At 66.3% G+C, this 115343-nt stretch carries 83 protein-coding genes and 1 tRNA gene (1 of these 84 running past the window's edge); 39 read left to right on the top strand and 45 right to left on the bottom strand.

Features of this window, described 5'->3' with window-relative positions; translation table 11 throughout:
* Window positions 1–442: 442 nt before the first annotated feature.
* The 24 genes from cysS to C1878_RS06090 all read right to left on the bottom strand — a co-directional run bounded on the left by cysS (window position 443) and on the right by C1878_RS06090 (window position 34193).
* Window positions 443–1954 (bottom strand): cysteine--tRNA ligase, encoded by a 1512-nt coding sequence (gene cysS, locus C1878_RS05975; protein WP_114600789.1) that lies wholly within the window; start codon window positions 1952–1954, stop codon window positions 443–445.
* 113 nt (window positions 1955–2067) lie between these two features.
* Window positions 2068–2571, bottom strand: coding sequence for a 2-C-methyl-D-erythritol 2,4-cyclodiphosphate synthase (ispF, locus tag C1878_RS05980; RefSeq protein WP_114600790.1), 504 nt, complete (start codon window positions 2569–2571; stop codon window positions 2068–2070).
* Entirely contained in the window at window positions 2568–3410 is an 843-nt protein-coding gene (gene ispD / locus C1878_RS05985; RefSeq protein WP_114600791.1) for a 2-C-methyl-D-erythritol 4-phosphate cytidylyltransferase, read from the bottom strand. Before ispD ends, ispF begins: the two co-directional genes overlap by 4 nt.
* Window positions 3411–3479: 69 nt before the next feature.
* A complete protein-coding gene (locus C1878_RS05990; RefSeq protein ID WP_114600792.1) occupies window positions 3480–4424 on the bottom strand; it encodes a serine O-acetyltransferase in 945 nt (314 codons plus the stop codon).
* A 192-nt stretch (window positions 4425–4616) separates the two neighbouring features.
* Window positions 4617–7181, bottom strand: coding sequence for an ATP-dependent Clp protease ATP-binding subunit (locus C1878_RS05995; RefSeq protein WP_114600793.1), 2565 nt, complete (start codon window positions 7179–7181; stop codon window positions 4617–4619).
* Between the two features lie 367 nt (window positions 7182–7548).
* A complete protein-coding gene (locus C1878_RS06000; protein ID WP_114600794.1) occupies window positions 7549–9702 on the bottom strand; it encodes a lectin like domain-containing protein in 2154 nt (717 codons plus the stop codon).
* A gap of 189 nt (window positions 9703–9891) precedes the next feature.
* The gene (gene lysS, locus C1878_RS06005) at window positions 9892–11874 is read right to left on the bottom strand and encodes a lysine--tRNA ligase (protein WP_114600795.1); all 1983 of its coding nucleotides are present in this window, start codon (window positions 11872–11874) and stop codon (window positions 9892–9894) included.
* Between the two features lie 256 nt (window positions 11875–12130).
* Window positions 12131–12601, bottom strand: coding sequence for a transcription elongation factor GreA (gene greA, locus C1878_RS06010; RefSeq protein WP_114600796.1), 471 nt, complete (start codon window positions 12599–12601; stop codon window positions 12131–12133).
* A 174-nt stretch (window positions 12602–12775) separates the two neighbouring features.
* A complete protein-coding gene (gene tatA, locus C1878_RS06015) occupies window positions 12776–13045 on the bottom strand; it encodes a twin-arginine translocase TatA/TatE family subunit (protein ID WP_114600797.1) in 270 nt (89 codons plus the stop codon).
* A gap of 128 nt (window positions 13046–13173) precedes the next feature.
* Window positions 13174–13250: transfer RNA gene (locus C1878_RS06020), tRNA-Pro, on the bottom strand.
* Window positions 13251–13372: 122 nt separating this feature from the next.
* The gene (locus C1878_RS06025) at window positions 13373–13810 is read right to left on the bottom strand and encodes a PaaI family thioesterase (protein ID WP_114600798.1); all 438 of its coding nucleotides are present in this window, start codon (window positions 13808–13810) and stop codon (window positions 13373–13375) included.
* A 238-nt stretch (window positions 13811–14048) separates the two neighbouring features.
* A complete protein-coding gene (locus tag C1878_RS06030) occupies window positions 14049–17120 on the bottom strand; it encodes a GGDEF and EAL domain-containing protein (protein ID WP_241963633.1) in 3072 nt (1023 codons plus the stop codon).
* Window positions 17121–17168: 48 nt separating this feature from the next.
* Window positions 17169–18647: an extracellular solute-binding protein gene (locus C1878_RS06035; protein ID WP_114600799.1), complete on the bottom strand. Its 1479-nt coding sequence runs from the start codon at window positions 18645–18647 to the stop codon at window positions 17169–17171.
* Window positions 18648–18794: 147 nt separating this feature from the next.
* Complete coding sequence (locus C1878_RS06040; protein ID WP_241963634.1) at window positions 18795–20090, bottom strand: lysylphosphatidylglycerol synthase transmembrane domain-containing protein; 1296 nt, start codon at window positions 20088–20090, stop codon at window positions 18795–18797.
* Between the two features lie 48 nt (window positions 20091–20138).
* Window positions 20139–21290: an ATP-grasp domain-containing protein gene (locus tag C1878_RS06045; RefSeq protein ID WP_114600800.1), complete on the bottom strand. Its 1152-nt coding sequence runs from the start codon at window positions 21288–21290 to the stop codon at window positions 20139–20141.
* A complete protein-coding gene (locus tag C1878_RS06050; RefSeq protein WP_114600801.1) occupies window positions 21287–23020 on the bottom strand; it encodes a lysylphosphatidylglycerol synthase transmembrane domain-containing protein in 1734 nt (577 codons plus the stop codon). Before C1878_RS06050 ends, C1878_RS06045 begins: the two co-directional genes overlap by 4 nt.
* A gap of 144 nt (window positions 23021–23164) precedes the next feature.
* Window positions 23165–23989 carry a J domain-containing protein gene (locus tag C1878_RS06055; RefSeq protein WP_114601002.1) on the bottom strand — a complete coding sequence of 275 codons (825 nt, stop codon included), beginning with the start codon at window positions 23987–23989 and terminating at the stop codon, window positions 23165–23167.
* Window positions 23990–24749: 760 nt separating this feature from the next.
* Window positions 24750–26324 (bottom strand): bifunctional phosphoribosylaminoimidazolecarboxamide formyltransferase/IMP cyclohydrolase, encoded by a 1575-nt coding sequence (purH, locus tag C1878_RS06060; RefSeq protein ID WP_114600802.1) that lies wholly within the window; start codon window positions 26322–26324, stop codon window positions 24750–24752.
* Window positions 26325–26406: 82 nt separating this feature from the next.
* A complete protein-coding gene (locus C1878_RS06065) occupies window positions 26407–27396 on the bottom strand; it encodes an XdhC family protein (RefSeq protein ID WP_114600803.1) in 990 nt (329 codons plus the stop codon).
* Window positions 27397–27476: 80 nt separating this feature from the next.
* A complete protein-coding gene (gene purN / locus C1878_RS06070) occupies window positions 27477–28091 on the bottom strand; it encodes a phosphoribosylglycinamide formyltransferase (protein WP_114600804.1) in 615 nt (204 codons plus the stop codon).
* A 78-nt stretch (window positions 28092–28169) separates the two neighbouring features.
* Window positions 28170–29315, bottom strand: a complete 1146-nt coding sequence (purM, locus tag C1878_RS06075) for a phosphoribosylformylglycinamidine cyclo-ligase (RefSeq protein WP_114600805.1) — start codon at window positions 29313–29315, stop codon at window positions 28170–28172.
* Window positions 29316–29342: 27 nt separating this feature from the next.
* Window positions 29343–30821, bottom strand: coding sequence for an amidophosphoribosyltransferase (purF, locus tag C1878_RS06080; RefSeq protein WP_114600806.1), 1479 nt, complete (start codon window positions 30819–30821; stop codon window positions 29343–29345).
* The gene (gene srtB, locus C1878_RS06085) at window positions 30818–32098 is read right to left on the bottom strand and encodes a class B sortase (RefSeq protein ID WP_114600807.1); all 1281 of its coding nucleotides are present in this window, start codon (window positions 32096–32098) and stop codon (window positions 30818–30820) included. Before srtB ends, purF begins: the two co-directional genes overlap by 4 nt.
* Before the next feature lie 340 nt (window positions 32099–32438).
* On the bottom strand, window positions 32439–34193 hold the full coding sequence (locus C1878_RS06090; protein WP_114600808.1) for a polyphosphate--AMP phosphotransferase: 1755 nt from the start codon (window positions 34191–34193) through the stop codon (window positions 32439–32441).
* A 731-nt stretch (window positions 34194–34924) separates the two neighbouring features.
* Here C1878_RS06090 and C1878_RS06095 point away from each other — a divergent pair.
* Window positions 34925–35851: an exopolyphosphatase gene (locus C1878_RS06095; protein WP_114600809.1), complete on the top strand. Its 927-nt coding sequence runs from the start codon at window positions 34925–34927 to the stop codon at window positions 35849–35851.
* Window positions 35852–35876: 25 nt separating this feature from the next.
* Window positions 35877–38399, top strand: coding sequence for a polyphosphate kinase 1 (gene ppk1 / locus C1878_RS06100; RefSeq protein WP_114600810.1), 2523 nt, complete (start codon window positions 35877–35879; stop codon window positions 38397–38399).
* 114 nt (window positions 38400–38513) lie between these two features.
* On the opposite strand, the gene C1878_RS06105 is transcribed toward ppk1, so the two are convergent.
* From C1878_RS06105 to C1878_RS06125, 5 genes are all read right to left on the bottom strand, one after another.
* On the bottom strand, window positions 38514–39692 hold the full coding sequence (locus C1878_RS06105; protein ID WP_114600811.1) for an aminotransferase: 1179 nt from the start codon (window positions 39690–39692) through the stop codon (window positions 38514–38516).
* A 14-nt stretch (window positions 39693–39706) separates the two neighbouring features.
* The gene (locus C1878_RS06110) at window positions 39707–41137 is read right to left on the bottom strand and encodes a basic amino acid/polyamine antiporter (RefSeq protein WP_114600812.1); all 1431 of its coding nucleotides are present in this window, start codon (window positions 41135–41137) and stop codon (window positions 39707–39709) included.
* A 194-nt stretch (window positions 41138–41331) separates the two neighbouring features.
* The gene (locus C1878_RS06115; RefSeq protein WP_114600813.1) at window positions 41332–42690 is read right to left on the bottom strand and encodes an ATP-binding protein; all 1359 of its coding nucleotides are present in this window, start codon (window positions 42688–42690) and stop codon (window positions 41332–41334) included.
* Window positions 42691–42836: 146 nt separating this feature from the next.
* Window positions 42837–43076, bottom strand: a complete 240-nt coding sequence (locus C1878_RS06120; protein WP_114600814.1) for a hypothetical protein — start codon at window positions 43074–43076, stop codon at window positions 42837–42839.
* A 285-nt stretch (window positions 43077–43361) separates the two neighbouring features.
* The gene (locus tag C1878_RS06125) at window positions 43362–44879 is read right to left on the bottom strand and encodes a response regulator transcription factor (protein WP_114600815.1); all 1518 of its coding nucleotides are present in this window, start codon (window positions 44877–44879) and stop codon (window positions 43362–43364) included.
* 210 nt (window positions 44880–45089) lie between these two features.
* Here C1878_RS06125 and C1878_RS06130 point away from each other — a divergent pair, with 210 nt between their 5' ends.
* The 6 genes from C1878_RS06130 (at window position 45090) to C1878_RS06155 (ending at window position 52981) form a co-directional block, all read left to right on the top strand.
* Entirely contained in the window at window positions 45090–47318 is a 2229-nt protein-coding gene (locus C1878_RS06130) for a molybdopterin-dependent oxidoreductase (protein WP_114600816.1), read from the top strand.
* 18 nt (window positions 47319–47336) lie between these two features.
* The gene (locus C1878_RS06135) at window positions 47337–47672 is read left to right on the top strand and encodes an oxidoreductase (RefSeq protein ID WP_114600817.1); all 336 of its coding nucleotides are present in this window, start codon (window positions 47337–47339) and stop codon (window positions 47670–47672) included.
* A gap of 59 nt (window positions 47673–47731) precedes the next feature.
* Entirely contained in the window at window positions 47732–47944 is a 213-nt protein-coding gene (locus C1878_RS06140; protein ID WP_114600818.1) for a hypothetical protein, read from the top strand.
* 84 nt (window positions 47945–48028) lie between these two features.
* Window positions 48029–50644, top strand: coding sequence for a molybdopterin-dependent oxidoreductase (locus tag C1878_RS06145; protein WP_114600819.1), 2616 nt, complete (start codon window positions 48029–48031; stop codon window positions 50642–50644).
* A gap of 3 nt (window positions 50645–50647) precedes the next feature.
* A complete protein-coding gene (locus tag C1878_RS06150; protein WP_114600820.1) occupies window positions 50648–51466 on the top strand; it encodes a 4Fe-4S dicluster domain-containing protein in 819 nt (272 codons plus the stop codon).
* Window positions 51467–51553: 87 nt separating this feature from the next.
* A complete protein-coding gene (locus C1878_RS06155) occupies window positions 51554–52981 on the top strand; it encodes a DASS family sodium-coupled anion symporter (protein WP_114600821.1) in 1428 nt (475 codons plus the stop codon).
* Between the two features lie 76 nt (window positions 52982–53057).
* Here the strand turns inward: C1878_RS06155 and C1878_RS06160 are convergent, their stop codons facing one another.
* The gene (locus C1878_RS06160) at window positions 53058–53291 is read right to left on the bottom strand and encodes a helix-turn-helix domain-containing protein (RefSeq protein WP_114600822.1); all 234 of its coding nucleotides are present in this window, start codon (window positions 53289–53291) and stop codon (window positions 53058–53060) included.
* 130 nt (window positions 53292–53421) lie between these two features.
* On the bottom strand, window positions 53422–54183 hold the full coding sequence (locus tag C1878_RS06165) for an IclR family transcriptional regulator (RefSeq protein WP_158539743.1): 762 nt from the start codon (window positions 54181–54183) through the stop codon (window positions 53422–53424).
* A 216-nt stretch (window positions 54184–54399) separates the two neighbouring features.
* Here C1878_RS06165 and C1878_RS06170 point away from each other — a divergent pair, with 216 nt between their 5' ends.
* Window positions 54400–56001: an FAD-dependent oxidoreductase gene (locus C1878_RS06170; RefSeq protein ID WP_114600824.1), complete on the top strand. Its 1602-nt coding sequence runs from the start codon at window positions 54400–54402 to the stop codon at window positions 55999–56001.
* Window positions 56002–56231: 230 nt separating this feature from the next.
* Here C1878_RS06170 and glmM read toward each other — a convergent pair whose 3' ends face one another.
* The 5 genes from glmM to C1878_RS06195 form a co-directional block, all read right to left on the bottom strand.
* Window positions 56232–57566 carry a phosphoglucosamine mutase gene (gene glmM, locus C1878_RS06175; RefSeq protein WP_114600825.1) on the bottom strand — a complete coding sequence of 445 codons (1335 nt, stop codon included), beginning with the start codon at window positions 57564–57566 and terminating at the stop codon, window positions 56232–56234.
* A 1-nt stretch (window position 57567) separates the two neighbouring features.
* Complete coding sequence (locus C1878_RS06180; protein ID WP_114600826.1) at window positions 57568–58059, bottom strand: phosphoribosyl-ATP pyrophosphatase; 492 nt, start codon at window positions 58057–58059, stop codon at window positions 57568–57570.
* A 493-nt stretch (window positions 58060–58552) separates the two neighbouring features.
* The gene (locus tag C1878_RS06185; protein ID WP_114600827.1) at window positions 58553–62977 is read right to left on the bottom strand and encodes a DNA-directed RNA polymerase subunit beta'; all 4425 of its coding nucleotides are present in this window, start codon (window positions 62975–62977) and stop codon (window positions 58553–58555) included.
* Window positions 62978–66517 (bottom strand): DNA-directed RNA polymerase subunit beta, encoded by a 3540-nt coding sequence (locus C1878_RS06190; RefSeq protein WP_114600828.1) that lies wholly within the window; start codon window positions 66515–66517, stop codon window positions 62978–62980.
* A 311-nt stretch (window positions 66518–66828) separates the two neighbouring features.
* Window positions 66829–67731 (bottom strand): DUF2156 domain-containing protein, encoded by a 903-nt coding sequence (locus C1878_RS06195; protein WP_114600829.1) that lies wholly within the window; start codon window positions 67729–67731, stop codon window positions 66829–66831.
* 248 nt (window positions 67732–67979) lie between these two features.
* On the opposite strand from C1878_RS06195, the gene C1878_RS06200 reads away from it, so the two are divergent.
* Complete coding sequence (locus C1878_RS06200; protein WP_114600830.1) at window positions 67980–69545, top strand: diguanylate cyclase domain-containing protein; 1566 nt, start codon at window positions 67980–67982, stop codon at window positions 69543–69545.
* An 87-nt stretch (window positions 69546–69632) separates the two neighbouring features.
* Here the strand turns inward: C1878_RS06200 and C1878_RS06205 are convergent, their stop codons facing one another.
* The 6 genes from C1878_RS06205 to C1878_RS06230 all read right to left on the bottom strand — a co-directional run bounded on the left by C1878_RS06205 (window position 69633) and on the right by C1878_RS06230 (window position 77144).
* Window positions 69633–70493 (bottom strand): DUF4097 family beta strand repeat-containing protein, encoded by an 861-nt coding sequence (locus C1878_RS06205; protein ID WP_114600831.1) that lies wholly within the window; start codon window positions 70491–70493, stop codon window positions 69633–69635.
* A 15-nt stretch (window positions 70494–70508) separates the two neighbouring features.
* Window positions 70509–71282, bottom strand: a complete 774-nt coding sequence (locus C1878_RS06210; RefSeq protein ID WP_114601003.1) for a helix-turn-helix domain-containing protein — start codon at window positions 71280–71282, stop codon at window positions 70509–70511.
* Window positions 71283–71859: 577 nt separating this feature from the next.
* A complete protein-coding gene (locus C1878_RS06215) occupies window positions 71860–72801 on the bottom strand; it encodes a helix-turn-helix transcriptional regulator (RefSeq protein ID WP_114600832.1) in 942 nt (313 codons plus the stop codon).
* A 126-nt stretch (window positions 72802–72927) separates the two neighbouring features.
* Window positions 72928–74355: a helix-turn-helix transcriptional regulator gene (locus tag C1878_RS06220; protein WP_114600833.1), complete on the bottom strand. Its 1428-nt coding sequence runs from the start codon at window positions 74353–74355 to the stop codon at window positions 72928–72930.
* A 224-nt stretch (window positions 74356–74579) separates the two neighbouring features.
* Window positions 74580–76358, bottom strand: a complete 1779-nt coding sequence (locus C1878_RS06225) for an FAD-dependent oxidoreductase (RefSeq protein ID WP_114600834.1) — start codon at window positions 76356–76358, stop codon at window positions 74580–74582.
* A gap of 234 nt (window positions 76359–76592) precedes the next feature.
* Window positions 76593–77144, bottom strand: coding sequence for an NYN domain-containing protein (locus tag C1878_RS06230; RefSeq protein WP_114600835.1), 552 nt, complete (start codon window positions 77142–77144; stop codon window positions 76593–76595).
* A gap of 228 nt (window positions 77145–77372) precedes the next feature.
* Between C1878_RS06230 and xerC the strand changes: the two genes are divergently transcribed.
* From xerC to C1878_RS06245, 3 genes are all read left to right on the top strand, one after another.
* Complete coding sequence (gene xerC, locus C1878_RS06235; RefSeq protein ID WP_114600836.1) at window positions 77373–78239, top strand: tyrosine recombinase XerC; 867 nt, start codon at window positions 77373–77375, stop codon at window positions 78237–78239.
* Between the two features lie 5 nt (window positions 78240–78244).
* On the top strand, window positions 78245–79561 hold the full coding sequence (locus C1878_RS06240; protein WP_114600837.1) for a site-specific integrase: 1317 nt from the start codon (window positions 78245–78247) through the stop codon (window positions 79559–79561).
* A gap of 234 nt (window positions 79562–79795) precedes the next feature.
* Window positions 79796–80539: a hypothetical protein gene (locus C1878_RS06245; protein ID WP_114600838.1), complete on the top strand. Its 744-nt coding sequence runs from the start codon at window positions 79796–79798 to the stop codon at window positions 80537–80539.
* A gap of 100 nt (window positions 80540–80639) precedes the next feature.
* On the opposite strand, the gene C1878_RS06250 is transcribed toward C1878_RS06245, so the two are convergent.
* Window positions 80640–80999, bottom strand: a complete 360-nt coding sequence (locus C1878_RS06250; RefSeq protein ID WP_015540150.1) for a helix-turn-helix transcriptional regulator — start codon at window positions 80997–80999, stop codon at window positions 80640–80642.
* A gap of 165 nt (window positions 81000–81164) precedes the next feature.
* Here C1878_RS06250 and C1878_RS06255 point away from each other — a divergent pair, with 165 nt between their 5' ends.
* The 14 genes from C1878_RS06255 (at window position 81165) to C1878_RS06320 (ending at window position 101965) form a co-directional block, all read left to right on the top strand.
* Entirely contained in the window at window positions 81165–81404 is a 240-nt protein-coding gene (locus tag C1878_RS06255; protein ID WP_114513439.1) for a hypothetical protein, read from the top strand.
* Window positions 81401–81631, top strand: a complete 231-nt coding sequence (locus C1878_RS06260; RefSeq protein WP_015540152.1) for a helix-turn-helix domain-containing protein — start codon at window positions 81401–81403, stop codon at window positions 81629–81631. Before C1878_RS06255 ends, C1878_RS06260 begins: the two co-directional genes overlap by 4 nt.
* A gap of 151 nt (window positions 81632–81782) precedes the next feature.
* Window positions 81783–82850, top strand: a complete 1068-nt coding sequence (locus C1878_RS06265) for a hypothetical protein (protein WP_114600839.1) — start codon at window positions 81783–81785, stop codon at window positions 82848–82850.
* Window positions 82847–83590 carry a hypothetical protein gene (locus tag C1878_RS06270; RefSeq protein WP_114526772.1) on the top strand — a complete coding sequence of 248 codons (744 nt, stop codon included), beginning with the start codon at window positions 82847–82849 and terminating at the stop codon, window positions 83588–83590. The genes C1878_RS06265 and C1878_RS06270 overlap by 4 nt, the downstream gene beginning before the upstream one ends.
* 4 nt (window positions 83591–83594) lie before the next feature.
* Window positions 83595–85628, top strand: coding sequence for a VirD4-like conjugal transfer protein, CD1115 family (locus C1878_RS06275; protein WP_158539744.1), 2034 nt, complete (start codon window positions 83595–83597; stop codon window positions 85626–85628).
* 114 nt (window positions 85629–85742) lie between these two features.
* The gene (locus tag C1878_RS06280; RefSeq protein WP_015540155.1) at window positions 85743–85958 is read left to right on the top strand and encodes a hypothetical protein; all 216 of its coding nucleotides are present in this window, start codon (window positions 85743–85745) and stop codon (window positions 85956–85958) included.
* A 21-nt stretch (window positions 85959–85979) separates the two neighbouring features.
* Window positions 85980–87197 (top strand): hypothetical protein, encoded by a 1218-nt coding sequence (locus tag C1878_RS06285; RefSeq protein ID WP_147271909.1) that lies wholly within the window; start codon window positions 85980–85982, stop codon window positions 87195–87197.
* Window positions 87197–87613 carry a PrgI family protein gene (locus C1878_RS06290; protein WP_015540156.1) on the top strand — a complete coding sequence of 139 codons (417 nt, stop codon included), beginning with the start codon at window positions 87197–87199 and terminating at the stop codon, window positions 87611–87613. The genes C1878_RS06285 and C1878_RS06290 overlap by 1 nt, the downstream gene beginning before the upstream one ends.
* 19 nt (window positions 87614–87632) lie before the next feature.
* Window positions 87633–90872 carry a VirB4-like conjugal transfer ATPase, CD1110 family gene (locus C1878_RS06295; RefSeq protein ID WP_114557731.1) on the top strand — a complete coding sequence of 1080 codons (3240 nt, stop codon included), beginning with the start codon at window positions 87633–87635 and terminating at the stop codon, window positions 90870–90872.
* 13 nt (window positions 90873–90885) lie between these two features.
* Window positions 90886–92673 (top strand): peptidoglycan amidohydrolase family protein, encoded by a 1788-nt coding sequence (locus C1878_RS06300; RefSeq protein WP_147272917.1) that lies wholly within the window; start codon window positions 90886–90888, stop codon window positions 92671–92673.
* 26 nt (window positions 92674–92699) lie between these two features.
* Entirely contained in the window at window positions 92700–93590 is an 891-nt protein-coding gene (locus C1878_RS06305) for a hypothetical protein (protein ID WP_114554670.1), read from the top strand.
* 11 nt (window positions 93591–93601) lie between these two features.
* Entirely contained in the window at window positions 93602–95827 is a 2226-nt protein-coding gene (locus C1878_RS06310; protein WP_114557730.1) for a DNA topoisomerase, read from the top strand.
* 3 nt (window positions 95828–95830) lie between these two features.
* Window positions 95831–96151 (top strand): helix-turn-helix domain-containing protein, encoded by a 321-nt coding sequence (locus C1878_RS16985; protein ID WP_015760270.1) that lies wholly within the window; start codon window positions 95831–95833, stop codon window positions 96149–96151.
* A gap of 147 nt (window positions 96152–96298) precedes the next feature.
* On the top strand, window positions 96299–101965 hold the full coding sequence (locus C1878_RS06320; RefSeq protein ID WP_114600842.1) for a SpaA isopeptide-forming pilin-related protein: 5667 nt from the start codon (window positions 96299–96301) through the stop codon (window positions 101963–101965).
* A 243-nt stretch (window positions 101966–102208) separates the two neighbouring features.
* Here the strand turns inward: C1878_RS06320 and C1878_RS06325 are convergent, their stop codons facing one another.
* Window positions 102209–103387, bottom strand: a complete 1179-nt coding sequence (locus tag C1878_RS06325; protein ID WP_114600843.1) for an IS110 family transposase — start codon at window positions 103385–103387, stop codon at window positions 102209–102211.
* Window positions 103388–103660: 273 nt separating this feature from the next.
* Here C1878_RS06325 and C1878_RS06330 point away from each other — a divergent pair, with 273 nt between their 5' ends.
* The 10 genes from C1878_RS06330 (at window position 103661) to C1878_RS06375 (ending at window position 113245) form a co-directional block, all read left to right on the top strand.
* Entirely contained in the window at window positions 103661–104395 is a 735-nt protein-coding gene (locus tag C1878_RS06330) for a class B sortase (RefSeq protein WP_114513428.1), read from the top strand.
* A 132-nt stretch (window positions 104396–104527) separates the two neighbouring features.
* Entirely contained in the window at window positions 104528–104857 is a 330-nt protein-coding gene (locus tag C1878_RS06335; RefSeq protein ID WP_015760267.1) for a type II toxin-antitoxin system Phd/YefM family antitoxin, read from the top strand.
* Between the two features lie 34 nt (window positions 104858–104891).
* On the top strand, window positions 104892–105164 hold the full coding sequence (locus C1878_RS06340) for a hypothetical protein (RefSeq protein ID WP_035585892.1): 273 nt from the start codon (window positions 104892–104894) through the stop codon (window positions 105162–105164).
* Between the two features lie 66 nt (window positions 105165–105230).
* Window positions 105231–106346, top strand: a complete 1116-nt coding sequence (locus tag C1878_RS06345) for a hypothetical protein (RefSeq protein WP_114513427.1) — start codon at window positions 105231–105233, stop codon at window positions 106344–106346.
* A 90-nt stretch (window positions 106347–106436) separates the two neighbouring features.
* Window positions 106437–107759: a hypothetical protein gene (locus tag C1878_RS06350; protein ID WP_227109926.1), complete on the top strand. Its 1323-nt coding sequence runs from the start codon at window positions 106437–106439 to the stop codon at window positions 107757–107759.
* Window positions 107760–107894: 135 nt separating this feature from the next.
* Window positions 107895–108962: a hypothetical protein gene (locus C1878_RS06355; protein ID WP_114600844.1), complete on the top strand. Its 1068-nt coding sequence runs from the start codon at window positions 107895–107897 to the stop codon at window positions 108960–108962.
* 35 nt (window positions 108963–108997) lie between these two features.
* The gene (locus C1878_RS06360; RefSeq protein WP_114619894.1) at window positions 108998–110101 is read left to right on the top strand and encodes a hypothetical protein; all 1104 of its coding nucleotides are present in this window, start codon (window positions 108998–109000) and stop codon (window positions 110099–110101) included.
* Between the two features lie 120 nt (window positions 110102–110221).
* On the top strand, window positions 110222–111139 hold the full coding sequence (locus C1878_RS06365; RefSeq protein WP_015540163.1) for a hypothetical protein: 918 nt from the start codon (window positions 110222–110224) through the stop codon (window positions 111137–111139).
* A 35-nt stretch (window positions 111140–111174) separates the two neighbouring features.
* The gene (locus tag C1878_RS06370) at window positions 111175–112050 is read left to right on the top strand and encodes a hypothetical protein (RefSeq protein WP_114552129.1); all 876 of its coding nucleotides are present in this window, start codon (window positions 111175–111177) and stop codon (window positions 112048–112050) included.
* 40 nt (window positions 112051–112090) lie between these two features.
* On the top strand, window positions 112091–113245 hold the full coding sequence (locus tag C1878_RS06375) for a hypothetical protein (RefSeq protein ID WP_114600846.1): 1155 nt from the start codon (window positions 112091–112093) through the stop codon (window positions 113243–113245).
* Between the two features lie 16 nt (window positions 113246–113261).
* Here C1878_RS06375 and C1878_RS06380 read toward each other — a convergent pair whose 3' ends face one another.
* Entirely contained in the window at window positions 113262–113627 is a 366-nt protein-coding gene (locus C1878_RS06380) for a hypothetical protein (protein WP_035585885.1), read from the bottom strand.
* A gap of 211 nt (window positions 113628–113838) precedes the next feature.
* Here C1878_RS06380 and C1878_RS06385 point away from each other — a divergent pair, with 211 nt between their 5' ends.
* A complete protein-coding gene (locus C1878_RS06385; protein WP_035585884.1) occupies window positions 113839–114663 on the top strand; it encodes an antirestriction protein ArdA in 825 nt (274 codons plus the stop codon).
* A 14-nt stretch (window positions 114664–114677) separates the two neighbouring features.
* Window positions 114678–115343, top strand: partial view of a hypothetical protein gene (locus C1878_RS06390; protein WP_114600847.1) — the 5' portion only. The gene runs 351 nt beyond the window's last position; only the first 666 of its 1017 coding nucleotides appear in the window; its start codon is at window positions 114678–114680; its stop codon lies off the right edge, out of view.

Consider the following 115343-nt stretch of genomic DNA (forward strand, 5'->3'; position numbering starts at 1 on the left):
CAATAGGCCCTATCCCAGGGCTGGCGGTAGCATGCCCTGCTTCTCTAGGAAAGCGTGAAAAGATGAGTTGACAAAACTATAGAAACACCCCCCCCCCCCGTGAAGCGATCTCAGCCGGTTTTGCCGGTCGAAAGCGGAGATCAGGAGACCCTCGACACGCTCGCCCGTCGACCCGATCCACTGAGCAGGCATTCCCTAACAAGCACGAAATTCTCGCTTGCGCGCGCCCGATGGGCTTCACAGGGGATTTTTGTGACTCCCCAGGTCGATTTCGCGCACGAAGCCCACCCATACCTGCGGTTGCGGCGTAGAACCCGCACGCGTTTCGCCTCCGAGGGCAAAAGGGCTGGAGCCCGCAACGGGTTCCAGCCCTCTCTCAACAGGGACTTTTGACGCAGCCCCTTCGAAAACCCGCACCCATCCCAAACGGGATTCGAGTCCGCTAACCCTCGTAGCTGACGCGGGCCCCCTGCGGGGTGTCCTCGATCACGAAGCCCAGGGCGCCGAGGCCGTCGCGCACGGCGTCGGCACGGGCCCAGTCCTTGGCGGCGCGGGCTTCGGTGCGGGCAGCCAGCAGGGCGTCCACAGCCTCGGACGCGCTCGCCCCGTCGTAGCCGGCCACCTCGGCGGCCAGCGCCACGACCTCGGGCGGGTACCCTTCGCCCTCGCCCTCCGCAGCCGCTTCGCCGGCGACCACGTCGACGCCGAACACGCCCAGCAAGTCCACCACCAAGTCGCGCGCGTCGCGCACGGGCGGCACGTCGGACAGGGAAAGCGTCTTGCCCGCCGTCTGGGCGTTCACGTCGGCGATGAAGTCGAACACCGCACCGAGCGCCTTGCACGTGTTGAAGTCGTCGTCCATGGCCAGGATGAACGCCATCTTGGCCTCGCGCGTGCGGTCCATGAACGCACGCAGATCGAGCGGCGAGGGGATGTCCTGGGCGTTCTCCAGCAGCCAGTCCAGGTTCTTCACGGCGTTCTTGATGCGTCCGAGCGCGGCGCCCGCCTCGGCCAGGCGGTCCTCGGAGAAATCGAGCGGGCTGCGGTAGTGCGTCTGCAGCATGAGGAAGCGCAGCACGGCCGGATCGGTGGTCTTCAGCACGTCGCGCAGCAGCTTGAAGTTGCCCAGCGACTTGCTCATCTTCTCGGAATTGATCTGCAGCATGCCCCCGTGCATCCAGTAGTTCGCGAACGTGCAGCCGCAGGCGGCCTCGCTCTGGGCGCGCTCGTTCTCATGGTGCGGGAACACCAGATCGCCGCCGCCGCCGTGGATGTCGAACGGCAGGCCCAGGTACTTGCGCGACATGGCCGAGCACTCGATGTGCCAGCCGGGACGTCCCTGGCCCCAGGGCGATTCCCACGCCGGCTCGCCGGGCTTGGCGGCCTTCCACAGCGCGAAGTCGAGCGGGTCGCGCTTGCGGTCCTCGATGCCCTTGCCGTCGGCGCGCAGCTCGCGATGCCCGCACTCCATCTCGTCGATGTTGCGGCCCGAGAGCTCGCCGTACGCGGGAAACGAGCGCACGCTGAAGTACACGTCGCCGTCCACCTCGTAGGCGTGCCCGCCGTCGACGAGCTCCTGGATGAGCTCGATCATGGAAGGTATTTCCTCCGTGGCCTTCGGGCGGATGTCGGGGTCGAGCACCCCGGCCGCATGCATGTCTTCGATGAACGCCTCGGTGTACTCGGCGGCCACCTCGGCCGCGCTGCGGCCCTCTTCGTTCGCCTTGCCGATGATCTTGTCGTCCACGTCGGTGACGTTCTGCACGAACGTCACGTCGAAGCCGCGCCACATGAGGTAGCGGCGGATGACGTCGAACGAGATGAACGTGCGCGCGTTGCCGATGTGGATGTAGTTGTACACGGTGGGGCCGCACACGTACATGCCCACCTTGCCGCGTTCCTTCGTCTCGAAGTCGACCTTGCTGCGCGTCTTGGTGTTGTAGAGCCTTATCATGGCGTCCTCGAATCCTGCTTAGCCCTTGCGCCGCGCTCGCGCGACGATGCGTTTCGACCGTAGATTGTAGCACATGAGCGCCGACCCTTCGGCCCTCTCGGGCCGGGTCGGTGCTACTTGCCTCGGCACAGCAGGCACACGGCCGTGGCGGAGATGCCCTCCTCGCGGCCCTCGAACCCCAGGTGCTCGGTGGTGGTGGCCTTCACGCCCACGTTGTCCGCGGAAACGCCCATGGCGGCGGCCAGGTTCGCGCGCATGGCGTCGCGGTGCGGCGAGAGCTTGGGGGCCTGTGCGGCGATGACGGAATCGACGTCGAGGATGCGGTAGCCCTCCTCGCGCACCTTGGCCGCCACGGCGGCCAGCAGCTTGAGCGAGTCGGCGCCTTCGTAGGCGGGGTCGGTGTCGGGGAAAAGCTTGCCGATGTCGCCGCCGCGGATGGCGCCGAGCAGCGCGTCGGACACGGCGTGCGCCAGCACGTCGGCGTCGGAATGGCCCAGCAGGCCGCGCGCATGGGGAATGTCCACCCCGCCCAGGATGAGCTTGCGCCCCTCGGCGAACGCGTGCACGTCATAGCCCTGCCCGATGCGCAGGCCGGCGGGATCGAACGAGCCGCTCACTGCTCGAGGTCCTTCAGGTAGATGGCACGCACGGCGGCGGCCAGCATGAGGTAGTCCTCGGGCACGGTGAGCTTGATGTTGTCGCGCTTGCCCTCGACCACGAGCACGCGACCGCCCAGCCGCTCGATGAGCGACGAGTCGTCCGTGCCCACGAAGCCGTCCGAGAGCGCCGAGGCGTGCGCGCGACGGTAGATGCCGGCACGGAACACCTGCGGCGTTTGGGCGTTCCAGAACACGCGGCGGTCGGGGGTGCCCACGATCACGCCGTTCTCCACCACCTTGAGCGTGTCCACGGCCGGATGGGCCACCACGGCGCCGTCGCAGTCGATGTTGCCCTTGAGCGTGGCGATGGCGTGGCCGATGAGCTCGGGCGAGATGAGCGGCCGGGCGCCGTCGTGCAGGATGACGTAGTCGTACTCGTCCGGCACGAACTCGAGCCCCGAGAACGCCGACTCCTGCCGGCTGGGGCCCGAAGGCGCAACCACGACGGGCGTGACGAATGGGAACGGATCGATGGCCTTCTTGAGGTACTCGTCGCAGCGTTCGTCGGGGCACACGATGACGATGAGGCCGATGTCGCCCACCGCGTCGAACGCCTCGGCCGACCACGTGAGGATGGGCTTGCCGGCTATCTCCACCAGCTGCTTGCCGCCCTCCTTGCCGAAGCGCTCCCCCGTGCCTCCCGCCAAGATGATGGCCGCCGTCCGGGGGTTCTTGTCGACCTCGCCCTTCAGTCCGTGCAAAGACTGCGCCAGCGTGTCGATGTCGAGGGCGTCCTCCGCGAGCTCCGGTGCCCGCAGCACCGCCGATGAGAACACCGGGTCTATTGTCTGTGTCATCAAGATCCCTCTTCCCGCCTTTTGTCGCTCTTCCATTGCCGCGCGCCCCTCGGAAGCCTCCGAAGGGCCCTAGTCCCGCTCGTCCGGCTGGCGGACGCTGATCTCCTGCGCCTTCAACGACACGCGGGAGTGGGGCGGCACCGACGAGGTGACGAACGCCGAACCCGCGATGACCGACCCGGCCCCGATCACCGTTTCCCCGCCCAGAACCGAGGCGTTGGAGTAGATGGTCACGTCGTCCTCGATGGTGGGATGGCGCTTCACCCCGGCAAGCCGCTGCCCGCCGCGCGTGGACAGGGCGCCCAGCGTGACGCCCTGGTACAGCTTCACGTGGTCGCCGATGACGGTGGTCTCGCCGATGACCACGCCCGTACCGTGATCGATGAAGAAGTACTCGCCGATCTGGGCGCCGGCGCCGATGTCGATGCCCGTGCCGCTGTGCGCCAGCTCGGTCATGATGCGCGGGATGATGGGCACGTTCTGCTCGTAGAGCACGTGCGCGATGCGGTACACGTAGATGGCGTACAGGCCGGGGTACGAGAAGATGACCTCCTCCTTCGACCCGGCCGCCGGATCGCCGTCGTACAGAGCCTGCACGTCGGTGAGCAGCACCCGCTGTATGCTGGGAAGCTCGTCGAAGAACACCGTGCACACTTCCGAGGCGCGCTCGCAGATGTGCTCGGGCGTGGTGCCGCCGCACAGGTGGCGCGCCGGATCGGCCTCCGCGGCTTCGCGATCGTCGGAGGTGTACGTCATGGCGAGGACGATCTGCTCGCGCAGCACCCGCTCGATCTGGATGAGCGTCTCGCCGATGAAGTACTCCGGGCTGGTGGACGGCGTCAGCATCTCCTCGCCGAAGTAACCCGGGAACAGCACCCGGCGCAAGTCTTTGATCACGCTCTTCACGGCCGAGCGGCTGGGAAACCGCCGTCCGGGCTTCGTGAAGAATATCTCGTCGGCCTCGTAGTTCTTCTCGATGCTTTTCACGATGCGATCGAGGTTGTCTCCGAACATGGAACCTCCTGGAATCGGTTGTCCGCTGCGCCTCCCGCAGCGCGCCCCGCCCTCGCGCGCCGGCACGGCTGCCCTTCGGTCGGCTTGCGACGTGCCCAGTATACGACAAATGTGAGCTCAGGGCATAAGAAACCCCTGCTCCTCGGGCTTCGGTTCCCAACCCAAGGAGCAGGGGCGATCAAAGAGGCGAAGCTAGTCGGACGCGCCGCCCGACATGGAGCCGCCGCTGCTCACGCCGGCATGGCCCAAGTCGTAGTTCGTCAGCAGCAGTTCGGCGTCCCGTGCTATGCTGTCGCGTTTCCGAGGCTCCGGGATAGCCCCCGAACCCTGGGTGAACACCAGCTCGCCGTCCACCGCGTCCACGTCGATGATGGAGCCGCTGGCCCACTTGCCCTCGAGGATCTCCTCGGACAGCGGGTCCTCCAGCAAACGCTGGATGGCGCGACGCAACGGGCGCGCGCCGAACGTGGCGTCGGTGCCCTCCTTCGCCACGAGCTTGCACGCAGCGTCGGTCAGGTTGATGGACATGTTCTGCGCGATCAGACGCTCGCGCAAATCGGCCACCATGAGCTTCACGATCTCGGCGATCTGCTCGTCGTTCAGGCTCTTGAACACGATGATCTCGTCGATGCGGTTCAGGAACTCGGGCCTGAACAGCTTCTTCATCTCGGACATGACGCGGCTCTTGATCTCCTTGTCGGAGAGGCCCGCGTGCTCCTCAGTGGAGAAGCCCAGCGTGGTGGGTTGCGCGATCTCGCGCGCTCCCACGTTCGACGTCATGATGATGACCGTGTTGCGGAAGTCGACCGTGCGGCCCTGCGCGTCCGTCAAGCGGCCCTCCTCCAGGATCTGGAGCAGGATGTTGAACACGTCGGGGTGCGCCTTCTCGATCTCGTCGAACAGCACGACCGAGTAGGGGCGCTGGCGCACGGCCTTCGTCAGCTGGCCGCCCTCGTCGAAGCCCACGTAGCCCGGGGGCGAGCCCACGAGGCGCGACACACTGTGCTTCTCCATGTACTCCGACATATCGAACGAAAGCAGCGCGTCCTCGGAGTTGAACAGGAACTCGGCCAGCGCCTTCGACAGCTCCGTCTTGCCCACGCCCGAGGGGCCCAGGAAGATGAACGAGCCGGCGGGGCGCTTCGGGTCCTTGAGCCCCGAACGCGAGCGGCGGATGGCCTTCGACAGCGCCGTGACGGCCTCTTCCTGGCCGATCACGCGCTCGTGCAGCACGCTTTCCATGCGCAGCAGCTTCTCGGTCTCGGCCTCGGTGAGGTTGCTCACGGGCACGCCCGTGGTCATGGACACCACGTCGGCGATGTCCTCCACCGTGACCTGCTGGATGGTCTTCTGGGCGTTCTCCTCCCAGTCCTTCTCGGCCTGCTGCCGCTTCTCCTTGAGCTTGGCCTCCTCGTCGCGCAGCTGGGCGGCGCGCTCGAAGTCCTGCGCCGCGATGGCGCTGTCCTTCTCGCCGCGGAGCTTGCGCAGCTCCTCGTCCAGCTCGCGCAACTCCTTCGGCAACGTCATGTTGCGGATGCGCATGCGGGCGCCGGCCTCGTCGAGCACGTCGATGGCCTTGTCGGGCAGGTAGCGGTCCTGGATGTAGCGATCGGCCAGCGTCACGGCCGCCTGCAGCGCCTCGTCGGTGAAGTGCACCTGGTGGTGCGCCTCGTAGCGGTCGCGCAGGCCCTCCATGATGCGCAGCGCCTGCTCCTCGTTCGGCTCGCCCACGGTGATGGGCTGGAAGCGACGCTCGAGCGCGGAGTCCTTCTCCAGGTGCTTGCGGTACTCGTCGATGGTGGTGGCGCCGATGACCTGGATCTCGCCGCGGGACAGCGGCGGCTTCAGGATGGCGGCGGCGTCGATGGAGCCCTCGGCCGAGCCCGCGCCGATGAGCGTGTGCATCTCGTCGATGAACAGGATGATGTCGCCCGCGTCCATGACCTCCTTGATGCACTTCTTCAAGCGCTCCTCGAACTCGCCGCGGTACTTCGAGCCCGCCACGAGCGCGGACACGTCGAGCGTGAACAGACGCTTGTCGCGCAGGATGTCCGGCACCTGGTTCGACACGATGAGCTGCGCCAGGCCTTCGGCCACGGCCGTCTTGCCCACGCCGGGCTCGCCGATGAGCAGCGGGTTGTTCTTCTGGCGGCGGGAGAGCACCTGCATGACGCGCTCGATCTCGCCCGCGCGGCCGATGACCGGGTCGAGCTTGCCGTCGCGCGCCTTCTTCGTGAGGTCGGTGCCGAACTCCTTCAGCACGCTGTCCGACGCGTTGCCCTGGGGGTCGAACGCGTTGCGGCCGGCGTACACGGGGCTCTGGCCCACCAGGTCGTTCAGCGCGCTGCGCACGTCGTCGCCGGACACGCCCAGGCGCGTGAGCACCTCGAGCGCCGTGCCGTCGCCCTCGCGCACGATGCCCAGCAGCAAATGCTCGGTGGATATGTAGGATTGGCCCATCTGCATGGCCTCGCGCAGGGAGTTCTCCAGCACGCGCTTGACGCGCGGGGTGAAGGACAGGTGCCCGGACACGTCGGTGTCCTCGTCGATGGCCACCACTTGGCGGATGGCCTGCACGACTCCGTCGTACTTCACGTTCAGGCGGTCGAGGGCCTGGGCCGCCAGGCCGTCCTTCTCTTGTATAAGGCCGAGCAGGATATGCTCGGTGCCCACGTAGGGCTGATGAAGCGAGCGGGCTTCGTCCTGTGCCAGGACGAGCACCTTGCGCGCCTTGTCGGTGAACTTCTCAAATGACATGCTAGCCTCTATTCTCGCAGAGTCTATCGTATGGTTCCGTGCCATTTTAGCACTCCTCTTATGAGAGTGCCAATACAGCATATAGCCGCGTACACGTCCGCTCCACAAGCGCAGGCGGTCATGACCAATCCATCCTATCACGACCCTCGCCGACACGCCCCCGTGCCCCCGGATGCCTCCAAAAGTGCTCACTTTTGACGAGTGTTTGAAACGTGCGCGAAAAAAACCGCCCGAGCGACGTTGCGCCCGGGCGGCGGAGAATGCGCCGTCGAGATAGTCTTTGTGCTGCCCGCCCAGAAATCGATCGCCGAGTAGAAGCCTGCGGGCTACCAAGCTGCGATTTTGCAGGTTGACAGCCCATGGCCGCTCAGCGTTGGCACCTGCCCGTTCTGCGCATCGCCGCAAAAGCCGCGAGGGCACCGAGCGCGGAAAACTCGATCAGGAAGATCGGAAGACCGGGCTGTGCCCTATCACCCGTTTTAGCGAGCGCGGACGCGTCCGAAGCGGATGCGTCGGAGTTGGCGGGCCCATCGGGGCCCTCGGGAGCAACGGGAACCGTTGGCTCTTCGGGCACCGTCGGCTCTTCGATGGTCACGGGGTCGGAGTACGCCTTGATGGAGAAGTTGTCGTATTCGACTTTGCCCTCGCTGCTGGCCTCGATCGATCGGACGACGTCGGACCAATCCTCCCATTCGTAATCGTCGTTCGCACCGCGGCGCGCGCCCGCATAGCTTTCGCCGGGATTGACGATGCCCACCGAATAGCTGGCAGCTCCCGCCACGGACGGAGAGAAGGCCGGCGAGGGATTGTTCAGGGAGTTCCCCATGCCTGCTTGCATATAGGAGCTGCCGCCCTCGCCTCCCGCTCGCTGCGTGACCACGACGGAATACGGCTGGCCCTCCTCCATGACGAAGTCGTCATCGTCCACGCCGAACTCCCTGAGCTCTATGCGGTGATACCCGCCGTATTCGAACGTCGCAGTTTCGGGAACGTCCAAAACGGGCGTGCCGTCGACGGGACTTTCAAACCCCTCGTTCAAGCGGTAGACCTGCACCTCAACCGTCGTGCCGGGAGTGCCGGTTGCAACGCCCACCGCGCGAAGCATCTGATCGGAAGATGCCGTGAACACGTTCGCCATGGCAACGTCGTCGACGCCTATCTCCGAAGCGAACATGTCGTTGTATCCGGAGGTGGTCATGAAGTCGTGCTGGTCGATGATGATGGATTCTATCTCCGCTTCGCTCGCCGTTATGTCGAAATCGAACGTTTCCACCATGCAGATGCTTTTGTCGCAGTAGGACAGATAGAAGTAACCGCTGCCGTCGATGCCCCAATCTCCCCAGTTGGGCGAGTCCTCCTCGGCCGACCCCCAACTGTTCTTCACAATCCATGCGCCGTCAACACTGGGGATGCGGTTGGAGGCGTCGGCTATTGCCCGCCCTTGTTCGTTTAGCTCCTTCGTCACGTCTCCGTCTACGAAGTACTGCGCGTCAAGCTCGCCCTCGTCGGTGGTAAGGCCGGGCTCGAACAAGTACCTGCTGTAAGCGTTGTCCCAGCCCACGATGCTGACCAAGTGGGTGATGCCGGTATTCTCGTCGCAGGTGTAGTGGGCCCAAGAGGCTGGATTGATGTAGGTGGAGGGGCCCGCCTGCCCCGGCACCGACATGTCGGCGTAGATGGCCGCCGTCGTCGCGCGCCCTGCCGTCAGCTCGCCTTTGATGGCTTCGACGCCTTCCGGGTTCGCGTTGGCGGAGTCGGGCAGAACGAAGGTGTTCTCGAGTTCGAAGGTGTACGCGTAGCGGTCTTCGTCGTCGAGCGACCAGTCGTCTTGGGGGCTGTAGCACCACTTGTCCGACCCCATGGGCTGCTTGATTTCCCCTTTGCCCTTGTAGGGCGCGTACTCTTCAAGAAGGGGGCCGGTTCCGCTGGCTAAAACCGACGTCGCCAAGGCGGCGGAGCCGCCCGCGTCCAAACGGTAGCTGCCGATGGCGTCGTCGATGCTCTCCCCCGTCGTGGTCGAAACCCAATGGCGCCCCTCGCCTCTTTGCGCGGGATAGAACTCGTCGTCGTCGGGCAGCGCGGTGACGGCGAACCAACCCACCTGAAGCTCCGACAAATCCAGATTCTCCGCAGTGTAGTAGCCGGACTCCGCTATGATGCTCGATTCCGCCGCGTTCGCCGTACCGAAGCTCCAGCAGGTGCTCCAAGGGTTTTGCAGCTTAACCGGCGTTACGAGGCTTTCGCCGAAGCCGTTGCTGTCTCCGTCCCGCAAATCGAACTTCTCCGGGAAAGCCCCTCCGTTTGCAAACGGCATGATGCCCGATGAGAACACGCTCTTATCGAACAGAGCCGACATGTTGCCGCTCGCCTGGTCCACGCGCTGCAAGGCCGCGCTGTCCTTTGCGGCGAACCGTTCGACCACGCGGTCGAACGCGGAGGCTTCGGCGGCGAGTGCGGGTGCGGGGCAGAGCCCCGCGCAAAGCGCAACCGAAACCGCAACGCCCAACAACCTGTTTCTCATGCTGATCTTCTCCTTCACAAATCGGCGAAAAAGCCGCAAAGGCCTTGTGCAACTCACCATCCATCGAAGGTTAAAACAGCATATGCAACAAATGGACAACAAAAATTATCGGTATAGGCGACCGACCGCGGGCCGCGCAGCAGCTTGCGGGGCGGCGGCCCCGTTCGAATTCGTTTGCCCCTCGACGCCCTAGTACAGTTTGGCGCCGGCGGGAATGCGGTCGTCCACCATCAGGAGGTTGAGGCGCTCCTCGGGCTCGCCGTTCTCGCCCTCCTCCTCGTGGATGGCCGAAAGCAGCATGCCGCACGAGTCGACGCCCATCATCTTGCGCGGCGGCAGGTTCGTGATGGCGATGAGCGTGTGGCCCACCAGGTCCTCCGGCTCGTAGTAGGCGTGGATGCCGGACAGGATGACGCGGTCGGCGCCCGTGCCGTCGTCGAGCGTGAACTGCAGAAGCTTCTTGCTCTTGGGAACGGCGACGCACTCCTTCACCTTCACGGCGCGGAAGTCCGACTTGCTGAAGGTGTCGAAGTCCACCTCGTCCTCGAACAGCGGCTCGACGACCACCTTCGAGAAGTCGATGGGTGCGGCCACCGAAGCGGGAGCCGCCTCGGCTGCGACCGGCGAAGCGGTGCGCGGGCGCCCGCCAGCCGGAGCCTCGTCCCTCATGTGGGGAAACAGCAGCACGTCGCGGATGGACGGGGCGTCGGTGAGCAGCATGACCAAGCGGTCGATGCCGATGCCGCAGCCGCCCGCCGGCGGCATGCCGTACTCCAGCGCGCGCACGTAATCGTCGTCGTAGCCCATGGCCTCGTCGTCGCCAAGGTCCTTCGCCTCAACCTGCGCGCGGAAGCGCTCGGCCTGGTCGACCGGGTCGTTCAGCTCGCCGAAGGCGTTGGCGTACTCGTGGCCGCAGATGAACAGCTCGAAGCGCTCGGTGAGGTTCGGGTCGCCCGCCTTCTTCTTGGCCAGCGGCGACACCTCGATCGGGTGCTCGGTGACGAACGTGGGCTGGATGAGCTTCTCCTCGGCCACGGCCTCGAAGATCTCGGCGATGAGCTTGCCCTTGCCCCATGCGTCCTCGGCATGGCCACCGTTGCGCTCGAGGATTTCGACGAGCTCGTCGCGCGTGCGCTGAAAGCTGACGTCCTCGCCGGCTCCTTCGCTGGCCAGCTCGATCATGGTGGCGCGGCGCCACGTGCCTCCCAGATCCACCTGTTCGCCCTGGTACTCCACCTGCGTCGTGCCGCAGGAGGCGAGCGCGGCCGCCTGGATGACGCCCTGCGTGAGCTCCATCATGCCCTCGAGGTCGCTGAACGCCTGGTAGAATTCCATCGTGGTGAACTCGGGGTTGTGGTACGGGTCCATGCCCTCGTTGCGGAACTGGCGCCCGATCTCGAACACCTTCTCGAAGCCGCCCACCAGCAGGCGCTTGAGGTGCAGCTCGGTGGCGATGCGCAGGTAGAAGTCCTTGTCCAGCGCGTTGTGGTGCGTGACGAAGGGACGCGCGTTCGCGCCGCCGAGGATGGGATGCAGGATGGGCGTCTCCACCTCGTAGTAGCCGTGATCCTCCATGTAGCGGCGGATGGCGGAGATCACCTTGAAGCGCTTCTCGAACGTGTCGCGCACCTCGCGGTTCATGACGAGGTCGACGTAGCGCTGACGGTAGCGCGTCTCCTTGTCGGCCAGGCCGTGGAACTTCTCGGGCAGGGGGCGCAGCGACTTGCTGAGCAGCTCGAAGGAGGCCACGGACACGGACAGCTGTCCGCGCTTCGTGCGCATCATGGTGCCCTCGACGCCGATCCAGTCGCCCACATCGAGGTCCTTGAGCTCGGCAAACGCCTCTTCGCCCAGCGCGTTGATGCGGCAGAACAGCTGGATGTCGCCCGTGGAGTCGCGCAGCTCGAGGAAGGCCAGCTTGCCCTGGTCGCGCTTGGCCATGACACGGCCCGCAACCTTCACCTCGTCCTCGGTGGACGCGCCGTCCTCGAGGTGGGCGTATTGCTCGGCCAGGTCGGCCAGATGATGCGAGTAGCGATAAGCATGCCCGTACGGGTCCTTGCCCGCCGCCAGCAGCGCCTCGCGCTTTGCCAGGCGCACCGCGATGGGGTCGTCTTCGACGACCTGCGCCTCGGGGTTCGCGTCAGGGTTGGTGTTCGTGGTGTCGCTCATGTATGTGCCCCTCAATCTCGTACAGCCCGCATATTCGGGTTCGCCCGTCAGGGCCGAACCCTTCGCGCCTTGCGCGAAAATGACCGCGCAGGTTGGCGTAGTAAATCAGCGAGGGCCTCTGTGGTGCCCCGCCTTGGCGTGATGGCGAAAGCGAAGCGTACCTTGGGTACGTGAGCCTTCGTCAGCGCGCCAAGGCGGGGTGCCACAGAGGCCCGCAGCGTCGGCAGGTTTCGCTGGCCGGCAGGCCGGCGGAACCCTAATGTTCGATTTTGACGATGGTCATGGAGATGTCGCGGCCGGTCGGCCCCGTGGTCTCCACCTTGTCGCCCTTCTTGTGGCCCAGCAGCGCCGAACCGACGGGCGACTCGTTGCTGATCTTGCCCGCCGCCGCGTCGCTCTCTGCGCCGCCGACGATGGTGAACACGCGCTCTTTGCCGCCCATGTCGACCGTCACCGTAGAGCCGATGTTCACCTTGCTCGAGCGCTTCGGGGTGTTCACGACGGTGGCTTCGGAGAGGATGCGGCTGATCTCGGCGATGCGCGCCTCCATCATGCCCTGCTCGTTCTTCGCGTCGTCGTACTCGGAGTTCTCCGAGATGTCGCCGAACTCGCGCGCGACCTTGATGCGCTCGCCGATCTCGGCGCGCTTCTCCGTCTCGAGGTAGTGCAGTTCCTCCTCGAGCTTTTCCTTGCCCTCCTGCGTGAGGATGAAGTTGTCGTTCGCCATGGTTGTCTCACCTGTCCGATTACATACAGCAGGCACGCTCGGTTTCCAAGCGTGCGGTTTTCATAGGTTGGATCGTGGGTTGCTCCCGACGAGGCGTCGGGCGATATACAAAAAAGCGGTATGCGCCCGGCCGAACCGTGGGCACATACCGCGAACCGATTCGCTTGCGCCGCGCTATTCGGCCTTCTTCTTGGCCGCCGTGGTCTTCTTCGCGGTCGTGGTCTTCTTGGGGGCCGGCTTCTCTTCCTCGACCTCTTCGATGACTTCCTCGTCCTCGTCCTCGGCTTCCTCGATGGCCTTGCCGCCGCCCATGCCCTCGCGCAGGTTCTTGACGGTCTTGCCGATGGCGCCACCGAGCTTCGGAAGGTTCTTCGGCCCGAAGATCAGCAGGATGACTGCCAGGATTATCAGCAGCTCCGGCATGCCCATACCCAGGATTTTCATACGTTCCTCCAAGCTTGTCGTCCGGGGCGTCGCACGGGACGCACACCCCGTCCACTCTAACCCCGTCAGAGTAGCACACACTATGCAAAAAAGGGATGCTCCTTGAAAGTTACATCCCTTTAGTTACCTGGTCGGGTTGACAGGATTTGAACCTGCGGCCTCTGCGTCCCGAACGCAGCGCTCTACCAAGCTGAGCCACAACCCGTAAGCTGCTTGTTGCAGCGACGGATATGATAGCACAACCGCGGCGTTTGCAACAGGAAATGTGCCTACTTATGGTGAAGATTTGTGCCGGCCCGGCACCTTCGCCGCCCGGTTGGGCGGGCTTTATGCCGATTCCGGCCGCGCGGCGACGCGCTCTCGTTCTTTTTCGGCCAAGCGCTCGAGCGACACGATCTTCGTGACGATCACGCCCTCGGACACGACGTCGCCCTCCTCGTCCACGGCCGCCACGTTCCAGAACTGCTTGCGGCCGCCCGCGCGCGACGGCTCCTCGCGGTCGAGCTCCGCCGTGGCGCGCAACACGCCGTGCTTGGCGCTTTTGCGATGCCGTACGTGAACGTCCACGCCGAAGGGACGTTCGCGGTCGAAGTCGGCGCGACGCTCGGCGCCCACGCTCGCAACCGTCTCCAGAAGCGCGATGGTGGCTCCCCCGTGCAGGAAGCCGAACGGTTGATGCAGGTCGGGGGTGACGGGCATGACCGCCTCCACGCGGTCGTCGTTCGCCGACGCCACCTCGATTCCCAGCAGGTCCGTCAAAGCCATGAAATGCTCCTTTGCATAACATCACGAGGTTCGCGTTCAGCGCAACCGGCACACGGTGCCGAACAGCTAGCGTTCATGTAGTTTATCGCGCCGGTCGGGCAGCAGCCCGCCCTGCATAGTATAGACGCGGTTGCCGCGAACGGGCGACGGTCAGAGATTCGAACCTGTCCGCAAGCGCGCCCGCACGTCCAAATGTCCCAAAAGGCGCCTGACCCCTTTTGGGACATTTTTGACGCGATCAGTGGATATCCGCCAGCGAGCGAATGAGCTTCTTCACCGATTCGGGCACGACGGGCGGCGCGGCGGCGGGCTTGCCCACCAGGTAGCCCTGGATGTAGTCGACGTCGAGCTCGATGACGGCACGCAGCTCCTCTTCCGTCTCGACGCCTTCGGCGATGACCCTGATGCCCCGGTCGTGCGCGTAACTCACAAGGTTCCGTGCGATGTCGCGATGGTCCTTCATGCGGTCGATGTCGCGCACGATGCCCATGTCGAGCTTGACGAAGTCGACATGGTAGTCGAGAAGCGACGTCTCCCCGTTGTAGCCGCTGCCGAAGTCGTCGATGGCGAGCCGCGCGCCCCAGCGCCGCGCGAGGCCCTCCTTGTACAGCGCCATCTCGCGGCTGTACTCGGTTTCCGTGATCTCGATGACCAGGCGCTTGAGCAAGGGGCCGAACCGCTCCTGCAGCTCCACCTCGTCGTCGGAGGACAGGCGCTGCGTGGCTATGCTGTTCACGAACAGCACGGCGTCGCCGGCGCAATCGTGCTGCGCGAAGGCCCCCAGGGCACCGAAGAACGTAAGGTGCTCCACCCGATAGAGTTTCGACTGCGAGCGCGCGAGCAGCAGCACGCGGTCCGGCGTCGCGATGGACGACATCTGCGGCCGCATGAGCGCCTCGTAGGCCGCGACCTCGCCCATGCGCGCGTCGACGATGGGCTGGAAGTGGTAGTCCACCAGGTTCTCGTCCAGCAGGTGGTTGAGGTCCTCCTTGTTGTTGAGGATGAACGCCCCCTGCTCGTGGCTCTTGGGATCGAAGCGCAGCAGCGCGCCTTTGCGATGGCTCTTGGCCTCGTACATGGCGAAGTCCGCGTACTCGCGCAAGTGGGCGAAATCGACGGCGTCTTCGGGATAGCATGCCACGCCCACCGACGCGCGCACCTTGAGCACCGTGGTGTCGGGCGCCTCGAGCATGCTCGAGTCGAGCGCTCGCATGAAGGCGTCGAACAGCCGGGTCGCCTCTTCGGCGCTCTCGCAACGGTCCACGAACACGAGGAACTCGTCGCCCGAGATGCGGGCGCAGAAGCCCTCGCCCGCGAACGTGCGCTCGACGACGTCCGCCGCGGCCTTGATGTAGTGGTCGCCCCAATCGTGGCCGTAGGTGTCGTTGATGTACTTCAGGTTGTCCAAGTCCAGCATGAGCATGGCGCCGAACGCAGGAGGGTCGCACGCGAGGCGCTCGGTGACGGACTGCTCGAACGCGCGGCGGTTCAGCAGGCCCGTCAGCACGTCGTGGTCGCGCTCGTGCTCGATGCGGCGGCGCGTGGCTATCTCGTCGGTCGTCTCCTCCACCAGCCCGTAAATCCGCAGACTGTCGGAGCTCGACACCGAGACGATGCGCACCCAGCGGCGACCGTCCCGGTCGGACGCGATCCAGCGGTTCTCGGCCTCCTGCTCGTAATTGGGTCGAAGCGACGAGAACAGGTCCTCGAACGCGTCGAGCGGCATGGTGCCGCCGGCCGCGCCTTCGCCGCCAACCTGGCGGGGGACGGCGTCCGAAGGGAGCACGGAGCCCATCGTGTCGAAGAAGCTGTCGGTGTACGAGGCCGTTCGCGTCTCGAGGTTGCACTCGAACGCGGCGATGGAGCGGTCGGAGAGCTTGAGCACCTGCGATAGGCGCGACGACGCCGAAGCCACCTCGGTGCCCATGAACTCGATGGCGTCCGACAGCTCGTCAACCTCGACGATGCCGGTGGGCGTGAACGCGATGGGCTGGTCGGGGCTGGCAGCGCGCACCTCCTTCATAAGGTTGCGCAGGCGCGACGACGACACCCAGGCCGTGAACACGGCGATGATCATGCCGACGACGATGGACGCGGCGAACACCTTCACCAAGCTGTCGGAAAGCAGGCGGGTCGCGGAGAACAGCTCGTCCTCGCGCTCGAGCCCGACGAGGGCCCAATGCTCCGAGGCGAACGGCGACGTGCTGTTGTAGAGCTTGATCTCCGCGGCGCTCGCACCGGCCCGGGCGCTCGACGACGAGTCGGCGGCGGCGTCAACCGTCATCCGTCCCTTGTCGTCGAGCGCGGCCGCGAACGATCCTCCGTCCACGTAAAGGCTTTGCGACGCGCCCGTGGCCGCGAGCACGTCGTAGGTGCGCGGCTGTCCGGGCAAGGGCGAGGCGCCCCCCTCGCGCGCGAAACCGCCCTCCTCGCCCGTCACGGCCAACAGGTAGGATCCCGCGCCCGACGCGCCGAGCTCGCCGTACGGGAAGAACGCGGTTATGCGATCGAGCCGCACTTCCACACCCAGCACGCCCACGACCTCGCCCGTCGCGCTCCGGATGGGCTTGCTGTACGTGACGGACTGAGTCCCCGCCCAGCCCAGGTCCACAGGATGGCCCCAATACCCCAGGTCGTTCACATCGGCGTCGGGGTACTGCTGGGCCGCGCGAAGCGGTTTGTAGTAGAACGAGCTTTGGTCCTCGCCCTCGGCGGCAAGCGGGAACGTGGCCGACCACTGGCTGTCGAGCGCGATGCCCAGGCGGCGCGCCACGCTGATGGGGCAGGCTGCGAGCAGCAGGTCCGACCCGTTCGCCACCTCCACCTTGGGGTTGGAATCGCGGATGTAGAGGGCCGAATGACCGCCTTCGTCGGCCGCGCCTCCAGCGTTGGCGAGCACGAGGTAGAGGCCGTCCACCTCGGCGCGACGCGCGAACGACAGCAGGTCGTCGGCCGACGCGTCGAGGATGTCCAGCGACAGGCTGGAGCCGGGGGCCTCGTCGAACTTCGCGGATCCGCTCGCCGCGAGCACGTCGACGATGCGGGACCCCACGCTGTCGACGACCGCGTCGAAATCCGACCAGCGGAATATCATGTCGTTCTCAAGGTAGCCGGCGCGGCTCGACACGCGCTCGGAGAACAGGTCGTAGGCGTCCACTTCCATCTGCTCGAGCGTCTGGCTGCGCGCGAGCACGCCCACGGACACCAGCCCCTGAATGGCGAGGGCGATGCAGAAGGGCACCACGACGAGGACCTTGAACGTCAGCCCCCGCCGAGCGTGCCCTCGCTTTTTTCCGACTGCCGGAGTCATTCCCTCGTCGTTCTTCCTTCCTCGCCCTCCCAGCGAAGGCGACGTACGCTAGGAGATGGCCGCTTCGAGCTGCGCGGTGAAATCGGCGAGCCATGCATCGAACACGGCGTCTTCCAGGTACGGGGCCACGGCATCGGCCGGAGCCGCGCCGTCCTCGACGGCGGCCGCCACGGCGGCGCGATCGGCCACGGCTTTGTCGGAAAGCGAGCTTTCCAGCACGGCGCGCGCGTCGACGCCGCCTTTGAACGGCGGATTGGCGTACACGCCCGCCTCGATGGTGTCGAGCGTGGCCGGCAGGTTGACGAGGTAGTTCTCCGACGTGCCCTCGACGGCCTTGGCCGCGGTCTCGAGGTTGTCGAGCGTGAGGGCGTCCTTCTTCACGGGCACGTACCCAGCGCTGATGGAGAAGGCCGTGTTCTGGTCTTTGTCGGTGAACCACTTCAGGAACTCGACGCAAGCGGCCTCTTTGCGCTCGTCGGACTTCGTCACCACGAAGCCGGCGCCCTGCTGCGGCGAGCACGGCTTTCCGCTCTTGAACGAGGGGTTCGAAAGCGCGGCCAGCTCGATGGGGTAGCTCGTGGCGTCGTCGACCGTGACGGTCTTCGGGAAGTACACCACCGACGAGGACGACCCCACGTAGCAGATGAGGTCGCCCGTCTTCACGGCGTCGGAGCGGAACTTGCCCTCGGCGGAGAACCAGCCCTGCACCATAGGCACGTAGTAGTTGTCCCAAAGGGTTTTCATGGTGACGCGGTCGAGGTTGAGCTTGCACGCGCCGTTTTCGATGTCGAACACGTCGTGCCCCAGCTGTCGCGAGCCGCAGACGAAGTAGTTCGCCATCGCGTCGCGGCCGAAGAACGGCCGACCGTCGCCCACCACGTCCGGCGTCTGCGCGTCGGTCCACTCGTAATAGCGCTGGGCCACGGTCGCGACGCCCTCGATGGTGGAAAGCTCGTCGAGCGAAGAGCCCGTGGCATCGGCGAACTTCTGCCAATCGGTCAAATTGATCTGCAGCGTCTCGGTGGACTTGCCCACCGGGAACACCTTGAGGCCGCCGTCGCCGTTGATGTCGCCTTCGGCCAGGAAGTCGTCGACGTACTGGGCCTTCTCCTCGTCGGTGAGGTACCCGGAAAGGTCGGCCACGCGTCCGAGCCCGTCGATGACCGATGCGGTGTCGGAATACGAGAGGAACGCGTCGGGCATGGACGCGGAGCCCACGAGCTCCTGGGCCGAATCCGTGACGGCGGCCGCGAGGTCGTTCACGCCGCCCTGGCTGGAGCTGGTGACCACGACGCCCACGTCCTTGCCGCGTCCCGCGTTGAACTCCTTGACGAGATCCTCGAACGCCTGCTGCTGCGTGCCATTGTAGTAGGTCCACAACTCCACCTGCACGGGATCCGACGGATCGAGCGAGGATCCCTTGCCCGCGTTCGGCGAAGCCCCCTGCCCGCCGCCGCAACCCGCGCAGGCTAGAACCCCTGCCAGCGCGAACGCCGCCACGGCGCCGATCATTCCTCTGCGTTTCATACGTCCCCCGTTCTGCAAGCGGACCCAGCGTCCGGTTGAAATGCTACCATTCCGCCATTCTATAGCAAGAGGGCCTTCTCGGCGCCGTAAACCACTGATTGACGTTGTTTTTAAGGGCCGACGTGCAGAGACCGCGGCAAAGCGCCATCAGCGACCGAGCGGTTCTTCCGGCTTGCGAGGGGTCCGGGGAGCGCTCCCCCGCCCCGCGCGGGCAGGGGGGTCTGCCGGCGGTCCGGCAGGCGGGCCGTCCTGCGCGCTCCCGGCGCGCTGCGGCGCTGCGGCGCGGGGCGCAGGGGCGGGCTCGTCGGGCCGCGCAGACCGCACGTCCGAGGGCGCGGCGGGCCGCGCATCCTGGGCCCTGGCCTCGTCCAGGCGCTTCGCCTGGCGCTCGGCGACGCTCATGCGGTCGCGCTTGCCGGAGGCGCGCACGGTCTTCTTCGCCTCGTGCTTGAACGTCTTCGTCGTCTGGATGAGGATGGCCCCTATGAGGAACGGCATCCAGAACACGATGCCGCGGTACACGAGCGCGATGGACAGGCCCGCCGCGCCGGACACGCCGAACGACGTGAACGCCACCACGACGGCCGCCTCGACCACGCCCACGCCCTGCGGCGTGATGGATATCATGGCGAACAGGGTGGCCACCACGTAGCCGCAGATGAGGGACTCGGGCACCGTGACGCCGAAGCCCAGGCCCACGAGCGAGAAGCAGGCGAGCTCGCACAGGGAGGCCACGATGGAGCACCCGAACGTCTTGGCCGTGGCCTTCGGGTTGTGCGCGATGAGGCCGGCCGCGTCGGAGAACGAGCCCACCGCGCGCTCCACCCACGGGTCGAGCGGGGCCTTCTTGAAGCGCGCGCGGACGCGGTCCACCAGCCGCTCGACGGGCCGCAGGGCGCGCAGCACGAGCGCGGGCCGCTTGCGTCCCAGCACCAGGATGAGCACCATGACGCTCACCAGCGCGATAACCAACAGCCCCAGCAAGAACCACAGCGGCGACAGCCCCACGGTGAGCGCGAGGATGGCGAAGCCGATGAGCATGATGGTGGCGAAGCCCGAGTCGACGGTGATCTGCATGAGCAGAGCCGCGCTCGTGGCGCGCCCCGGCGCGATGCCGCGGCGCCGCGCGTCGTCCACGACGAGCGTGGTGCCCGCCAGGTTCAGCGAGGGGGCGATGGTGTTCATGAAGAACGTGCCGAACACGAGCGGCAACGTGGAGCGCGGGTCCATGCGCTCGTCCACGGCCTCGAACGCGAACGAGTAGGCGAAGCTCTGCGCGAAGTACTTGCCCAGCTGCGTGCACAAAGCCGCGATGAGCGGGATGGCCGCGCCCTTCTTCATGGTTTCGACAAGCTCGACCAGCTGGTCGCCGCGCAGCAGCACCACGGCGAGCACGATGACGATGACGAGCCCGATGAGCAGGTTGCGCACGCTGAGCTTCACCGGCCCACCCCGTTTCGTCCCATCGATCGAGCCCGCGCTCCCCCGCCGTTAGCGGAGGAACTCCCAGAGGTCGGTGCCCTGCAAGAAGCGCAGCTCGTCGGCCGTTTCGGCATCCGTCTCCAAGAACAGGAAGCCGTAGTTGCCGATGCGCTTCACGTCGAAGGGGCGCAGTTCGAGCACGTGGGAGAAGCGGGCGCGCAGCGCGTCGTAGTCGAAGCGCTCGTCGCCCGTGGCATCCGCCGGCGGGTTCAGCAGCGACATGGAATAAACCTTGTCCTCCTTGCCGGAGAACGCGGCGCCGAAATCGGGCTGGGAGCCCTCGAGGAACGCCTCGTAGGTGCGGTAGCCGTAGGCGTAGTAGCTCACGTCCGTGCCGCCGAGCCCCGCGAAGCGCAGCGGGTTGAACTCGATGGGGCACACGTGCCCGTCGTCCACGCGCACCTCCACGTGCACGGGGAAGTTGCGCGCGCCCACGAGCGCGTTCACGCGGTCGAGCCACGTGACGAACGTTCGGGCGTTGTCGCGCACGATGGCGGCGCTCGTCACGTACATCCGGTCGCTCGTGTCCTCGGTCGAGGCGAAGTCGTGGCGCAGCACGTTCAGGATATGCGCCCGGCCCTGCTCGTCGAAGTAGGCGTCGAGGGCGTACTCGGTGCCGTCCACGTAGCCCTCCAAGATGAAGGAGCCCGAGCCGATGACGCTTTCCGGATACATCTCGTGCCAGCTGGAGGCGTTCTTCTGAATGTCGGCCAGAGCGCGCTCCCAGTCCTCGCGGTCCTGGATGGCGTACACGCCCACGCTGCAGAAGCCCACGGAGGGCTTGAGCACGAACGGCACGGGCAAGCGTCCGAAGTCGAGCTTGAACAGCTCGTCGATGGAGCACGTCTTGAAGAACAGGTCGGGGTCGAGCCCCGCCAGCGCGCGGCGCATGGCCGCCTTGTCCTTGAACAGGTCGATGGCTCGGGCGAGCGGCGCGTTGGCCGTGTTGTCCACGATCCACGCCAGCGCGTTCTCGGAGTTCGTGTACACGCGCTCGCCTTCGTCGATGCGCCGGGTGGCCTCGTCCTCGTCCACGAGGTTGAGGCGGCGGCCGCCCTCGGCCAGCGCGCGGCCGACGGCGTTGCCCAGCACGGGGTGCTGCGACTGCTCGAGCCAGTCGATCAGGGGTTCGGATACGTACGGCTCGTCGAGCACTATCATGACGGTTGATCCTCCTTAGCAGATGTTTCGCCCACCAGTATACCCTCCCGCTCAACCTGCCGCATGAGCAGCGCGCCCTTTTCGGCCTGCTGTTCCCAACTTGTTTTGCGCGGTTGATCCGCCGGTTTCGCGGCGACGCGGTGCGGGCGGTCGGTTCTCAGGCTGATGCCGAAGCGCCCCTTGGTCGAAACGCCCCGCACCCCCGGCTCCTCGCCGTGCGTGTCCGCGGGGGTGCTGGAATCCGCAGCGTCGCCCTCGCCCGGCCGCGCGGCGCGGGCGGCGCGGCGCGCGGAGCGCCACCGGTCGAACCGCGCCACGTTCTCGCGGAACTCGCGCGCGATGCGGGCGGCGTCGCCCTTGAGCACCACGGGGCGGTCGAACGCCGCGCGCTTCCAGAAGAGCCACACCACCAGCACCACGGCGGCCACGGCCACCTGCCACGTGTTCACGTAGAGGAACTCGGCGCCGGCCAGCAAGACGAGCGCGCACACGGTGAGCGCCCACGCCGTGCGGAAGCGCAGGATGAGCCCCACGGCCAGCACCACCAGAACCACGCTGCCCACGATGAGCGCCGGGCCTATGAGCAGGCCCCCTATGTTGATCCACTCGGTGAGCGCCGTGAACGGCTCGAACGTCTTGGGAATGAGGGCCAACCCCAAGTTCACCAGGCCCACCACGAGAACGAGCGTGCCCGCTATCCAGCCGATGTCCTTGTGGCGCTGCTCCTCGGTGGGATTCTTCTTGTCGGCGAAGAAGCCGGATTGGCTCAGCAGCACGGCGCCGATGCAGAACGGGATCCAGAACATGATGCCGCGGTACACGAGCGCGATAGCCGTGGCCGTGGCGAGCGAGCAGCCGTGCGCCGTGAGGATGGCCGCGATGGCCGCCTCCACCACGCCCACGCCCTGCGGCGTGGGGCTCAAGATGACCGAAATGGCCGCCACGGCGAACGCCGCCACGAGCGCGGTCACGTGCTCGAAGCCGAACGCGTAGCCGATGGCCACGAGGCAGGCCATGTTGAGGATGGCCGAGAACGAGGCATAGGCCACCGTGACCATCGTACCCTGCGGGTTCTTCGCCAGGATGCCGGCCGACGACACGAACGAGGTCGCCATCTTGCGCCCCCAGCCCGCCTTCAGATGCTTTTTCAACAGGCCGAGCAGCTTGTTCGCCAGCGCCTCCACGCCCAGAAACACGCGGAACAGGATGCGCGGCTTGCGGTAGCCCGCCACGAACAGGCTGGACAGCACGACCAGCACGGCCGCCAAGGCCAGGCCGCCTATGAGGAAGAGCGTGTTCATGGAGCCCGAAACGAGCATGGTGAGGAACCCGATGACCGAGATGACGAGGATGGCCGCGAAATAGCCGATCTGCGAGAGGATGGCCCCGCTGGTGGACTGGCCGGCGTCGCAGCCTCGGCGATGCGCGTCGTCGATGATGAACGCCACGCCCGTGGCGCCCGAGAACAGGCAGAACGTGTTGATGAACACGAGCGAGAATATGAGGATGACGTTGTGCCAGAACCCGGTCTTGTGTCCCACGGCCTCGAAGGCCGCGTCGTAAGAGGCCGCCTGCACCAGATGCCGTGCCAACATGAGCACGCAAGCCACGACGAGCGGCACGAGCGCGCCGGTCTGGAGCGTGGCGAGGAAGCTCGCCAGATAATCGGCGTTCGCGATGAGGAAGCACACCGCGACGATGCCGAGAACGAGCAGCAGCGCTTTCTTCAACCGAACCCTTCCCGCAAACAGTATCTAAAATAGTTAGTATAGCACGAGCCTGTGAAGACCCGGAGGGGGCAGCTCGGCCGACGGGGCGCAGGGGTGGGCTCCGTAAGGGCGGTCGCGTTGCGCGGGGCGAAGCCCTGCGGCTGCCTACCGGGCGCCGTCGGCAGCCCGCCTCGCCGCGCGGTAGGCGCGGACGCGGTCGCGCAGGTTCGTCACGTCGAACAGCACGGCCGCGAGAAACGCGATGGCCAGCACCACGGTAACGGCCCCCTGCCTCGGCGCGATGAGGAACACGAAGGGGGCTCCCACCAAGGCGATGGGCACGATGAGCCCGATGAGGCAGCTGCCCAAGCGCTTCCAAAGACCGTAGACGAGCGAAACCACCACGTAGAAGAACAGCCCCGTGGCGGTGGTTCCCAAAAGCGCGGCCGCCACGAGCACCGCCGCCTTGACGGCCACGACGACCGCCTCGTTCTTGAGGGCGCGCGTCGCCTCGGCCAGCATCTCCCGCGGCGTCTTGCGCGGCTCGGCCGCGCGGAACGGGGCGAAGGGGTCGAAGGGGTCGCCGGCCGTTTGCGCGCCGTCCCACGACGTCCACACGTAGGTGGTCCGTCCCGGCGCGGCCTGGCCCTGGCCGAACGGCCAACCTGCGAACGGATCTTGCGCGCTTGGCCCGCCCGGGGAGGGTCGCCCTGCGGGCGCGCCGTAACCAGGGTGCGCGTAGGGGTTGTTCGCATAGGGGCGCGGATCGCGACGCGGGTCGAACTCGGGCGTCCATGAGCGGTTCAGCAGCACGTCGCGAGCCTCGTTGATGCGCTTCGTGAGCTCTTCGGCCTCGGCGCGCTCCTTCGAATCCAAGGCGAACTTGTCCGGGTGATGGGCGACCACCAGCTTGCGATGGGCCCGCTTGACCTCGTCGTCGGCAGCCCCGTCGGAAAGCCCCAGTATGTTCAACGCTTCGGATTTCTTCATGCCTGCCACTATACCGAAGCCCACCAGCAGCTATGCCTTTCGCCATACCACCGTCGCACCTCCGTCAAGGAACAAACACAAGCGACCGGGCTCACGGGGCGAGCACGGCCCCGGGGTGCGAAGCGTTTGCACGCCGCACGATACGCCTGCGACCCGCGCAGGCGCATCGTCTACAACGAATGCCTTCATGCGCCGCGATTCCGAACACGGCCCGCCCGTTCGCGCCGCGCGCGACGGTCCCCAGGGCAAACGCTTTCGGGACGCGACCCCCGCGCCGCACCCGCGGAACGAAAATCTTCTGAAATCGCATGTTTCTGCTGAAAAATCACGTTTGTGAACGATCTTTTGCGAGGATAGTGAAAAGCACGTCTTCCTCACCTGGCTTTATATTTAATGATACTTTTACATATATATAAAATGAGTCGATGATTCGTTCACAAACGTCATTTTTTAGCAGAAATCCATTCTGAAACGAATTTTGCGGATTGGACGGCGATCTCGGAAGGACAAGCCTCCGACCGGCACGCGAGATGCGCGGCAGAAAAACGAATTATCCTGCGAATCGGGCGAGCACGGCATCGAGTCGTCCGAGTTGGGGCGAAAGCCCCTTCGGCGCCCGATCGCTCCTGCCGCCCGGCAGAGCAGGAGCTCGCCTTTACCGGCGCGATCGCGGAAACCCGCCTTGTCGGGCGGCAAGGGCAGAGCCCCTGCCGCCCACGACCAACGAAACGGGACTTCCGATGCGGCCCCGATCCGAGTCCTAGTGCCTGAAGTGGCGATGGCCGGTGAACACGAGGGCGATGCCCTGCTCGTCGGCGGCGGCGATGACCTCTTCGTCGCGGATGGAGCCGCCCGGCTCGATGACGGCCGTCACGCCGGCCTCGGCCAGCGCGTCGAGGCCGTCGCGGAACGGGAAGAACGCGTCGGACGCCGCCACGGCGCCGCGGGCCGCCTCGCCCGCCTGCTCCACGGCGATGCGCGCGGAGTTCACGCGGTTCGGCTGGCCGCCGCCCACGCCGATGGTGGCGTGGTCCTTCGTGATGGCGATGGCGTTGGACTTGATGGACTTGCACACCTTCCACGCGAACAGCAGCTCGGCCATCTCATCCTCGGTGGGCTGGCGCTTCGTGGGCACGGTGAACGTGGCAGGGTCCTCGGCCACGGCGTCGGAGTCCTGGCACAGCAGGCCGCCCTCGACGGCGCGGTACTCCACCTCCCCGCCGGCCGGGTTCACGCCGCCCGTGGACAGCAGGCGCGCGTTCTTCTTGGCGCTGTACATGTCAAGCGCGTCGCCCGCGAACTCGGGCGCGATGATGGCCTCCACGAACTGCTTGTTGTCGAAGATGGCCACCACGACGTCGCTCGTCACGGGGCGGTTGAACGCCATGACGCCGCCGTAGGCGCTCACCGGGTCGCACGCGTGGGCGCGCTGGTAGGCCGCCACCAGGTCGTCGTCCTGGCACACGCCGCAGGGCGTGAGGTGCTTCACGATGACGCAGGCCGGCTCGTCGAACTCGCGCACGGCCGTCCAGGCGGCGTCGAGGTCGAGGTAGTTGTTGTACGAAAGCTCCTTGCCCTGGTGCTGCTTGGCGTGGGCCAGGCTGTGCGCGGCATGCGCGAAGTCGTCGCGGCGGTAGAACGCGGCGGACTGGTGCGGGTTCTCGCCGTAGCGCAGGTCCTGCACCTTCGACAGGCGCACGGTGCGACGGGCCGGGAACTTGGCCTCGCCCTCGCCCTCCAGCTGTCCGGCCATCCACGCGGCGATGGCGCCGTCGTAGGTGGCCGTGGTCTCGAACACGTCGAGCGCGAGCTTGGCGCGCGTGGCGCGCAGCGTGGCGCCGTCGTTGGCGCGCATCTCGGCCAGGATGGTGTCGTAGCTGTCGGGACGCGTGACCACGGCCACGCTCTCGAAGTTCTTCGCGGCGGAGCGCAGCATGGACGGGCCGCCGATGTCGATGTTCTCGATGCAGGTGCCGAAGTCGGCGCCGCCCTCCACCGTCTTCTCGAAGGCGTAGAGGTTCACCACCACCATGTCGATCATCTCGATGCCGTGCTCGGCCGCCTGGGCCATGTGGTCGGCGTTGTCGCGCTTGGCCAAGAGGCCGCCGTGCACGCGCGGGTGCAGCGTCTTCACGCGGCCGTCCATCATCTCGGGGAACTGCGTCACGTCGTCGATGGGCGTGACGGGCACGCCGGCGTCCTTGAGGGCGCGGGCGGTGCCGCCCGTGGAGATGATCTCCGCCCCGAACTCGTCCACGAGCGCGCGGGCGAAGTCCGCCACGCCCGTCTTGTCCGTGACGGACACCAGAACGCGCTTCACTTTCGGATTGCTCATATGGTCTTACATCCTCTCTCGTTGCTTTCCTGCTATGGCGAACCCGTCGATCGGCGACGGGAAACAGGCTCTGCTTATCGGCTTACCTGCCGAGGCTCTTCTCGTGGCGCTCGATCGCTTCCTCACTGTAGCGCTGACGGTAGCGCACGTCCACCAACTCGGCGACGATCGCGATGGCCAGCTCGGCGGGCGTCTTCGCGCCGAACTTCAGGCCGATGGGGCGCTTGACGCGCTCCCAATCTTCCTCGGAGGCCCCGGCGGCCAGCACGAGCTCGTGCACGCGGTCGTTCTTGCCGGCGCAGCCCATCATGCCCACGTAGTGTGCGTGGTGCCCCGTGGCCCACACGCAGCCTTCGGGGTCGAACATGTGGCCGCGGGTGAGCACGCACACGTAGTCCTCCGGCGCGCATGCCACGTCGGCGAGCGCGTCGAAGTTGCCGCCCGGCAGCACGATGCGCTGGGCGCGGGGGAAGCGCGCCTCGCTCACGTACGCCTCGTCGTAGTCCACGACCGTCACGGCGAAGCCCACGTGGTCGGCGAGCGCCGCCACCTCGCTCGCGGCGTCGGACGCGCCGAGCAGCCACACGCGCACCTGGTCGAACAAGGGCGCGCTCGCCCACGTGAGGCCCTCGAACTGCTCGTTGTGCATCGAGGGGCCGCGCGTGACGTCCTTCATCTGGAACACGTCGCGCGGCGACGGCTCGCGCGAAGCCACGATCTCCTTGGCGTCGTTGCAGAAGAACACGAGCGGCTCGCCGTCGGCGGAACCCTGCTCGCCGTACTTCTTCGTCACCTCGTTGTCGGTGTTGGCAACGGCCTCGGCCGCGTCGTAAACGATCTTGAAGCCGAGCCAGGCCAGATCGCCCTCGTCCATGGCCCGCAGCGCGCGCTCGAACGTGGGGATGTCGGCCTCCGACAAAGCGGCCGCCACCGTGTCCAGATACGACGGATCGACATGCTCGTTGCCCTCGAGCGCCTCCTCCGAGAAGCAGGGGAAGTCCTCGACCGATAGCGCGGGCGTTCGCCCTTCCCGCAGGTCGGCGACTATGGTTTGCAGCGTTTCCTTGTTCATGATGCGGGCTCCTTGCTCGAAACGGGTCGAAATGTCCCAAAAGGGGACTGTCCCCTTTTGGGACACCCTTTTAGGACATGCTAGGACAGTATGTGCACCTTGCGATCTTCGCCGACCTTCACGCGGCCTTCGGCGACCAGGCGCAGCACCTGGGGGTACAGCACGTGCTCTGCCTCGTGGATGCGCGCCTCCAAGTCCTCGAGCGCGTCGCCCTCGCGCACCTCGACGGCGCGCTGGGCCACGATGGGCCCTTTGTCGTAGTCCTCGTTGGCGAAGTGCACGGTCACGCCCGTCACCTTCACGCCCGCCTCGTACGCGTCGGCGATGGCGTGCGCGCCCTTGAACGACGGCAGCAGCGCCGGGTGCAGGTTGAGCACGCGGTCGGGGAACGCGTCCAGCATGACGGGCGTGAGCTTGCGCATGTAGCCCGCCATGACCACGTACTGGGCGCCGGCGTCGCGCAGCTCGTCAACGATGCGCGCGTCGGCCGCCTCGGCGTCGGCGTACACGTCGCGGTTGAGCGCCACGGCCGGAATGCCCGCCGCGCGCGCCCGTTCGATACCATAGGCGTCCGGGCGCGACGACACCACGCACACGACGTCCACCGGCAGCCCGTCGTCGCGCACCGCGTCGATGATGGCCTGCAGGTTCGTGCCGCTGCCGCTCAGCAGCACGCCGATCTTGAGATTGTCCACGCTATCCCCTTCGTTCAGCTTGCTCGCCACAGGTTTCCAGCCGTCCGCTCGATCGGTATCGCGCGGACGGTCGCCCGCTTACCCTTCGAACCCGTACAGCTCGCCTTCGTTGGCGTAGGTCACGGTGCCCTCGCCGGCCACGATGCGGCCGACGCGGTAGGTGGCCTCGCCCGCTTCGGCCAGTGCGGCCTCGACTTCGTCCGCGCGCTCGGGATCCACGATGAGCACCATGCCAAGGCCCATGTTGAACGTTTTGAGAGCCTCGGTCTCGTCGAGGTGAGCGGCGTCGCACACGAACTTCGCAACGGGGGGCACCGGCCACGTGCCCAGGTCGACCTGCGCGTCGCAGGTCTTCGGCAGCGCGCGGTCCAGGTTCTCGGAGATGCCGCCGCCCGTGATGTGGGCGAGCGCGCGCACGGCGCCGGGGCAGGCGGCGAGCACGGAGCGGACGGGCTTCACGTAGATGCGCGTGGGTTCGAGCAGCGCGTCCTGCAGGCTGGCGCCGCCCAGCTCCTCGCGCTCGAGGCGCAGTTCGTAGTGGGTCTTGCCCTCCACGCACACCTTGCGCGCCAGCGAGTAGCCGTTGGAGTGCAGGCCGCTCGAGGCCAGGCCGACCAGCACGTCGCCTTCGCGCACGCTCTCGGGATCGAGCATCTTCGCGCGGTCGACCACGCCCACGCAGAAGCCGGACAGGTCGTAGTCGTCCGGGTCCATGACGCCGGGGTGCTCGGCCATCTCGCCGCCGATGAGCGCGCAGCCCGCCTGCTTGCAACCCTCGCCGATGCCCGCCACGATCTCGGCCACGTTCTCGGCCTTGAGCTTGCCGATGGCCACGTAGTCGAGGAAGAACAGCGGCTCGGCGCCGGTGGCCAGGATGTCGTTGGCGCACATGGCCACCAGATCGATGCCCACCGTGTCGTGCTTGCCGGCCAGCTGGGCCACCTTGAGCTTCGTGCCCACGCCGTCGGTGCCGCTCACCAGCAGCGGGTCGTCCATGTCCTTGGCGGCCGCGATGGAGAACAGGCCGCCGAAGCCGCCGATGTCGCCCACCACCTCGGGACGGTACGTGTCGTGCACGACGCCCTTGATGGCGTCCACGGCGCGCGCGCCCTCGGCCGTGTCCACGCCGGCCTGGGCGTACGTCGTGGCGTCCTCGTCCATCCAGCTGGGCATCGCGGGACCGTCGGTCTGGTCGGCGGCGCTCACGGTTATTCTCTCGGTCATCTTTGCTCCTTGTTGTATCGTCGGCCCCTACTGGCTGCCTTCGGCGTACACGTCTTCGAAATCCTTTTTGGTGAGAAGGCTCTTCTTGGCCACGGCGGCGGGAATCTCCACCGGGTAGTCGCCCGTGAAGCACGCGTCGCAGAAACCACGGCAGCGCACGTCGGGCACGGAGGCGCGCAGGCCCTCGAGCGAGATGAACGCCAGCGAGTCCGACCCTATCCACTCGTTCATCTCGGAGAGCGTCATGTTCGCCGCGATGAGCTGGTCGCGCGTGTCGGTGTCGATGCCGTAGAAGCACGGCCACCCCACCTCGGGGCTCACGATGCGCAGGTGCACCTCGGTCGCGCCCGCGTCGCGCAGCATCTGCACGAGCTTCTTGGACGTGTTGCCGCGCACGATGCTGTCGTCGATGACCACGAGGCGCTGGCCCTCGATGACCGAGCGCAGCGGGTTGAGCTTCAGGCGTATGCCCAGCTGGCGCATGGCCTGGGTGGGTTCGATGAACGTGCGCCCCACGTAGCGGTTCTTCACGATGCCGTCGGCGTACGGGATGCCGCTTTCGTGCGCGTATCCCAGCGCCGGGGGCACGCCCGAATCGGGCACGCCCAGCACGAGGTCGGCCTCGGCCGGCGCCTCCTGGGCCAGGATGCGGCCCATGTTGCGGCGGGCCTGGTAGACGCTCTGCCCGTCGATCACGCTGTCGGGGCGCGCGAAGTACACGTACTCGAAGATGCAGGCCGCCGGCTTGCCGGCCGGAACCCCCTGCTCGGCGTGCATGCCCTCCTCGTTGAAGCGCACGATCTCCCCCGGGGCCACGTCGCGCACGTACTCGGCGCCCACGATGTCCAAACCGCACGTCTCGCTCGACACCACCCAACCGCGACCGTCGGGAAGCTCGCCGATGCACAAAGGCCGGATGCCGTTCGGATCGCGGAACGCGTAGAGCGAGCTGGGGCTGGCCAGCACCATGGCGTAGGCCCCCGACAGCTCCTCCATGGCGCGGCGGATGCCGTTGCGCAGATGGTGCGTGGTCTGCGTGACCTCGCCGATGGCCTTGGCGGCCACCTCGCTGTCGGTGCTCGAGCGGAACTGCACGCCCCTGCCCTCGAGGAGCGCGCGGATCCGGTCCGTGTTCACGAGCGTGCCGTTGTGCGCGAGCGCGATGAGCACGTCGTCGATGGCCGAGATGTGCGGCTGGGCGGCCTCCCACGACGCGGCGCCGCCGCTCGTGGAGTAGCGCGCGTGGCCCACGGCCACGAATCCCTCGAGCGCGGCCAGGCTGGCTTCGTCGAACACCTGGGTCACCAGGCCCAGGTCCTTGGCCGCCATGATGGTCTCGCCGTCGCCCACGGCGATGCCCGCGCTTTCCTGGCCGCGATGCTGCAGCGCCTGCAGGCCGAAGCACGTCATGCGGGCCACGTCCTCGCCGGGCGCGTACACGCCGAACACGGCGCAGGCCTCCTCGAGGCGGTCGGGGCGCTCCCCGGGCAGAACGGACGTGCTCATGCGGCGATCTCCTTCGAAGCGTCGCCCACGGCGGCGGCAGCCTCCGGGTCGAGTGCGGCGTCGGAGCCGCCCACGGCCGCGACGTTCGCCACCGTGCTCTCCTCGATGTACGAGAACAGCACGTAGCGCCCGTCGCTCGGCAGGTTGTCGCAGGTTGCGAACGCGAACATATGCGCGATGTCGGCGGGCGACGGCACGTTGGACGCCGCCACGACCGAACGGTCCACCTTGTCCTGTATGTAAGCCGCGCGCTCCTCGTCGGAGGCGAACGCGGTTTGGGCGAGCGGATCGTCGGCCGCCACGTGCACGAGCGAGAACGTGCGCAGCTTGAAGTTGCCTTGCGGCGTGAGGACGTACGCCGTGCGATGGGCGTTGAACTGGTCCGCGTTGTCGAAGCCCGTGATGGCGGCGAACATGGAGCCGTTGTTCAGGTGGTGCCCGTACACGATGTTGTTCGCATCGGAGAAGTCGGCCGCGTTGGCCGCCGACAAGAAGATGGACCCGTACGTGGCACCCCACGTCTGCTGGCCGTTGAAATCGGTGGTGAGGTACTTCTCGTCGTCGGTGGTGTGCACGATCGGGTAGTTCACCGCCGTCCCGGGGATGTAGACCCAGCCCACGGTGTCGGGGTTGATGGCCTTGAGCTTTTCCCAGTCGACGGTGATGTCGGCGAGCGCCGCGCCTTCGATGTCCTCGGGGGGCTCGAACACCTCTTGGGCCACGGAGTCGTAGGCGTTCTGGCCCTGCCAGTAGCTGAAGGCGATGACGCCGAGCGCCGCGAGCGCGACCACGAACACCACGAGCGCGATCCAAAACACGATCCGCCAGGGGCCGCCCTTCTTCTTGCCGCCCTGGTTCTTCCCCTTGCCGCCGCGGCCGCCGTTGCCGGCCACGCCGTACACGGCCGGAGCCGCGCCTGCCTGGGCGGGACGGTATCCTTGCGGAGGCTGTTGCCGGGAGTGCCCTTGGGGAGGCGTTTGGCGCTGCGGCTGGGCCGCGCGGCGCTGCGGTTGCGGGGAGGTTGTGTGCTGCTGGACGGGCGCGCCTGCGGACGCGGCCTGCTGGTGCGGCGCGCGCCGGGGCTGCGCGTTCGCGGGCTGCGCGGAGTGCTGCGGCTGGGCCGCGCGCTGGGCCTGCGTGCGCTGCTGCGGCCGCGGTTGTTGCTGTTGATGCGCCCCCTGGCGCGGAGCCTGCTCGCTCGCGCCGGGCTGCGAGGATGCGTGCTGCGCGTGGCGGCCGCGCGGCGCCGGATCGGGATATTGTCGATACTCGGCCATAGCTCCCTTTCGGATGGACGAATGCTCGGGCAGCGCACGGGCTTGGTCCCGCCGCCCCCTAGACCGTTACCATAATAAGCAAACGCCCCCGGAATGGGGGCGCGATGCCATGAAAACGCTCATATTTCACGAAGCTGCAATGAGACGCGCTACTTCTTCCGCATCTCGTCGATGAAGCCCTTCGCGATGAATATGACGATGATGAGCACGATGATTGCCACGATGACCCAAATGGCCCACATGGGAACGATGCCGAAGAAAGATTCCATACCTGCTACCCCTTTTCAAGCACGCGAGCGCGCACGATTGCTTTCGTTTATCCGCCCATGGTAGCGCTATATCACTTTTCGCGCAAGCGCGCTTCGAGCGCGTCGTTGATTATTTTCAAAGCCTTTACGCGCGCGTAACGTTTGTCGTCGCTTTCCAGCACCGTCCAAGGCGCGAACGTCGTGGACGTGAGACGGAACATGTCCTCGATGGCAGCTTTGTACTGCGGAAACTTGTCGCGGTTGCGCCAGTCCTCGTCGGTGATCTTCCACTGCTTGGCCGGATCCTGCTCGCGGTCGCGGAACCGGCGCAGCTGCTCGTCGGGGCTCACGTCGACCCAGAACTTCAGCAGGATGGCCCCCCAGCGCACGAGCTCGCGCTCGAACTCGTTGATCTCGTCGTAGGCGCGGCTCCATTCGGACGGCGTGGCGAAGCCCTCCACGCGCTCCACGAGCACGCGGCCGTACCAGCTGCGGTCGTAGATGCCCACGTGGCCCGCCTTCGGCAGGCGCGTCCAGTAGCGCCACAGATGGGGATGCAGGAGCTCGGGCTTCGTGGGCGCGGGCGAGGGGAACACCGTGTAGGCGCGCGCGTCGAGCGCCTGGGCCACGCGCTTGATGTTGCCGCCCTTGCCCGCGGCGTCCCAGCCCTCGTACATGACCATGAGCGGGATGCGCTTCTGGTACATTTCCATCTCCAGCCGGTTCAGGCGGTCCTGCTCGGCCCTGAGCTCGCGCTTGTAGGAATCGGGGTCGAGTGCGAGCCCGTGGTCCACCGCGTCGAGGGAGGGGAAATCGTCGACGATGGCGAAGCGCGAGGAATGCGGCGCGCGGGCGCTCGCCTCGGCGGCTTCCCGCTCGGCGGCGGCGCGCACGGCCCGCTCCTGCTCGGGAGTGCGCTCGCCCTGCGGGGCCTCGTCGAGCAGCCCGGCCGAGTTCGCCTGCGCCTTCGCGGCCGCCTCGGCCACGGCGGGATCGGGCTGGGCGGCCAGCGCGCCCTTGACGGCCGCCACAAGGGTCTCGGCGATGGTCAGGTTCGCCGCGCGCTTGTCCTCCCCGTTCACCAAATGCCACGGAGCGTACGAGAAGTCGCTTCCCTCCAGCAGATTGTCGTAGAGGCGGTAGGCCTGCGCGTAGTTCCGCGCGCTGGCCAGCTTCTCCTCGCTCACGCGCCAGCGGGTGGCCGGATCGTCGTGCAGGCGCTCGAGGCGCTTGCGTTGGGCGTCCTGTCCCACGTGCACGAAGAACTTCACCACGATGTAGCCGTCGTTCACCAGCTGGCGCTCGAAGTCGGCTGCGGAGGTGAGGTAGCGGCGCAGCAGGTCGATGTGCCGCTCGTCGCGCGCCCGCTCCATGGCGGCGGCCGCCTTCTTGCCGCCCTTCTTCCCCTTGCCCTCCCCGTCGTGCGGGCTGCCCAGCGAGAGCGCGCCGAACTCGGTGTACAGCATGTGCTGCGTGGCCGCGGTGTACCAGCCGCGATCGTAGAACGTCATGGCGCCGCGCGGACCGAGCGCGTGCCAGAACTCCTGCATGACCGGGTAGAACCCCGTCACGCCTTCCCGAGCGCCCGGGAAGGCGCGGGCGGCCTCGACGTCCAGGTCCTCGGTGACGTAGACGCTCGTGGCGCGGGCGTCCAGGTTGTACATGAGGTCGGATATGCGGCTGCCCTTGCCCGCGCCGTTCCATCCTTCGAACAGCACCACCAGGCCGACGCCTTTCTTCACCGCCTCCTGCTGCAGCACCACGAGCTCTTCCATGAGCGCGTCGCGGCGCGGCTTGTACTCTTCCTTGGATAGATGCGGGCGTGAGAGGTCGATCGACTCGAGCATGGGGCGTCCTTTCCCGAAACCGTGCCGCCATCATAGCACAAGCCGCCAAGGGGCCCGGGCGACCGAACGAGAAGCGCCGCGCGCAGCGCGCCGATGCCGGGCGGCTTTGTCGGACACCGATGCCCCGCTCCGTCGAAAACGCTCACGAACTCGCCGACGCCACGGCCTGCGAGACGTGGCCGTTATGCAATCTGAAGGCCGATTTCCGAGTAGAAATCACGGTAGGGTACCGCCAAAGCTCTGGCACTTGGACTAGGCAGCGGCGTTTTCCCTGTTCACGCGGTTTGGCAATCAGGCCCATGGATGAGAGGGGCCTTCAGAAAGCGCTCTTGCTCCTCCGAGCTGGGCTTGGAGCCGCGGAATCCGTACACTACCGTCATTTCCGCTCGGAAATCGGCCTTCAGATTGCATTCGATGTCGACCTGCGCTGGACAGGGGAAGGAGCAGGCGGCAGAAGCCTGCGAGCTGCGAGCCTCGCACGGGAACGTGAGCCTCGGCGCCTCTCACTTGTGTCGCCCGACATCCTTCGGCCGCGCGGCCCGCGACCCCTCGCGCGAAACGGCGAACGCGCGGGATGCCGGCCGATCCGCAACGTCAACGGCAGGTAAAATATCGCCTCCGATTCCATCGCGCCCTTTGCCGCGCGGCGGGGTTTCCCTAGAATGGGATTATTGACCGAAAAGCGCGGTGCGCCCTGCGAAGGTCGCGCCGCCCGACAGACAAGAAGAGCCATGCCGAACTACGCCGTGATAGACCTGGGGTCGAACACCATCCGCCTCGTCGTGTACGAGGTCAAGGACGACCGTCGCAAGACGTACACGAACAAGGATTTCAAAAGCCTGATAAACGACAAGGTCATGGCGGGCCTTTCCGCCTTCGTGACCGACGACGGCGCGTTCACCGAAGACGGCGTCCGCCGCGCGGTGAGCGTGCTCAAAGGCCACGCGAAGCGCGCGCGGTACTTCGACTGCAAGCGCGTCGACGTGTTCGCCACGGCCGTGCTGCGCAACGCGTCGAACGGCGCCGAAGCCGTCGCCGCCATCGGGCGCGACACCGAGCTGCCCATCTCCCTGCTCTCGGCGCGCGACGAGGCGCACCTGGGCTTCGTGGGCGCCACGTGCGACCGCGAGATCGAGCGCGGAACGCTCGTGGACATCGGCGGCGGCTCCACGGAGCTCACCCGCATCGAGGGCGGGCGCGACTACGACAACGTGAGCCTGGGCCAGGGATCGCTTTCGTCGTACACCTCGTTCGTGCGCGCCATCCTGCCCACGCCGAACGAGATGGACGCCGTGGTGGGCGCGCTCTACGAACGCCTGGCCGCGCTGCCCGACCAGGACGCCTACCGGGCGGACGCGATCTACGGCATCGGCGGCAGCGTGCGCGCGGCCGCGAAGATGCACGCCCAGGTATCGGGCGAAATCGCCCGGCCGAAATCGATGACGGCCGCCGAGATTCGTGCCATACTGGACCTATGCCGCACCGACGCGTGCGCGTTCGCACACCTCGCGCTCAAGGCGTCGGCGGAGCGCGTCCACACGCTCGTGCCGGGGTGCCTGATACTGGACACCCTCATGAGCGATTTTCGCGCCGGGAGACTGGAGATATGCAAGTACGGCGTGCGCGAGGGCTACCTCATCGAGCGCGTGCTGGGCTAGCGGGTTTTACGACGAAGGGAGCACCATGGACGCTGTGAAGGATCTGCCGAGCCCCGAGAACGCTGCGGACGCGACGGACGCCGCCCCTCAGAAGGCAGCCCCCTACCTGCAGAACCGCGAGCTCTCGTGGCTCACGTTCAACGAGCGCGTGCTCGACCAAGGCGCGGACGAGACGGTGCCCTTGCTGGAGCGCCTGAACTTCGTCTCCATCTTCTGGAGCAACCTGCAGGAGTTCTTCATGGTGCGCGTGGGCAGCCTGACCGACCTGTCGCTGGTGAAGAAGCACATCGTCGACTCGAAATCGGGCATGACCCCGACCGAGCAGCTGGACGCCATCTACGCGCGCTGCCACGAGTTGTACCCCATCCAAGAACGCACCTTCGAAGAGGTGCGGCGCCTGTTGGGAGAGCACGGCGTGCACCACCTGCGCCCCGACGAGCTGGACGAAGAGCAGCGCGTCTACCTGTCGTCCTATGTCCACAACAACGTCGTGCCGTTCCTGTCCCCGCAGATAATCAACTCCCGCCACCCCTTCCCCCACCTGGAGAACGGCGCGCTGTACGTGGTGGTTCGCCTGAACGACGAGATCGAGCAGAAGCGGAAGGACGCGGCAAAGGCCGAGAAGGTGGAGAAGGTCGAGAAAACCGACAAGACGGCCGTCAAAGAGGCGAAGAAGGCGAAGAACCTGGGCGCCGAAGGCGTGACGCTGGGGCTGGTGCCCATGCCGCGCCAATGCGAACGCGTCATCGTGCTGCCGGGCAAGGGACTGCAGTTCATACTGCTGGAGCATGCCATAGAGATGGTGTCGGCCGAGATATTCTCCATGTACACGGTGAAGCACACGAACGTCGTCTGCGTCACGCGCAACGCCGACCTCGACGCCACCGAAGGCACCGACGAGAGCGACGAGGACTACCGCGAGCACATGAAGCGCATCCTGAAGAAACGCTCGCGCTTGGCTCCCGTGCGGCTCGAGAGCGAGCGTCCTCTCTCGAGCACCGTGGGAAAGCTGCTCATGGCCCGCCTGAGCCTCAAGCCGCACCAGATATACGCCACCCCGGTGCCGCTGGACATGAGCTACACGTACAGCCTGGCGTCGCGCCTGCCCGAGAAAGAGCGCGCGGCGCTCACGAACCCGCCGTTCTCCCCGCAGTGGCCGGCGTGCCTCGACCGCAACCGCTCCATCATCGAGCAGGTGACGGAGAAGGAGACGCTGCTGTCCTACCCCTACGAGACCATGGACGCCTTCGTGCAGCTGTTGCGCGAGGCCGCGCACGACCCAGCCGTCATCTCCATCAAGATCACGCTGTACCGGCTGGCCAGCCAGTCGCACCTGGCCGAGGCCCTCATTGCCGCCGCCGAGAACGGCAAGGAGGTCACGGCCTTGTTCGAGCTGCGCGCCCGCTTCGACGAGAGCAACAACATCGAGTGGTCGCAGCGCTTCGAGCAGGCCGGCTGCAACGTCATCTACGGCTTCCGCGACTTCAAGGTGCACTCCAAGATATGCTGCATCACGCGCCAGACCGACCACGGCCTGCAGCACATCACCCAGCTGGGCACCGGCAACTACAACGAGAAGACGGCCAAGCTCTACACCGATTTGTCGTTCGTCACGTGCGACGCCACGTTCGGGCGCGACGCCGTGGAGTTCTTCCGCAACATGGGGCTGGAGAACACGTCGGACAACTACGACATCATGTGGGTGGCGCCGCTGCAGATCAAACCGATGATCCTGGCGGGCATCGACACGCAGATCGAGCACGCGCGGGCGGGCGAGCCGTGCGGGCTGTTCTTCAAAACGAACTCCATCACCGACAAGGACGTCATCGAGAAGATCGTGGAGGCCTCGCAGGCGGGCGTGCCCGTCATGCTGTTCGTGCGCGGCATCTCGTGCATCGTGCCGGGGCTCGAGGGCTGCACGGAGAACGTGCGCGTGGTGTCCATCGTGGGGCGTTTGCTGGAGCACAGCCGCATCTACGGGTTCGGGCCGCGCGAGACGATGAAGCTGTACCTGTCGAGCGCCGACCTCATGACGCGCAACATGGACAAGCGCATCGAGATAGCCTGGCCCATCCTGAACGACGAGCTGCGCGAGCAGATACTGGGGTATTTGGACGTGAGCCTGAACGACACGTCGAAGCTGCGCGAGCTGCTGCCCGACAAGAGCTACACGCCGCTCGGCGCGTTCGCGCGCAAGGACGGCGAGGGCGACACCGTGCTGTTCGACTCGCAGGAGTACTTCATCAAGCAGGCGCAGGAGCGCCGGCTCGCCGCAGCCGAGGAGGAGGCCGCCCGCACCGCGAACCGGGTGCGCGCCGCGCGCGAGGAAACTTCGGCGACCGCAACCGAGGTCGTGCAGGAGGCGGCAGCGGCCGTGGCGGCCGTCGAGGCGACGGCCGAGGCCGCCGTCCAGGCGGTGACGACGGCCGTAGGCGCGCCGGAGCGTAAAGCGCCGACGACGAGGGCCATCGCGGTTTCCCCCGCCTCTCACGAGAGGTCGCGCAAGCCCAGCCTGCTCGTGCGCATTTTGAGCAAGTTCGTGCGATAGGTTCCCGCATAACGGAGGCCCGGCGCTGCAATCCGCAGCGCCGGGCCTTTTCCCATCCGCGGGTACGCCCGTCCTCCCGTTCGACGTGGGCTCTTCCGAGCGTCGAGCCCTTTCTCAGTCGAACCGGCGCAGGGCGCGCCCGAGACCGGCCAGGCCGGCGCGCAGCACCGGCTCGGGAGCGCAGTAGCCCAGGCGCGCGTGGCCCGGCATGTCGAAACGGCTGCCCGGCACGAGCAGCACGCCCTCGTCTTCCAGCAGCCTCAGGCAGAACGCCTCGTCGTCCTCGGGGATGTCCAGTTTGACGAACGACGTGGAAACGCCCTGCGGCGCCACCCACGACACGCGCGGCTCGGCGTCGATCCACGACTGGGTCACGGCCAAGTTGCCCAGCACGAGGGGACGGTTTCGGGCGAGCACGGCATCGCGGTTCTCCAGCACGTGCACGGCCAGCGCGTCGTTCACCACGCCGCAGCAGATCATGGTGTAGTCGCGGTACGGGCGCAGCTTGTCGGCGACGGCCGGGCTCGACGCCGTCCAGCCGATGCGCGCGCCGGGCACCGAGTACGTCTTCGACAGGCTGTTCGTGGCCACCCCCTTGTCGTACAAATCGACGATGGAGGCGAAGTCCTCCGTGCCGACGAGCGGCAGGTACACCTCGTCCGCCAGCACGTAGGCGTCCACGCTGCGCGCCACGTCGGCCACCTGCTCCATGAACGCGCGATCGAGGAACGTGCCCGTGGGGTTGTTCGCGTTGTTCAGGCAGATGAGCTTCGTGTCGGGGCGCACGAGACGCTCGAGCTCGGCGATGTCGGGGTACCACGCGCGGTCCTCGCGGATGCGCCACAGGTCCACCTCGGCGCCCAGGGCGCGCGGGATGTCGTAAAGCTGCTGGTAGCTGGGGTACTCCGCGATCACGTGGTCGCCGCGCGACACGAGCGCCAGCACCGCCAGCAGGTTCGCGCCCGTCGCGCCGTTCGTCTGCAGCACGGCGTCGGGCTCCACCCGCTCGTAGAGCGAGGCTGCGGCCCGCTTGAAGGCGGGCGACCCCTCGATCCAGCCGTAGTTCATCTTCTCGGCGCCCAGCCGCGCGAAGAAGCTCATCTGCGCCGCGCCCGCCTCGGCGTCTTGGGCGAAGGCCGCCTCGGCCGCGTCCGCCACGAGCCCATCCACGGCGCCCAGCGCCACGAGCTCGTCGAGCGTCATCGACGCGATGGTCGACTGCGCGATATCGTAGGTCGCGCTCTTCTCGTGCACGTTGAGCCAGTCCTCGACTCCGAACGGTGCGATGCGCATGTTGGTTTCCTTCCCTAGAAGCTTATGACGCCCATGCCCAGCAGCACCAGTGACAGCACGCCGAGCGCCGATATAACCCCGATGCCCGCCTTTTCGCCGACGGTGAGGGCCTTCGCGCCGGCCTCCTTGCGCGCCCGCCAGTAGAAGAAGAAACCGGGTATGTAGCCCACGCACGTGAGCAGCAGAAACGACCAGCCGTTGAACATCACGCCCACCACCTGGAACGCCACGGCCACGATGCCGATGCACATCTGCCCCCACTCGCGATGCTGCGCGGAGTACTTCACCTGATAGGCGGCCGCGAACGCCCACGTGATGACGATGGCCACCGTGCACATGGAGAACGCGAAGTTGTAAGCGTCTTCGGTGAACAGCAGCGTGATCATGAACGCCTGCGTGCACGCCCCCACCACGATGAGCGAGATCTGCGGCGAGCCCTTCCTGTTCAGCTTGCTGAACACGGGCGGCAGCAGCTTGTGCTCGGCCATGAGCGACGTCGTCTCGGACGGCAGGATGGTGAACGACAGCCACGAACCCAGCACGGCGACGATGAGCGCCACGCTGATGAACGCGCCGCCCCAACCCGGAGCCATGCTCTCGAACACGTACAGCATGGCCGGCTTGTCCAGCGCGCCGATCTCGGCGTAGGGCATGTAGCCGAACGGCAGCACCGACGCGCCCACGTACACCAGCAACAGCACCACGAGGCCGATGACCGTGGCCTTGCCCGCCTCGCTCTTCTTGCGCGCGCGGGCCGACACCACCATGGCGCCCTCGATGCCGATGAACGACCACATCATGATGATGAGGCAGTTCACGATCTGGTCGCCCACGCTGCCCAGGTCCGCGCCCTCGCCCGCCATGGCGGCCGCGTTGGCCGAAAGCTGGCCCCAGAAGTCGGCCGTGAACACGCCGGCGTTGAACAGCACGATGCTGAACAGGATGAACACCACGATGGGCAGCACCTTGGCTATCATGACGATGGCGTTGAGGAACGCCGCGCTCTCCACGCCGCGGATGACGAGGAACGTGATGCCCCACATGATGACGCTGGCAACCACGATGCTGCCGACGTTGTTGCCCAGCAGGAAGTACGGCAGGAAGAACCCGAGCGTGGACATGAGGATGGTGGCGAACGCCACGTTGCCGAGCCACGCCGACAGCCAGTAGCCCCAGCCGCTGATGAAGCCCGAGAACTTGCCGAAGCCCTCTTCGGCGTACGAGAAGATGCCGTGCAAATCGGCCCGCTTCGCGCCCAGGTTCGCGAACGACAGCGCCAGCGCGAGGAAGCCCACGCCCACGACGCCCCACGCCACGAGCGCGCTGCCGGGAGCGGCCACCTGGCCGATCTGCCCGGTGAGGGCGAACACGCCCGAACCGATGCACGAGCTGACCACGAGGCCGATGAGGCCGAACAGCCCGATGCCCTTCTTCTCTTCGTTCATAGGGGATGCCTTTCCGCTCAGAGGGGATGTTGATGCGGAAAGAACGCGGTCCGACCGCGCCGCGGTCGACCGGCCAGCGCGCCGCGGCCGCGTTCCTCACCGCGACGAAAACGATCCCATGACCAGGCGACGCGCGCAATCGAATGCGCCGATCCGTTGCCGGCCCTCTTCCTGGCGGTTACGTTCGAGATCCGCTATCGCTCGAGGAACCACTTCCAAGCGGGAACGACCTCGATCACGCCTTCGGGCACCGCGATGGAATCCTCCTCGGTCATCGTGACCAGTGTCCCCGTTTCGAGACCGGCGTTCTTCATGGCCGCGGCCAGGTTGCCCATCTCGCTGCGGTACTTCTTGGAAAACTGCGACGCACCGCCGGCATCTCCCTTGCCCGAGCGCACCGCAACCTGAACGAGCTCGTATTGTTCGCATAGCGCCACATCGCCCACCACGAAGTCGACTTCGGGACAGTTCGAAGCCTGGTACGTGGCAACGACGTTCGTCCGGTCGGAGCCGAAGCGCCGCTTCAACTCCAAGAACACCGCCGTTTCCAACCGCTGACCCAGGTCGAGATGGCTTGCGGGGGCCACCGCCAACGCCAAACCGGGATCGACCGAATACACCTTGTACGAAGACTTCGGGTTGTCTTTGATGGACAGGTTGTAATCGCTCACCTTGAACAGCAGGTGCGCGTCCTCCAAGTCGTCGAGCAGGGCGTACAGCTTCGCGTTCGACGAGGGAATGCCCGCCTGCTTGAACTCCTTGATCTGGTTGTTGACCGAGAATTTGAGGCCCGTCGACCTTAACGCGTTGCGCGCGAAGCGGTCGGCGACGCGAAACGAGGTGGTGCCGAAGCGCTCGAGCACGTCTTTGGTCACGATCTCCCCCGCATACCCCTGCAACAGTTGTATGCGATCGAGCAACGCCAAACGCTGAACCGCCGGAAAGCCGCCTACGAACAGGTAGCGGTCGAAGGCCTGCTCCAGCAAGCCCCGCTGCTCCGCCGCATAAGCCCCGGCCACGCCCGCCGCGTCCACGCCGTTGAAACGGCAGTATTCCCGAAAGCTCAAGGGCCACATTTCCTTGGCCAGCGAACGGCCCCTGAAGTTCGTCGGGATGTCGGTTGAAAGCAGCTTGGAGGACGACCCGGTCAACACGATGGTGACCCGATGCTGTTCGGACACGCGGCGCACGAAGTTCGTCCAATAAGGCGCCTCTTGGATCTCGTCGAAGAAAAGGTAGCATCCCTCCCGCGCCTCGGGCACCAGCTTGTAGTAGGCGTCCAGAAGCTCGGAGAGCGTATGATCGCCGAACGGCATGATGCGTTCGTCGTCGAAGGTGAAATGAAGCAGGCGGTTGCGAGGCACGCCCCTTTTCGCCAAGCCGTCCATAAGCTGGTACATGAGATACGTCTTGCCGCACCGCCGCACCCCGATGATCGTGTAGACGATATTGTTCCGAGCGGGCCTCGGCAGGTCGATCGCAACATCCTCGCGCGGCACGAACGGAGGAATATCGAAGTCGAGGTATTCCGCGATCAACGACTCGTAAGACATGGCTTTTTCCAATCTTCATCGATATTTGAAGAAGATTGTATCAAATCTTATTCTCAAAATAAAGAAGTTTAGTTTTTTGCGATGGCTTTCGCTCTCTGCGATCCGCATACGCGAAGGAAGCGGCAAACGGTCGGCAGAGCGTGCGGCTACGAGTCGGCTAGCTCGTCGAGGGCGCTCTCGAGATCGCGCCAGGCCTTTGTCAGAATGCTGAGAACGCCGCAATAGACGCGCGACGCGTCCACGTCCCGCCCGTCCTCGAGCATCGTCCCCGTGCCATGCAGGGCCCCGTCGACAGCGAAGGCGCATAGCGCGACCGCGTCGGCCGCATCGCTGACAAGGGCCTCCGCATCGCGCGTCGAATACGCCTTCGCACCGCACCCGTCCATAGCCCGTGCCCCCTCCCGTTCGTCCCGGTTCTCGGCCGCCCGTCCAACGATGCTTACCCTACCGCGTTTTCGCGCGACGGTCTACAAACCGGGAGTTTGCATCGCGCGCGACGCGCGTTGCGTCGTCGTTCGCGCCTCGTTCGCGCCCGCGCTGACCGGAGCCGGAGAGCTTTCAAGATTCCACGCGGCTCTCCTCGTCGAAGACCTTTCGACCCGCTCCGCTCGCTCAGAGGGCAAGGCGGCGCGCCTTCCCTTCGTCCGACCCCCGAGCCCTCCCCTGTCCGCTCAGGACGGCGGCGCGTGAACGGCAGCCGCCTCGTCGGCCGTGTCCGAGAGTCCGCGCTCGTACTCCTCCACTGCGTCGATGAGGTTTTGCTGGGAGCCTATCTCCATCTTCTGGTAGATGTGGTAGATGTGCGACTTCGCCGTCGACGGGGTTATCACCAGCCGCTCGCTGATGTACTCCGCGTTGCGACCCCGCGCCAGCAACGCGAACACCTCGCGCTCGCGCGGCGAGAGCCGGTGGCGCTCCATCAAACCCCGGTAGCGCGCTTCGAACCGCGCGCCCCTCTTCTCCTCGTCCCGCCTCCGGGCCGCCTCGCCTTCGCGCCGGGCCAGCAAGCCCGCCAACCGGCCGCGCGCCGTCGCGTCGTCGAAGCCGTACCATGCCGCCGCACCCACCGCCAATGCCGCCAGCACCGCCGAAGCCGTCTCGACGCCGCTCGCCGCCGACAAGGCGCCCAGCCCCGCGCAGGCCGCCGCGCCCGCAAGGAACCCGACCTGCCCCGGAAGCAGGCAAAGCGCCGCAGTGCCGACGGGCTGGAGTGAAAGCTCCGCGCTGGCCGCCGCCGAACGGACCAGCCCGTCGGCTATGCAGCACGACCAAGCCGCGACGGCAAGGCAGCAACACGCAAGCCGCGAAAACGTCCCGCCGCGAGGAAGGAGCAGCAGAACGACGACGAGCAGGGGAAGCGCCCAACGCTGCGCCGGGGCCGCAGCGAACCCCGCGCGCGCGTCCGAAGCGCGACCGAGGAGGCAGGGCATCGCGCCGACGGCGCCGCTCGCGCAACCTGCCAGGATCGCCCCCACGCCCTGATCGAGCAGAACCGTTGCGGCGAAACCGAACGCCGCGGCCTGCACCCCGGCGGAAACCGCGCTTCGAGCCGAGAAGAAGGAGAGGGCCGGGCCAGCCTCCGCTCCGTCCCTGCGCGCCTTCGGCGCCCGCCCCGCCAAGAACAGCGCGCCCGCCGCCGACAGCGGCACCGCGGCCGCGACGGCCGCCAAGCCCAACGCCGGCGACGACAGGTTCGACGCGCCCGCAAACAGCAGCGTGCCCGAGCACGCGGAAAACGCCACCGACAACCGCGTGTAGCGCTCCTCGGCCAAACCGAAGTAGCCAACCCAGCACGCCAGAAGCGCGCTCTGGGACCAGCCGAGCGCCACGCCGCCCACCAACCAGCACGCCGGAAACGCTTCGCCCCGAACGGCGCCTGCTGCCCATGCCGCGAACGGCACGACCGCCAAGCCGACGCCGCCGATCCCGCTCGCCCGCCGAAGGCACGCGAATCGCCCTTGCGCACCGGCGGCGGCCAGGCCCGCGGCCAAACCCACGAGGGAAGCCAAGCGGGCGATCAGCGCGCCTTCGGAGCCGAGGACGGCCGCGAACGGCGATACGGGCATGAACGCGCCGCATTGCACCCACAAAACGCAGCCGGAGAACCCGACTATCGACACCAGGCACGCCATGAGCGAGCCGTCTTCGCCCGTCCGGTCCCTGCGCGACGCAACACCCTCTGTTTCCACGCATCCCCCTTTGTAACCGTCAGGTTTCAGTATCTGAGTGCGTGTCCGTTTCCGCTTTCAGTACGGCGGTAGGTTGTTTCCCTCGTTTCCATCTTAGTACTCTGAACTCGTGCTTGCTATATATATTATGCAAAAAGTCACACGCCGGGCACGAAGCGGCGCAACAACCGGCAGGCACGGCCGAAGGGCAAGACGAAGACAGGAGGAGGCATGGGAGACAAAGGCTATCTGTTCGTCGACCACGAGAAGCCGTTCCGCTACGAGGATGAGGGGCTCACGGTCACGCGCGGCAGCGCGTGGTCGGGCCCCGGCTGCCATCTGGGCTGCGGAGTGCTGCTCTACACCGACGAGAACGACAAGCTGGTGAAGGTCGAGGGCGACCCGGAGAACCCTTACAACCAAGGCAGGCTCTGCGCGCGCTGCCTTGCGCTGCCCGAGGTGACGAACCACGAGGACCGACTGCTCTACCCTATGAAAAGAGATCCCGTCTATCGCGGGCAAACCGACAAATGGGAGCGCATCTCCTGGGACGAAGCATACGACCTCGTCGAGCGGAAGTTCAAAGAGATTAAGCAGGACTACGGGCCGGAAGCCGTGTTGTTCATGCAAGGCACCGGGCGCGACATCTCCCCCTACATCACACGCCTGTGTTGGTCGTTCGGGAGCCCCAATTTCTCGCTTTTCCTGAGCGGCGCCGCTTGCTACGTGCCGCGGGTGATCGGGCTCGCCGGCACCGTGGGGGCGTTTCTCGTGCCCGACTGCTCGCAGGTGCATCCGGATCGCTACGACAACCCGGACTACCGCATTCCGGAGACCATCTTCGTTTGGGGCAACAACTGCGTCGTGTCGAACTCGGACGGCTTCTTCGGCCATTGGGTCGTCGATTTGATGAAGCGCGGAAGCAAGATCGTCGTCATCGACCCCAAGGTGACCTGGCTCGCGTCGAAGGCGGTGGCCCACCTGCGCGTGCGCCCCGGCACCGACGCGGCTCTCGCGCTCGGCATGCTGAACGTCATCATCAACGAGGATCTCTACGACCACGACTTCGTCGACAAGTGGTGCTACGGGTTCGACGAGCTGCGCGAGCGGGTGCAGGAGTATCCGGTCGAGCGCGTGGCGGACATCACCTGGGTTCCCGAGGAGAAGATACTCCTGGCCGCCCGCCTGCTGGCCGAGAGCAAACCGGCGACCCTCGAATGGGGCGTGGCCGTCGACATGACCAAGGAGGCCATTCCCGCCGGCCAGGCCATCTCGACGCTGTTCGAGATCACCGGCAACATCGAAGTGCCGGGCGGCATGATCGTTCCGCCCGAGATCCTGAAATACGTCGGAGGCTGGGGCAAGGATCTGCTGCCGGCCGACGCCGCCGAGAAGCGCATCGGTCAGGAGAAATACCCCCTCTTCGCCTCCGAGGCGCAACCGGACTGCATCGTCGAGCAGCTTGAAACGGGCGAACCGTATCGGATCCACGGCGCATGGATCCAGACCTCGAACTTCCTCTCCTGCATGGCTGCCGACCCGCAGCGCCTCTACCGCGCCATCAAGGACATCGACTTCATCGCCTACGTCGACCTGTTCATGACGCCCACTGCGATGGCGCTGGCCGACGTGATCCTGCCTGCGGCAACCTTCCCCGAGCGCAACGGGATCAGGCTCGGAGACGGAGCGCAGCGCGGCGAGACCATCAACAAGGTCACCTCTGTCGGCGAATGCAAATCCGATATGGAGATCAACCTCGAGCTCGGACGCCGCTTCAATCCGGAAGCCTGGCCGTGGGACACCGTCGAGGAGATGTTCACGTTCCTGTTGGAAGACGACACGGGCATGACCTTCGAGGAGCTCCAGCAAAAAGCGCCCGCCTATCCTCCGTTCGAGTACCGTCGACACGAGAAAGGCATGCTGCGCAAGGACGGCGCCGTCGGGTTCAACACAACCACCGGGCGCATCGAGCTCTGGTCCACGTTCTACCACAACGCCGGGCTCGACCCGCTTCCCTACTTCGAGGAGCCCACGCCCGGCCCCGGTTCCACCCCCGAGCTTATGGAGGAATACCCGCTCGTGCTCACCACCGGCGCACGCACGTGGAGCATGTTCCATTCCGAGCACCGCCAGGTGAAGCGCATGCGCGCCCTGCATCCGGACCCCCTTATCGAGGTCAATCCCCAAACGCTCGAAAAGCTCGGCATGCGAGACGGCGACTGGGTTTGGGTGGAGAACCAATACGGGCGCGCCAAGCGCAAGGTGCTCGCCACTCCCGCGATCGATCCCCGCATGTGCAGCACCGACCACGCTTGGTGGCTGCCGGAGGGAGACCCCGGCGCCTTCTACGACGTGTTCGACCTCAACATCAACAACCTCGTCCAATGGTCGCCGGGCAAAAGCGGGTTCGGATCGAACTACAAAACGGCCCTGTGCAAGCTCTACCTCGTCGAGGAATAGGAAAGGGAGGACGGATCCATGCAGAACATCGGCATGCTCATAGATTACGAATGGTGTTCCGGGTGCCACAGCTGCGAAGTCGCCTGCCAGATGGAGCACGGCCTTCCCGTCGGCCAAACGGGCATATCCGTGACGACCATCGGCCCGTGGGAAATCGAAGAAGACTCGTGGCAGTACACGAACATCGCCATTCCGACCGACCAGTGCGACGGCTGCTTGGATCGCAGGGCGAAGGGGAAGCTCGCCTCCTGCGCCCATCACTGCCAAGCGAAGTGCCTGCACGTGGGACCTTTGGAAGACCTCGTGGCGCACTTGGACGCCAAACCCAACCAAGCGCTGTACCGCCTGATGTGACCCATTCGCGCTGTGCGCCGTTCCATATATCCGACCCGTATAGAGAAAGGAGGAAACGTATGTGCTTCAGACCGCCGACCATCGAGTCCGGCTCGGTGAAATGCCCGAGGTGCGGAAAGGAAGTCGATCCCGCGCTTGACGAGTGCCCGCATTGCGGGGCCAAGGCATCCCCCGCGCCCGGCGCCCCTGCGGTGCCGGGCGCGCCGGGCGCGCCGAACATCCCCAGCGTTCCGAAAGCCCCCGCAGCGCCCAAACCGCCCGCGAAGGCATAGGAGCGAAGCGTGCCCGCCCCGCGCGGGCACGCAAGGGCGCCGTCAAGGCATCTCGCGCCCTACCGAGAAGAGGAGGAGAAAGCTATGGGAAACAACGTGAAAGGCACGCCCATCGTGAAGGGCCTGGGCTTCAACAGCTTCGGCATCGGCACGAACGCGTGCGCCGTCGACATCGACGAGGAGCAGGACAAGATCCTGCGCATCCGCCCGTTCCACTTCGACGAGCACCAGACCCCCGAGGAGCTGAACGCCTGGAAGATCGAGGCGCGCGGCACGACGTTCGAGCCGGGTTTCAAGACGCTCATCTCGCCGCTGTCGCTGTGCTACAAGAAGCGCGTGTACTCGAAGAACCGCATCCCGTACCCCCTGAAGCGCGTGGACTGGGACCCGAACGGCGAGCGCAACCCCGGCAACCGCGGCACGAGCGGCTACGTGCGCATCAGCTGGGACGAGGCAACCGACCTGATCGCAGCCGAGATCAAGCGCGTCCAAGACGAATACGGCCCCGCGTCCATCCTCTGCGAGCTGGACGGGCACGGCGAGACGAAGTTCGTCCACGCGCCGCACGGCTGCCAGAGCCGCATGTTCGACCTCATCGGCCGCTACACGCTGCAGACGCGCCAGCCGGACAGCTGGGAGGGTTGGTACTGGGGCGCCAAGCACATCTGGGGCATGGACCCTTTGGGCCAGAACTCGCTGCAGAACAACGTCATCAAGGACATCGCGGAGAATGGCGACGCCGTTCTGTTCTGGGGATGCGATGTGGAGACCACGCCGCTTGGCTGGGGCGGATACCTGGCCAGCCGACTATGCTTCTGGTTCACCGAACTCGGCATCAAGCAGATTCACATCTCCCCCGACGTGAACTACACCAACGCCGTGCATGCCGACAAGTGGATCCCCGTCAAACCCAACACCGACGCCGCATTCCAGCTGGCCATCGCCTATACATGGATTAAAGAGGGGCTGTACGATCAAGAATACCTCGACACGCATGCCATCGGCTTCGACAACTTCAAATACTATGTGACGGGTGGGGAGGACGGCGTTCCCAAGACGCCGAAGTGGGCCGAGGCCATTTGCGGCATCCCCTCGTACACCATCAAGGCGTTCGCCCGCTACTGGGCCGACCATGCCGTGTCGATCGCCCACTGCAACGGCGGGTCCTTCATCCGCTCCTGCTACGCGCACGAGCCGGCGCGCCTCGAGGTGGCGCTTCTGGGCATGCAGGGCGTGGGCAAGCCCGGCGCCAACCAGTTCAAGTTCATCGAGTGGACGCTCTACGGCATGGAATCCGTCACGCCGCTCCCGCCCTCGTCCGAGATTCCCGACTGCAGCCCCGCTTACCGCGGGTGGTTCCGCAGCTTCCCGGAGAGCTTCATCCCCAAGACCATGATCCCCGAGGCCATCATGAACCCGCCGGTATCTTGGTACGGTCACATCGGCGCCGGGTTCCCGCGCGAGGACCAGTTCGACGGGCCCTACACGTTCCCGCTCGAGGGCAACGAGCGCCTGCATATGATCTGGTCGGACACGCCGTGCTGGGAAACCTGCTGGAACGGCGGCAACGAGATGCAGGAGGCGCTGCGCCACGATTCCATCGAGTTCGTCGTGGTGCAGCATCCATGGATGGAGAACGACTGCTTCTTCGCCGACGTCATCCTGCCCACGAACACGAAGTTCGAGACGGAGGACATCGGCACCGACTCCGACAACGGGCAGTGGAACCTCGTGTATTACGAGCGCCAGGCCATCAAGCCGCGCCTCGAGTCGAAATCGGACATGGAGGCGGTCGGCGAGGTCGCCAAGAAACTGGAGAAGTACGGCGGCATCTACGAAGACCTCTACAATCGCTACATGGGCGGCAAGACCTGCGAGGAGTACATCCAGGCCGGCTTCGAGAACACCGGCGCCGCGCAGAAGATGACCTTCGATGAGTTCAAGGAGAAGCAGTACTACGCGTTCCCGACCAAAGAGGACTGGGAAAGCCTTCCCGTCGGATTGAGCCAATTCTACGAAGACCCGGAAGGGCATCCGCTGTCCACACCCTCCGGCAAGCTGGAATACTACTCCACGCGCCTGGCCGAAGCCTTCCCCGACGACAAGGAACGGGGTCCGGTGCCGCACTGGATCGACGAAGGAGCCGGTCACCAGGAGAGGCAGTACCTCGAGCGCGGCCGCAAATACCCGTTCCTCCTGGTGTCCAACCATCCGCGCTGGCGCGTGCACGCGAACCTGGACGACGTCACCTGGTTCCGCGAGATGGAGGAGACCTGCAAGGTGACGGGCCCCGACGGCTACAAGTACGAGCCCGTGTGGGTGCATCCGACCGACGCCGGCATCATGGGACTCGAAACCGGCGATGTCGTGAAGATCTACAACGAGCGCGGCGCGGTGCTGGGCGGCGTGCGCGTGACCGAGCGCATCATGCCCGGCGTGGTGTACCAGGACCACGGATCGCGCGTTGACTCGGTCGTCTTGGGCCGCGGCGGGCTGGACCGCGGCGGAGCGAACAACCTCATCGCACCTTACGCGACGACTTCGAGCCATGCCTTCGGCGAAGTGACGAGCGGTTTTCTGGTCAACGTGGGGAAGGTGGACGTGTTCCAGCTGGCCGCAGAGTATCCCGAGGCGTTCAACCGAGACTACGATCCCGCCTGCGGCCTTGTCGCCACGGCGCGCGTTGTGGAAGGAGCATAGAACATGGGAAAGGTATTCGTATTCGATCATGCGAAGTGCAACGGGTGTCGTAACTGCCAGATAGCCTGCAAGGACGAGCACGTCGACAACGACTGGTCGCCATGGGCGAAACCCCAGCCTGATACGGGACAGTTCTGGAACCGCATCGAAGAGCGCGTGTGCGGGCAGGTGCCCAAAGTGAAGGTCTCCTACGTGCTGCATATGTGCCAGCACTGCGGCGACGCGCCCTGCATGGCCGCGGCGCCCGACGCGGTCTACCGCCGCGACGACGGCCTGGTCATCGTGGATCCGGAGAAGGCGAAGGGCCGCCGCGAGCTCGTGGAGGCGTGCCCCTACGGCGCGATCTTCTGGAACGAGGAGCTGGAGATACCCCAGAAGTGCACCGGTTGCGCCCACCTGGTGGACGCCGGTGAAATGCCCCACTGCGTGGACGTGTGCCCGCACGAAGCCATCTGGTTCGGCGAGGAGGGGGAATTCCCTGCGGAAATCGCAGCCGCCGAGCCGCTTGTCCCAGAACGGGCAGCCGTGGACAAGCCGCGCGTGTACTACCTGAACCTCCCGAAGCGCTTTCTGGCCGGCATCGTCATCGACCCCGAGGCCGACGAGGTTATTACCGGCGCGAAAGTGACGGCCGAGAACCTGGATACTGGCGATGTTCTCACGACGGAGACGGACGAGTTCGGCGATTTCTGGTTCCTGCGCGTCGCCGAGGCAAGCTGGCGCGTCTACGTCGAGGCTGACGGCTATTTGACGCGAGCCGTGGATGCGAGCACCGTCGATGAGGATCGAAACATCGGTCCTATCGGCCTATACGAGTCGTAGATTTCTAAAGGGGAAAGGAGGTCGCCGGGGTTTCCTCCTGCCGACCTCCCGATACACGGCTTCGAGCCGTATAGAAAGGGGTAAGCTATGAGCGCTGAAGCTCTGAAAAAGACGTTCTCCGTCAAAGGGGTAGTGGGAATAGTGCTGTCCGTCATCGTCATGGCTGCGGCATGCGTGATCCCAGGATCAGAACAGCTGTCCCGCGAAGGAGTCATGGGGCTTGGCATTATGGTCACCGCAGTCGTGCTGTGGATATGCGAAACGTTCCCTGCGGGCGTAACCGGCATATTGGTCCTTGTCCTAGCCGGCGTCTTTAATGTCGTTCCGCTGAAAACCGTGTTCTCCGGATTCGGCGGAACGACGGTCTTCTTCGTCATCGGCGTGTTCAGCTTAACCATTCTGATGATGAAGACGAACCTGGGGCAGCGTTTGACGAGGAATCTGATCAAATGGGCCGGTCCGAATTCGAAAAAACTCGTTCTGGCCTTCATGATCGGCTCTGCCGTGATCTCCACGGTGATGACTGACACGGGCGCCGTTGTTATCACCATGGGCCTCGCGCTCCCGTTCTTAGAAGCGATCAACCACAAGCCCGGCAGTTCGAATCTCGGCAAGTGCATCATGCTCGGCGTTGCCTTCGCCGCCATCATGGGCGGTTTCTGCACACCCGCCGGCCACTCCATGAACGTTTTGGCTTTGGGCATGCTCGGCGAAGCTACCGGCCAGTCCATCGGATTCCTTCAGTGGATGGTCGTCGGTATTCCATTCGCTATCGTCATGATCCCGATCTGCTGGTTCTTCCTCACTAAAATCTTGAAGCCCGAAGCGCTCGAGGAAAGCGATGTGGAGCTCGCTCTTTCCGAAACGCAGGATCTGGGCAAGTTCAGCACGATGGAGAAGAAGGCTCTCGTTATGCTGATCGGGGTCCCCGTGCTGTGGATCTTGGGCAACTGGATCCCTGTTCTCGATACCACAACCGTTGCCGTCATCGGCCTCGCCATCATGTTCCTTCCGGGTATGAACCTGCTTACGTGGGAAGATATGCAGAAAGGCGTGCCTTGGAACATCATCCTGATGCTGGGCGGCATCCTTTCTCTCGGCTCGATCCTCGGCGCAACCGGCGGTGCCGCCTTTATCGCCAACCTGTTCTTGTCGAGCGGCGTGTTGGAGATGAGCCCTCTGGCTGCTTTGCTGCTCATCGGAGCGTTCGCCTATCTGCTTCACACGTTTCTGCCCGTCGCTCCAGCAATCCTCACCATCTTCCTGCCGCCGCTGTTTGCCTTCGCGCAAGCTGCCGGCATTTCCCCGGCCATCCCGATGCTGATCGTCGTCGCGATCGTCTCCGGCAACTTCATTTTGCCGCTTAACCCCACGATCACCGTCGCATATGCGAAGGGTTACTTCACATTCGGCGATGTTGCCAAAGCCGGCATCATTCCCGCCGTTCTCTTTGTTGCGATCTTGGTTCCTTGGGTGTACTTCATCGCCGGGACCCTGGGTTTGGGCATGGCGTGATCTTTAGATCCGTTCGCGTGTGAAGCAAGCCGGCGAAGCTCCGCGAGGGGCTCCGCCGGCTTGCCGGAAAAGGACTTTAGTCATGCTGCGGCGGATCCGCCTCGCCGGGCCGCAAAAGCCGGTAAGCGTCGACGTTCAGGCCTTCGGCTATCTTTTGGAGGTTCTTGACCGACACGTTGATGCGCCGTTGTTCGATTCCGCCGATATAGGTTCGATGGAGCCCGCACGCATGCGCCAGCTTCTCTTGCGAATAGCCGGCGCATGTGCGAAAGTGCCTGAGATTCGCCGACAGGATATCGAGAATGTCCACTGAACGCCACTTCCTCGCCTCGTGATGATGTTCGCATTCATTCTCGATAAACTCCTATGATATTTCGACATAATATAAGTAGCATAATTGAGGTCAAAGGCTATTTCGGCAACGTTTGGCCATACGCTCCCTACTCCACGTACCCCATGCGCTCGGATAGGCGGCTGGCGGCGAGCATCACCTGGCGGGAGATGTCGTCGATGCGATCGTCGGAGATGCTGTCGGGCGTGCCGCTCACGCCCACGGCGGCTATGGCGTCGCCGCGGTAGTTGAACACCGGAGCCGCCACGCAGCGATGGCCGATCTCGTACTCCTCGTCGTCCATGGCCCAGCCTTGGGCGCGCACCTGGTGCAGGTACTTCACGAACTCGTCTTTGCGCGTGAACGTGTTGGGAGTGTGCGCCTTGAACTCGAAACCGTACAGGGCTTCCTCGAGCTCGGCGCGGGAAAGGCAGGCCAGCAGGCACTTGCCCATGGACGAGCAGTAGGCGGGAGAGCGGTACCCCACCTGCGTGTAGGCCTCCTCGCCCCAGTCGGACGCCTCCTTCTCGATGTAGGAGACGTAGGCTCCGTCCAGAATGCCCAGATGGGCCGTCAGGCCCAGCGACCGCTTCAACGCGGTCAGATAGGGTTTGGCCTCGGTTTGCAGCTCGAGCGAGTTTATGTGGTAGCCCAGCGTGTGGAACATCTTCGGTCCGATGGTGTAGCGGCCCTCGAGCGTCTTCTCCACGTAGCCGCGCTTGAGCATGGTTCCCGCGATGCGGAACACCGTGGTCTTGCTCATGCCCGTCGTCTGTGCAAGATCGCTCAACCCCATGGGGCCTTGCGCTTGGGCGAGCGCTTCCAAGATGTCGAACGCCCGATCGAGGACCTGCACGCTTCCCTCTCCCACGGATTCCCCTTCCGCCGCAGAAAGTCCTGTCATCGTCAGTATAGGCCAAACGCCGCTGCGACGCGTACCGCAGACCCCAGTCGTAACCGTTCCGTATCGTGGAACACCGGTTCCGCAGGGTGGATTCCCTGCGTTGTGGACACTCGAACGCGTTTCTATAATCCGAGGCGTAGGGGTTGCGCAAAGGCGCATAGGATTCAAGGGAAGGGGCGCATCATGAAGGAAACCAACGCACAGGGACTGTCTCGCAGGAACTTCCTCGAGGCGACGGCGCTCGGTCTGGGCGTGCTGGCGGTGGGCGGCCTGGCCGGCTGCGCGCCGAAGGCGGCGGGCGACGACGCCGGTTCGCAGGGCGCGGGCGCATCGGGCGGCAGCGCGGCGGACGTGAAGTGGGACGGCGAGTACGACGTCGTCGTGTGCGGAGGCGGCGGTGGCGGCTTGACCGCGGCGTACTCGGCGCTCGAGAACGGCGCCTCCAAGGTGATCGTGCTGGAGAAGGGCACCATGTGCGGCGGCACCACGGCGCTCGCCGAAGGCGCCGTGCAGGCGGCCGGCACGAAGTGGCAGAAGGACAAGGGCATCACCGACGACACGCCCGATCTGCTGTACAACTATTGGAAAACCGACGCCGAGGGACTCGTGGACGACGACCTCATCCGGAACATGGCCGACAACGCGGCCGACAACGTGCAGTGGATGGCCGACAGCTTCAACATCACGTTCGCCAACGTGTTCGGCGCCTACCCGACGCCCTATTTGGATCCGGCGGACCTGAAGGACCGCATCCACCTCATCGCCGACGCCTCCGACCCTGCCAAGACCGGCGGAGCCGTTTGGACGACGAACGCCCAGAAGGCCGTCGAAGGCAAGGGCGGCGAGATAGAGACGGGCGTGGAAGTGACCGGCCTGGTCATGGACAACGGCACCGCCGTGGGCGTGGAGACGAAGGACGGCAAGCACTACAAGGCGAACAAGGGCGTGGTGCTGGCCATGGCCGGCATCGAGCACAACGAGGAGCTGGCCTTCCGCTTCAACCCCCAGCATTACTGGGATCTGAAGACGCAGAGCGTGATCACGGCAGCCACCGACACCGGCGACGGCATCGTCATGGGCATGGAGGTGGGCGCGCAGACCGTCTTCCACGGTTGCGTGGACCTGCTGCTGCCCACGTGGTCGTACACGAACAACCAGAATCCCGAGATCCCCTACATCCTGGTGAACATGCGCGGCACGCGCTTCGTGCGCGAGGACACCACCTACGCGTTCCACTGCCGCGCGCTGTTCAACGAGGCCATGGAGTGGGGCGGCGCCGAGGGCGCAACGTACATGGTGATGGATTCCAAGATGACCACGTGCGACAAGATGTGCGCCTGGTCCGACAACGCGGAGGGCGGCGCGGCGGCGCGCGAGAAGGCGCTTGCGGACGGCACGCTCGTGCAGGCCGACAGCCTGGAGGCGCTCGCCGCCGCCATCGGCGTGCCGGCGGCCAACCTGGCCTTCACCGTTGACAAGTGGAACGCCGACTGCGCCGTCGGAGCCGATTCGCTCTACGGGCGCGAGAAGCAGCTGACCGCGCTGGACACGGCGCCGTTCTACGCCTGGAAGACGCAGAACTCCAACATCGGCGCCATCGGCGGCCTGAAGATCGACACCGACGCGGCCATCATCGGAGCCGACGGGAAGCCCATCCCGCACCTGTTCGGCGCCGGCGTGAACACGGCCGGCTGGATCGGCCCGTACTACCCCGGTTCCGGCACCTGCCTGCAGGGCACGCTCAACTGGGGGCGCATCGCCGGCAAGTCCGCCGCGAGCGCGTAGGAAAGCGCACCCTCCGTCGGGCGGACGCGTTCCGCGCGTTTGCCCGAACCCATCTTCCAGCCCGTCGCATCGCCCTTCCCTCCGCTGCGACGGGCGACCCGAGCAAAGCGAGGGCCCCGAGATCGGGGCCCTCGCTTTGCTCGGGGAGACGGGAGGCTGCGGGTTTCGCCTTTTCGCTCCGAAATGTCCCAATTGGGGACTGTCCCCAATTGGGACAAATTAGGACAGCGTTACACCTCGCGTTCCACGACAGCGGCGATGGCCTGGGCGTGGCGGTCGGCGTCGGCGGCGGAGGCGGCCTCAACCATGACGCGGACCACGGGCTCGGTGCCGCTCGGGCGGATGAGCACGCGGCCGTCCTCGCCCAGCTCGGCTTCCGCAGCCGCCACGGCGGCCTGCACGGCGGCGTTGCCGTCCACGGCGTGCTTGTCGTTCACCCGCACGTTGATGAGCGTCTGCGGGAAGCGCGTCATGACGGAGGCGGCGTCGGCGATGGACTTCCCGGCCCGCTTGCATGCCGCGAGGAACTGCAGCGCCGTCACCAGGCCGTCGCCCGTGGAGTTGTGCTCGAGGAAGATCATGTGGCCGCTCTGCTCGCCGCCGATGGCGAAGCCGCCCTCGCGCATGGCCTCCAGCACGTAGCGGTCGCCCACCTTCGTCTGGACAAGCTCGATGCCGGCGTCGCGCATGGCGTGGGACAGCCCTAAGTTGCACATGACCGTGGACACGGCCGTGTTGCCCGTGAGCAGCCCGCGGTCCTTCAGGTCGATGGCGCACACGGCCTCCACCACGTCGCCGTCGATCTCGTTGCCGGCGGCGTCCACCAGCATGACGCGGTCGGCGTCGCCGTCGTGGGCGATGCCCACGTCCGCGCCGACCTCGGCCACGAGGTCGCACACCGGCCCCAGATGGGTAGAGCCGCACTGCACGTTGATGTCGGTGCCGTCGAAGTCCTCGTTGATAACGGTGACGTCGGCACCCAGGCGGCGCAGCGCCTCGGGGCTCGTCATGCACGACGCGCCGTGGCCCACGTCGAGCGCCACCTTCAACCCCGCCAGATCGATGCCCTCGTTTGCCACCGTGGACACGGCGTGGGCGATGTAGAGCTCGCACGCGTCGTCCACCGGCAGGGCCACGCCCACGGCGTCGCCCGCAGGCAGCTCGTCGGCCGCCGCGCCGCCGCGCGTCACAAACGCTTCGATGTCGTCCTCCACCGCATCGGGCAGCTTGAAGCCCTGCGCGTCGAACAGCTTGATGCCGTTGTACTCGGGCGGGTTGTGCGAGGCCGAGATGACGATGCCGCCGTCGCAGTGCAGCTCGCGCACCAACAGCGCGATGGCCGGCGTGGGAATGATGCCGGCGAGCAGCGCCGTGCCGCCCATGGACATGATGCCGGCCGCCACGGCGGACTCGAGCATGTCGCCGGACAGGCGCGTGTCCTTGCCTATGAGGACGGTCTCGCCCTGGAACGCCACGGCCGCCTGGCCGAGCTTGAATGCAAGGTCGCAGGTGAGCTCCGTGTTGGCCACCCCGCGCACCCCGTCGGTACCGAATAGTCGTGCCATGTTACTTCCCTCTCTTGATATGCTCTTCGTGCAAGCGAACGCCGCCTTGCGGGCGCTCGTCGTCTTTCATGCGGTTGTTGAGTTCGGCGGCGAACTCGTCGAGGTCGATGCCATAGCGCTCCAGCACCACCAGCAGGTGGTACACCACGTCGGCAGCCTCGTAGCGCAGGTGATCGACGGCCGCGGAGTACTCGGCCGGCAGCTCCACGTCGAGCGCGCCTTCGTCCGCGTCGGCACCCGCAACCGCCAGCGTCGCCGCCAGCGACGAGCATGCCCAGGACTCCACGTCCTTCGCGGCCAACGCCACCTCGCCCGCCTCTTCCATGACCTTCTTCAGCACGTCGTCGGGCGAACCGGCCAGCAGCCGGTGCGTGTAGCTTTCCTCCCCCGCCTCGCGCCGCGCGGCGATGGTGGCCGCGAGCGCCTCGAGCGTGGCCCCGACCTGCGAAGCCGGCGGCGTTTCATCGGATGGTAGATAGGTTTTCTGGGACATGTCCCGCCTTCCCGTCAGTTCTCGCCATTCAAAACCGCGACGTCTGCTTTTCGGCCGAAATCATCCGTCCGAGGCCTTTTCTGCTAAAAAATGACGTTTATGAACGGTTTTTCGGCTTGATTCGCCACCGAAATATTCAAAACCGCAGGTCATGTTTTTCGAATCAGGGCAGCAATCGTTCACAAACGTCATTTTTTAGCAGAAACTCCCCTTTCAGAGGATTTTCGGTCGCCCGGCAAAGCCGAACGCTCGTCGCCTAGCTTTCGCATCCCGCGCTGGCGTGCAGCTGGATCGCCCTTCAAGTATGCCGAAGCAGGAACCGACTGGATACGGAACGCCGCACCGCCCCCCATGGGACCCCTCGACTCGCCGCGCTCGCTCGAGATGACGAAGGGGCGCTGTACTCGCTCGGGATGGCAAGGGGGCGTCGTGCTCGCACGGGATAGCCGAACGTAAGAAGAGGGGCGCACGCAAGCACGCCCCTCCGTTTCAACTATTCTTCGACGTCTTCGTCCTCGGCGTCGTCGTCGGAGGCTTCCTCGCCCTCCTCCTGGCTCGTCAGGCCGAAGCCCAGCGATCCGACCGAGCCGAGCAGCGCGTCCAATTCCTCCAGGTTGCGCTGGTAGGAACGGGGCGGCAGGGCCTCGCCCAGCATGTCCTCGCCCTCCGTGTTGAAGGTGGGGGGCTCGTCGCCGCCGATGAGGATGGTGTCGTCGGGGCTGAACACCATGTCCAGCAGCTGGCTCATGTCGTCGCTCGTGGCGGCGAGGTCGTCCTCGATCACGTGCGACAGCCCGCGCTCGGCCAACCCCTCCTTGAGCTCCTCGATGGCCTTCACGCCGATGCCCTCGATGCGCAGCAGGTCCTCCTCGGTGTGGCCCACGAGGTCGGCCACCGTCTCGATGCCCGCCTCGCTGAACTTGTTGGCCCAACGCTGCGACACGCCCAGGTCGTCGTAGATGTACAGGCGCGCGTCCTCGTCGGACAGCTGCGGGCCGCGATGGCCCAGCGAAAGGCCGCTGTAGTAGCTGCCGTAGTTCGTGCCCATGTTGAGGTAGCCGTCGCCGTCGAGCGACCAATCCTGCGGCTGCGGCAGCAGCTCCTCGATCTCGCGGAGAGCCTCCGGCGCGAAATCGGGCAGGTTCTCGCCCTGCACGCCGGCGACCGGACGGCCCTTGTAGGTGAGCCCCACCTCGCGATAGCGCTTGAGGCCGGTGCCCGCCGGAATGGGCTTGCCGATGATGACGTTCTCCTTGAGGCCGGCCAGATGGTCGGTCTTGCCCTCGATGGCCGCGTCGGTGAGCACCTTCGTGGTCTCCTGGAACGAGGCCGCCGACAGGAACGAGTCCGTGGCGAGCGACGCCTTGGTGATGCCCAGCAGCAGCGGCTGGCCCACGGGCGGCTCCTTGCCCTCGGCGATGAGGCGGTTGGCCTCGTCCTCGAACTCGAAGCGGTTGACCTGGCGGCCCGGCAGGTAGTCGGAATCGCCGGCATCGGTCACGGCCACCTTGCGCAGCATCTGGCGCGAGATGACCTCGATGTGCTTGTCGTTGATGTCCACGCCCTGGCTCACGTACACGCCCTGCACCTGGCTCACGATGTAGCGCAGCGTGGTGTTCGGGTCGGTGAGGCGCAGCAGGTCGTGCGGGTTCACGGAGCCCTTGGTGAGCTGCTGGCCCACCTTCACCTCGCACCCGTCGACCACGCCCGGCAGCATCTGGGCGCGGGCGCTCACCACGTACTCGCGGAAGTTGCCCTGCTGGTCGTGGATGGTGATGGTCTTCTGCGACTTGTCGCCCGCGATCTGCAACGTGCCGGAGATCTCCGCGAGGACGGCGAGGCCCTTGGGCTTGCGCGCCTCGAACAGCTCCTGGACACGGGGAAGGCCGTGGGTGATGTCCTCGCCGGCGACGCCGCCGGTGTGGAACGTACGCATGGTGAGCTGGGTGCCCGGCTCGCCGATGGACTGGGCCGCGATGATGCCCACGGCCGTGCCGATGTTGACGGGGCGGCTCGTGGCAAGGTCCCAACCGTAGCACTTCTGGCACACGCCGTGCTCGGCATGGCAGGTCATGACCGTGCGGATGACCACCGTCTCGACGCCGGCGCGATCCATCTCGTGCAGCTGGTCCATGCGCTCGATGTACGCGCCCGCGCCCAGCACCACGCCGCCGTCGACGCCCTTGACATCCTCCAGCAGGCAGCGCCCGATGAGGTTGTCGTCCACGTCGCCCTTCTCGTTGTGCAGCGGGTAGGGCACGCCGTCGTTCGTTTCGCAGTCGATCTCGCGGATGATGACGTCCTGGGCCACGTCCACCAGACGACGGGTCAGATAGCCCGAGTCGGCGGTACGCAGCGCGGTGTCGGCCAGACCCTTACGGGCGCCGTGCGTGGAGATGAAGTACTCCAGAACCGACAGGCCCTCGCGGAAGTTCGCCTTGATGGGTCGGTCGATGATCTCGCCCTTCGGGTCGGACATGAGGCCTCGCATGCCGGCCAGCTGGCGGATCTGCTTGATGTTGCCTCGGGCGCCGGAGAACGCCATCATGTAGATGGGGTTGAACTTGTCGAAGTTCTCGGCCATGGCCTCGCCGACCTCTTCGTTGGCGGCGTTCCAGATGTCGACGACCTGCTTGTGGCGCTCCTCCTGGCTCATGAGGCCCATCTCGTAGTCCTCGTCGATGGCGGCGACCTTCTCGTCGGCCGCGGCCAGGATGTCGCCCTTGTTCGGCGGCACGGTGGCGTCGTACACCGACACGGTGACGCCGGCGCGCGTGGCGTAGTGGAAGCCCGCGTCCTTCAGGCCGTCCAGGATGGGCGGCACGCTGGACAGCTCGTAGCGGTTGCACACGTCCTCCACCAGGCGGCTGATTTCCTTCTTGTTCATCTCGTAGTTGAGGTACGGGTAGTCGTCCGGCAGCACCTTGTTGAACGTGATGCGGCCGATGGTGGTTTCGATGCGCTCGCCGGCCTTGTGCTCCTCGAACGTGTTGTAACTCGTGGCTATCTGCGAGTCGCGGGACAGGCGCACCTGGATCTTCGCCTGCAGGTCCACCTCGGCGCGGGCGTCGTAGGCGTTCAGGGCGTCGGCGAAGTCGATGAAGGCACGGCCCTCTCCGGGGAACCCGTCGCGGGCAGCCGTGAGGTAGTACAGGCCGATGATCATGTCCTGGGTGGGCACGGTGAGCGGGCGGCCGTGGGCCGGCGACTTGATGTTGTTGGCGGACAGCATGAGCACGCGGGCCTCGGCCTGAGCCTCGGCGCCCAGCGGCACGTGCACGGCCATCTGGTCGCCGTCGAAGTCGGCGTTGAAGGCGGTGCACACCAGCGGGTGCAGCTTGATGGCCTTGCCCTCGACCAGCACCGGCTCGAAGGCCTGGATGCCCAGACGGTGCAGCGTGGGAGCGCGGTTCAGCAGCACGGGATGCTCGGTGATGACCTCTTCGAGCACGTCCCACACGTAGCTGGCGCCGCGGTCCACGGAGCGCTTGGCGGCCTTGATGTTGGCGGCGTACTCCAACTCCACCAGGCGCTTCATGACGAAGGGCTTGAACAGCTCCAGCGCCATCTGGCTCGGCAGGCCGCACTGGTGCAGCTTGAGCTGCGGGCCCACGACGATGACCGAACGGCCGGAGTAGTCCACGCGCTTGCCCAGCAGGTTCTGGCGGAAGCGGCCCTGCTTGCCCTTGAGCATGTCGGAGAGCGACTTCAGCGGACGGTTGCCCGGGCCCGTGACGGGACGGCCGCGGCGGCCGTTGTCGAACAGGCTGTCGACGGCCTCCTGCAGCATGCGCTTCTCGTTGTTCACGATGATCTCGGGGGCGCCCAAGTCCAGCAGGCGCTTCAAGCGGTTGTTGCGGTTGATGACGCGGCGGTACAGGTCGTTCAGGTCGGACGTGGCGAAGCGGCCGCCGTCCAGCTGCACCATGGGGCGCAGGTCGGGCGGGATGACCGGGATAACGTCCAGGATCATGTCCGTGGGCTTGTTCGTGGACTTCAGGAACGCGTCCACCACCTTCAGGCGCTTGATGGCCTTGGCGCGCTTCTGGCCCTTGCCGTTGGCGATGGTGTCGCGCAACTCGTCGGCCGTGGCGGCCAGGTCCATGGCGTCCAGCAGGTCGCGCACGGACTCGGCGCCCATGCCGCCCGTGAAGTAGTCGCGGTAGTTCAGGCGCATCTCGCGGTACAGGGCCTCGTCGGGCACGAGCTGCTTCGGCTCGATCTTCATGAACGCCTCGAAGGCGTCCTGGCGCAGGGCCTTGCGCTCGTTGAACTCTTCGTAGATGTCGGCGATCTCCTCGTCGACCTCCTCGGGCGTCAGGCGCTCGTCCTCGTCGACTTCGTCCACGAAGTCGTCGTCCTCGGGCACGTAGCTCGTGGACAGTTTGCGCGTGGCCTCGATGAGGCGGTCGCGCTCGGCGTCCAGCTCCTCGAGGTCGGCGGCCAGCTCGTCGCGCAGCTCGTCGGCGTCCTCCTCGCGGGCCTCCTTGTCAACCGAGGTGATGATGGAGGATGCGAAGTACAGCACCTTCTCCAGCTCTTTCGGCGGAATGTCCAGCAAATAGCCCAGGCGCGAGGGCGAGCCCTTGAAGTACCAGATGTGGCTGACCGGGGCGGCCAGCTCGATGTGGCCCATGCGCTCGCGGCGAACCTTGCTGCGCGTGACCTCCACGCCGCAGCGCTCGCACACGATGCCCTTGAAGCGCACGCGCTTGTACTTGCCGCAGGCGCACTCCCAGTCCTTCGTGGGGCCGAAGATCTTCTCGCAGAACAAGCCGTCCTTCTCGGGCTTGAGCGTGCGGTAGTTGATGGTTTCGGGCTTCTTGACCTCGCCGCGCGACCAGCCGCGCACGTCCTCGGCGTTGGCAAGCGAAATACGCAGGGCGTCGAAATTGGTAACGTCGAATTCCGTCGTCATCTATCGCTCCTCTCCTTCACCGATCAGGTCGTTCGTATCGTTGTCGTCAGAGACGTCGCTCATCAGCTCTCCCAGTTCGGCGGCGATGTCGTCAAGCGCGTTCGCCGCGTCTTCCTCCGTCTTGCGCGCGTCGGCCGCAATGGCCTCGAACAGCGCGCGATCGTCGTCTTCCTGTCCTTCGGACTCCACCGTGACGTCGATGGTCTGATGGTCGTGGCCCTCGAGCTCGACGTTCAGGCAGAGCGACTTCATTTCCTTCACGAGCACCTTGAAGGACTCGGGCACCTCGGCGGCCGGGATGTTCTCGCCCTTGACGATGGACTCGTAGGACTTCACGCGGCCGGCGGTGTCGTCGGACTTCACGGTGAGGATCTCCTGCAGCACGTTGGACGCGCCGTAGGCGTAGAGCGCCCACACTTCCATCTCGCCGAAGCGCTGGCCGCCGAACTGCGCCTTGCCGCCCAGCGGCTGCTGGGTGATCAGGCTGTAGGGGCCGGTGGAGCGGGCGTGGATCTTGTCGTCGACCATGTGGCCGAGCTTCAGGATGTAGCTCTGGCCGACCGTGATGGGCTCGCGGAACTTCTCGCCCGTGCGGCCGTCGTAGAGCCACGTCTTGCCGGTGCGGGACAGCTGCGGCACGAACTCGTCGCGCGCCATGTCGCCGAACTTCTCGTGGTTGATGTTGATGAGGTTGCGGTTCGCCTTCTCGATGGCGTCGGAGATCTCGCGCTCCGTGGCGCCGTCGAACACGGGCGTGGCCACGTGCATGGGGCCCTCCACCACCTCGGTGGTCTCCTCGGCGTCGGACCAGCCCCATTTGGCGGCCCAGCCCAGGTGGTTCTCGAGCAGCTGGCCCACGTTCATACGGCTGGGAACGCCCAGCGGGTTCAGGATGACGTCGATGGGGGTGCCGTCGGCCAGGTAGGGCATGTCCTCGATGGGCAGCACGCGGCTGATGACGCCCTTGTTGCCGTGGCGGCCGGACAGCTTGTCGCCCTGCTGCACCTTGCGCTTCTGCGCCACGTAGATGCGCACCAGCTCGTTCACGCCGGGAGCCAGCTCGTCGCCGGCAGCGCGCGAGAAGCGGGCCATGCCGATGACGCGGCCGCCGGAGCCGTGGGGCACCTTGAGGGACGTGTCGCGCACCTCGCGGGCCTTCTCGCCGAAGATGGCGCGCAGCAGGCGCTCCTCGGCCGTGAGCTCCGTCTCGCCCTTCGGCGTGACCTTGCCCACCAGCACGTCGCCCGGGAACACCTCGGCGCCCACGCGGATGATGCCGTCGGCGTCCAGGTCGCTGATCATGTCGTCGGAGATGTTCGGGATCTCGCGGGTGATCTCCTCGGGGCCCAGCTTCGTGTCGCGCGCGTCGATCTCGTACTCGGAGATGTGCACGGACGTGAGCAGGTCCTCGGACACCACGCGCTCGGACACGATGATGGCGTCCTCGTAGTTGTAGCCTTCCCAGGGCATGTAGGCCACCATGAGGTTCTGGCCCAGCGCCAGCTCGCCGCCGTCGCAGGACGGGCCGTCGGCCAGCACGTCGCCCTTCTGCACCTCGTCGCCCTTGCGGACGATGGGGCGGTGGTTGATGCAGCCCGACTGGTTCGAGCGCTGGAACTTCGGCACGAGGTACTCGTCGTACTCGCCGTCGTCGTTCAGCACGATGATGGTCTGGCCGTCAACGTAGTCGACGACGCCCGGGTTCTGGGCGACGAGGATCTCGCCGGAGTCGACCGCGATGCGGTGCTCGATGCCGGTGCCCACCAGCGGCGCGTTCGGGCGCAGCAGGGGCACGGCCTGGCGCTGCATGTTCGAGCCCATGAGGGCGCGGTTCGCGTCGTCGTGCTCGAGGAACGGGATGAGCGAGGTGGCCACCGACACCATCTGGCGCGGGGACACGTCCATGTAGTCGATCTGCGCGGGCGGGACCTCGTCGGGCTCGCCGAACTCGCCGTCGGGGCTCGTCGTGCGGCAGAGCACCTTCTTGTCCACCGTGAACGAACCGTCCTCGGCGTACGTGACGAACTGACGCGTCTCGAGGTCGAACGTCTCGTTGGCCTGCGCGATGGTGTACTTCTCCTCCTCGTCGGCCGTGAGGTAGTCGATGGTGTCGGTTACCAGGCCGTCCACGACGCGGCGGTACGGCGTCTCGATGAAGCCGTAGGGGTTGATGCGCGCGTAGGTGGCCAGCGAGCCGATGAGGCCGATGTTCGGGCCTTCAGGCGTCTCGATGGGGCACATGCGGCCGTAGTGGGACGTGTGCACGTCGCGCACCTCGAAGCCGGCGCGCTCGCGGGACAGGCCGCCCGGGCCCAGGGCCGACAGGCGGCGCTTGTGCGTGATGCCGGCGGCGGGGTTCGTCTGGTCCATGAACTGCGACAGCTGGGAGCTTCCGAAGAACTCCTTGATGGCCGCCACGATGGGACGGATGTTGATGAGCGACTGCGGCGTGATCTCGTCGGGCTCCTGCATGCTCATGCGCTCGCGCACGACGCGCTCCATGCGGGACAGGCCGATGCGGAACTGGTTCTGGATGAGCTCGCCCACCGTGCGGATGCGGCGGTTGCCGAAGTGGTCGATGTCGTCGGTCTGCACGCCCTCGGCGCCGGCGTGCAGCGCCACGATGTACTGCATCGTCTTCACGATGTCGTCGTCGGTGAGGGTGGACGCCTCGTAGTCGGGGTCGAAGCCCAGCTTCTTGTTGATCTTGTAGCGGCCGACCTTCGCCAGGTCGTAGCGCTGCGGGTTGAAGAACAGGCCCTCGAGCAGCGTGCGGGCGGAGTCGATGGTGGGCGGCTCGCCGGGACGGAAGCGCTTGTACAGCTCGATGAGCGACTCTTCCTTCGTGGTGGCCGGGTCGCGGTCGAGCGTGCGCAGCACCATCTCGTCGCTGCCGAGGAGCTCGATGATCTCCTCGCGCGTCTCGGCCAGGCCCAGCGCGCGCACGAGCAGCGTCGCCGGCTGCTTGCGCTTGCGGTCGATGCGCACGGACAGGATGTCGCGCTTGTCGGTCTCGAACTCGAGCCACGCGCCGCGGCTCGGGATGACCTTCGCGTTGTAGATGGTCTTGTCGGACGTCTTGTCGCGCTCGGCGGCGAAGTAGACGCCGGGGGAACGCACGAGCTGGGACACCACGACGCGCTCGGTGCCGTTGATGATGAAGGTGCCGCGCGGGGTCATGAGCGGGAAGTCGCCCATGAACACGTCCTGCTCCTTGATCTCGCCCGTCTCGCGGTTGATGAAGCGGATCTCAACGAAGAGCGGCGCCTGGTAGGAGACGTCCTTCTCCTTGCACTCGTCCACCGTGTACTTCGGCTCGCCGAACTCGTGCTTGCCGAACTCCACGCACATGTCCTTCGTCGAGTTCTCGATGGGACTGATGTCCTGGAAGGCGGCGCTCAGGCCCTCTCCCTTGAAAAATTCGAAACTGTCGGTTTGGATGGCGATGAGGTTGGGGACGTCCATGACGTCGGGGATCTTGGCGAAGCTGCGGCGATTCCTATAAAGGCTGGTGGGAGCACTGGTTTTTGCTTGAGCCACGAGGCTTTTCCTCCTTCAAGAGAATCCGGAAATCTGCGAAAAGTCGCAATTTCTAAAAATACGTCGCCAGTTGGCCCGTGTCAAGAAAAATTTTTACGAACTGTGGGGATTTGCTGTTGATTCGGGGGTTTAGCTGGGGGAATACGGAGAAAACTTTTTGGTTGCGGAGGTGGTTTTGGCGACCTGGGAGACGACCGGCCTCGTGCTTGTTGGGGAACCCCCGAATCACGGAGCGGTGGGGATGCGCTCGTTCGCGCTTCAACAGGCGCGGCTGCCTCGTAGGGGCAAACGCCCCACAGGCCGGGCAGAAATCACACGGGCGTTGCCTGGTACCGCTCCAGCAGGGCGCAGGGTTGGTAGCTCAGCTTGTTCTCGCGCAGGCCGGGCAGGCCCAGGTCCTCCTCCAGGTTGAGGAACTCGGCCCGGTCAACCACAGTGCCGGCCAGCTCGCGCAGCAGGGCGCGCCAGATGTAGCGGAAGCCCAGGTTGCCTTTGAGCACCATGACGTCGAACGCGCCGCCGGGGAGCAGGGCGCCGTAGGCGTAGCCCTGCACGTCGCCGGCGATGCGCAGCAGGATGCCCTCCAGATCCAGCTCCTCGAAATGGTCCAGATCGAGCAGGATCTTGCGGTGCTCCAGTTCCAGGGGGTGCTCCTCGGAGCCGCGACGCCGGCTGCCCTCGTACCACGCCTGCTGGAACGCGCGCAGCTCGTCGAGATGCCGGGGAGCCAGCGCCTCGAAGGACACGTCGTCTCCGTACAGCTGGTAGAACTTGTTGGTCTCGCGGCGCTTCTTCGCGAGCGCGGGGCCCGCGTAGGCAGCGATGGTCTCGGTGCGGTAGAGGTAGTCGGCGAAGGCGCGGTCGGTCGAGAAGCCAAACGCGCCGGGCAGCGCGGTTTCCAGTTCGAGCCGCTCTTCGGGCGTCACGCCCACCAGCGCGACGCGCCCCCCCGTCCGCGCGGATTCCTCCAACAACCGCCCGATCTCCGCGGCCGGGTTCGCGCTTCCCAGCGGCGGGTAGTACGCCGAAACGCCCGGCAGCCGATCGTCCTGGCGAACGTGCAGCACGCCTCCCTCGAGGCGGATCTTCGTGGCGTACTTCTCCTGCAACGAGAACAGGTTGGCGAACCCGAGCGCCGAATCGTTGCGGCGCAAGGGGGCGAGCACTCCCTCGATCAGGCTTTTGTCTGAAAGTTGCAGGGTCCTGAACTCCATCGATCCCCTCTTCGACCGTAAGGCGCACCGCGAGGAGCGCTTTTTTCCATCGACAGCACAGTGTAGTGGAACAGGGCGGCCGCGAACACCCTCCGTTCGGCAACGTTCAGGTTGTCGGCCCCGCGGCGATAACGCCACGCGAACAGGCGCCGCACCTGCTAATATTAAAGCAGGCTGCTTGTATTTAGGCTTGCACGCCGGAGAAGAGGCGTACAATTCGAGTAGCATTGTTTTCAAAGGAGGCGCATATGTACCATAGGGCGTTGCAGGTGGGGGTCTTCGGCCTCGATGCCGCCGTGGCGGAGGGCGTTCGATCCGTCGAAGCGCCCGAGCGCTTCGAGGTGAGCGTCGTCGAGGGAGCCTGGCCGGCGGGCGCGGGCCTCGACGAGTGCGACATCGCCCTCGTCCCCTCCCCCGATGCCGCCGGGCTGCCGCATCGGGCCCGACTCGTGCTGTGCGCGAGCGTCGACGCCGTTGCCGAGCTCGACGACGAGACCCTCTCGGCTTTCTTGGACGTGTGGACGGAGCCGCTTCGACCGGCGCTCGCGGCCTTCCGTTTCCGCAGGCTGCTCGAGCGCGAGAAGGAGGGCGCCGACCTGGCGCTCGCCCGCCAGTACCTGGACACCGCCATCGACTCCATACCGGAGCTCGTGTGGTTCAAGGACGCGCGCGGCGCTCATCTCAAGGTGAACGACGCCTTCTGCGAGACGGTGGGCAAAACGAAGGAGCAGGTGGAAGGGCGCGGCCACTACTATATATGGGACATCACGCCCGACGAGTACGCGCAAGGCGAGTACGTGTGCCTGGAGTCCGAAGAGGAGACCATGCGGTCGAACACGACGCTGCTGTTCGACGAGCAGGTGAAGACGAAGCGCGGCATGCGCCAGTTCAAAACGTACAAGTCTCCCCTGTTCGACGACGACGGCACCGCCATGGGCACGGTGGGAGTCGCCCATGACGTCACCGACTTGGGCAACGTTGCCACCGAACTGGACATTCTCATAAACGCCATGCCCTTCGCCATCGTGGTGGAGGACACGGACGGCGTGATCTTGAACGTCAACCACGTTACCGAGCGGTACTTCCGAGTGAAGCGCGACGACGTGATAGGCGGCAAGATCAAGCATTGGCGTCGCATCGTGTTCGGCGACGAGCTGGCAGATGCGCGCGAGGCGAAGGAAACGTGCGAGTTCACCGCCAGCATCGCCGGAACCGAAACGACGTTCGAGCTGAACAAGGCCCCCATCGTGGACGTGTTCGGCAACGTGACCGGCCAGCTGCGCATCTACCGCGACATCACGACCGAGCGCATGCTGGAGAAGCGCGCCGCAGAGGCCGCACGGACCGACTACCTGACCGGCCTGTACAACCGCCGCTACTTCTACGAGCGCCTGGAGGAGATCCCGCGCGACGAGCCCATCACCATCGTCACGCTCGACCTTGACGATTTCAAGGACATCAACGACCGGTACGGGCACGCCGCCGGCGACTTCGCGCTCGTGGAGACGGCGCGGATACTGCGCGAGACGTTCCCGGACGGCCTTGTGGTGCGCTGGGGCGGCGACGAGTTCGTGGTGGCCCTTCCGAGCGACCGGGACACGCGCGACGTGTGCGCGTCCGTGCAGGCCATGATCGAGCGCCTCCATCGCAAGTCGCTCGCCTCGAGCGAGTCGTACCCGTTCACGGCGAGCGCGGGCATCGCCACGGGGCTCCCCTCCTCCATCGACGAGCTCATCAGGCGCAGCGACGAGGCGCTGTACCGCGCAAAGCGCCAGGGTCCGTCGCTTTGCCGTGCCGACGGGGACGAGAGCTGAGAACCATGAAAGGAGGCTCGACGCGAAGCCGAGCCTCCTTTCCGGTTGCGGGTGCGCCGTTGCGGCGGCGCGAAGCGATGCGGAAACCTAGCCGCGCGACTTCCCCAAGCTGAACTGACCGCTGGCGATATGGACGCTGACCGACGTGGCGCCGTCGCCGTGCACGTAGGAGCCGCCTTGCTGCGTGGTTTCGAACGCGCTGGAGAAGCCGCCCGACGCCTTGTCCACCTTCGCCGAGAAGCCGGTGCCCTCCGGCAGGGCCACGCTCGCCTGGCCGCTGGCGAGGTCGGCGTCCACCTGCTTGGGAGCCGTGCCGAGGCAGACCACGTCGAGCTGACCCGATGCCGTCTTCGTGCTGACGCGGTTGGAGAACGAACCCTCCACGCGCGCTTGACCGCTGGCCACGTCCACGCTGAGCGACGCGGCGGCCAGGTCGTCGGCGTCGATCTCGCCCGATGCGAGCTTGAGGTTCAACGCATCGCAGCCGATGCCCGAGACGCGGTAGTAGCCCGATGCGCCGTCGACGGTCACGTTCCCCAGGCTTTTCGCGTACCGTTCGGGAATGCGCACCTCCAGGCGCTTCTGGCCCAGCATGAAGCACGACCACCAGCTGCCGTAGTCCACTTTGAGCGTGTCGCCGGACACGCTCCAACGCATCTGCTGCGCCCTGGTCATGCCGGTGGCGGCGGTTTCGACGAGCTCGATGGTGTCGCCGGACGCGTCGTCGACCACCGACACGTCCACCGATCCGGCCGCCCAGCTGACAGACAGGTTCTTCACGCTTTTCGCGTCCACGCTCGCGTTGCCCATTTCCGTTCCCCCTCCGAGATAGATTCCCTGCGACGAGCACCCGCGCATCGAGCCGAACCCCGCTACGGCGAACAGCAGCAGGCCGAGGGCGATGATGAGGGCGATTTTCACGTACGACGATCTGGTGAGTTTTGCCATGTTTTCCGCCCTCCGCTACCGACGCCCGGCCCGATAGTTCGGGTCGTTCTCGATGATGCGCGCGATCCAGTAGTACAGCGGGATGGTGAGGAACAGCACCCAGGCGGGGTGCCAGGCTCCGAACGCGAAGCCGGCGAGCATGAACAGGATGACGCACAGGATGGGGTACGGGAACGTCGACCACGGGCCGCGGCGGTGCTTGCCGTCGCGCTCGTCGTAGGCGGAAGCGGGCTGCTGCGGCTGCGGCGGGACGGGCGCACCGTAAACGGGCTGCTGCGCGGGAGCCGCGTAGCCGTGCGGGGGCGCGGGCGGAACGGGGGCCGATGCGGGCGCGGAGCCGGCGGGGGCAGACTGCTGCGGAGCGGCGTACGGCTCGGCGGCAGCCTGCGGTGCGGCGACCTGCACCGCGGGCTGCGGCTGCGCTGCGGGCGCGGGCGGCTCTTGGCGGACCGCCGCCTGGGCCGTGGCGGCTGCGGCGGCGGCCGTGGCGGCTGCGGCGCTCGCGGCCACGGCGGCCTCGCGCGCCTCCACCTCGGCCGAGGCGCTGCGGTCGCGCGCCTCGAACGTCACGTCGTCGGCGATGTCGGTGTCCACGCGCACGAGCTCGTCCAGCGTGACGCCGTACAGATCGGCGAGGGCGATGAGGTTGCCCGTGTCGGGCGACGACTCGGCGCGCTCCCATTTCGACACGGCCTGGCGCGACAGCCCCAACCGCGCGGCCAGCTCCTCCTGGCTGAAACCCTGCTCGCGCCTCATCTCTGCGAGGCGCTGGGCGATTTCGACGTTCATGAACGATCCCTTCTTCGGCGTTGGCGTCATGCGTACCCTTTCTCGCCCTCAGTGTGCAGTTGCGCGGCCGGTTGCACCAGCATCTCTGGTAATCATTTTACGCAACCGCCGGTTGCCTCCGCGCGTGAAAAGGGTTTTCGTTACCTGTCGCGCTGAATCCATGACATTTGTCATGGCGGGAAGCGACGGGGTGCCATGCCGAAACGAGCCCTCGAAGGATCATCTGACCGTTCGGCGCACAAGCGCCCACGGCATGCTGCGCACCCGTGCTCGCAGGCCCACTCGACACGCTCGCGTCCAAAAGGTCCCGCTCAGATCGCGCCGGCGCAAGACAACCGTTTGGCACAGAAATCACCGATTCCCTGCACTCGCGCAGTCCTTCGACAAGGGGTCGCTGGCTTCGGATTTTCACGACCTGCGAAAACGTGCTTTGAAGAACGACGTCTGCATGCCGAGAGGCCGCTGCGACGACCTTGAGCGCAGAGAATCGGTGATTATTGTGCCAAAACCGGGGGCGTAGCGGTCTCTTCGAATCCTGTGGCGAATAGGCCGCGCAGAACCCACCGCACCGAAACGCCTACGAGAACCGGTATTCGCCGAAGGAGCACCGCGCCAGCTCGACGCTGCCGTCGCGCATGGTGGCGTCGAGCGCTTCGGCTTCGATGCCCTCCACGCGGAAGCTCCCGTAGCCGGTGTTCAGCACGAGCTCCGCCAGGCGCGGCGCGTCCTCCGCCGACTCGGCGGACGGAGGGTTCGTCAGTGGAACGGAGATGGTCAGGTCGTGGGCGATCGCGTCCCGGTCGTCCCATGCGCGCGCGTCGCCGGCCCACACCTCGAGCGTCGACCCCTCCTTTTGGAAGCAGCCTTGCTTGGCGACGCCGATGCCGCGCTCCTCGATGCGCAGCGGATAGAGGGTCGGCATCGCCTCGATCTTGACCTCGCCCGCCGGCCAGTTCACCACGATGCGGTCGATGCCGGCGAAGTTGACCTCGTCCACATGGGTGCCCGTGATGCCGAGCGCGTCGGTGACGCGCGGATGAGGTCCCGTGAGGACGAACCAGCCAGCCGCTCCCATAGCGAGCAGGGCGACGCACAGCGCGCAGACGGCAGCTCGGTAGAAGCCCCTCCGCCAAACGCGCGGGGCGGCCGCGATGGGAGCCTCTTCGGCATCGGCGGCGGCTTCGCCCTCCGCAGAGGCGGCTTCGGCAAACTCGGCCTCGGACGACTCGTTGTCGGAACGTCCCGAAAGCTCATCGCCCCCAGGTGCGGTCGACCCGAACGCCCGAGAGGAACGCTCGCCCGTCGCCGCGCATTCCGCTTCGAGGCCCGCGAGCTCGTCGAGCGTCACCCCGTACAGGCGGGCGAGCGCTATGAGGTTCTCCGTGTCGGGAGCCGCCTCGGCCCGCTCCCACTTCGACACGGCCTGGCGCGACAGTCCCAGTTTCCGGGCCAGCTCGCCTTGGGAATACCCGTGGGAGCGGCGCAGCCGCGCCAGCCGTTCGGCGACCGAGAATTCCATACGGCGCTCCTTCCACGCTTCCGACGGGGACGTTTGCGCTGCGATGCGGAAGCGATGCCCCGATCATACCGGGCACGCGGACGGCGCGCCAGTAATTCGAGTGCGCACTTTGACAACTTCGAGTTGTCAGCGGGCGTCGTGAACGACGTCGAGGAGCTCCTCCTTGGAATGAACGCCCAGCTTTCCGTATATGTGACGCACGTGGGTCTTGACGGTGTTCGTGGACACGAACAGCTCTTCGGCGATGAACGGGGCGCTGCGACCTTGGGCGAGATACGACAGGATCTCGGCCTCGCGCCTGGAGAGCTGGGCGCGCTCGGCCAAATGGCGGCAGCGCTCCTCCTGTAAACGCGCGAGATCGGTGGGCTCCTCCGCACCGCGTCGCCGCTGGCGCAGCACGGGCACCAAACCCACGGCCACCAGGTACAGCACCATGCCCGTCTGGGCTGTGGTGCTCATGGCGTCGTCGCCCACCCATGGCCATGCTTCCACCACTGCGAGGAACCACGTTGCGAAGGCCGCCGTGGCGACGCCCCATGCCGCAGCGAGCGAAGCGCTGTCGCCCGTGGACAGGCGAACCCAGAACAGCTCGGCCATGACCGCGATGGCGCATCCGAGTGGAATGCTGAACGCGAAGCGCCCGACGGTTCCCGTGAGCGCCCCGAAGAACCAGATGAGCTGCAAGCTGGCCACGCATACGAGCGGGGCCAGCTGGTAGACCACCTTGAAGTCGCGCCACGCCATCCTGCGCACGGCGACGCACAGCAGCGCCGAACCGACCAGAAAGCCCGTGGCCGTGCCCCAAGCGCTCTCGGGACCCGGATTGTTCGCTATGGGAACGCCCGTCAGCTGGGCCCCCCACTGCGACGCCGAGATGAACGCGCACAACAGCAATCCCACGACTATCTCCCAGTTCTGAGAGAAGGCCCCCGAAACCCAGGACGGCGCCCGACCGACCGAGGCGGACGCGACGACCGAGCCGGAGGGCGCGGCGGGCGACACGGCGTACGGAGCCGGGCGCGGCATGACGGCGGACGCGACGAGACCTGCCGCAACGACGAAAGAGGGCGTGAGCGGAAACGCATCGCTCAAAGCCAGCGCGAGCAGCTTGAGCAGCGCCGCCGCGACTCCGGCGAGCGCCACGGCGAACAGCGCGACGCGCTCGTCGAGGGCGGAGAAGGCCGACCCCCAGCGAACCACGGCGACGGCAAAGCCGACTCCGAACGCGGCTCCGCACAGAACGAGCGCCGCCTCGGGCAGTCCGACGGTCCGCACTCCCCACGCGCCGACGAACGCGCAGGCCGCAAGCAGCGAACCGAAGCCCGCACGTCCCGCCGCCCTCCGCGGAGAGCGCCATGGCCGCAGGGCCAGCAACAGACCGGCGGCCATAGCCGCAACGAGCGCCGCGCGAAAAAAAGCGTGCACGGCCGCAGACGAGCCGAACAGCGGGTCGATCATATGGGGGTTGTCCATGAGCATGACGACGACGCCCACCAGACCGCCGACGGCGACATACGGTCGCGCCTGCGACAGCGCCGCTTCGGTTTCCGTCATGGGTCCTCTTTCCTCGCACGCCCTACCTTGCCGCTGCATTCTACCATGCGTCGCGAGAACAGAGCGGAGCCGGTCGCGGGAACCGGCTCCGGGGACCGCACCGCCAAGGAGGGAGGGAACTTGAACGGCGGGCGAAAAATCGATGGGGTTGTTCGTCGCATACGGCGCAGTGCGAGAGGGCCGCCCTGCGAGCAGGGGCGGACCCTTCGTCGTCGCCCAGGGCCTTACACCTGATGGGCGGCGTTCTTGCCGGCCACGTAGCCGTAGTACAGCGCCATGGCGTGGCTCACGCCTTTCAAGCTGATGGGGTACTGCACGGCGAAGCGGTCGCCCTGGATGTTGCCGGCGGCGTACAGGCCGGGGATGACGTCGCCCGCGTTGTTGTACACGTGCGCGTCCTCATCGCTTGCCAGGCCGCCCAGGCACACCAGCATGAGCGCGGGCTCCATGGCCACGGCGTAGTACGGCGGCGTCTCCAACGCGAACAGGCGCGAGGCCACCTTGCCGAAGTCCTCGTCCTTGCCGGCGTGCGCCAACTCGTTGTAGCGCGCCACCGAGGCGAGGGCCGTCTCCTTGTCGATGTCGCCAATCTGGTCGAACAGCTCCTCCAGCGTGTCGGCCTTGAAGCAGCGGCCCTCGGCCACGGCCGCGTCGAGCTTCGCTTGGGACTTGTAGTTGCGGTAGGTCTCGTTGTTCTTCGGCAGCGACTCGTCGTAGTAACACGCCACGCCGTGGCCGGCCGGCATGTACTGCAGCTCGTCTTTCCACGCGCCGTCCCAAATCTGATAGGACGTCTTGTCTTTCAGAAGCTCTATCTGGTTCTCCACCTGTTGGCCGGGCACGTCCTCGTTCATGAAGCGCTTGCCGTGCTTGTCCAGCTGCAAAAAGCCGGCGATGCCCATGACGCCCTCGCCGCTGATGTCGGCGCCGCCGCCCATGTGGTGGATCATGGGGGCATGGTGCTGTTGGATGGCCGCGTCGACCCAGGCGCCCAGCTTCAGGCCGTCGCCCGTGTTCGTGGGGTTTCCCTCCACGTCGACGTTCGGGAACATCTCTTGAATGCCGTTCTCCACGACTTCGGGGCAGTAGTAACCCAGGATGTCGGTGTTGCTGGCGTAGTCGCCGGTGGCCAGGATGACGCCGTTCTCGGCCACGGCCTTCACGTAAGAACCGTCCTTGGCGTTGCGGGCGTAGCAACCCGTGCAGCGGCCGTCCTCCATGACGAGCTTCTCCACGAAGTAACCGTAGTAGGGCTCCACGCCGTTTTCGCTCACGGCCTTCTCCATGTTGGCTTCGAGCACCGGCGCCTGGCTGGGCAGCAGCTCCACGGACGTCGGGTACACCGGATGCTCCTCCTTCGTCCAGTCGTAGGCCTCGGGCAGCGGTTGGAAGAGGGGGATGAGGAACGAGCCGGCTCCCTCGTCGGGGACCTCGCTGCGCGTGGTATCGCAGATGTAGAGGTCCTCCTTCGCGCCGATGTACCAGTCGAACACTTCGGCGCTGTTCTGGGCCCACTTGCTCATGATGGAGCGCTTCGTCTTGTACGAGCACTCGTCCATGTGATGGTCGACGATCTGGTCGACGTCGAACGTGTCGCGACCCCAACGGGCCTCCAGTTCGCCGTTGATGACGGCGAACTCGCCGCTGCGGCACTGCGGGCCCTCGGCCTTCTCGAACACGACGACCTTCGCACCCTCTTCGCCTGCGGCGCGCGCGGCCGCCACGCCGGCCAGACCGCAGCCGATGACCACGACGTCGGCCTCCACGGTCTCCTTCACATCGGCGTCGGCGATGTCGGGTTCGGCACCGAGCCACGTGAGCTCGCCCGAGGCCGCCGGATTGCCGGCAGACGAAGCGGCCGTGCTTTTGGACGAAGAATCGGCTGCTTTCGCATCGCCCGTTTTCGGACTGCAGCCCGCCAAGCCGAACGCCGCCGCGCCTGCGGCCACCGCGCCGAAACCGAGGAACTGCCGCCTATCGAGCGAGAACTTGTTTTCAGACATCGTGCTTCCTCCTTATGCACCGAGGCGGGCCGATCCCTTCGTCGGCCCCCACCCTCCTGAGAACAAGCGTACCGGGGAAACGCGATGCCGTTTATCGCCTTAAGGGATGAAACACCTGATGGAGCTATCACCTTAATGGGTGATAACCGAAGAAGCGCCTTTTGAGGACCTGCTGGGAGGGATGACGTGGAAACCGTCCTTCGGATAGGGCGGCCGGGAAGAACCCGTCAGCGGTCAACGGACGTCGTCGCGCAGGGCCTTGAGTTTGGCGAGGACGGCGGGGTCGATGCGGGCGGCCACGGTGTTCTTCTCGGCCACCTTCGGCGTGTCGTCGAGGCGGGCCTCCTCGTAGTGCATGGCGACCTCGCGGGAAAAGCCGTTCGCGCTCATGCGGTCCACGCCGAAGCCGAACACGGTGTCCTGGATGGTGGCGTCGCTGGTGACGACGAGCGTTTCCACCTGGCGCTCGCGCGCGTCGTGGGCGAGCTTCTCGATGACCTTGTCGGCCGACTGCCCTGCCGGCGAGAACATGATGCGCACGCCGCCCACGCTCTCGGCCTCGCCCGTGGAGAACTCGTTGCGCCCGCCGTCGAACACGACGATGGCGTGCCAATCGCGCCCGGCGTAGTTCACCACGTCGTTGATGAGCGCCTCGCGGGCGGTGTTGAACGTGTCGTCCGTGTAGTCGGGCCCGGCGATCTGTCGGTAGCGGCTGCCGGAGCGCAGCACGTTGTACCCGTCGACGAGCAGCAGTTGCTGACGTCCTGCGGTTCCATTTCCGGTCATCTCGTCACCATCCCGTATCAAATCATCAAACACATTCCGACATCTGCGCTGCTAGAAGCATAAATTGCCGTTCATGTGGGCGATAGGTCGAATTACCCTGTCTCCATCGAAATAACCGCCCCCGGAGCCATCTCGAGCCATCCGGGAGGCACGTTTCCACATCATGCGAAGGGAGGCGGCACGTTGCCGGAATCAAGGATAAGATCGGTCAGGGAGCTCAGATGCGGCGTGTGGGAGGTTGACATCATCGACGCGTCGCGCAAGAGGCTGCGAAGGAGGTTCCGGGCGGAAAGCGCGGACGGGGCGCGCGCGGCGGCGCTCGCATCCCTGCCGGGGCCGAAGGCGTGCACGCTCGGCGAGGCGCTGGACCGCTACTTCGAGATCATCGCGGTCAAGGGGACCACCAAGAAGACTATCGCCCACTACCGCAAGGAATGCAGTGCCCTCGGGGCGATAGCGGGCTGCGCCGTCGACTCGATAAGCCCCGCCGCGGCGGCGGCCGCGCTCGAGTCGGCCGAGTCCCGCGGCGTCTCGCGCGTGCGCTGCTACCGGCTCAAGACCATCTGCGCCGCCGCCGGCAGGCATGCGCTCGCCGAAGGGCTGTGCGCCTCCAACCCGTTCTCCGAGGTCCCGTTCGACGTTCCCCGGCCGCCCAGGAAGAAGCGCCCGATCTCCCCGGCGGGCCTCAAGGCCGCGCGGGCGCTCGGCGCATCCGGATCCGGGCATTCCGCCGCGGCCATCGGGCTCGCCCTCGGGTGCGGCCTCAAGCCCGGCGAGATCTGCGGGATACTCGCCGACGACCTCGATGCGGAGCGCATGACCGTCACCGTCCGCGGGATCTGGCGGGAGAGCATCGGCGAGCCGAACTTCTTCGTCGCATATCCCGAGCCCTCCGTGACGCGGCTGCCGGCATGGCTCGGCGGCGCGCCGCGCTCCTGGGCCGCCGCGGCCGGATCCAGGCTGCTGCTCGAGAAGAACGGCCGACGCCGCGACGTGGAACACCTCAGGAGCGACACGAACGAGCTGCTGCGCATCGTGGGCGCCGGATGCACGCTCTACGGGCTCAGGCTCGCCCACGATGAAGGGGAGGCGTGAGGGGCATGCACTACGAAAGGGTCTCCCTCGCCCGCCGCGGCGGTTCATGGAGGATGAGCTACCGCGCGGTCTACGATGCCGAGCACAAGGGCGATCGCAAGTGGGCCACGATCGGGGCGGCGGCGAGCCGCGCGGAAGCCGAGCACCTTGCGGCCGAATACCTCTACAACCTCCCCCGCGACCCGGAAGACGAGCGGCGGGCCGAAGCCATCGAGGCGACGGAGGGCCGCATGCCCACGGTCGGCGAGCTCAGGCGGGACGACATCGACCATGCGCTCGCCGTCGGCGCCATCGAGAAGTCGACGCATGCCGGCTATTGCCGCCACGTCAGGCTCCTGGGCGACCTGGGGGAGATTCCCGTGGACAGGGTCACCGCCCAGGACGTGCAGCTCTACGTCGACTCGCTCGTCGAGGACGGGTACTGCTCCGAGACCGTGAACCATATGCTCTGGACGGTCAGGGACACCCTCGAGCTCGCCAGCTTCCGAATGCTCCGGCCCCCGCTCGACCTGCGCAGGATCCGCGCGCCCAAGCACGACCGCCCGCTCCCCCGCGCGCTCTCCGCGGAGGAGAAGAACGCGCTTCTCGCCGCCCTCCCGTGCATCCGCGGCCCGCTCGACGCGATAGTGCGGCTCGCCCTGTTCGCGGGCCTCAGATGCGGGGAGATCTGCGCCCTGCGCTGGGCGAACGTCGATTTCAACCGCCGCACGGTGCGCATCACCAGCGCCATCGGCACCCTGCCCTCCTCCAACGGCTACCTCAAGGGGCCGAAGAGCCCGGCCGGCGTGAGGGCGCTGCCCATCGCGGACGGGCTCATGGAGGGGCTGGAGCGCCGACGGGCGGAGCAGGAGGCCCGCTGCCGCGAGGCCGGCATCCCGTTCGCCGACGACCTCTTCGTCGTCGGCGACATCGACGGCGCGTTCATGGTGCCGAGATACGCCAACCAGCTGTTCAGGACGTTCGTCCGGACGTTCGGCATAGGCGGCGGGAAGTGCGGCCTGCACCGCCTGCGGCACACCTTCGCCACCGAGCTCATCATGTCCGGGGTCAACCCGAAGACCGTGTCCAGCTGGCTCGGGCACACGGACCCCTCCTTCACGCTGAGGATCTACGTGAGCTCCAGCCCGGAGAACCTGCGCGCGAGCGTCGACACCGTCAACGAGGTCATGGCGCTGCCGGAAGGCTACGACGGGCAGGGCTCCGAGCTGCCGGCGCGCATCCGGGGCCAGGAAAAGAAGGAGCCGGAAGAAGAGCCCCTGCCCGATGCCGAGGCGATGCGGACGGTGAAGATCATCTCCTGGGAATCGCTCGCGTGCGGCTAGGCCGTGGCGCGGGCAGATGCGCAGGCGCGTTCCCGCGTCTGCGCATATATGCGTAAATGAGAAAATGCGCGAATGCGCGTATGCGCATGTACGCGTTCGGGTATATATGTATATATGAACCTGAACCGCGTCCGGCTTCCCGTGCGGGAAGGGCGCATTGCGCTCGGCGCGGCGCGGGCGGATAATCGGCAGGGCGCGGCATCCCGCCGCGCCGTCATCCAAGGAGCGACCACCATGAGCCTTTTCAAATCGAAGCGCGACATCCCCGACGAGGAGATCTACCGCCCCGGGGACAGGTACTTCGACCCCGAGCTCGTCAAGTCCAGCGACCTCATGAGGCGCTGGTCGGACCTCTACAACGCACACGAGGCCTCGACCCATGTGGTCGAGGAGGGCTACACCGCGGAGATCGCCGTAGTCGGCACGCTCTACGACACCTTCTACATGACGGGCGACATCGACGTGCCCGGCGCCGTCGAGATGTGCTTCACGCCCGAGCAGATCCGCGAGCACCCCGAATACGTCACGTACAACGCGTTCATCCCGCCCCACCAGCTCGGCTACACCATGGACGAGGTCGACACGTCGCGCACGCATTGCAGCGTCGTGAACTACGTCGCCGTGCCCGAGGGATATTCCGTCGCGCTCGGGCAGGACGGCCGGCTCCACCTCTACGACCCGCAGGACAACGTGTGCTGCGTCACGATGCCGAAGATGTTCCAGCCCTGGTTCGATATCGAGTCGCCCATGGGGCATATAGGCACGCAGGCGCGCCGCCGCTACCTCATCAGCACCCGCAGCCCGTTCGAGGACGTCGGCCATGCCGCCCACCGCTTCGCCGAGCACGACGACCCCGAGACCGGGGAGCACTGGATCGACACCGACGCCCATGCCATGAGGGCGCCGTCGATCGCCGAGGACGAGCCTGTGCAGGCGGAGGCGCCGTCGTGCGCCCGCGCGCTCCCGCGCAAGGGCTGATTCGCGCAGATGCGCAGATTCCTAACTGCGCAGATGCGCAGCTATAGATATATGCGCATGCGCATATATGCCGGTGTGCTGATGTGCGCACGCGCACGGCTCAGAAGTCCTCGGCCATCGCCCTCGCGACGTCGAGCAGGGTCCTCTGCTTGGCCGGGCCCATCATGTCGTAGTAGGCGCGCATCTTGCGCCAGCGCAGGGCCGACTCGTCCTTCTTCCTGCCGCCCGCCCTCGGGTCGCCGACCTCGGTGAAGGCCGTGACCATGTTCACGCCGTACTCGTTGAGCAGCGCCCGAAGGTCCCCCGGCGACACCCACAGGGTCCCGGCCTCGTACTTGTACACCGTCGTGGCCTTCTTGCCGATGACCGCTCCCGCCTCATCGCCCTTCAGCCCCGCATCGTAGCGGTAGCGCTTGAGCTGCGCCGCCAGCTCGGACTTCTCCGGAACCCTCGACCTCATCGAACGCATCACTTCCTTCCGTGTCGAAACGCGCGGGGCCTTTCTACCCCGTGCGGCCCAGTATCGCACCGCGCGCCATCTCCCCGTTCCTATACTGTTCCCGTCGGGGGTCGTAACGACCCGGATACTTTCGGTATCGGAACACGGAACGGGAAGGCTTCCGACATGAACAGACAAGACGGCATACACATGGACGCCCTCGCCGCGGCGCTCGCGGAAACCGGCGACACGGCTCTCGATATCGTCCGCGGCACGGGGATTCCGCTGCCCAAGGTCCTGAGGCTGCTCGGGCTCTCCACGGCGTCGCGCGCCGCGCCCGCGCTCGACGGGCTCGAGATCGTCCAGCTCTGCCTCTACGCGGAGCTCCCGCTGTCCGCCGTCATGGATGCCGAGGAGGGGCAATGAGCTCAGTCATCGAGGACCTGGCGGCTCTGCCGAGGTTCCTGACCGTCAAGGAGACGTGCGCCTTCCTGGGCGTCAGCGCGTCGACCGTCAAGAGGTTCGTCAAGTCGGGGGACCTCAGGCAATGGACCCCCGAGCGGGGGCACCGCAAGATAACGCGCGACTCCGTCGCCAGGCTCGTCGGGGTCGATCCCGCCTGCATCCCGAACAGGCGGAAATCGACTGAATAGAAACTCAGACAATTGGTTATAATGCCACCGTCGATGGTCCGGCCTGCCGACTGCATCGACCTCACCACCTGACCTTCCGCCGACCCCGGCCACGCCACCTGACCCCAGCAGGCCCATATCCACACCTGCTCTACAGAAGGGGTCAGAAGAAATGGCAGCAGAAGACGAGGCGGTACAGCTCGCGTTCAGGACCGGCACGGCAGCCGTGCAATCAGCCTCAGAAATCATCAAGTACCTGCTCGAGGGCCTGGCCCAGGCGCGGCGAGCCCGCGCGGCCGGCAACAGGAACGACCGCATACCGGCGAGATTCGCCCGCGCCCTCACGCACGGGGCCGCGAACATGGTCGACGGCCGCGGCGAGAAGGGCATCGTCTCCGCCGAGACCGTGCGCGCCCAGAACCCGGACCAGTACCGCGAGGCCATGGTATTCCCCGGGGCGGTCGCCGACAATCGCGAGGACATCCAGAAGCTCAAGCGCGAACTCATGAACCACGGAGTGAAGTTCTCCGTATTCGACACCGTCAACCCCATGGACGGAAGTCCCGCGGTCTCCATCGGCATCCAGGGCCGGGACATGGACATCATGACCCAGGCGCTCATCAACATCGGCGTCGAGTCCTTCGGCATGGACCGCAAGGAGCTCGAGGAGTGCGCGCGCGGCATCGAGCGCGACGACCAGGACCGCTATCCCCGCGCCTTCAAGCGCAACGGCATCAACTGGGAGTTCGAGCGCACCGGCGACGGCCGCAACAGCTGGGTCGGGTCGGCCGGCGGCCACTCCCGAGAGCAGTACCGCGTGACCCTCGACCCGGACGACGAGAACAAGGCCTCCTTCGAATGCACCCGCAACGGCCGCCCCGTCGCCAGCGCCGAAGTCGACGCCACCCAGGGACCCGAGCTCTGGAAGACCGGCTCGGACGGAGCCAAGGAGTTCTACAACGAGATGAAGGCCGAGGGGGCCGCGTTCGCGGCCGCGCCCGGCATGGTGCTCGAGGCCGCCATCGACCGCGGCTGCTTCATCTCCGAGAACAAGAAGAAGATCGACCCGAAGCAGGCCGCGGCCGCCGAGAAAAACGCCGCGCTGCTCAGCGAGGCCTTGGGAAACTCCCGGGCCGCCTCGCCTGAGTCCCCCGTCGGACAGACGAAGGCGGCCAAGAAGATCGCCGAGAGCAAGATGCAGCCCTCCATGCCCGCACGCAACGAGGGGATGCACCGATGATCGACCTTGAGACCCTGGCCGCCTCCTGCGCGACGATGGCCGACGAGATTGTCGCCCGCGGCAGCTCCGACACGTTCAGATACGACGCCGACGGCGTCCTCGAGTTCGGCGACAACCCCGAGTACTATTCGCCGCTCTCGTCGGCCGTCTCCCGCAGCGCGTTCCCCGAGACGGCCCGCGAGTACGGCTACACGAGGGAATACCTCGAGCGGGCGGAGCGCCGCCTGCTCGCCTGCGTCATCGGGTACTGCGCGCTCGACGGCGAGCTCGCATCCATCCGCGACGGCGGCGAGGACCATGACGGCTTCCGCGTCAACCCGCTCGACGTCCACGAGGTCCTGCTGTGCGCCCGCACCGCCCCGACCGACCCGCGCGGATGTGCGGCGCTCGCGGGCGCCATCAAGGGCAACAGGTTCGTAGACGGCGAGGAAAGCTACCTCGACCGCGCGATGTCCCACATGGACTACAACTACACGAAGCTCGCGGGGTCGCGCTGGTCCTACCCCATTACCGAGCTCGACGGTTTCCTCGCCATGTTCCCGCCCGCCCGCTCCGAGCAGGGGGCCATCGCGGACCGCGTGCTCGACAGCGCCTCGATGCGACTCAAGACGTTCTTCGCCCTGTCGATGCCCATGGCCGCCCCCGCGGGCGTCCAGGATGGCGACGAGACCGAGGGCGGCAAGCACTACCACCGCGCCGCGGCGCCCGACGATGGCGGCAGCGCCGCGGAAGAGGAGTAGGCCAATGCGCACCCTCAGGGGATTCCTTTATCTCATCCTCGGCGGCACGCTGTGCGGCTGGATGTTCAACCGCATCGCCGCCTGGTTCATCGACAACCCGCTCACCGTCGGCTCCAACCACACCGTCGCCGAGTGGGCCGTGATCCTGCAAGACCCGTTCTACCTCGACTCCCGCACGATGCCGTTCTTCTTCCTGGCCTTCGGCGCCATCGCGCTGGTGGCCATGACCAAATACGACTGGACCGGCGAGCGCGAGGAGCAGAAGAAGCTGCGCGGCGAGGAGTACGGCAACCAGCGCTGGGCGCGAGACGACGAGATGCAGCAGTTCGCGCACACCTCGACCGTGAAGCGCGTTCCCATCCGCATCCCGCAGCGCACCCGCGACGCGCTGCGCTTCGCCCGCAACAACCCGAAGGACTTCATCAAGGCCAAGCTCGGCATGACGAACAAGGTGTCCAACCCCAAGCCCGACTACGTCGAGAAGATCGAGGACGACAACATCATCCTGTCCGAGCGCGCCGAGCTCCAGATGTCGAAGATCCCGGACCCGGCGCTCGAGCGCAACAAGCACGTCTACGTGCTCGGAGGCTCCGGATCGGGCAAGACCTTCAACTTCGTCGGCCCCAACCTGCTCCAGCTCAACAGCTCGATCGTGACGACCGACCCCAAGGGCGACACGCTCAAGCAGTACGGCAACTTCTTCCTTCGCCACGGCTACAAGCTCAAGGTCGTCAACACCAAACCCGACCAGATCAACCAATCGATGCACTACAACCCGCTGCTCTACCTCCAGGACTCCACCTCGATCATGCAGATCGTCAACCTGCTGGTGGAGAACACGTCGGGCAACGCCGAGGCCGAGAAGGAGGACTTCTTCGTCAAGGCCGAGCGCCAGCTCTACATGGCGCTCATGGGATACCTCTTCTACTTCTACGCCGACCAGCCGCAGTACCAGACGTTCCCGCAGATGCTCGACCTGCTCCAGCTCGCCGGCAAGGACAACCCCAGCCAGACCAAGACGCCGCTGGACATCATCATGCTCGGCACGACCGCCGAGGACGGCTTCCAGGGCTTCGAGGAGTGGATCGTCGCCAACCACGGCGGCGACGAGGCCGCCGCGCAGGCCTCCGAGGAGTACTTCGTCATCAAGCAGTACAAGGGCTTCAAGTCCACCTCCGGCTCGCCGGAGACCGAGGCCTCGGTCATCGCGTCGTGCAACGTCCGCCTGGCGCCGTTCGCCGTCTCGGCGGTCCGCGAGTTCTTCAGCGAGGACGAGCTGGAGCTGGAGATGATCGGTCAGGAGCCCACGGCGTTCTTCCTGGTCATGTCCGATACCGACAAGACATTCAACTTCATCCTGGCGATGCTGCTCTACCAGCTGTTCGACGTCAACACGGCCATCGCCGACAAGAACCCCGGCTCCCACTGCAAGATCCCGATCAACTGCATCCTCGACGAGCTCGCCAACATCGGCCGCATCCCCGACCTCGACGTCAAGATCGCGACCCTGCGCTCGCGCTGGATCTACATCACGGCCATCCTGCAATCGGTCACGCAGCTCAAGAAGATGTACAAGGACAACGCCGACATCATCGAGGGCAACTGCGACACGACGCTATTCCTCGGCCGCTGCGACCTCGAGACCAACAAGAAGATCTCCGAGCGCCTGGGCAAGTTCACCGCCACGGTCCGCAACCGCAGCGAGTCGCACGGCCGCCAGGGCAACTGGTCTGAGAGCGAGAACAAGATCGGCAAGGAGCTCATGGCCGCGGCCGACCTCGGCAACAACCCCGAGAAGTTCAGCGGCGACGACTGCATCGTGTTCATCAAGAACGCCTTCCCGTTCCTCGACAAGAAGTACAGGACGATCGACCACCCGCGCTACCACGAGCTGCGCGAGGTCGGCGAGTTCAACCTGGACGACTGGAACTGGGACCGCAAGTGCGAGCGCGAGCGCGCGCACCGCGCCGAGATCGAGGAGATGCGCTGGCGCATCGAGGAGGCGCGTTCGTTCTTCGACCCCGAGTTCTTCATGTAGGAGGCCCCCGGCGGGGGAGACCCCGCCGGTCGTCATATCTCACCCGCCGCGGCGGGTCAAACAGGGCGCCAAGGCCACACGGGCGGCGCCGCGAATCAGAAGGGAAAACCCCATATGGCTTTCTTCAACCAGCTCCTGAACTATCTGTGGCAGATCCTCACCTTCGTCGGCGGAATCACCGCCGCCGTGGGCGTCTTCCGCTGGGTCTCCGGCGGCAAGGCCCACGACGCGCAGGCCCAGGAGGGCGCGGTCTGGGTCATCGCGCTGGGCGGCGCCATGGCGGCCATCGGCCTGGTCGGCGGCAGCTACCTCACCTTCCCCACGATGTAGGGACGACGGAGGGAACTCCATATGACTGCTCTAACGGGAAAAGATAGGCGCGCGGCGGGGCCCTCTGCCCCCTTGCGCGCCGCGCTCGCGGCCGTGCTGGCGCTCGCGCTCGTCGCGCCGGCCCTGGCCGCACTGGCCTGCCCATCGCCGGCCCTGGCCGTGGAGACCTCCAAGGAGAGCTTCGAGGCGAAATACAAGGACGACTACCACCAGGCGATCAAGGACCGCAAGAAAGACCCCAGCATCACCACGAACACCATGTGGACCGACGACGACCTCATGATGGGCGCCTGCGGGGAGTATCCGGGTTTCGATGTCGTAAACGCAGGGCCCTGGGTCTCCTATTTCGTCTACAGCACCGCCGAGGGCATCGCGAGCTTCTGCGTCGACTGCGGCGAGGCGATGCTGCAATGCATCTCGTCGTCGGGGCTGCTCAAGCTCGACTTCACCGGCGAGGGGTCCGATTTCGCCAAGATGTACTCGGCGGCCGCCGACGTCTCGGTCAAGGTGATCCAGCCGATCTGCGTGGGCTTTCTCGGCCTCGCGTGCGTGTGGGCCCTTCTCGAGTTCTCCAAGGAGGTCTCGACCAACCGCGGCGACCACTTCTCGATGGCCGGCAACTACGTCTGGATCATCGTCAAGTTCTCGCTCGTCATGGTCCTCATCAGCCATACCGTGCAGCTGTGCGGCGGCGTGTACGAGGTCTTCCTGTGGGTCGCCAACAAGGTCTCCGACACGCTGGCGGCCGGACAGATCGGCGGCGTCGGCTTCAACTCCTTCATGCTCTCCATGATGGAGATCAGGTACAGCCAGTTCGCGTGGTCGGTCGGCTACGCGCTCGTGTCGATGGTCATCCTCGTCTCGACCGGCCTGTGCCTGATCAAGGTCCTCACGCTCACCATCACCCGCATGTTCGAGATCTACCTGATGACGGCCTTCGCCGGCTTCCCGCTCGTGATGCTCACGACGCGCGAGACCAGGCCGTCCGGCATCGGGTACTTCAAGAAGTTCGCCGGCGTGTGCCTTCAGGCGGCGATTCTCATAACGATCATCGCCTTCGCCGGGATCTGCTTCTCGGCCGCCGGGTCGCTTCTGGCGACCAAGCCGAATGCCGGCATCGATGACTCGGTCTGGACCATCGTCTCGCTGCTCGCGTCCATGGCCGGATGCTTCGGCTTCTCGGCGCTGTGCGGGCAATCCAAGCATATAGCGGACACGATCATGGGGGCGATGGGCTGATGGTAGAGATCATCCTGCGCAAGGACATCCAGGACTACGAGGCCAGGCCGCTGTTCGGCTTCACGTACCGCCAGGTCGCGACCGGAGCGGCCATCGCGATCACCGCCGCCGGCATGGGGCTGGCGATCTCGTCGTTCACCGAGATCAACACGCTGTGGCTGATGCTGATCATGTCCGTCTGCGGCGCGATCGGGCTCGTCGGCCTCGGGCGCATCCACGACCTCAAGTTCGAGCAGTGGTTCGCCATCTGGAAGGCCGACCGCGACTGGCCGAAGGTCGCCCTGTTCGCCGCGCCGACGCTCTCGCCGCACGGCGACCGCGCCTCCGCCAAGGCGAAAGCCGGCAAGAGGCCCAAGAAGGAGACCAAAGCGGAGAAGGCGGCGGCGCTTGAGGCCGACGCCGAGGCCGAGGCATAGAGAAAACGGAGAAAACCACATGATCTGCCCCAACTGCAACTGCGAGCTCGTGGACGGCACCGCGGTGTGCCCCTACTGCGGCACGCCCTTGGCCGCGCCCGCGCCGTCTGCCACCGCCACCGCGACCATGCCCGCCATCCAGTCCGCGCCGCCCGCGGCGCCTGCGCCCTCGCCGGCATACCGAGCTGAGGACATCCCCGTGTCCGCGGCCCCGCAGCCGGCCGCCCGCGGGGCCCACGAGCAGGTCTCACAGGTCTCACAGAGCCCGGAGCCGCCGTTCGCATACGGCCGCGAGGAGGCCGCCGAATCCCCGGCATCCCCCGCCCGCGACCCCTACGAGGACTACTACCGCCAGGCCCCGGCACGCCCGAGCGCGCAGGCATACCGCGAGCCTGCGCCCCAACCGGCCCGCGACCCATATGAGGACTACTACCGCCCCACCCCGGGCCGTGGCGGGCAGGGCCCTGCCGCCCGCGACCCCTACGGGGAGCCCGCCGCATCCGGCGAGTCCGACGCCTACGCCTACGGGAAGAACGCATATGCGGACACCTCGCGCGACCCCTACGAGGACTACTGCCGCCAGAGCCAGACCCCGGCGCGCCCGAGCGCACCGTCATACCGCGAGCCTGCGCCCCAGCCGGCCCGCGACCCCTACAATGACTACCGCGACGCGGGCCGCGCAGATGACGCGGACGGCCGCGGACAGCGCGGGCAGCGCGAGGAGAGCCGCGAGGACGTCCGCGCCGAGGGCCGCGACGCCCGCCGCCAGCAGAAGCTCAACGCGAAGGCCGCGAAAGCCCGAAAGCGCCGCGAGCGCGCCGCGGAGAAGGCGGGAAAGAAGAAGGGCATGAAGCGCCTTCTGCCGACCGAGGACTACCCTGGCACCCTCGTCCTGCGCGCGGACAAGTGCACGCAGGACGCGCTCGGCTATGAGCTCCTGTGCGAGGACGGCACCGTCAAGCTCCAGCAGGGCGTCTACAGCCGCGTCGTGGAGTTCCAGGACGCCAGCTTCCAGGCGGCGCGCGAGTCCGAGCAGCGCGAGATCTACGAGAACTGGTCCGAACTTCTCAACACGTTCGACAACACCGTGCACCTCCAGGTCAAGATCCTGTGCCGCGTCATCGACCGAGACGCGTTCCGCGAGGACGCCTTCCTGCCGCCCGTCGAGGGCGACTACGCCGGCAACCGCTTCCGCCGCGACATCAACCAGATCATCGAGAGCAAGGTCGCCGAGACGCAGCAGAACGTCGAGAGGCGCCGGCTGTTCATCGTGACCGTCGAGGCGCCGACCCGCGAGCAGGCGTCCCCGCTGCTCGCCCGCGCGACCGAGCAGGTCATGCGCTCGCTCAAGAACATGGGGGTCAACTCGGAGGAGGTCCGCGGAAACGAGCTTCTGCGCATCATCGACTCGATCACCAACCCGCGCGACCCGCGCGGCTTCGTCTCGTTCGACGACCTGAAGGTCACCGACGAGCACGGCGTGAGCGCCATCCAGCTCGGCTACACCACCAAGGACCTCGTCGCGCCCGCCGACCTCACCAAGATCGACGACACCCATATCTCATGGAACGGCGTCACGGGCCAGGCGCTCTACCTCCAGAAATGGGCGGGCTCGGTGCGCTCCGACATGATCTCGAGCCTGGCGGAGCTGCCCATCAACCAGGTGATCACGCTCGACATGACGAGCTGGGAGCAGTCGCGCGCCATCGAGACCATCGAGTCGATGAACACCGATCTCAAGGTGCAGAAGTCCGACTACGTGCTCAAGCACTCCCAGACCATGTACATCACCGACGAGATGCTGCCGACCAACCTCCAGGACGCCATGGAGAACGCCCGCGACCTGCGCGACGACCTCGTGAGCCGCGACCAGAAGATGTGGTCGCTCACCTGCACCACCATGACCTGGGCGGACTCGCTCGAGGACTGCGACGAGAACTCCGGGGCCATCCAGGACGTGTTCCGCCGATTCACCTGCCGCGCAGTGCCCCTCGTGAAGCTCCAGCGACAGGGTTTCGCCGCGATGCTGCCCACGGGCCGCTGCGACATCCCCTACGTGCGAAACCTCACGACCGCCCCGCTCGCGGCGCTCGTGCCGTTCACGTCGGTCGAGCTCATGGAGCGCGGCGGCATGTGGATGGGCCAGAACCAGACGTCCAAGAACTTCATCTTCTACAACCGCCGCGACGCCGTCGCGCCCAACGGCTTCATCCTGGGCAAGCCGGGCCGCGGCAAGTCGGTGACGGCCAAGAACACGATCCTGTGGACGCTTCTCACCGACCCCACCGCCGAGGTCATCGTGCTCGACCCCGAGCGCGAGTACATCAACGTCGCGCGCGAGATGGACGGCGAGGTCGTCCAGATCTCCGGAGACTCGCATACCTATATCAACCCGTTCGATCTCGAGCTCGTGGAGGGCGAACAGCCGCTCGCGATGAAGGTCGACGCCATCATGTCGATGGTCGAGATGATGGCCAAGAACCTCTCGCCGATGCAGAAGACCCTCGTGGACCGCTGCGTCTCGCGCATCTACGACCGCTACTTCGCCACCCACGACCAGCGCGACATCCCCACGCTGATCGACTTCTACAACATGCTCAACCAGCAGCCCGAGCCCGAGGGACGCATGCTCGCCGTCACCATCGAGCGCTACGTCACCGGCCAGGCCTCGCTGTTCAACCACCCGACCAACGTGAACACGCACAAGCGCTTCGTCGTCTACGACATCCGCGACTGCGCCGACAACATGAAGGGCCTGGCGCTGCTGATCCTGCTCGACCAGACGTGGAACCGCATCGTGCGCAACCGCGAGCGCCACGTCCGCACCTGGGTGTTCATCGACGAGATGCAGCTGCTCTTCGAGAACGACTACGCGATCTCGTACTTCGACCAGCTCTGGACCCGCTCGCGCAAGTACGGCGCCATCCCGACCGGCATCACGCAGAACATCGAGCGCATCATCAACAACGAGAAGAGCCGCCTGATGCTGGCTAACTCCGACTTCCTGGTGCTGCTCGGCCAGTCCGCATCGGACGCCGCGGCGCTGGGCGAGGTCATCAAGCTCTCCGAGCGCCAGGTCGCGATGATGCGCAACGCCGGGCCCGGAGAGGGCCTGCTGGTCGCCGGCGGCAAGATCATCCCGTTCGAGAACCGCATCCCGACGGACTCGGCCATCTACCGCATGGTCACCACCAAGCTCGACGACCTGATCCAGTACTCCAACGAGGACGGGCGCGGCGACGGCGCCCGCCGCGGGTAGCGTGACCCGAGCCATGGCAGACGAGAAGCCCACCGTCACCGACAAGGCGAGCCCGCTAGAGATGGAGAAGGTCAAGCACTCCTCCCTCGAGTATGCCGTGCAGCACGACGGCCCCGCATACAGGCAGCGGGCCGTCGCGCCCTACAAGGAATCGGCCCTCCCCGAGCTCACGCGCGGGGAGGCCGCAAGGTCCGTGTTCAAGGACCGCGTCAGCGAGTCCGTCGGCAACGCCCTCGGCGCGGCGAAGGGAGCCGCCGAGGGCGCGGCGAAAGGCGCAGCCAAAGGGGCCGCGAAGGGCGTCCTGCACAGCCCCCGCGCGGCGCTGGAGATGAGCGCGGCCATCGGCCTTTCCGACGGCAACGCCCAGATCGCCGACGAGGGGGCGCGCGCCGCCGACACCGTCGCCAACGCGGCGATGACCCAGGCCGACCCGCGCAACCTGTACCGCGAGGGAAAGGCCGTCGCCGACAGGCTGCCGGCGGGACGGGCCCGCAGGCGCATGGCCCGCTGGGACGCGAAATCGAAGAAGGCCCTCGCCAAGCAGGACAAGGTGCTCGACCAGCTGGAGCACAAGAGGAAGCGCGCCGACACCATGCGACGCGCCGGGATGTCAGACAAGTCCCTGCTCGGGCGCTGGATCAACCTCAAGCAGAAGCGGCTCGAGAACAAGGCGGGACGGCTCGGCGCCAAGGCGGGCCGGCTCGCCGGGACGAACACCTCCGGCATCCGCGGCAAGCTCATGCAGCTGCGCCGCACCAAGGCGACCGTCACGAACACCGTCTTCGGCTGGCGCGGCGTGGCCGCGGCGGGCGCCGCGGTGGGCGGCACCGCGGTTATCTGCCTAGTCGGGATGTCGCTGCTCAGCGCGGTCATCGGCGGCGCCGCCACATCTTCTTCCGGCGGCAGCGCCGAGGGCTACCTGGCCCAGGCGCAGCGATACGTCGACGACGACTCCATCGGGTACTCGCAGTCCACGCGTTGCCACAACCCCAACATGGACTGCTCGTCGTTCGTCTACTACTGCCTCGTCGATTCGGGCTACTGCACGACCGAGCAGCTGGGTACGCACCCGTTCACCACCTCCACCATGGCGGAACCTCTGCTCAAGGCGGGCTTCGAGAAGGTCGAGTGGGACGGGAAGATGGACTCCCTGCAACGCGGCGACATCCTCATCAACACCGAGCAGCACACGGAGATCTATGCCGGCGACGGCAAGGACTACGGCGCGCACGAAGACCTCGACGGCGCCGACGGCGACTCGTCGGGAGACGAGGTATCGCTGGGGTCCTACTGGAACGACGCCTGGGACACGGTCCTGCGTCCCACCGGAGGGGCGGGCGTCACCATTCCCGAGCAGTACGGCAACGGCGGGTACTCCGTCACCTTCTACACCCAGCGCGGCTGCTACGTCAACGGCCGTGACACCGCATGGGCGGCCGGGACGTCGCAGGCGGCCGTCCACTCCAAGTGGGCGCTCGCCGGCGCGAAGTACGACGACGATATCGCGACATACAACGGGCGCTACCTGATCGCCTGCACGACGACGTACGGCCGCGTCGGCGACAAGGTGGACTTCACCCTGTCGGACGGCACCGTGATCAAGTGCGTCATCGCCGACGCGAAGAACCCCAACGACCAGGGATGCAACAAGTGGGGGCACTCGAACGGCCAGAACGTCATCGAGTTCGAGGTGGAGAGGTCGCGCTTCTACAGGAGCGGCAACCCCGGCAGCTCGAGCTGGAAGGCCGAATGGGGCGGCAAGCGCGTCTGCTCGTCCGTCAACAGCGGCAGCATCCTCTAGCCCATCGAATGAAAGGGAAAGCGAACATGAACATGACCGACAGGTTCAACCCGGCCAACGAGAACGACCCCAAGAGGAAGCTGGCCTACGGCCTGATCGCGCTGGCGTGCGTGATCGCGCTGGGCTTCGGCCTCGACGCCGCCTCGTGCTCCCGCACGGGCACCGCGGGCGACGAGGGCGGCAAGCAGGACGCCACCGAGGCGGTCGATGGCGGCAGCGCCGCCGGGGGCGACGAGCAGGACGGGAAGGAGGCGGGCGACGAGAAGAAAGTCGAGGCGTCGCCGGACCCGTCCGAGACCTCCGGCGTTCGGTTCGAGGGCTTCGACAAGCTCTCGAGCATGACCGCGACCAAGCGCGAGAGCTTCTGCGACGCCGTGGCCTCGACCATGCGCGCCAACGGCTACAAGCTCGACGAGATCACGGTCTCGATCAAGAAGAAGCCCCAGGCCACCGATAACGGCACCGTCGTGTTCATGCGCGTGAAGGGCACCGGCGACTGCTACTCGGCGCATTACGCCGACGGCACCTGGACCGTCTTCCCCCTGCTCGAGCGCGTGGACGGCGTGAACGACGACCTCGCGCAGGACCAGATCGACTCGCGCGCCGACACGGCGGCCGACGCCGACGCCACCGAGCAGAGCGCCGCGGCGCCCAAGAAGACCTTCGCCATCACCGACACCGAGCAGGCCGCCAAGTATATCGGCGACTCCTGCGCCGGCGCGCTCATGGACGCATGGCGCGCGTTCGCCGCGGAGAAGGAGGGCGGCGCCGATGCCGATTCCGCGCTGTTCTCCCGCGACCATGTGACGCACAACGACGACGGCACGGTCACGTTCACCGTCTGGATGCCCTCGAGCCAGAAGACCTACCGAGGCGTGGCCGACATGGCCGCCGGCTCGGTCTCCTTCTCCGAGTAGGGGGGAGCGGCATGCCTACACTCATCATCGCCGAGAAGCCGTCCGTCGCGCGCGGCATCGCCGACGCCGTCGGCGCCCACGAGCGCCGCGACGGCTATATCGAGGGCGGCGGCTACCTCATCAGCTGGTGCCGCGGCCACATCATCGACCTCGACTTCCCCCAGAACTACCCGCAGTGGTCCGGCCACTGGTCGATGTCGCAGCTGCCCATGATCCCGGAGCGGTGGAGGTGGAGCGTCACCGCGCCCGAGCAGTACAAGGTCCTGAAAGGGCTGCTCGACCGCGCCGACGTGGAGCTCGTCGTGAACGCCTGCGACGCCGACCGCGAGGGCGAGGGCATCTTCCGGCGCGTCTGGACCCATTCCGGCTGCAAGAAGCCCGTCCGTCGCTTCTGGTCCACCTCGCTCGTGCCAGAGCAGGTGCGGACCGACCTCGCCCACGCCAAGCCCCTCTCCGACTACGACGGCCTCGCCGACGCCGCCGAGGGCAGGGCCAAGGCGGACTGGCTCGTGGGCCTCAACGCCTCGCGCGCCCTATCGTGCCTCTACGAAGGCTCGCGCCTGTCCGCCGGCCGCGTCCAGACCCCGACGCTGGCGCTGGTCGTCGAGCGGACCCGCGCGATCCGCGACTTCAAATCGGTCCCCTTCTTCCAGGTGGAGTGCTCGGTCGGCAGGACGGCGCACGTGCGCCTCGCCGGCGAGAAGCTGAAGACCCGTCAGGAGGCCGAGCGCCGCGCCCATGCGGCCGTCGGGTCGCAGTGCGCGATCCTGAAGGTCGAGCGCAGGCAGGAGAAGTGCCGCGCGCCCAAGCTCTACGACCTCACCGGGCTGCAACGCGACGCATCGACGCGCGCGGGCCTCACCGCGGAGGAAACGCTGAACGCGCTGCAAACGCTGTACGAGAAGAAGCTGGCGACATATCCCAGGACCGAGAGCCGCTACATCGGCGAGTCCGACATCCCCGAGACGACCCGCGTGCTCTCAGCCATCGCGGTGCCGGGAATCGTCGGCGAGGCCGCCGCGGCCGGGTTCGACGCGTCGCGCTCCGACGTCGCCCGCGTGGCCGACGACTCGAAGGTCCACGGCCACGGCGCGATCCTGCCCACGGCGCTGCTCGACGCCAAGGAGATGGCCAAGCTCGATGGCGCAGAGCGCTCCGTGGCCATCCTCATCTGCTGCCGCCTCATGGCCGCCACCATGGACCCCGCGACGAAGCTCAAGACCAAGGTCGAGGGCGAGATCAACGGAGACGCCTACACGGCCTCGGGAAGCACCGTCACGGACGCTTCCTGGATCGCCGTGGACGAGGCGTGCCGTGACGCGCTTGCGGGCGGCGGCAAGGCCGCCGAGGACGAGGACGACGAGGCGCAGGACATCCCCGCCGACATCGAGCAGGGCGACTCCTTCACCGTCGCCGATGGCGACGTTCGCGTGAAGGACGGCAAGACGACCCCGCCGAAGCCCTACACGGACGCGACGCTGCTGTCGGCCATGGAGCACGCCGGCCGGTCCATCGAGGACCGCGAGCTGAAGGCTGCCATCGAGGACGATTCGATGCACTCGGGCGGCCTGGGAACGCCAGCCACCCGCGCCCGCATGATCGAGAAGCTGATCGAGGCGAAGTACATCCGCCGCCGCGGCAAGACCCTCTCCGCCACCGAGCGCGGCGAGACGCTGATCGACATCGTGTGCGATTCGCTCAAGACCCCCGAGCTCACCGCGAAGTGGGAGCTGTCCCTGTCGCACGTCGAGCGGGGAGAGGGGTCGCTGTCCGACTTCCTCTCCGGCATCGAGGGCTACACGGCCGCGGTCGTGTCCGACCTCGAGCGCGGCTTCGACCCCGCGCAGGCCGCGGCCGTCTCCGGCCGCGAGGAGCTGTGCCGGTGCCCGGCCTGCGGAGCGCCGATCGTGCTGTCGCGCAGCGGCAGGCAGTGGCAGTGCTCGTCGTCGAAATGGGCCGGCAAGGAGGAGGGCTGGCGGCTGCTCCAGGGCTGCGGCGTGAAGCTCAACATCGTCCAGAACGGCAGGAAGCTCACCAAGTCGCAGGCCAAGTCGATCCTGTCGGGAGGGACGGTCCACCTCACCGGCCTGTCGAAGAAGGACGGCAGCGACACGTTCGACACCGACGCGAAGCTCGGAGCGGCGCCCTATACCGGGTTCGTCGAGTTCTGCCGGAGCGAGAAGCCGGGCGGGAGCGCCGGCCGCACGGGCTCGCGGCGTCGCGGCGGGAAGCGGTAGGCCATGGCCGCCGTCACGCGCGACGGGGACGGCTGCGTACCCCTCGCCGAGCTCGACATCAACCCGGCGCTGCGCGCGACCTGCCAGCGCCGGCTCGCCGCGGCGCTCGAGGGGCGCGCCATGACCGCCAGGAAGCTCGCGGAGTTCTCCGGCGTGTCCGAGGCGGTCATCTCGAGGACGCTCCACGGCCAGCGCACGCCCACGCTCGACGCGATCGTGCGCCTCTCGCTGACGCTCAACGTGTCGGCCGACTACCTGCTCGGCCTCAAGGCCTCGCCCCAGGGCGACTACCGGGACGCATCCCAGGGCGGCGCGGGGGCGTAGGAGCAAGGGGAGGTGCGCTTCCCGTTCGGAAAGTCCGGGCGGTCACCGGTGTAGACCGGCAACCGGCTGGGTAACATATCTCAGATTACGGGCGCCGCGCCGGGACCTCCCGGCCGGCGCCAAGGACATGGAAAGGATGATGCCGAGATGAAGCATGCAGGCAACGGCGGGCATACCGCCCGCGCGAAGCTCGGGCGCCTCGGGGTGGGCGCCCTGTCCATCGTCTTCGCCTTGAGCCAGGCGCTCGGCCTGGTCGCCCCCGCCGTGCCGAGCGCATGGGCGGAGGCGGCGGCAGAACCCGAGACCGTCACCGTGACCCTCGCCGCAGGCGATCACGGCCGGCTCGCCATCGCCGGCGAGGACGCCGAGAGCGACACGGTCCAGGTCGACAAGGGGTCGAACGTCACCGTCGAGGTCACGGCCGACGACGGCTGGTTCGCCGACTCGATCACGACCTTCGGGACGGACGGCTCGGCGGCCTCCAAGGTCGACGTCGTGGACGGGCGCGCCACCTTCAAGGCCGAGACCGACACCACCGTGACGTGCGCGTTCTACGAAGACGGCTCCAACGGCTCGGCGGCACTCGAGGCCGTCGCCACCGAGGCTTCGGCCAAACTGGCCAAGGAGGCCTCGGACAAGGCCTACATCAAGGCCAACCTGGACGAATCGCTCTCGGGCCTCGACAAGTTCGAGCGCCGCGACGTGCTGACCGTCACCACCACCACGATCGATTCCGCCAAGGCCGCATCGCCGACGCTCGACGGCCTGTGGGCCGACGCGGACGGCGACGGCATGGGCGACTACAGCGACGCGCTGAAATCCAACGCCGTGAGCCATGCCGTGCTGTACGACCTCGACGACTCGTCCGACTACCTCGTGGGCCGCGCCGGCTCCGACATCTCGGGCGCGACGCTGGCCGACTGGGGCGCCTCGGAGAACAACGCCGACGCCGCCATGCGCCGCGGCTTCAAGTTCGACGCGGCCACGGGGCTCGTGTACGTGCCCAAGAAGTACACGGTCAAGAACTCTGCCGGCGAGTACAAGGTCGCGTCCTCCCGCATCCAGCTCCTCTACGCCACGTCCGACAAGGGCGCGGTGAACACCTTCCCCGTGAAGGTCGAGGCCGAGAACGTGGACGGCCGCGCAGCCAAATCCGGAACCGCCTCGGTCGACGTCTCGTCCCCCGACACCCAGATCGCGCTCGCCCGCGACAAGGCCGCCCGCAAGTCGATCTCCGACGCCACGATCGAGTCGGTCACCGTCAACGGCATCGAGTACACGCGCGACCTCGATATGTGGACCTATGACAAGGACACCGGCACGCTCGACATCCTCATCGCCGCAGCCGGCGTGCGCAGCGTCGACATCAAGCTCGCCAACGATGCCGAGAAGAACGTCGGATCGTGGCTCTCTTCCCTCGCCACCGAGGCCTTCGCCGGCAACGTGAACAACATCGGAACCTGGGAGTTCCAGTCCGCGCCCTGGGCCGGCATGTCCTTCCATACCGCCGGCCACAACAAGTACACCGGCGCCCGCACCGGCGCCACCCTGCCGGCGGTCGAGAACCCGTCCGGCGGGCGCTACGAGGCCAAGACGATCTACCAGGCGCTCGGCACGCAGAACGTCGACGTCTCCGCCCTCCAGTCCGGAGCCTGGTCCATCGAGCGCTCCTGCACGATCGCCGCGCAGACGGTCTCCGGCGTGACCATCCCCAACGCAACGAGCGTCGACCTCACCTGCGGACACGTCGGCGTGAACCCCTCCGGCCAGCTCGACGCCTCCTACAACCAGGCCGTCCACACCGACGACGACTACGGCCAGACCGTGCGCATCGCCGCCGTCAACGGCGACGAGGCCATCATCGGCGTCACCGTCCCGACCACCTTCACGCAGGCCGGCGCCGGCTTCTTCAAGATCAAGTGGAAGCTCAACAAGGTCCGCTACACCTTCTCCAAGTGCTCGGCAAACGTCTCCATCACCGACGGCAACTCCGAGTACTCCGTCGAGGGCGCCGAGTACGACATCTACCGCTCCTCCGACAACGCGCTCGTGTCGCATATCGTCACCGACGCATCTGGCAATGCCGCACTCGACCTCGAGCCCAACCAGGCCTATTACGCCGTCGAGACCAAGGCGCCCGCGGGCTATACGCTCCACAAGGGGCATATCGCCTTCAGGACCGGCAACTCCGCCGGGACCGAGCAGCTGAAGGACGACCCTGGCACGGTGCGCATCAAAATCAATAAGAAGGACTCGGCTACGCTCGGCGGGGCACAATCCGGCGCTTCGCTCAAGGGTGCCGAGTACTCGATTGCATCCCTGTCATCGCCCTCATGGGGACCCGTGACCGTCACAACCGACGAAAACGGTTATGCGGTTATTCGCGATGTTCCCCTTGGAGAGCTGACTGTAACCGAAACCAAAGCACCTGCCGGCTACAAGCTGGACACTACTGTTCATAAATATACGATTAGTCGCGATGACCCTCGCGCAGAAGGCATATTTGAGCTCGAGCCTGAGAACGACTTCTCCGAGAACCCGATTTCGTTCGATATCGAGATCGCCAAGACCAAGGGCGGCGAGGACGACAGCTGGGAATCCGACGACGGCCAGGGAAATGCCGCGACGGGCGTCCAATTCCAGATCATCTCGAATACCACCAATGAGGTCGTCGGAACCCTGACGACCAACGATGCCGGCTTCGCGTCCACCAAGGACGCGGCCACCTGCGACGAGATCTCCGTCTCCGAGGCCAAGACCGACGACCCGGCGCGCCCGTGGTTCGGCTCTGGCAAGCGCAACGCCGGCATCTCCGGCGCCGTGCCCTATGACGCGGCGGGCTATACGATCCGCGAGGTCGATTCCACGGTGCCCGAGGGCTTCGACCATGTGGACGACTGGACGATCTCGGCCGACGACCTCGTGGACGGCACCACGAAATACTACTCCGTCATCGACAAGACGCTCAACAGCCGCATCCAGATCGTCAAGACCGATGCCGAGACCGGGAACACCGTGCCCCTCTCCGGCTTCAAGTTCCAAGTGCTCGACTCGAACGGCGAGACCATGAGCTTCGCCGACCCCTACGACGTCAACGGCACCGTCGACACCTTCACGACCGACGACGCCGGGCAGGTCACGATCCCGCAGCGCCTCAAGTCCGGCAAGTACTCCATCAAGGAGGTCTCCGCCGTGGCGCCCTACACCGTCAACGGCGATGCAGTCGGCTTCGAGGTCCCCAAGGACTACAAGAAGGCCTCCCCCGTGACCGTCATCAAGGTCTCAGACAAGCAGGCGAAGGGCAAGGCGACCATCACGAAGACATGCTCGCATGACGGCGAGGCTCTTCAGGGCGCAGAGTACGACGTCGTGGCGCAGCAAGACATCGTGTCCCCCGACGGCACCGTGCGCGCCGCGGCCGGAGACGTCGTCGACCATGTGAAGACCGGGCAGGACGGCCGCGCCACCACCAAGGAACTCTACCTCGGCAGCGGCTCGGTGGCCTACGCCTTCATCGAGACCAAGCCCCCCTCGGGCCATGTGATCGACGAGACGCCCGTGGCGTTCACCCTCTCCTACAAGGACGGCGCCACCGCCGAGGTGAAAGCCGCATCCGACCAGTCCGACGCTGCGGTGAAGTTCGAGGTCGATAAGACCGTCATGGGCGCCGACACGCCGCTTCCCGGAGCGAAGTTCCAGGCCTGGAACACCGACGACGAGATCTCGATCGGCAGCGCCGCCGGCAACCTCGCCGTGCGCGCCGAGGCCGGAAGCGAGGTCTCCATCAGGAAGGCCGTATCCACCGCAAACGTCAAATCCGAGGCCGATGACGGAACCTCCCTCGTCCTCAAATCCGCCGACGGCCTGGAAACCCAGCTCGGGCCCGATGCCATCGATATGAAACCCGGTACGTACACCCTGACCGCCACCCAGGACGGCAAGACGCTCGAGGGAGCGGAAGTCGAGATCGAGGCCGGCAAGGCCTATACCGCCAAGGTCGCGGGCGGCCTGCTCGGCAATCATGCCGTCCTTTCCGACGACGGTTACGCCATGCCCGCCATCAAGCTCGCCTGGTCCGAGGCCAATTCGGCATACGTGGCCCTCGACCTTGGGCTCGGCACATACGACCTGACCGTCGCCGGCAAAGCCGCCGGACAGGTCGAGATCGACGGGGACGGGCCGACCTACATCTTGGTCAGCGGCGGCCGCGCCCGCCGGGTGCCCGTCCTGCTCAAGGAGGGCAAGAGCGCCACAGAGGGCGTGACCGGCGCCGACGGCTCGACTGACTTCCTGCACCTCGCGCCCGGCACGTACCGCGTCGCCGAGATCGAGGCGCCCGCCGGATACGTCGAGGCGCCGGGGATCAAGACCTTCACCGTCGGCGCCGACGGCCGAATCGATGGCCGGGACTCCGGCCAGGCGGCCTTCGAGGACGACTACACCAAGGTCCGCATCTCCAAGCGCGACATCACCGACGAGTCCGAGATCGAGGGCGCCAAGCTCACCGTCACCGATTCCGAGGGCACGACCATCGACTCATGGACCTCGACCACCGAGGATCACGAGATCGATGCGCTCGCACCCGGCAAGTACACGCTCACCGAACAGCGCACGCCGACCGCCTACGACCAGGCCGAGAGCATCGAGTTCGAGGTGAGGAAGACCGGCGAGGTCCAGACCGTCACGATGTACGACTCGCCCATCTCCATCAGCGGCGAGATCGACAAGCGACAGGAGATCGCCGACCCCACCGCCAAGGACACCGATGCCAACGGCGACGGCCTGAACACCGCCGAGACCAAGGCATCCGATGACGGCTCCTATGCCTACACCATCGACTTCCGCTCGACGTCGAACACCTGGACCGACGAGTTCACGGTCGAGGACGACCTGACCGCCGCCGTCGACGGCCGTGCTCAGCTCACATCGATCACCACGCCGCAGGCCCTCGAGGACTACGACGGCAAGATGAACGTCTGGTACAGGACCGACAAGACGCCCGATGACCACGTCGACGAGTCGAGTGCCAACGCAACCCTCACCGACGGCCATGAGAACCCCTGGCTGTCCGACGAGGCCACCGCCTCCACCCTTGGTGAGGACGGCCGAGCCGTCGACTTCACCGGGTGGAAGCTCTGGCGCGCCGACGTGCCCACGACCGAGGCCACCGAGCTCGCCGTGGCAGACCTCGGCCTCGAGGAGGGCGAGCACGTCACCGCGATCCGCTTCGAGTACGGCCGCGTGGAGCAGGGCTTCACCACCCGTGACGGCGGCTGGGACCGCGAGGGCATCAAGGACGTCCATGACGACATCGCCAGCGCCGAGGACACCGCCGCCGAAAACGGCTCCCATACCGACGATTCCGGCACGGGGACCGGGACGGCCTATGCGCCCGCCATCGTGCGCATGAAGGCCACCGACGGCTACACCGCCGGCACCTCGCTCGACAACTACGCCCGCGTGGACCTCACCCGCAACGGCGGCGGCGACGGCCTCGAGGACCATGACGAGGACCAGGTGACCCAGACGGCGAAGGCCGTCACGGCGCCCCCGACCAACCTCGACCAGACCGGCCGCAACGTCATCATCGGCCTCGCCGCGACCCTCGCCGCCGCGGCGGCGGCAGCCGCGGCGCTCATCTACCGCCGCTGCCACGCCTATCCGGACCCCGCTCCCGCAGACGGCGAGGATGACGGATATGAGGAAGACGCGCGCGAGCGCGAATACCGCGACGACCGCTATACCGACGGTTACGACCGCGACCCCTATGGGTACGATGACGGATACCGGGACAGCTACCGCGACCGCTACTGAGAACAGGGCCCGATAGATAGCCCTCGACCGGGGCCCGACGCATATCCGCGCCGGGCCCCTTCGCTTGACATCCCCAAGGAGACCAGCTATATGAAGTCAAGGCCTGGATAGAGAATCCTTAAGAAGTTTTAGGTGAGCAAGTTTTATTGGATTTTGCACTTTGACAGCTGAATATTGAATGCTTTTAGGCGCAATGAGCCGAGACCCCGCAGGGTTTGCGCGGAAAGAGGTGCTGGCAGGTCTTTAGCCCCGCGACTCGAACGGGGCTTGATCGCGCAGGATCGCATAGATGATGTGGCAAAGCTTTCTGGCTACGGCCATCACGGCGACCCTGTGGCACTTGCCCTCGCTTCTCTTCTTGTCGTAGAAGGCGCGCAGGCCGGGATCCAGCCGATATGCCCCTTGGGCTGCAAGGTAGAGCGCCCGCCTCAAGTACGGCGAGCCGTGCTTCGTGATCGATCCGCCTTCCAGCTCGAACTTCCCGGACTGGTTGACAGACGAGTTGATGCCGGCGTAGCTCACGATGGCGGCGGCGTTTTTGAACCTGGAGACGTCTCCTATCTCGGCGACTATCTGCGCGCCCGTCGTGGTCGATATCCCCGGGACCGTGAGGATCAAAGGCTCGATTGCCTCGAGCAGCACGGCTATCCTCCCGTCAGCCTCGGCGATGCGCGCAAGCAGAAACCCGATCTGGGAGATGTAGGATCTGATCTCGAAGGACGCGGCCTCGGAGCCGAGGGTGAACCCGATGGAGGCTTTGGCCCGCTCCTTGATCTTGGCCGCTTGCCTGGCGCCGCTTCTGCCATGCGACGCCTCCGTTACGATCTTCTCGAGGGTGGATTCCCGCACGCGGGCGATGTCGGCGGGGAGGGGGCACTTGGCGAGCACCGCAAGCGACGCCTTCCCGAACATGTTGGAGAAGATGCCGTCGTACTCGGGGAAGTAGGTGTCCATGAGGCATACGACATGGGTCTTCACGGCCGCGATCTGCTCTTTGAGCGACTGCCGGTAGCGCGTGAGGGTCTTCAGGGACTGCAGCTCGTCTGTGGCGAGCGCGGTCTCGTCGAAGTTCCCGATTCGCAGCGTCTCGGCGATGACGACGCTGTCGATGCGGTCGTTCTTGACCTTCGAGAGGCTCTTGAGCCTGCGCACCGCCTTCACCTGCATGGGGTTTATCACGGCCACGCGGTAGCCGCAAGACGTCAGGTACGAGAAGCAGGCCTGCCAGTAGTGGCCGGTGGCCTCCATGCCGACGACCACGTCGTCTTGCGTCTCGGCGACGCCCTCGAGCCATGCGACGCACCTCTCGAAGCCCTCCTTGGAGTTCTTGAAGGGCATCGGCTTCGCGACCTCGTCGCCCGTCTCGCCCACGGCGCCGACCACGTGGTCCGCCTTGGCGATATCCACGCCTGCATAGATCATCGCGGCATCTCCTCTCTCCGGTTGCCATGGTGGGGCCTCTGCCTTGTCCGTCCAGGACCGCAACCTCCCAAAAGAGACCCGAAGTGGGCGCCCGCCCCTTCATCCAGCTAATCCGCGGCCTCGCCTGAACGGGGCAGGATGCCACCCTCCTTGCCGAGATGCGAAAGCTCTCACACGCCATGACGGCATCCCTGCCCACCAGTCACTGCATTGCACCTAAGAGCATTCAATAGAAGGCTGAAAAATGCAACGTATTTAATGTAGGAGACGCCCATGAAATGCCGACAGCGACGCCGGATTAAACCGCTCGACATCCTTCTTGCCGCCATATGCGCCGTGTCGCTCACAGCCGCCGCCCTCATCGGATGGACGATCTTCCATCAGGACGCCGTCTATAGGGAACTCTCCATCGATGTCGAGGCGGATGCCGGCGACGGCATCGACTGGGACGGCCTGCGCGCGCGCAACCCGGACATCGCCGCATGGGTATCCGTCGAGGGCACCCCGGTGGATTTCCCGGTGGTCTCGCCCCGGGAAGGCGACCCCAAGGGGTTCTATCTGAGCCATGACTTCGACCGCAACTGGTCGTTTTCCGGGTGCCCCTACCTCGACCCGCGCTGCGGGGCGGACGGGCGCCATGCGCTTGTCTACGGCCACCACCTCAACTTCGACGGCGAGATGTTCACCTACCTGCGCGACGCCTGGCGGCAGGAGAAGTTCGATACCCTCGGCGACATGCGCTGGTCGACGCCCGCCGAGGGCACCGTGAGCCTCCACCCGGCGTTCTCGATGTCCGTCGACAAGAGCTTCGCCGACATACAGATGTTCGACTTCAACGGGACCGCGGAGCTGCGCGCCTGGCTCTCGGCCCTCTCGGCGCAGGCCACGGCGAAGGCGGACGGCTGCGACGCGCTTTGCGCAGGCGCCAAGCGCGTCGTCACCCTCGTGACCTGCTCGGCCAACTTCGCGGGCGGCCGCGCGAGGACCCTCACGGTATTCGTCGGCTGATTTTTCCGACAAACATGTCACACCATGGAAAAGAGGCACAAAAGAGGGGATAAAAACGGGTATAAAAAAGGTAAGAAAGCGATAAAACCGCTTCCCATCTCGATAAACGCACTATCGGAAGGAGGTGCCGAAATGGATGGAAGCGCCAAACTGCCGCCGCCCGCGCCGGTGGGCATAACCGAACTCAAGAACAACTTCGCCTCGATCGCGAAGCGGGTGCACGACACGTCGGTGCCCTGCACCGTGCTCAAGCAGGGCCGGGCATACGTCGCCATCGTCCCCGTGGACCCGGGATACAGGACAATGGGAAAATACGCCTGCAACCAATACACGAGGGTGCTGCGCCGCCTGTTCACGTTCTGCCGGAACGCCCACGACCACCGGATCACGTTCGTGCTCCGCCGGCGCAACGAGGACTACGTCGCCATCGCGCCGCTCGATCCTCCCGATACCGAGGACTGAGCACATAGTAAAACCCGAGGGAAAGGATCGACCCATGCTGCCCACCATCATCATCGGAGCGCTCGCGCTCGCAATCCTGTGGCCCTTCATCAGGCTGGGCTATGAACTCATCAAGCTTGCGGGGTCGCTTGTCCTGCTCGTCGCCTCATGCGCGATCGGCGCCGTCGCCCTCATCGGGCAGGGTGCCTTCCATCTCATCTCGGCCTGCCGCCGACACGCGGGAACGAAGAAGGACGACACCGTGCCGCCGACGGCGGCGAACAGCGACCGCGCCCCCATGCTCCCGGAATATTCCTCGGTGCGCTAGGACCGCACCGGAGGGAACCGGCCAAACGAAAAACCGAACAAGCATATATCTTGAAAGGACCATGCCATGAAGAACAACCCGATTGAAAAGATCCGCGACCTCCTGGCGGAGCCCGAGGCGCGCCGCAAAGCGGCGATCTGCGCCGGACTCGCCGCCGCGCTCGCCGTCGGCGGCGCCGGAATCGCCATCGCATCCAACCGACCAGAGCCGATCGACAGCACGCCTTCGGCCGTAGAGAAGGCCGGCGCCGAATCCGTCGCCCCCGCCGACATCGCCAAGATATGCCCGACGCTCACGCTCGACGGGCAGGACGTCGGCGCCCCCGCCGACGAGGTCACCGTCACGACCGGCAAGGGCCGCGTCTTCGTGACGCAGCGCGCCGGCGACGATGCCGCCGCGACCGTGGACTCCACCGCCCGCCGCAGCGCCGCGCTCGCCCGCTCGCTCGACGGATGCGAGACCGGCGGCAAGACGATCGAGACCGTCACCTGGGCCGCGGTCGACGAGGGCGGCAACGTCCAGGTCGCCGTCACGAACTCGCCCGCCGCAGCGCCCTCCGGCGGCACCACCGCGGAGGTCGTCAACGGCTCGGGCGGGCATGTGATATCCGACGGCGTCTGGAACTCCGACGGCGTGCATGACGCCGGCTACGAACAGAACGCGGGAACGGTGACCGATTCGGCCGGCGGCAAGATCGAGGCCGGAGCCGCCCCCAAGGCAGACGAGGGCGACAAGTCCGAGACGGCCGAGGACGGCAGCGCGAAGGCCGACGATTCCGGCGCCAAGGCGGACACCAAGTCCGATACCAAGAAGAACGACTCGAAGGGCAACGCGGCGACGCAGGCGTCCGGCGGCTCGTCCTCGAGCTCGTCGGCATCCGGCTCCGCGCAATCCCAGAAGAAGTGGGTCCCCGAGCAGGGGCACTGGGAGACCGACTACGGCCAGGTCTGGGTCCCGAACGTCGTGTACGTGCGCCACGGCCGCTTCATCTGCAACGCCTGCGGCGCGACCTTCGACTCGAAGAACGGATTCTATGCCCATAGCGACGCGATGTATGCTCAAGGTCAGAACCATGATGGCTACACCGACGACTCATATACCACAAGCGAGGACCAGGGACATTACGAGCAGCAGGCGACCGGTAGGCACTGGGTCGTGGATGTGGCCGGGCACTGGGAGTAGACGGGTCTTCGTAACGGTTCGCGCGCCGGCGCCCGCCGTGCGATAAAATGACGGCAACGCCATAGTCAATTAAGCAACGATCGGAGCCAGATGATGGACAGCAGGCAGCCCGAGCTCTCGCGGCTCACCCTCATGTGCAGCGACCACGAGGTCGCCGAGTTCACCTGGAACCATGACCGCCAGGCCGTGACCGGCAAGACCCACGTCCTCGATGCGGCGCATGCCCCCCTTATGGCGACCGACCCATCGGGCAACATCACGCGCGACAGGCTCTCGAGCTGGTTCAAGAACAGGGGCATCCCCGATTTCCGCCCCGATGCCGCGGACCGCCTTCGCGCCGTCGGCTACCCGTCGGCCGCCTCCCTCATGGCCTCTGGTTTCGGCGCATCGCTGTCCGACCAATATTGGATCCGCCCCGCCGGATCCGCATCCACATGGCGCGACGTAAACTGCTTCGAGAACGATTTCAGCGAAGAGCTCGGCGAGCTGCTTCTTCCGCACGACGCCTCGTCGGTCCCCTCCCTCATCGAGAAGATCAGGGGCAACGCCGACCTCCTCGCCTCATCGCCCGATGCGGCCCTGAACGGCAACCTGCCGAAACGCTGGACGATCGAGGGCGGGCAGCGGATGCTGGTCAAGTCCGGGCGATCCTCCGGCAGGTTCCAGGAACCGTTCAACGAGAAGATCGCCAGCGTCCTGTGCTCGCGGCTGCTCGACGAGGGCGACTATGTCGCCTACGAGCTCGAGGATGGCGGCTTCATGAAGTGGACCTCCCGCTGCAAACCCATGACCGACCAGGTCACCGAGTTCGTGCCGGCCTGGGCGCTGCTCTGCTCGTCGAAACGCCCCTCGGACCTCGGGCTGCACGATTTCTACGTGTCCGCCTGCGCCGCCCACGGGCTCGACGTGCGCGAGGACGTGGAGAAGATGCTTGTCATCGACTACCTCATGGCGAACTTCGATAGGCACTGGAACAACTTCGGCGTGCTCATCGACAGCGAGAGCAGGGAATGGCTCCGCGCGGCGCCGGTGTTCGACACCGGCGAAGCCCTCTGGTGCGACCGCGAGCTCTCCCAGCCCTTCGACGGCTACACGACCCCGCGGGCCGGCATGATGCGTCCCTTCGCCCGCAAGATCGACGAACAACTCGGCAGATATTGCCGCAACCTGTCCTGGTTCGACCCGTCCGGGCTCAAGGGCTTCTCGGAGGAGGCCTGCGACATCCTCCTCGGCAACCCGTTCATCGCCAACGAGCGCGGCAGAATCGACAAAATCAGGGAAGCGATCGACCTGCGCGCCATGATGCTGACCAGGCACGCCCATGAGATCAGCGGCGGGCGCGGGTTCATGGTTCCCGACATGGGCGCCGTTTGCGCGACCGGGGCGGCGAAGCGGACGGGGCTCCATCTGTAATTCCCAAAAATCGAGCATCGTGCCCGCATATCGGTATGAAACGCTTCCCGATTGGGAAAAAGGGTTACAAACTTCGGCCCGCGGCCATACCGTGGTCGAATACCCCTCACCGCTTCTCACCGAAAGGGCCTCTCAATGGGAAATATGAAATTCGACGGCGCGGACGTCACCTTCGAGCTCGACGGCTACGACGCCCTGGTCGAGCGCGTCCGCTCCAAGAAGGTCAACTGCAAGATCAACCCCTCCGACCTCCCCAGGCTCTACGCCGTCATGGATGCCGAGCTCGAGGGCAACGAAGAGCTCGCCGCGGCATTCGCCGAGGCGCAGGAGGCGGCGTTCGGCGAAGCCGTGCTCACCGTCTGGGCCGAGCGCATCAAGAGCTTCAAGGACTCCTTCATCCCGGTGTTCGGCGAGGCTTGCAAGGACGCCGCGTGCCGCTTCGGCTTCTCCAAGGACGGCAACAACACCTTCAAGTCCGCGGTCGACGCCTTCGCGGCCAACATCTGCGACCTCTACGGCGCCGCACCCCAGATCGTCGACGGCTTCTGCGAGTTCCTGGCGCGAAACGCCTGCCTCGAGTTCGACGGCTACGCCGCCGACATGCCCGTCCCCTGCCAGCTCTACGTGGCCGAGGGAATCTCGAAGATGGCCTACCAGCAGGCCATGAACAGCGTCCGCGGGTTCAAGCTCGACACGGACGCGTCCGTCGAGTTCGCCGACAAGTTCATCAACGACAACGTCACGACCCCCGACAGCTTCATCCACCTGAACGACGCCTGCATCGCGATCGAGAACGTCAAGGCCGCGACCTCGACGCCCAGCGTCCCCGAGGCGTCCGTCAAGTTCGCCGTGACCCAGGCGGCCTTCGAGCACAAAACCGTCGACCACTTCGACGACGCGCTCCGCCCGGTATACACCGACGAGACCGATGCCGAGTTCGAGGACGCGGTCGATGCGGCGCAGGGCCTCGACGCGGATGCAACCGGCATCATCGCGCGCCCTGATACCGATCACCCCGCCCGCCCGGACGAGGCGACGTCGGCCCCGGTCCAGCCCGAGACGTACCGACAGGACGATTACCAGGACGCCTACCAGGGAGAGGGAGAGGGATATGCCCGACCCGAGACCCATGGCGACATCCGCGGGCAGTACGGCCCCTATGGCCAGGACGCCTACGGCAGCACCTACAAGCAGGGCTACTAGGCCCATCTGAACCTCTGGAAAGGCAGGGTCGACTCATGGCGGACGCACCCCCCGCAGCGTCGGGACAACGCTCGGTCACGCTCGATATCGGAGCAATCGGATCCGGGCTCGGTGACGGCATCGATATCGAGGAGGCGTATCGACTCGTGGCAGCTGCTATGGAAAACGACGCGGAGCTCATGGCGGCGGTCGGCGCCGCCCGCGAGCGCGCGGTCGAGACGGTGAGGGGCAACCTCGCCGCCAAGTCCGCCCGCGGCGGGCTCGAGGAATACCGCCGCGCGCTGGACGCCGAGTTCGAGGGCACCATCGACGCCCTGACGGCATCGATGGGCATGACGGCATCGCCCGACCAGAAGAACACCTTCAACTCCGCGTTCGACGCCTTCGCGGCCGCCAACGCCTCCATCTACAAGAGCAGCGCCGACTTCCGGCGCGAGTGCGTCGACCTGCTCGCGAAGCGCGCCCTTGCCGAGCTCGGGAGCCCCGTGCCCGCCGATTTCGATGCGCAATCGCGCATCTCGGACTACATCGGGGAGCTCTCACGCGAGCAGGCCGCCAAGACGATCTCCTCGCTCCACGGCCTCAAGGTCTCCGAAGTTCTCGCCGCCGGGCGCAAGCGCATCGCCCAGGCCCTGGGCGAGCTGATGCGCCGCCTGCGCGCCGTCCCCAAACCCGCGAAGGCCACGGCCGAACCGCGCCAGGCGTCCCCGGCGCCCGCCCCGGCAACGGCGGCGGCTCCGGTGCCGCGCGAGGCCGGGCTCGAGTCCGCAGTCGAGCCGGCCGAGGCAGCGCCCGCACCGAAGCATGCGGCGGCGAAGCCGGCGGCCGCGGCGGACGACGAGCGCCTGCGAGACCTCATCAACGGCATCGGCACCTCGCTCAGGTCCGGACTCCCGGCAGGCACGCGCGGGCGCCACGCCGCCCACGCCAAGGTCGCCCTCGACGAGATCGACGAGCCGGCCACGGCCGACAACATCGTCGAGTTCAAGCCGCGCGACGCCGAGCGCGAGAGGGAGCGCAGCGCGGCGATCGACTCGCGCGTTCCGGCCGTCCCCCCGGCGCGCGTCGCCGCGGCGGCGGGCGCTGCATGCGCGAGCGCCGCGGCGCCCGTCAGGAACTACTCGCTCAACCTCAGGTAGCGTCTCCTTTCCGTCAGCCCCCGCTTCCCGTTCGGGAAACGGGGGCTTTCGCATACCCAAAAGACGACGCCCGCCGATACGATTGCCTGGAATATCAACTTTCCGTCGAAAGGGGAAGCCATGCCGGACAATGATGACCTCCGCATGAACCAGAACGAGACCCTTAACTGCAAGCTCGCCCTTATGGGCGTCTGGACGGAGGCGTGCCGCGAGGCCGCCGCATACTTCGGGGTCAACCCGGACGGCTCGGGCAACTTCTCGTCCGTCACCCAGGCGCAGGCGGGCTCGACCGCGGGCACGCTCGCCGTGGACGGGATCTCGGCCGACGAGATGACGAGCCGCCTGGCGGCGTCGCTCGTCGAGCACTTCCCGGACAAGACCGACATCATCACCGGCGACCCGGCCGCGGCCAAGGCCTACGTCAAGCAGTACGTCGTCGACCTCGCCAACCACCAGGCGCTCGCCCAGGCGCGAACGAACAGCAAGCTGTTCCACAAGCAGCTCAACCGCGCCGCCGTGGGCCTGGCCGATGAACACGGCCCGTACGCCCCCGTGCCCGCCGCCGAGGAGGAGTTCGACATGTGCGTGCCCCTCATGGACGGCACGATCGAGGAGAACAGCGAGGAGGTCGCCGAGTTCAGCCGCGAGCTCGACCGCACCGGCATCCGCTACAAGTTCAGCGAGCTGGCCGCCGCCGGATCCGCGAAGGTGCAGACCTGCCTCGAGTTCATGTCCCGCGACATCAAGGCCGTCCAGGCCGCATGCACCCGCGCGGCCCAGAACATCTCGGCGCGCGGACGGGCGTTCGCCGACAAGGTGAAGTGCGTGCCGTTCGTGCTGTCCGCCGCGGCGCAGGGCATCTCGGACGCCGTGCGCGACGCCGCCGAGCTCATGGGCAAGGGCTATGAGGAGATCAAGGCGGCGGCCGCCAAGGACCCGCGCTCGGTGGCGGCGGCCGCCAAGCACTGCGCCGACGCCACGGCGAACGTGCCCACGCGCCATCTCCCCAAGGCCTCGCACGGCGCGCACATGGGCTAGACATTTCAGACGAGACAACGGCCCGGGAGGCCATAATGTTCAAGACCTGTAGCGACCCGGACTTCAACTGGGTCCACTGCCTTTGCGATTCGGCCACCTGGGTCGTCAAGGAGCCCGGCAAGCCCATCGGCTTCTTCTACTCGCGGCTGTTCGACGATGCGCTCTCGCCGTCGGGCCTCGGCTTCGCCGTCGACGCCTTCCGCATCGACGAGGACGGCACGCTCGACGACTTCTACAGCGATATCCTCTGGGACTACGGCGCGGCCGACGAGCTGATAGCGGCCTACCCCAATAAGTTCAGCTGCGCGGTGCGATGCGACGGGCTCAACCCGTATGACATCCCGACGAGCTGGAGCCAGGGCAAGGGCGAGCGCTACCGCGCGCGCGACACCGTGCTCGCGGCGGTCGATATGCTCACCGACGAGGCCGACGAGGCCGGCATCGACGCCTGCCCCGAGTTCTACCGCAACGACTACATCAGCATGTACCTCAAGACGCAAGGCCTCGGCGAGCGCGTGAAGGTCGGCGGCGCCGAGGCCTTGCGCTTCTCGGTCGTCTCGACCGACTGCTCATGCGGCGACGACGAGAAGGGCGACTTCGAGACCCTGGGCGAGGCCATGAGGGCGGCCAAGAGGTTGGTCGACGTCGAGGGCTATGAGGGCGCCGCGGTCTACGACCGCAAGCAGGAGGCCTGGTGCGCGGGATGCAACGTCGCGACCGTCATGGACATGAACGGCCCGGCATCCGTCACGCATCCGTTCTGGACGATCACCTGCGAGGCCGAGAAGAGGGAGCCCGCACAGCGGGCCGCCGCGCTCGAGCGCGCGCAGGCCATCGACCGCGCCAAGGACGCCGCCGCGCGCACGGCGCGACCTAGCGGCGCGCATTACCGTCCCCGCCGCGCACAGTAGAGGGAAGCATAAACGACAACCATAGAAAGGAGTCCAGCGTATGGACGACTATGAACCGTGGCTCACTCCGTGCGATCCCGATTTCGACCCGGAAAAGTGCGAGAGCGCCTACGCCCTGTGGGCCGTCAAGGAGGAGGGCGAGCCTGTCAAATTCCTCGAGGCGAGCATCACGGACAACCTGGACTATCCGTCCGGATATTGGTTTTTCTGGAGAACCATATCGTTCAGCGAGGAGACCGGCAGGCTCATCGAGGGCGAATGGGGCGGGGCTGGCGATATCTGCCGTGCCGACTATGTCGCGGACATGGTGCTCCCCGGCGGCGCCGTCTTCGCTCGGGTCCAGGGCGAACTCGACGACGGTATTCCATTCGATTGGGAGGTACGCCGCCCCCTGGACGATTGCGCGAAGACGAGGGCGGCCGAGGCGATCCGCGCCGGGATCCTGGCGCTGCCCCTGAGCGCATCCGCGTCGATCGAGGCAATACCCTCACCCTATAAGATCGACGTCTCCATCGTTCACGGTGGCACGCTCACCCACGACATGGCCCGCAACCTCCTCGTCTCGGCGGAGCACTACTATCGCGACAGCGCGCTCTGCGGGCTGCTCGACAACTGGAACGGCCTCGCCGTCGCGCAGCGGGCCCTGCTCGTCCAGACAGCCAAGTCGATGAGGGAAGACTCGCCCGACGAGGCGTTCGCCTCCCTCTCCCGCGCCATCGCCCTGATCCGCGCGACCGACGAGCGCGCCGGCGACGTGTCCGACCACACGCTCGCGCACAACCTCCTCATCTCGGGGTTCGAGGAGATGGAGCGCGACAACACCAAGCTCATCTCGCGCCAGATCTCCGAGGGCCGCCTTGACATCGGCGAGATCGCGAGGGCCTTTGTCGGCGCGATGGGGCGTAAAACGGGCGCCGCGCTCGATGCCGCGCTCGAAGGCAAGCATGCCGGATGCTACAGCCGCGACGTCGATGCGCTCGTATTCACCGATGACGATATCGACGACTATGCCAACATGATCGAACACGGCCGCCCGGACCTCGATTTCATCCAGTGCCGCGAGATCGCGTCGCAAGCCGTGACGGACTGGAACAACGGGCACGCCATGGACGGATTTACCGAATTCCTCTACGACTACTCCGATGAGCATGCGCCCGCCGAAAGCGTGAAGCAGGGCGGCGGCATCAGGCATTGACGCATCCCCGGGGGCGTCAGGGATGAAGCCTGATTCCCCCCGATGCCGCTCGGCTGGCCGTCGCGGCGGCCGCCTCTCGGGCGGCCGCGCGCATCGCCGCCGGGGTGGGCAGGCCCATCTCGGAGCGTTTCGCGTACACGGCCGAAAGCGAGCGGCCGGTCTCGGCCGCGATCTGCTTCGGCGATGCGGCGTAGTCTCGCAGCCGGCCGATCTCTTCCGCCGTCCACCTGGTCCGGCAGATGCCTCGGCGCGAGCGCGCCGCCCTTACGGCCATCTCGGTCCGCCCCGTCGCGGCGGCCACATCCGCGGCGGCAAGCGACCTGTCGGCGAGCAATTCGAGCTCGGCGTCCGTCCAATGGCGATATCCCGCGGCGTCAACCATCGCAGCCCCCATCCTCGTGTAGCAAAGTCTCGAGACTCATACCCATTGGGGGCCCGGCTATTTCAGCGCTTCCCGTCCGGGAAGCGCTTTTCTATCGGCTCGCGGCACGGCAGTCTTCCCGTTCGGGAAACACCGTGGTGCCGCCCTAGCGGTGCGGGTAGCATCGTCGGGGAAGCACCTATCCGCCATCTGCCTCCTGGAGCTGATCTGTATGGCTAAGCATGAACATGATTTCCGCGACGGCTTAGACGTCTGCGTGGGCAACTACGGGTATTACAACGAGGGCGAGCTTCACGATACCTGGATGCGCCTCCCCATGGACCCCGATAAGATCGAGCCGTGGCTGCGCTCCCATGGCCTTTTCGATGAGGAGCACGAGGAGATATATATCTCGGACTACGATGCGCTGCCGTTCAGGTGCCCGGAGGTGTTCGATGAATACGCCCACCTTGACGAGCTGAACGTCCTCGCCATGCAGCTTACGCTCCTTCCCGACGGGGCGCTCGAGCATATCGACGCCGCCGTCGAATACGGCGAGTCGCTGAACCACCTCGATGAGCTCATGAACCTCGTGGCGCAGGCGGACGATCTGCCCGTATACGACTACGAGTATGACGAAATGCATGTCGAGGACCAGTGGCACGAGACCTGTCTCGAGCGCTCGACGCCGGAGGAAAACTACGCATACACCGTCCTCGACGGCGATTCCGAGTTCTGGGCCCTCATGAACCGCGGAAACGGCGAACTCCTCTACTGCTTCGACTTCAACCGCTACGGCGAGATCGCCGTGAACAACGGCTACGTCGACCTGTGCGAGACCTGCTATGTCGACAAGCGCGCCGACTGGCCGGCGCTCGACGAGTACTCGTTCGAGGAGATCAGGGACGAAACCGTGGCCGAGTGGCGCGCGCACATCGCCGAGGGCGTCGTCGAGAAACCCGTCACGCCGACCGACCTCGCCCGCTCCGCCAGCGCCGCGGCGGCGACGAGCGCCGTCATCGCGGCGTCCGCAAACCAGACGGCGCCGAAGCTGTAGGGAGGACCGCGGCCATGATGTTCAGGGATATCAACCAGTCCTCCACGATGGCGCGCTCGGCCTACCCCGACGGCAACGGCGAGCTCACCGACTTCAACCTGTTCGCGACCAAGTACGACGCCGGCAAGCCCTCCATCGCCACCGACGGCCTGCCCTCCGAGCTCTCCTACCAGGTCAGAACCGCCATACGCCGCGCGGTGGACGAGCTCGGAATCAACGTTCCGGAGGCCGCCGTCGTGCTGAAGTACCCGATCCACTTCTACTACTCGGACGCGAGCGCGGAACTCACCGGGGTGCTCGCCCTGCCCGGCGCGGTGGCGATCCTCGCGCTCGACGGGTTCGTCCCCAAAGAACAGCTCGCCGCGCCCGTCATCGGCGACATCTCGAGGCTGCGCGAGACGGTGGACGAGCTGCGCCGCCGCGGCGGACTCGAGCCGCTTCCCGTTCGGGAAACCATCTATACGCACACCGTACCCGAGGGTACAGTCGTGGCAAATCAACGCCCCGCCGCCTACCGTGCGACGGGCAGGAAGAAAGGTACCGCCATGGACCAGGAAAAGTACGACAACGAGGTCAGCATCAAGTTCCCCGCGAAGTGGTGCCGTGTCACCGACGCGCAGGGCAAGGACATCGTGATCGAGAACGGCAAGAAGACCGAGACCTGGCCTGCCGTCCTCTGC

Source organism: Gordonibacter sp. 28C (assembly GCF_003339845.1).
GTDB lineage: Bacteria > Actinomycetota > Coriobacteriia > Coriobacteriales > Eggerthellaceae > Gordonibacter.

What these genes read in the sequence shown, in the direction of transcription:
- C1878_RS06155 (WP_114600821.1), top strand. Translation starts at nt 51,554, where the DNA reads ATGAGCGCTGAAGCTCTGAAAAAGACGTTCTCCGTCAAAGGGGTAGTG.
- C1878_RS06180 (WP_114600826.1), bottom strand. Translation starts at nt 58,059, where the DNA reads ATGTCCCAGAAAACCTATCTACCATCCGATGAAACGCCGCCGGCTTCG.
- C1878_RS06290 (WP_015540156.1), top strand. Translation starts at nt 87,197, where the DNA reads ATGGTAGAGATCATCCTGCGCAAGGACATCCAGGACTACGAGGCCAGG.
- C1878_RS06135 (WP_114600817.1), top strand. Translation starts at nt 47,337, where the DNA reads ATGCAGAACATCGGCATGCTCATAGATTACGAATGGTGTTCCGGGTGC.
- C1878_RS06250 (WP_015540150.1), bottom strand. Translation starts at nt 80,999, where the DNA reads ATGAGGTCGAGGGTTCCGGAGAAGTCCGAGCTGGCGGCGCAGCTCAAG.
- C1878_RS06055 (WP_114601002.1), bottom strand. Translation starts at nt 23,989, where the DNA reads ATGAAGAAATCCGAAGCGTTGAACATACTGGGGCTTTCCGACGGGGCT.
- C1878_RS06340 (WP_035585892.1), top strand. Translation starts at nt 104,892, where the DNA reads ATGCTGCCCACCATCATCATCGGAGCGCTCGCGCTCGCAATCCTGTGG.
- cysS (WP_114600789.1), bottom strand. Translation starts at nt 1,954, where the DNA reads ATGATAAGGCTCTACAACACCAAGACGCGCAGCAAGGTCGACTTCGAG.
- C1878_RS06320 (WP_114600842.1), top strand. Translation starts at nt 96,299, where the DNA reads ATGAAGCATGCAGGCAACGGCGGGCATACCGCCCGCGCGAAGCTCGGG.
- C1878_RS06145 (WP_114600819.1), top strand. Translation starts at nt 48,029, where the DNA reads ATGGGAAACAACGTGAAAGGCACGCCCATCGTGAAGGGCCTGGGCTTC.
- C1878_RS06275 (WP_158539744.1), top strand. Translation starts at nt 83,595, where the DNA reads ATGCGCACCCTCAGGGGATTCCTTTATCTCATCCTCGGCGGCACGCTG.
- C1878_RS06090 (WP_114600808.1), bottom strand. Translation starts at nt 34,193, where the DNA reads ATGCTCGAGTCGATCGACCTCTCACGCCCGCATCTATCCAAGGAAGAG.
- purM (WP_114600805.1), bottom strand. Translation starts at nt 29,315, where the DNA reads ATGACCGAGAGAATAACCGTGAGCGCCGCCGACCAGACCGACGGTCCC.
- C1878_RS06285 (WP_147271909.1), top strand. Translation starts at nt 85,980, where the DNA reads ATGACTGCTCTAACGGGAAAAGATAGGCGCGCGGCGGGGCCCTCTGCC.
- C1878_RS06260 (WP_015540152.1), top strand. Translation starts at nt 81,401, where the DNA reads ATGAGCTCAGTCATCGAGGACCTGGCGGCTCTGCCGAGGTTCCTGACC.
- C1878_RS06265 (WP_114600839.1), top strand. Translation starts at nt 81,783, where the DNA reads ATGGCAGCAGAAGACGAGGCGGTACAGCTCGCGTTCAGGACCGGCACG.
- purH (WP_114600802.1), bottom strand. Translation starts at nt 26,324, where the DNA reads ATGAGCAATCCGAAAGTGAAGCGCGTTCTGGTGTCCGTCACGGACAAG.
- C1878_RS06000 (WP_114600794.1), bottom strand. Translation starts at nt 9,702, where the DNA reads ATGAGAAACAGGTTGTTGGGCGTTGCGGTTTCGGTTGCGCTTTGCGCG.
- C1878_RS06140 (WP_114600818.1), top strand. Translation starts at nt 47,732, where the DNA reads ATGTGCTTCAGACCGCCGACCATCGAGTCCGGCTCGGTGAAATGCCCG.
- C1878_RS06370 (WP_114552129.1), top strand. Translation starts at nt 111,175, where the DNA reads ATGTTCAAGACCTGTAGCGACCCGGACTTCAACTGGGTCCACTGCCTT.
- C1878_RS06310 (WP_114557730.1), top strand. Translation starts at nt 93,602, where the DNA reads ATGCCTACACTCATCATCGCCGAGAAGCCGTCCGTCGCGCGCGGCATC.
- C1878_RS06300 (WP_147272917.1), top strand. Translation starts at nt 90,886, where the DNA reads ATGGCAGACGAGAAGCCCACCGTCACCGACAAGGCGAGCCCGCTAGAG.
- C1878_RS06355 (WP_114600844.1), top strand. Translation starts at nt 107,895, where the DNA reads ATGGGAAATATGAAATTCGACGGCGCGGACGTCACCTTCGAGCTCGAC.
- C1878_RS06195 (WP_114600829.1), bottom strand. Translation starts at nt 67,731, where the DNA reads ATGGAGTTCAGGACCCTGCAACTTTCAGACAAAAGCCTGATCGAGGGA.
- C1878_RS06200 (WP_114600830.1), top strand. Translation starts at nt 67,980, where the DNA reads ATGTACCATAGGGCGTTGCAGGTGGGGGTCTTCGGCCTCGATGCCGCC.
- C1878_RS06305 (WP_114554670.1), top strand. Translation starts at nt 92,700, where the DNA reads ATGAACATGACCGACAGGTTCAACCCGGCCAACGAGAACGACCCCAAG.
- C1878_RS06295 (WP_114557731.1), top strand. Translation starts at nt 87,633, where the DNA reads ATGATCTGCCCCAACTGCAACTGCGAGCTCGTGGACGGCACCGCGGTG.
- C1878_RS06170 (WP_114600824.1), top strand. Translation starts at nt 54,400, where the DNA reads ATGAAGGAAACCAACGCACAGGGACTGTCTCGCAGGAACTTCCTCGAG.
- C1878_RS06105 (WP_114600811.1), bottom strand. Translation starts at nt 39,692, where the DNA reads ATGCGCATCGCACCGTTCGGAGTCGAGGACTGGCTCAACGTGCACGAG.
- C1878_RS06230 (WP_114600835.1), bottom strand. Translation starts at nt 77,144, where the DNA reads ATGACCGGAAATGGAACCGCAGGACGTCAGCAACTGCTGCTCGTCGAC.
- C1878_RS06240 (WP_114600837.1), top strand. Translation starts at nt 78,245, where the DNA reads ATGCACTACGAAAGGGTCTCCCTCGCCCGCCGCGGCGGTTCATGGAGG.
- ppk1 (WP_114600810.1), top strand. Translation starts at nt 35,877, where the DNA reads ATGGACGCTGTGAAGGATCTGCCGAGCCCCGAGAACGCTGCGGACGCG.
- C1878_RS06245 (WP_114600838.1), top strand. Translation starts at nt 79,796, where the DNA reads ATGAGCCTTTTCAAATCGAAGCGCGACATCCCCGACGAGGAGATCTAC.
- lysS (WP_114600795.1), bottom strand. Translation starts at nt 11,874, where the DNA reads ATGAGCGACACCACGAACACCAACCCTGACGCGAACCCCGAGGCGCAG.
- C1878_RS06095 (WP_114600809.1), top strand. Translation starts at nt 34,925, where the DNA reads ATGCCGAACTACGCCGTGATAGACCTGGGGTCGAACACCATCCGCCTC.
- C1878_RS16985 (WP_015760270.1), top strand. Translation starts at nt 95,831, where the DNA reads ATGGCCGCCGTCACGCGCGACGGGGACGGCTGCGTACCCCTCGCCGAG.
- C1878_RS06065 (WP_114600803.1), bottom strand. Translation starts at nt 27,396, where the DNA reads ATGAACAAGGAAACGCTGCAAACCATAGTCGCCGACCTGCGGGAAGGG.
- C1878_RS06255 (WP_114513439.1), top strand. Translation starts at nt 81,165, where the DNA reads ATGAACAGACAAGACGGCATACACATGGACGCCCTCGCCGCGGCGCTC.
- C1878_RS06280 (WP_015540155.1), top strand. Translation starts at nt 85,743, where the DNA reads ATGGCTTTCTTCAACCAGCTCCTGAACTATCTGTGGCAGATCCTCACC.
- C1878_RS06115 (WP_114600813.1), bottom strand. Translation starts at nt 42,690, where the DNA reads ATGTCTTACGAGTCGTTGATCGCGGAATACCTCGACTTCGATATTCCT.
- C1878_RS06345 (WP_114513427.1), top strand. Translation starts at nt 105,231, where the DNA reads ATGAAGAACAACCCGATTGAAAAGATCCGCGACCTCCTGGCGGAGCCC.
- C1878_RS06375 (WP_114600846.1), top strand. Translation starts at nt 112,091, where the DNA reads ATGGACGACTATGAACCGTGGCTCACTCCGTGCGATCCCGATTTCGAC.
- C1878_RS06330 (WP_114513428.1), top strand. Translation starts at nt 103,661, where the DNA reads ATGAAATGCCGACAGCGACGCCGGATTAAACCGCTCGACATCCTTCTT.
- purF (WP_114600806.1), bottom strand. Translation starts at nt 30,821, where the DNA reads ATGAGCACGTCCGTTCTGCCCGGGGAGCGCCCCGACCGCCTCGAGGAG.
- C1878_RS06360 (WP_114619894.1), top strand. Translation starts at nt 108,998, where the DNA reads ATGGCGGACGCACCCCCCGCAGCGTCGGGACAACGCTCGGTCACGCTC.
- C1878_RS06205 (WP_114600831.1), bottom strand. Translation starts at nt 70,493, where the DNA reads ATGGCAAAACTCACCAGATCGTCGTACGTGAAAATCGCCCTCATCATC.
- greA (WP_114600796.1), bottom strand. Translation starts at nt 12,601, where the DNA reads ATGGCGAACGACAACTTCATCCTCACGCAGGAGGGCAAGGAAAAGCTC.
- C1878_RS06035 (WP_114600799.1), bottom strand. Translation starts at nt 18,647, where the DNA reads ATGAAACGCAGAGGAATGATCGGCGCCGTGGCGGCGTTCGCGCTGGCA.
- C1878_RS05990 (WP_114600792.1), bottom strand. Translation starts at nt 4,424, where the DNA reads ATGTTCGGAGACAACCTCGATCGCATCGTGAAAAGCATCGAGAAGAAC.
- glmM (WP_114600825.1), bottom strand. Translation starts at nt 57,566, where the DNA reads ATGGCACGACTATTCGGTACCGACGGGGTGCGCGGGGTGGCCAACACG.
- C1878_RS06130 (WP_114600816.1), top strand. Translation starts at nt 45,090, where the DNA reads ATGGGAGACAAAGGCTATCTGTTCGTCGACCACGAGAAGCCGTTCCGC.
- C1878_RS06045 (WP_114600800.1), bottom strand. Translation starts at nt 21,290, where the DNA reads ATGATAGTGCTCGACGAGCCGTACGTATCCGAACCCCTGATCGACTGG.
- srtB (WP_114600807.1), bottom strand. Translation starts at nt 32,098, where the DNA reads ATGGCCGAGTATCGACAATATCCCGATCCGGCGCCGCGCGGCCGCCAC.
- C1878_RS06210 (WP_114601003.1), bottom strand. Translation starts at nt 71,282, where the DNA reads ATGAACGTCGAAATCGCCCAGCGCCTCGCAGAGATGAGGCGCGAGCAG.
- C1878_RS06335 (WP_015760267.1), top strand. Translation starts at nt 104,528, where the DNA reads ATGGATGGAAGCGCCAAACTGCCGCCGCCCGCGCCGGTGGGCATAACC.
- C1878_RS06325 (WP_114600843.1), bottom strand. Translation starts at nt 103,387, where the DNA reads ATGATCTATGCAGGCGTGGATATCGCCAAGGCGGACCACGTGGTCGGC.
- C1878_RS06120 (WP_114600814.1), bottom strand. Translation starts at nt 43,076, where the DNA reads ATGGACGGGTGCGGTGCGAAGGCGTATTCGACGCGCGATGCGGAGGCC.
- C1878_RS06215 (WP_114600832.1), bottom strand. Translation starts at nt 72,801, where the DNA reads ATGGAATTCTCGGTCGCCGAACGGCTGGCGCGGCTGCGCCGCTCCCAC.
- C1878_RS06185 (WP_114600827.1), bottom strand. Translation starts at nt 62,977, where the DNA reads ATGACGACGGAATTCGACGTTACCAATTTCGACGCCCTGCGTATTTCG.
- C1878_RS06025 (WP_114600798.1), bottom strand. Translation starts at nt 13,810, where the DNA reads ATGGCTTTGACGGACCTGCTGGGAATCGAGGTGGCGTCGGCGAACGAC.
- C1878_RS06365 (WP_015540163.1), top strand. Translation starts at nt 110,222, where the DNA reads ATGCCGGACAATGATGACCTCCGCATGAACCAGAACGAGACCCTTAAC.
- C1878_RS06220 (WP_114600833.1), bottom strand. Translation starts at nt 74,355, where the DNA reads ATGACGGAAACCGAAGCGGCGCTGTCGCAGGCGCGACCGTATGTCGCC.
- C1878_RS06150 (WP_114600820.1), top strand. Translation starts at nt 50,648, where the DNA reads ATGGGAAAGGTATTCGTATTCGATCATGCGAAGTGCAACGGGTGTCGT.
- C1878_RS06350 (WP_227109926.1), top strand. Translation starts at nt 106,437, where the DNA reads ATGATGGACAGCAGGCAGCCCGAGCTCTCGCGGCTCACCCTCATGTGC.
- C1878_RS06110 (WP_114600812.1), bottom strand. Translation starts at nt 41,137, where the DNA reads ATGAACGAAGAGAAGAAGGGCATCGGGCTGTTCGGCCTCATCGGCCTC.
- C1878_RS06385 (WP_035585884.1), top strand. Translation starts at nt 113,839, where the DNA reads ATGGCTAAGCATGAACATGATTTCCGCGACGGCTTAGACGTCTGCGTG.
- C1878_RS06380 (WP_035585885.1), bottom strand. Translation starts at nt 113,627, where the DNA reads ATGGTTGACGCCGCGGGATATCGCCATTGGACGGACGCCGAGCTCGAA.
- C1878_RS05995 (WP_114600793.1), bottom strand. Translation starts at nt 7,181, where the DNA reads ATGTCATTTGAGAAGTTCACCGACAAGGCGCGCAAGGTGCTCGTCCTG.
- ispD (WP_114600791.1), bottom strand. Translation starts at nt 3,410, where the DNA reads ATGACACAGACAATAGACCCGGTGTTCTCATCGGCGGTGCTGCGGGCA.
- C1878_RS06030 (WP_241963633.1), bottom strand. Translation starts at nt 17,120, where the DNA reads ATGACTCCGGCAGTCGGAAAAAAGCGAGGGCACGCTCGGCGGGGGCTG.
- C1878_RS06270 (WP_114526772.1), top strand. Translation starts at nt 82,847, where the DNA reads ATGATCGACCTTGAGACCCTGGCCGCCTCCTGCGCGACGATGGCCGAC.
- C1878_RS06225 (WP_114600834.1), bottom strand. Translation starts at nt 76,358, where the DNA reads ATGTCTGAAAACAAGTTCTCGCTCGATAGGCGGCAGTTCCTCGGTTTC.
- tatA (WP_114600797.1), bottom strand. Translation starts at nt 13,045, where the DNA reads ATGAAAATCCTGGGTATGGGCATGCCGGAGCTGCTGATAATCCTGGCA.